Genomic DNA, 111,893 nt, shown 5'->3' with positions numbered 1-111,893 from the left:
GGAGGCGAAATCGGTGGGGGAGGTGCCGGTGGCGGGCCGGCTGGTGTCGGCGCCGGGCAACTGAGGGCGTCCGGGAAGGGCCGCGGGGAACCGCGCGGTCGGCCGGACGCGACCCGCGCCCGGCCGACGGCGGTTCCCCGCCCGGACCCCGTCAGTAGGACGAACCCGCCGCGCCCAGCGCGCCCGTGGTGTGCCAGACGGTCTTCGTCTCCAGGAAGGCCGTCATCCGCTCGGTTCCCGGCGTCTCGGCCCAGTCCACAGCCTGTGGACGCAGCACCCGCTTCAGATTGTCGGCCGCCGCGATCTCCAGCTCCTTCGCCAGCTCCTCGTCCGCGCCCGCGAGGTCGATCGCGTTGACGTCCTGGTGCGCGGCCAGGGGCGCCGCGATCTCCGCCGTCCGGCCGGAGAGGATGTTCACCACGCCGCCCGGCACGTCGGAGGTGGCCAGGACCTCGGCCAGGGACAGGGCGGGCAGCGGGGCCTTCTCGGCGGCGACGACGATCGCCGTGTTGCCGGTGGCGATCACCGGGGCGAGGACCGAGACCAGACCGAGGAACGACGAGTCCTGGGGGGCCAGTACGGCCACCACGCCCGTCGGCTCCGGCGAGGAGAGGTTGAAGAACGGCCCGGCGACCGGGTTCGCGCCGCCGATCACCTGGGCGATCTTGTCGGTCCAGCCCGCGTACCAGACCCAGCGGTCGATCGCGGCGTCCACGACGGCCGCCGCCTTGGACTTCGACAGGCCCTCCGCCTCGGCCACCTCGCGCACGAACTGCTCGCGGCGGCCCTCCAGCATCTCGGCCACGCGGTACAGGACCTGACCGCGGTTGTACGCCGTCGCGCCCGACCAGCCGCCGAACGCCTTGCGTGCCGCGACCACCGCGTCCCGCGCGTCCTTGCGGGAGGACAGGGGAGCGTTGGCCAGCCAGTTGCCCTTCGCGTCGGTCACCTCGTACACCCGGCCGCTCTCGGAACGCGGGAACTTCCCGCCGACGTACAGCTTGTAGGTCTTGAAGACAGAAAGTCGGTCAGACATCGAGGTACGCCTCCAGGCCGTGGCGGCCGCCCTCGCGGCCGAAGCCCGACTCCTTGTAGCCGCCGAACGGCGAGGTCGGATCGAACTTGTTGAACGTGTTGGACCAGACGACCCCGGCGCGCAGCTTGCTCGCGACGGCCAGGATGCGGGAGCCCTTCTCGGACCAGATGCCCGCCGACAGGCCGTACTGCGTGTTGTTCGCCTTGGCGACCGCCTCGTCCGGGGTGCGGAAGGTGAGGACCGACAGCACCGGGCCGAAGATCTCCTCGCGGGCGATGGTGTGGGCCTGGGTGACGTTCGTGAAGAGCGTCGGCGCGAACCAGTAGCCGGAGGACGGCAGTTCGCAGGACGGGGACCAGCGCTCGGCGCCCTCCGCCTCGCCCGTCTCGGCCAGCGAGGTGATCCGGGCAAGCTGCTCGGCGGAGTTGATCGCGCCGATGTCGGTGTTCTTGTCCAGCGGGTCGCCCAGGCGCAGCGTGGACAGGCGGCGCTTGAGCGAGTCCAGCAGTTCGTCCTGGATCGACTCCTGGACGAGCAGGCGGGAGCCGGCGCAGCAGACCTGGCCCTGGTTGAAGAAGATGCCGTTCACGATGCCCTCGACGGCCTGGTCGACGGGGGCGTCGTCGAAGACGATGTTCGCGCCCTTGCCGCCCAGTTCGAGGGTGAGCTTCTTGCGCGTGCCGGCCACGGTCCGCGCGATCTCCTTGCCGACCGCCGTCGAGCCGGTGAACGCGACCTTGTTCACGTCCGGGTGCCCGACCAGGGCCGCGCCGGTACGGCCGTCACCGGTCACGATGTTGACGACGCCCTTGGGCAGGCCCGCCTGGCGGCAGATGTCCGCGAAGAACAGGGCGGACAGCGGGGTCGTCTCGGCGGGCTTGAGGACCACCGTGTTGCCGGTCGCGAGCGCCGGGGCGATCTTCCAGGCCAGCATCAGCAGCGGGAAGTTCCAGGGGATGACCTGGCCGGCCACGCCGAGCGGGCGCGGGGCTGCGCCGCCCTGTCCGTCCGCCGTCCTGCGGCCGAACCCGGCGTACTCGAGCTTGTCGGCCCAGCCCGCGTAGTAGAAGAAGTGGGCCGCCACCAGGGGGAGGTCGGCGTCCCGCGTCTCCTTGATCGGCTTGCCGTTGTCCAGCGTCTCCAGGACGGCCAGTTCGCGGCTGCGCTCCTGGATGATCCGGGCGATGCGGAACAGGTACTTGGCGCGCTCGGAGCCGGGCAGCGCCGACCACTTCTCGAAGGCCTTGCGGGCGGCCCTGACCGCGCGGTCGACGTCCTCCTCGGAGGCCTCGGCGACCTCCGACAGCACCTCTTCGGTGGACGGCGAGACGGTCTTGAAGACCTTGCCGCCGGCGGCCTCGGTGAACTCGCCGTCGATGAACAGGCCGTAGGACGGCGCGATGTCGACGATCGAGCGGGACTCGGGCGCCGGTGCGTACTCGAATGCGGATGACAGCATTTCCATGTCCATGGGTCTCAGTCCACCGTCACGTAGTCAGGGCCGGAGTAACGTCCGGTGGCCAGCTTCTGCCGCTGCATCAGCAGGTCGTTCAGCAGCGAGGAGGCGCCGAAGCGGAACCAGTGGTTGTCCAGCCAGTCCGCGCCCGCCGTCTCGTTGACCAGGACGAGGAACTTGACGGCGTCCTTGCTGGTGCGGATGCCGCCGGCCGGCTTCACGCCGACCTGGACGCCGGTCTGGGCGCGGAAGTCGCGCACCGCCTCCAGCATCAGCAGGGTGTTGGCGGGCGTCGCGTTGACGGCGACCTTGCCCGTCGAGGTCTTGATGAAGTCGGCGCCCGCGAGCATGCCGAGCCAGGAGGCGCGGCGGATGTTGTCGTACGTCGACAGCTCGCCGGTCTCGAAGATGACCTTCAGCCGGGCGCTCGTCCCGCAGGCCTCCTTGACGGCGACGATCTCGTCGTACACCTTCAGGTACCTGCCCGCGAGGAACGCGCCGCGGTCGATGACCATGTCGATCTCGTCGGCGCCCGCGGCGACGGCCTCCCGCACGTCCGCGAGCTTCACCTCAAGGGCGGCGCGGCCGGCCGGGAAGGCGGTGGCGACCGAGGCGACCTTGACGCCGGAACCGGCGACGGCCTCCTTGGCGACGGCCACCATGTCCGGGTAGACGCAGACCGCGGCCGTGGCCGGGCTCGTGCGGTCCGTCGGGTCGGGGTGGACGGCCTTGGCGCCGAGCGCCCGGACCTTGCCCGGGGTGTCCGCGCCTTCCAGCGTCGTCAGGTCGACCATCGAGATGGCGAGGTCGATGGCGTACGCCTTCGCGGTGGTCTTGATGGAACGGGTGCCGAGCGACGCGGCGCGCGCCTCCAGGCCGACCGCGTCGACGCCGGGCAGCCCGTGCAGGAAGCGGCGCAGCGTGCTGTCGGACGCGGTGACGTCGGCGAGCGCATGTGCGGGGGGTGCAGTGGTGGGCATGGTCACCAGACGAGCATATCTACGCGCGTAGCGGCTGTACACCCCCGGGTCGGTTTCCGGGACCTCCACCACGGGGAGAGCACGGAGGATCACGGAACATCACGGAACATCACGGATGTGTACGGGTACCGGGGCACATGGCGGCGGTCGCGCGGGCGTCATGCACAATCAGGCCATGACGACCCCGGACCACAAGCCACCCGCGTCGCAGCCTCCGGTGCCCACCGTGAAGGACCGGATCTACCGCTCGCCCATGGGGCTCGCGGGCGGCGTGCTGCTGCTCGCGGTCGTGGCCTGGCTGGGCTTCGACGCGCTGTTCAAGGGCCACGGCCGCACCCCGTGGCTGGCGCTCGCCACGATGATCCTGGTCATTCCGCCGGTGATCGCCTTCACGCTGCGCCCGGCCGTGTTCGCCAACGAGGACCGGCTGCGGATCCGCAACCCGTACCGGGTGATCACCGTGCCGTGGGGCGAGGTCGAGGGCCTGCGCTCCAGTTTCACCAACGAGGTGCGCACCAAGTCGGGCACCACCTACCAGCTGTGGGCCGTCCCGGTGTCGCTGCGTGCCCGCAAGAAGGCCGAGCGGCGGGCGGCGGGCGCGGCCCGGCGGTCGGCGGGGGAGGCCGGGTTCGGCGGCAGGGGCCTCGGCTTCGGCGGGCTCACCGCCCGCGGCGCCGAGTCCATCGGGCCGACCCGGGCGGAGGGCGACAAGGTCATGGACGACCTGCGCGAACTCCTGGACCAGCGCGGGAACGCGGAGTCCGCCCAGGGCCGGACGACGATCCGCTGGGCCTACGAGGTGGCGGCGCCGACGCTGGCGGGGGCCGTACTGCTGGTGATCCTGCTCGTGACCGGCGGCTGAGAGGGCCGGCCGGGAAGGCGGCTGAGAAGGTTCGGCTGGCGAGGGGCACCCCTGGGATCGGGGATCCGGGGGTGCCCCTGGCTTTTCCGGTGGCCGCGCCGGTTTCAGATGCCGGCGGCCGCGGAGAGGTCGCGCTTGATGGCCTCCAGGAGGCCCTTCGCGCGGGTGTGCGCGGCCGGGAGGCCTTCGTGCGCGGGAACCGGCACGACGACCTCCAGGTAGCACTTCAGCTTCGGCTCGGTGCCGCTGGGACGGACGATGACGCGGGCGCCGTCGAGGGTGTAGCGCAGGCCGTCCGTCGGCGGCAGCGTCTCCGTGCCCTTGGTCAGGTCCTCCGCCCGGGTGATGGCCAGGCCCGCGAGCCGGGTCGGGGGCTGCTCGCGCAGGCGGCGCATCGCGTCGGCGATCAGGGAGAGGTCCTGGACGCGCACGGACAGCTGGTCGGTGGCGTGCAGGCCGTGTTCGACGGCGAGGTCGTCCAGGAGGTCGAGGAGGGTGCGGCCCTCCTCCTTCAGCCGCGACGCCAGCTCGGTGATCAGGAGGGCCGCGGTGATGCCGTCCTTGTCGCGCACGCCCTCCGGGTCCACGCAGTAGCCGAGGGCCTCCTCGTAGCCGTAGCGCAGGCCGTCGACGCGGGCGATCCACTTGAAGCCGGTGAGCGTCTCCTCGTACGGCAGCCCCGCCTTCCGGGCGATCCGGCCGAGCAGGGAGGAGGAGACGATCGACTCCGCGAAGGTGCCCTGCGCGCCGCGCTCCACCAGGTGGGCGGCGAGCAGCGCGCCGACCTCGTCGCCGCGCAGCATGCGCCAGCCGGCGCCGTCCTTGACGGCCACGGCGCAGCGGTCGGCGTCCGGGTCGTTGGCGATGACCAGGTCGGGGTCGGTCGCGCGGGCCCGGTCGAACGCCAGGTCCATCGCGCCCGGCTCCTCCGGGTTGGGGAAGGCGACCGTCGGGAAGTCCGGGTCCGGCTCGGCCTGTTCGGCGACGAGCACGGGCTCGGGGAACCCGGCGCGGGCGAAGGCGGCGAGGAGGACGTCCTTGCCGACGCCGTGCATGGCGGTGTAGACGGTGCGGGCGGTGCGCGGGGAGCCCGCGGACAGTACGGCGTCGGTACGGGCGAGATAGGCGTCCAGGACCGCGTCGTCCAGGGTCTGCCAGCCGGACTCCGGGCGGGGCACGTCGGCCAGGGAGGCGATCGCCTCGATCTCGGCGGCGATGCCCGCGTCGGCCGGGGGCACGATCTGGGAACCGTCGCCCAGGTACACCTTGTAGCCGTTGTCCCGGGGCGGGTTGTGGCTGGCGGTGACCTCCACGCCCGCGACCGCGCCCAGGTGCCGGATCGCGAAGGCGAGCACGGGCGTGGGGAGCGGGCGGGGGAGCACGGCGGCGCGCAGGCCGGCGCCGGTCATCACGGCGGCGGTGTCGCGGGCGAAGTCGGCGGACTTGTGGCGGGCGTCGTAGCCGATCACGACGAGGCCGGCGTCGTCGCCCCCGTGGGGGGTGCCGTTCTTCTTCAGGTACGCGGCGAGGCCGGCGGCGGCGCGGATGACGACGCCGCGGTTCATGCGCATCGGGCCGGCGCCGAGTTCGCCGCGCAGCCCCGCGGTGCCGAACTGGAGGGTGCCGGCGAAGCGCGCCGACAGTTCCTTCTCGTCGCCGGAGTCGATCAGTGCGGCGAGTTCGGCGCGGGTGTCCGGGTCGGGGTCCTCGGCGAGCCATGCGTTGGCCCGCGCGATGAGATCGTGCACCTTGGGATCAACCTCTCCTGTGTTTGCCGTTCCTTCGCCCGGGCGGGCGGGTGGGGGCGCGCTGGTTACGGTGCCGCCACGGCCTCGACCGTGTGTCCATGCCTACGTCACGTCCCCGCGCCGCCGGGGGCGCCACGCTCACGCCGGCGCGGGGAGTGCGGCCACGTCGGCCCGGGGGCGCGCCCGCTCCGGGGCGGGACGGCACGCCCGGCACGGCTCGTAGGGCCGCGGACGCCGACGGCCGACCGGACCGCCCGCCCCCGGCACCCGGCCGGGCGACCGCACGGCGTCCGGAGGCCCCCCGCGCCCCCGGTCGCCTGGTCGGGGCGCCCGTCGGCCGTGGCGCCGCGGGACTACAGCTTGCCCAGCACCTGGGCCAGCAGCGTGCCCATGCGGGCGGCGGAGTCGCGGCCGGCCTGGAGGACTTCCTCGTGGTTGAGGGGTTCGCCGGTCATGCCCGCGGCGAGGTTGGTGACCAGGGAGATGCCCAGGACCTCGGCGCCGGCCTCGCGCGCGGCGATGGCCTCCAGCACCGTGGACATGCCGACGAGGTCGGCGCCGATGACGCGGGCCATGCGGATCTCGGCCGGGGTCTCGTAGTGCGGGCCGGGGAACTGCGCGTAGACGCCCTCCTCCAGGGTGGCGTCGACCTCCTTGCACAGGGCGCGCAGCCGCGGCGAGTACAGGTCGGTCAGGTCGACGAAGTTCGCGCCCACGATCGGCGAGGTGGCCGTGAGGTTGATGTGGTCGCTGATGAGCACCGGCTGGCCGGGGCGCATGCCCTCGCGCAGGCCGCCGCAGCCGTTGGTGAGCACCACGGTCTTGCAGCCGGCGGCGACGGCCGTGCGGACGCCGTGCGCGACGGCGGCGACACCACGGCCCTCGTAGTAGTGGGTGCGGCCCAGGAAGACCAGGGCGCGCTTGCCCCCGAAGGAGTACGAGCGGATCTTGCCGCCGTGGCCCTCCACGACCGGCGGCGGGAAGCCCGGCAGCTCGGTGACGTCGAACTCCGCGTCGGGGGCGCCCAGGGCGTCGACGGCCGGAGCCCAGCCGGAGCCCATCACGAGGGCGACGTCGTGGGTCTCGGCGCCGGTCAGTTCGCGCAGGCGCGCGGCGGCGGCGTCGGCGGCGGCGTAGGGATCGCCCTGGATGTCGTCCGGAAGAAGAGATGCGTTCACGTGGACGAGGGTAGCCGCTTCTCGCCTACGCGCGTAGATGACGGACCTCACCGGATTGAGATCGTTGTCTTGTCGTTTCCGACGATGGATTACCGCGGGTAATACGGAGATGGCGTGAGTGGGCGCCGGGTCAGCAGGGGCGCTTGCGCAGGTCCATCACGTAGTCGTGGGGTGCGCCGGCGGACTCCACGGCGTCGGCGATCTCACCCAGGTAGCGGGCCGAGGGAAGGCCGCCCTCGTAGTCGTCGAGGACGTACGTCCAGGCCGCCTTCTCGCCGTCCAGGGTGTGCACGCGGACCCGGACGCGGCGGTACGTGCCGAGGTCCATGCCCTCCCAGCGGTCGAGGGAGTCCTCGTCCATGGGCGCGATGTCGTACAGACCGACGAACACCTGGGCCAGCGGTTCCTCGACGATCGTCGCCAGCGCGCCCTCCCAGCCCAGCCGCTCCCCGCCGAAGGTCAGCCGCCAGTCGTTCAGCCAGCCCGTGGCGCGCAGCGGGGAGTGCGGGGCGCGGCGGGCCATCAGCCGGGCGTCGAGGTTGCCGGCGTAGGCGGCATAGAGCGACATGGGGGAGAGAGTACGGCAGCGCCCCCGGCCCCCTCGCGCGCCCCGGAAGCGAGCCCCGGGGCGCCCCGGAGGCGCCGGGGCCGCCTCGGAGCGGCGGCCGGGGCGGATCACGGGGGCCGGGACGGCGCGTCCGCGCACGTCCGGAGGCCCGCGCTCCCCCCGGGCAGTGGCATCTTGAAGCGTGCGGGACAATGGGGTACGTGACTCGGATCGTGATCATCGGTGGCGGACCTGGCGGATATGAAGCGGCGCTGGTGGCCGCTCAGCTCGGCGCGGAGGTGACCGTCGTCGACTGCGACGGCCTGGGCGGCGCTTCGGTGCTGACCGACTGCGTGCCGTCGAAGACCCTTATCGCGACGGCCGAGGTCATGACGACCTTCGACTCGTCGTACGAGGAGCTGGGGATCATCGTCGCCGACGACACCCCGCCCCTGGAGCAGGCCGCCCGCGTCGTCGGCGTGGACCTCGGCAAGGTCAACCGACGGGTGAAGCGCCTCGCGCTGGCGCAGTCGCACGACATCACCGCCTCCGTGACGCGCGCCGGCGCGCGGGTCATGCGCGGTCGCGGCCGCCTGGAGGGCATGCAGGCCCTCGACGGGTCGAGGAAGGTCGTCGTCACCGTCGCCGACGGCACCGAGGAGACCCTGACCGCCGACGCCGTCCTGATCGCGACCGGCGGTCACCCGCGCGAGGTGCCGGACGCCCAGCCCGACGGCGAGCGCATCCTCAACTGGACCCAGGTCTACGACCTCAACGAGCTGCCGGAAGAGCTGATCGTGGTCGGCTCCGGCGTGACCGGCGCCGAGTTCGCCGGCGCCTACCAGGCCCTCGGTTCCAAGGTCACCCTCGTGTCCTCCCGCGACCGCGTGCTGCCCGGCGAGGACCCGGACGCCGCCGCCGTCCTGGAGGACGTCTTCCGGCGCCGCGGCATGAACGTCATGGCCCGCTCCCGCGCGCAGTCCGCCAAGCGTGTCGGCGACCGGGTCGAGGTCACGCTGGCCGACGGCCGGGTCATCACCGGCACCCACTGCCTCATGGCCGTCGGCGCCATCCCGAACAGCGCGGGCCTCGGGCTGGAGGAGGCCGGCGTCAAGCTGCGCGACTCCGGGCACATCTGGACCGACAAGGTCTCCCGCACGACCGCGCCCGGCGTCTACGCGGCCGGTGACGTGACCGGTGTCTTCGCGCTCGCGTCCGTCGCCGCCATGCAGGGCCGTATCGCGATGTACCACTTCCTGGGCGACGCGGTGGCCCCGCTGAACCTGAAGACGGTCTCCTCCAACGTCTTCACCGACCCCGAGATCGCCACCGTCGGCTACACGCAGGCGGACGTGGACGCCGGCAAGATCGACGCCAAGGTCGTCAAGCTGCCCCTGCTGCGCAACCCGCGCGCCAAGATGCAGGGCATCCGGGACGGCTTCGTGAAGATCTTCTGCCGGCCGGGCACGGGCATCGTCGTCGGCGGTGTGGTCGTCGCGCCGCGCGCCTCGGAACTCATCCACCCCATCTCGATCGCCGTCGACAACAATCTGACGGTCGAACAGATCGCGAACGCGTTCACGGTGTACCCCTCCCTTTCGGGGTCGATCGCGGAGGTCGCGCGCCAGCTCCACACCCGCAAGGCGAGCGCCGAGGGCTGATGACCTGCGGTAACTTCCCGCTGGTCGCGGGGGGTTGCCGTACATGCGGCCGGCATAGTCGGGGCGGCCCGGTCCTATATCACTCCACATACCACTCTGCGAACAACTTCTGTTATTCGGCGCAAACTGCTGAAAGCAGACGGTCGCTGGGGTTACTGTCAGTTTCGTGTTCGCTGCTGAACGTCGCCAACTGATCCTCGAAATGGTGCGAGCGAACGGTGCCGTGTCGCTCCGTGAGCTCGCCCGCGTCGTCCAGACCTCCGAAGTGACCGTACGGCGGGACGTGCGGGCACTGGAGGCGGAAGGACTCCTCGACCGCCGGCACGGCGGTGCGGTACTGCCGGGTGGTTTCACCCGGGAGTCCGGCTTCCCGCAGAAGTCGCACCTCGCGACCGCCGAGAAGACGGCGATCGCCGATCTCGCCGCCGGCCTCGTCGACGAGGGCGAGGCGATCGTGGTGGGTGCCGGTACCACCACGCAGGAGCTGGCCCGCCGGCTCGCCCGCGTGCCCGGACTCACGGTGGTCACCAACTCCCTCCTGGTCGCACAGGCGTTGGCCCACGCGAACCGGGTGGAGGTCGTGATGACCGGCGGCACCCTGCGCGGCTCCAACTACGCGCTCGTCGGCTCCGGCGCCGAACAGTCCCTCCAGGGGCTGCGGGTGTCGAAGGCGTTCCTGTCCGGGAGCGGTCTGACCGCCGAACGGGGCCTGTCCACCTCCAACATGCTCTCCGCCTCCGTGGACCGCGCCCTCGTGCAGGCCGCCGCGGAGGTCGTGGTCCTCGCCGACCACACCAAGCTGGGCACGGACACGATGTTCCAGACCGTGCCGACGGACCTCATCACCCGCCTGGTCACCGACGAACCGCCCGCCCACGACGACCGCGCCGCGGCCGAGTTGCAGGCGCTCGCCGACCAGGGGGTGCAGATCGCCGTGGCCGGGGCGAACGGAAGCCCGGGGGGTGACCAGGTCCCGCCAGCACGCCGCCCCCAACTGCCGGGACCACGCCGGGGCCAGCTCCCCGCCAACACGCTGCGCTCGGCTTCGGTCCTGTCCGACCAGCCGGCCACGGCCGACCGGGCGCGGGTCGCCGACCTGCGCCGCAGGTGAGCCGCGCCCGCTCGGCCACGGGTCCGGCGGGGCGGGGCTCGACGGGGGCTGACCGGCTGACCAGGGCCGACCGGCCGGGTCGGCCGGAGGGGCGCAAGGGCAAGGGCGGGTTGAGTGGTCCCTCGCCCGGCCCACGGCAGTAACGCGGCGGCGATGCGCGTCCCGCCCTCGAACGCGAGCCGGCCCCCGGTGCACACGCATCGGGGGCCGGCTCGGTGTCGTACGGGCGGACCTCAGTCCTTGATCTCGCAGATCGCCGCGCCCGAGGTGATGGACGCGCCCACCTCGGCGCTCAGGCCCTTGATGGTGCCCGCCTTGTGGGCGTTCAGCGGCTGCTCCATCTTCATGGCCTCCAGGACGACGACCAGGTCGCCCTCCTGGACCTCCTGGCCCTCCTCGACGGCGATCTTGACGATCGTGCCCTGCATCGGGGAGGCGAGGGTGTCACCGGAGGCGACGGGGCCGGACTTCTTGGCGGCGCGGCGCTTCGGCTTGGCGCCGGCGGCGAGGCCGGTACGGGCCAGGGACATGCCCAGCGAGGACGGGAGGGAGACCTCCAGCCGCTTGCCGCCGACCTCGACCACGACGGTCTCGCGGCCCGCGTCCTCCTCCGCCTCGATGTCGGCCGGCGCGGCGAAGGGCTTGATCTCGTTGACGAACTCGGTCTCGATCCAGCGGGTGTGGACCTTGAACGGCTCGGTGGAACCCGTCAGTTCGGGGGCGAACGCCGCGTCCCGGACCACCACGCGGTGGAAGGGGATCGCGGTGGCCATGCCCTCGACCTGGAACTCGTCCAGGGCGCGCGCGGCCCGCTCCAGGGCCTCCTTGCGGGTGCGGCCGGTGACGACGAGCTTGGCGAGGAGCGAGTCCCAGGCCGGGCCGATCACACTGCCGGACTCCACACCGGCGTCCAGGCGGACACCGGGACCGGACGGCGGGTCGAACGTGGTGACGGTGCCGGGGGCGGGCAGGAAGTTGCGGCCCGGGTCCTCGCCGTTGATGCGGAACTCGAAGGAGTGGCCGCGAAGCTGCGGGTCGTCGTAGCCGAGTTCCTCGCCGTCGGCGATGCGGAACATCTCGCGGACCAGGTCGATGCCGGCGACCTCCTCGGTCACCGGGTGCTCGACCTGGAGGCGGGTGTTGACCTCCAGGAAGGAGATCGTGCCGTCCTGGCCGACCAGGAACTCGCAGGTGCCCGCGCCCTCGTAGTGGGCCTCCTTGAGGATGGCCTTGGAGGCGCGGTACAGCTCGGCGACCTGCTCGTCGGACAGGAACGGCGCCGGGGCCTCCTCCACGAGCTTCTGGTGGCGGCGCTGGAGCGAGCAGTCACGGGTGGACACGACGACCACGTTGCCGTGCTTGTCCGCCAGGCACTGGGTCTCCACGTGCCGCGGACGGTCCAGGTAGCGCTCCACGAAGCACTCGCCGCGGCCGAAGGCGGCAACTGCCTCGCGCACCGCCGAGTCGTACAGCTCCGGCACCTCTTCGAGGGTGCGGGCGACCTTCAGACCGCGGCCGCCACCGCCGAAGGCGGCCTTGATGGCGATCGGCAGACCATGCTGCTCCGCGAACGCGACGACCTCGTCGGCGCCCGAGACCGGGTCCGGGGTGCCGGCCACCAGGGGCGCGCCGGCGCGCTGGGCGATGTGGCGGGCCGCCACCTTGTCACCCAGGTCGCGGATGGCCTGCGGCGGCGGGCCGATCCAGTTCAGACCGGCGTCGAGGACGGCCTGCGCGAAGTCGGCGTTCTCCGAAAGGAAGCCGTACCCCGGGTGGACGGCGTCCGCGCCGGACTCCCGGGCCGCGTTCAGGACCTTCTCGAAGTCCAGGTAACTGGTGGCCGGTGTGTCACCGCCCAGGGCGAACGCCTCATCCGCGGCGCGGACATGCAGGGCGTCCCGGTCCGGGTCCGCGTAGACGGCAACGCTCGCGATCCCCGCGTCCCGGCAGGCCCGAGCCACCCGGACAGCGATTTCGCCACGGTTGGCGATGAGCACCTTGCGCACGATTGAGGCTCCCTCCTTGAAACAAGCCGAGTTTAGGGACTGCCGACACGGCTCTTCGACCCGTCCCCAATGGTGAGCTTGCCCACACGGAGCGTGATGCGAGGCTCGCCCGACCCGTGAAAGCCCTAGTGGCACCTTGCTACGCAGGACTCCTCCGGCAAACCCTAGCCCCGCCATGTGGTCAAGGTCTCTGTAAGAGCGTGCTGCGGCCCACTCGGTTTCTTTGTCGAGTCCCTACGAATGGCCCAACGATTCTTTGCTGCGGCGCGAACCCTTGTCCCAAGGTTTACCCGTTAGTAGCGTTCGCCCTGTCCGGAACTACTGCGGGTAACAGAGGGTGGGCGGGGTCAGTGGTGCGCAGGACCGTGGCGTGGGTGGTGACCCTCGTCCTCCTCGTGGAGGCGCTCGGCGTCGGGGCGCTGAACTGGTTCCTCGGCGTGGTCGTGGAGCGGCAGAAGATGTCCATGGCCGGCCTGGACCCGCATCTGATGTCGACGTCCTCGAAGATCGGCGGCGTCGTCTTCGGCCTCTACTTCGCGCTGTGCGCCCTGGTCGCCCTGCTGGTGGCGGTCCGCGACCGCGCCCCCGCCGGCTTCGGCCGCGTCGTGCTGGTCAGCGCGGCGGTCGTGCACGGCCTGCTGGGCGCCTTCTGCTGGGGCCTGGTCGGCCTGACGGCCTTCCTGGTCATGGTCGTGGTGCTCGCCCTCCTGGTGCTGCTCCTGGTCTCGTACGACCGCGACGCCGGCCCCGCCCCGGCCGAGCCCGGCGGGAACGGCGGGACGGACGGCGACCCGAGGGCCGCGGACGAGCCGGTGGACGCCCTCGCCGCTCCCACGGGTGAACCGGGCGTCGGCCGTACGGCGGAGCCGCAGGACGGGGACGACGAGCCGCGGGACGCCGTCCCCGAGCGGCTCACTCGGCCGGTGCCCACAACTCCGTGATGCCGACGCCCAGTTCGGCGAGGAGCTTGCGCACCAGGGGCAGGCTGATGCCGATCACGTTGCCGTGGTCGCCGTCGATGCCCTCGATGAACGGCGCCGAGCGGCCGTCCAGGGTGAACGCCCCGGCGACGTACAGGGGCTCGCCGGAGGCCACGTACGCGGCGATCTCCTCGTCGCTGGGCTCGCCGAAGCGCACGACGGTGGAGGCGGTCGCCGAGACGTAGCGCTTGGCCGCCGTGTCCCAGACGCAGTGCCCGGTCTGCAGGACGCCGGCCCGGCCGCGCATCGACTTCCAGCGGGCGGTGGCCTCCTCGGCGTCCGCGGGCTTGCCGAGCGCGCGCCCGTCCAGCTCCAGCACCGAGTCGCAGCCGATCACCAGGGCGCCCTGCACCTCGGGCAGCGCCGCCACGACCGACGCCTTCGCCTCGGCCAGGGCGAGCGCCAGTTCCGCCGGGGTGGGGGCGGTGACGGCGTCCTCGTCGACCCCGCTCACGATGACCTCGGGCGCGAGACCTGCCTGCCGGAGCAGGCCGAGGCGGGCGGGGGACTGGGAGGCGAGCACGAGTCGCCTGCGGTGCGTTGCAGTCATGCGGTCAGGTTAGTCACCCGCTCGCGCGCGGGCGCCGGCTCGCCTGCCGGCGGCCTCAGCGCAGACCGGTCAGGGCGGCGACGACCATGGCCGCGGTCACGGCCACGGCCATGAGGAGGCCGAGCCGCCGCAGCATGTCCTGCGCGTCGCGCAGCTCTTTCGGAGGCTCGTCTTCCGGGTCTGACCACAGCATCGGTCCAGCGTGCGGGAAGCGGCGGGCCGGGCGCCTGAGTAGCCGTACTCAGATGGGCGCCGGGACCGCCGCGCCGCTGTCAGCTGGGCCAGTACGTGCGGGTCCAGGATGCCGGGCCCGGCTTGCGGCCCCGGCCGGACGCGATCCGCGAGGGATCGGACCACGCGTCCTTCGGACCCTCCGCGCCCGGCGGCGTGGCCGCCGCCGCCGCGGCGCGGGCGCGGACCACCGCCAGAGCGGCGGCCAGCTCCTCGGGGGTCGGGTTGCCTCGTACGACCTTGATCGTCATGTCGGCTCCTGTCGTTCTGCCGCGGGGCCTCTAGAGGGGGATGTTGCCGTGCTTCTTCGGGGGCAGTGATTCCCGCTTGGTGCGCAGTTGACGCAGGCCGCGGACGATGTGCGCGCGGGTGTCGGACGGCATGATCACCGCGTCGACGTAGCCGCGTTCGGCCGCCACGTAGGGGTTGAGGAGGGTGTCCTCGTACTCCTGGATCAGCCGGGCGCGCACGGCTTCCACGTCCTCGCCGCTCTCCGCCGCCTCGGCGAGGGTGCGCCGGTGCAGGATGTTGACGGCGCCCTGGGCGCCCATGACGGCGATCTGGGCGGTGGGCCAGGCGAGGTTGAGGTCGGCGCCCAGGTGCTTGGAGCCCATGACGTCGTAGGCGCCGCCGAAGGCCTTGCGGGTGATCACGGTGATCAGCGGGACGGTGGCCTCGGCGTAGGCGAAGATCAGCTTGGCGCCGCGCCGGATGATGCCCTCGTGTTCCTGGCCGACGCCCGGGAGGAAGCCGGGCACGTCCACGAAGGTGAGCACCGGCAGGTTGAAGGCGTCGCAGGTGCGCACGAAGCGGGCGGCCTTCTCGGAGGCGTCGATGTCGAGGCAGCCCGCGAACTGCATCGGCTGGTTGGCGACGACGGCGACCGGCTGGCCCTCGACCCGGCCGAACCCGGTGACGATGTTCGGCGCGAACAGGGCCTGGGTCTCGAAGAACTCGCCGTCGTCCACGACGTGTTCGACCACCGTGCGGATGTCGTACGGCTGGTTGGCGCTGTCCGGGACCAGGGTGTCCAGCTCGCGGTCCTCGTCGCTGACCGCGAGGTCCGCCTCCTCCGGGAAGACCGGGGGCTCGGAGAGGTTGTTGGACGGCAGGTACGACAGCAGCTGCTTGATGTACTCGATGGCGTCCTTCTCGTCCCCGGCCATGTGGTGGGCCACGCCGGAGACGGCGTTGTGGGTACGGGCGCCGCCCAGCTCCTCGAAGCCCACGTCCTCGCCGGTGACGGTCTTGATGACGTCGGGCCCGGTGATGAACATGTGCGAGGTCTGGTCGACCATGACCGTGAAGTCGGTGATGGCCGGGGAGTACACCGCGCCGCCCGCGCACGGGCCGACGACCAGGGAGATCTGCGGGATGACACCGGAGGCGTGGGTGTTGCGGCGGAAGATCTCGCCGTAGGCGCCGAGCGAGGCGACGCCCTCCTGGATCCGGGCGCCGCCGGAGTCGTTGATCCCGATGACCGGGCAGCCGGTCTTCAGGGCGAAGTCCATCACCTTGACGATCTTCTGGCCGTACACCTCGCCCAGGGCGCCGCCGAAGACGGTGAAGTCCTGCGAGAACACGGCGACCGGGCGGCCGTCGACGGTGCCGTAGCCGGTGACGACACCGTCGCCGTACGGCCGGTTCCGCTCCAGGCCGAAGTTGGTGGAGCGGTGCTGGGCGAACTCGTCGAGCTCGACGAACGACCCCTCGTCCAGGAGCAGTTCGATCCGCTCACGGGCGGTCAGCTTGCCCTTCGCGTGCTGCTTCTCGACGGCGCGCTCCGAGCCGGCGTGCGTCGCCTCGTGAATGCGCCGCTGGAGATCCGCGAGCTTGCCCGCGGTCGTGTGAATGTCGATCCCTTGGATCTCGTGACGCTCTTCCGGCTCGGACATCGGGATGCGGCTCCCTGCCTGCTCAAAAGGGGGGACGGTTACTCGTTCGTAGAGTAGTGCTGGGCCTACCGATCAGCACTGCGTCGTTTGCCACACCTAGGGTGGCTTGCATGACGCCCCGAGATGCAGCAGACGACAAGCCCAGCCGGTGGTCCGACCTGGACCGCCCGCCGCTGAACGCGGCCGCCCTGCGCCGCGCGCTGGTGCGCGAGGGCGGCCTGTGGTCCGAGCTGGAGGTGGTGCAGCGCACCGGATCCACCAACAACGACCTCGTGGCGCGCGCCGCGGCCGGTCCGGTGGCCGAGGGCACGGTGCTGGTCGCGGAGGAGCAGACGGCCGCGAAGGGCCGCCTGGACCGCCGCTGGACGGCGCCGCCGCGCTCCGGCCTCTTCGTCTCCGTGCTGCTGCGGCCCGCGGAGGTGCCGGTGGCCCGGTGGGGGTGGCTGCCGCTGCTCACCGGGGTCGCGGTGGCGACCGGCCTGGCGCGGGCGGCGGGCGTGGACACGGCCCTGAAGTGGCCGAACGACCTGCTGGTGACGGTCGGCGGCGAGGAACGCAAGGCGGGCGGCATCCTGCTGGAGCGGGCCGGCGAGGACGGCGTCGTCATCGGCTTCGGCCTCAACATCTCCCTGCGGGCGGACGAACTGCCGGTGCCGCAGGCCGGCTCGCTGCTGCTGGCCGGCGCGGTGAGCACCGACCGCGACCCCCTGCTCCGGGCGGTGCTGCGCTCCCTGGAGGACTGGTACGGCCGCTGGCGCGCGGCGTCCGGCGACCCCGCCGAGAGCGGCCTCCAGGAGGCGTACGCGGCGGGCTGCGCCACCCTGGGCCGCACGGTGCGGGCCCAGTTGCCCGGCGACCGGGACCTGGTCGGCGAGGCGGTGGCCGTGGACGGCGACGGCCGCCTGGTCATCGCCACGGCGGAGGGCGTGCAGGAGCCGGTGGGAGCGGGCGACATCGTGCATCTGCGCCTGGCGTGAGGCGGGTCCGGGAAGGGCGCCCGCAGGTGCGCCCGGCGGTCCAGGCGCCCATGCTGATGGCGGAGGGGCGGCGGCCGCGGGCCGCCGGACGGCGTCGGCCCGGACCGGGCGCACGGACCGGTACCGGGCAAGTGGACCTCGGCCGAACCCGACGGAGTGAGCTGGCGCACACCTGCCGTAGAGTTGAGGCCGGTCGTACCTGACCTCGGCAGATCGGAAGGGCAGCAGGCGTGACCGTCGACGACACGGGCCCCGGAGAGCAGGACCGGACGGACCCCAGCGCCGCCGACTCCGGCGAGGACCCGCTCGCGCTCCGTCTCGAACAGCTCATCCTGGGCGCCGAGCGCCGCTACACCCCTTTCCAGGCCGCCCGCAGCGCCGGCGTCTCCATGGAGCTGGCGTCCCGCTTCTGGCGGGCGATGGGCTTCGCGGACATAGGCCAGGCCAAGGCCCTCACCGAGGCCGACGTACTCGCCCTGCGCCGCCTCGCCGGACTCGTGGAGGCGGGCCTGCTCAGCGAGGCCATGGCCGTGCAGGTGGCCCGCTCCACCGGGCAGACCACCGCCCGGCTGGCCGAGTGGCAGATCGATTCCTTCCTGGAGGGCCTGACCGAGCCCCCCGAGCCCGGCATGACCCGCACCGAGGTGACGTACCCGCTGGTCGAGCTGCTGCTGCCGGAGCTGGAGGAGTTCCTGGTCTACGTCTGGCGCCGGCAGCTCGCCGCCGCGACCGGGCGCGTCGTCCAGGCCGCGGACGACGAGGAGATGGTCGACCGCCGCCTCGCCGTCGGCTTCGCCGACCTCGTCGGGTTCACCCGGCTGACCCGCCGCATGGAGGAGGAGGAACTCGGCGAACTCGTCGAGGCCTTCGAGACCACCGCCGCCGACCTGGTGGCCGCGCGCGGCGGCCGGCTCATCAAGACCCTCGGCGACGAGGTCCTGTTCGCCGCGGACGACGCGGGCACGGCCGCGGACATCGCGCTGCGCCTGGTGGAGACGCTGGCGCACGACGAGACGATGCCCGAACTGCGCGTCGGCATGGCGTTCGGCACCGTGACCACCCGGATGGGCGATGTGTTCGGCACGACGGTGAACCTCGCCTCCCGTCTGACCTCCATAGCCCCGCGCGACGCCGTCCTGATGGACAGCGCGTTCGCCCAGGAGCTGATCCGTACCGGCGAGGCGCCCGCCTCGGAGGCGGAGGCGGCCGAGGCCGCGGCGGCCGCCGAGAAGGAGGGCGAGGAGGTACCGGTGTACCGCTTCGCGCTCCAGCCGATGTGGCAGCGCCCGGTGCGCGGCCTCGGCGTGGTCGAGCCGTGGCTGCTCACCCGCAGGGACGGGCAGCAGTAGTCGACACCCCCTAGGACCGGTGGCCGCCGAGCAGGTCCACCTCCACACAGAGGGCGATGACCGGCAGGCACAGCCCGACCGGGCCGGGCGCGGGGGCGCTGCGGGTCGGCGTGGGCGTCGGTGTCGCGGGTGGCGTGGGACGCGCGGTGGGCGGGGGAGGCGCCGGCGCGGTGGTCGTGGGCCGGGGCGGTCCGCTCGGCGCGGTGCTCGTCACGGGCGGCGGTGGCACCGCGCGCCCCGCGCCGCCGGGCGCGGCCGCGCCCCCTGTCGGCGTCGGTGCGGGACCGCGCCCGCCCGGTACGGTGGCCGCCGAGGGAAGCGCCTGGGGGCCCACGGACCCGTCGGTGGTGGTGGCCGTCGTAGCCGTATGCCCGCCGCCCTTGGATCCGCCGCCCCCGTGCCCGCCGTCGCTTGCCCCGCCGTCCGCGAGGCCGCCGTCCGCGAGGCCGCCGCCCGGGTCGAGCCGGGGTTCGGCCGCCGCGGTGCCCGGGGCGCCGACGCCCGACTCCGGGGACATGCGGACCAGGCCGAGCAGCCCGGTCGCGAGGACCAGCCCGCCGGCGGCGAGCAATGCCCGGCGGCGCCGGGGTTTACGGTGCCGTCCGCGCCGAAGGCCGGGAAACCGGCCGCCCGGCTCCGCCGGTGCGGCCGTGCGTATCGGACCGCGCGTCACTGTCATGTCGTTCTCCCCCACGCTCCCCGCCCGCGCTCCCCACCGGTGCTTCACCCACACGAGCGCAGCGCACGCTATGCGCTCGTGTGGGTGATGTGGGGCGAGACGGTCGTGATGTCACTCGAACGGGCGTAGCGGCACGGGCTTTCCTGTGGTCGGGTGCGGCTGCGATGATCGGGCCGACAGGGGTTAACCCGCGTTAACACGTGTACCGGAGGATGCGATGAGCGAGGCACGGTTCGGGGAGTTCGTGCTGGTACGGCGGCATGGGTACGTCGCGGAGCTGGTCCTGGACCGGCCCAAGGCGATGAACGCCGTCTCCACGGAGATGGCCCGCTCGATCGCGGCCGCCTGTACGGCGCTGGGGGCGGACCGGGACGCGCGGGTGGTCGTCGTGTCGTCGTCGCACGAGCGGGCCTTCTGCGTCGGCGCGGACCTGAAGGAGCGGAACTCCTTCAGCGACGCGGACCTGATGCGGCAGCGTCCGGTGGCGCGGGGGGCGTACACCGGCGTGCTGGAGCTGCCGATGCCGACGATCGCGGCGGTGCACGGGTTCGCGCTGGGCGGCGGCTTCGAGCTGGCGCTCTCCTGCGACCTGATCGTGGCCGACCGGACGGCCGTGGTGGGGCTGCCGGAGGTGTCCGTGGGCGTGATCCCGGGCGGCGGCGGCACGCAGTTGCTGCCGCGGCGGGTCGGCGCGGCGCGGGCGGCCGAGCTGGTCTTCTCGGCGCGGCGGCTGGAGGCGGCGGAGGCCGGCGAGATGGGGCTCGTGGACCACGTGGTCGAGGAGGGCCGGGACCGGGAGGAGGCGCTGGAGCTGGCGGCGCGCATCGCGGCGAACTCCCCGGTGGGGCTGCGGGCGGCGAAGCGGGCGCTGCGGCTGGGGCAGGGTCTCGATCTGCGCGCGGGCCTTGAGGTCGAGGACGCCGCGTGGCGCACCGTCGCTTTCTCCGGTGACCGCGCGGAGGGCGTCGCCGCCTTCAACGAGAAGCGCAAGCCGCAGTGGCCGGGGGAGTAGGCCGGCCGGGGCGGGATCGGCCGCCCTGGACGAACGTGTCCGCCCTGCCAATATCTCGAACCGGAAAAATCCTCCCTAACCTGGAGTAATGGGCGACGACAAGCGGCTTGCCGCCGTGGTGGCGCTGGCGCAGGGGATGGCCGCGGCGCACACCCCCGAGGAGTCGTGGCAGGCCGCCGCGCTCGGCGCCTGCCGCGCCCTGGACGGCAGCTTCGGCGCGCTGTCGGTGTGGGAGCGGGAGCTGGGCCGGCTGCGCGTCCTGGTGAACGTCGGGGACCGGCGCCCGGACGAGGAGGAGTTCCCCGAGGCCGAGTCGTACCCGGTGCACCAGTTCCCGGAGATCACCGAGTTCCTGCACGAACGCTGGGCCGGCGGCGGCGGTCCCAACGCCTGGGTGGAGACCGCCGAGGGCACCGCCGCCGGCATCCCCGGCTACTTCCACCAGCGCGTCGCCGCCCTGCGCCGCCGGGGCCGCGGCTGCTGTGTCGTCGCCCCCGTGGTGCTGCACGGCAGGGCCTGGGGCGAGGTGTACGTCGCCCGTGCCGTCGGCGTCCCCGTCTTCGGCCGCGGCGACGCCGACTTCGCGACCGTGCTGGCCGCCGTCGTCGCCGCGGGGCTCGCGCAGACCGAGCGCCTGGAGGAGGCCCGCCGGCTCGCCTACACCGATGCCCTGACCGGGCTCGCCAACCGCCGCGCCGTCGACGTGCATCTGGACGAGGCGCTCGAACGGCACCGCGCCGACGGCGCCGTCGTCAGCCTGGTGGTCTGCGACCTCAACGGGCTCAAGCGGGTCAACGACACCCAGGGCCACGCCGTCGGCGACCGCCTCCTCGAACGCTTCGGCTCGGTGCTGTCGCTGTGCGGCGCGATGGTGCCGGGAGCGCTGGCCGCGCGGCTCGGCGGGGACGAGTTCTGTCTCCTCGCGGTCGGCCCGCCCGCCGACGACGTGGTCAAGGCGGCGGACGAGCTGTGCCGCCGCGCGGGCGGCCTGGAGCTGGGGGAGGGGGTCGCCTGCGGGGTCGCCTCGACCGAGGACCCGATCGGCCCGGTGGACGACGCCCGGCGGCTGTTCCGCCTCGCGGACGCCGCCCAGTACCGCGCCAAGGCCATGCACGCCGACCGCCCCGTGGTCGCCGGCCGCGAGGGCCCCGACGATCCCGTGGTCCGCCTCGCCGACGAACCCTCCCCCACCCGCGCCGAACGCCGCCGCTTCCGCGGTCGCCGCCCCGCGGGGTGAGGCGAAGCCCACAGCGCCGGGTAAGGGGCGCAGCCCGCGCCCACTAGTGACAGCGCTGCATTCAATGCGTACGCTCCTGAATATGGATATGCATACTGTGGTGGTGGGGACGTCCGGTGTCTCGGCGTCCGACGTTCTCGCCGTGGCGCGCGGCGCTGCCCGGATCGAGCTGTCGCCGGAGGCGGTGGCGGCGCTGGCCGCGGCCCGCGAGATCGTGGACGCCCTGGCGGCCAAGCCGGACCCGGTCTACGGCGTCTCCACCGGCTTCGGCGCCCTGGCGACCCGGCACATCAGCCCGGAACTCCGCGCCCAGTTGCAGCGCAACATCGTCCGCTCGCACGCCGCCGGCATGGGCCCGCGGGTGGAGCGGGAAGTCGTACGGGCCCTGATGTTCCTGCGGCTGAAGACCGTCTGCTCCGGACACACCGGCGTACGCCCCGAGGTCGCGCAGACCATGGCCGACGTGCTCAACGCCGGGATCACCCCGGTCGTGCACGAGTACGGCTCCCTCGGCTGCTCCGGCGACCTCGCCCCGCTGTCGCACTGCGCCCTGACCCTGATGGGCGAGGGCGAGGCCGAGGGACCCGACGGCGTCGTACGGCCCGCCGGCGAACTGCTCGCCGAGCACGGGATCCAGCCCGTCGAGCTGCGCGAGAAGGAGGGCCTGGCGCTGCTCAACGGCACCGACGGCATGCTCGGCATGCTGGTCATGGCCCTCGCCGACCTCGACACCCTCTACAAGTCCGCCGACATCACCGCCGCGCTGAGCCTGGAGGCGCTGCTCGGCACCGACAAGGTGCTCGCGCCCGAGCTGCACGCCATCCGCCCGCACCCGGGCCAGGGCGACGCGGCCGCCAACATGCTCGCCGTGCTGAAGGGTTCCCAGCTCACCGGGCACCACCAGGACGACGCGCCGCGCGTCCAGGACGCCTACTCGGTGCGCTGCGCCCCGCAGGTCGCGGGCGCCGGCCGCGACACCATGGCGCACGCCCGCCTGGTCGCCGAGCGCGAGCTGGCCTCCGCCATCGACAACCCCGTGGTGCTGCCCGGGGGCACCTCCCAGGCTTTCGGCTCCGGGGGAGGGCGCGTGGAGTCCAACGGCAACTTCCACGGCGCGCCGGTCGCCTACGTCCTGGACTTCCTCGCCATCGCCGCCGCCGACCTCGGCTCCATCGCCGAGCGCCGCACCGACCGGCTGCTGGACAAGAACCGCAGCCACGGCCTGCCGCCCTTCCTGGCCGACGACGCGGGCGTGGACTCCGGTCTGATGATCGCCCAGTACACGCAGGCCGCCCTGGTCAGCGAGATGAAGCGGCTCGCCGTACCGGCCTCCGCGGACTCCATCCCGTCCTCCGCCATGCAGGAGGACCACGTCTCCATGGGCTGGTCGGCCGCGCGCAAGCTGCGCACCGCGATCGACAACCTCACCCGGATCATCGCCGTCGAGCTGTACGCGGCCACCCGCGCCCTCCAGCTCCGCGAGGGGCTGAGCCCGGCGCCCGCCTCCCAGGCCGTGATCGAGGCCGCCCGCGCCGCCGGTGTCCAGGGTCCCGGCCCGGACCGCTTCCTGGCCCCCGACCTGGCCGCGGCCGACGCCTTCGTGCGCGGCGGCCACCTGGTCGCCGCCGTGGAGACGGTCACCGGCCCGCTCCGGTAGCCGGCAGCCGGGACGAAGAAGGACGAAAAGAGGGGCCCTGTCGCCGGACGGGGCCCCTTCCTCACCTCACTTGAGCCTGGTCTCCTGCGCCTTCACGACCGCCGGCGTCACCGTGTACGCCTTCTTGGCCATCATCGCGCCCAGGTTCGTCGTGACGTAGACGGACAGGGTGGAGCCGTGCCGGTCGACCTCGGCGTGCACGGGCGCCGCGTCCTGGCCGTCGCTCTCGTCGCCCTGGACCTCCGCGGCGAACGCCACCGACGCGTCCCCGCCGCCCGTCGGCTTCTCCTCGGTGACCTTGCTGAACTTCGCCTCGCTGCCCGCCTGCCGGCCGGTGAATCCGCCCGCGCACGCCTTCAGGGCGGCGGACAGCGACTTCAGGGCCTGTTCGGCGCCGTCCCCGTCGTACGAGGCCAGCGTCACCAGGGTGACGTCCCGGTCCAGGGACTTCTGCATCGATTCCTCGAACTTGTCCTCGTCGAGGTCTTCCAGGTTCGTCGGCTTGGCCGAGGGCTGCTTCTTCGCGTTCTCGGTGGCCATGCGGTCGGTGCTGGCCGGCGCGTCGGTGGGCGCGAGCCCGCTCATCACCCGGGCCAGGGGGTTGCAGGTCGCGTTCTCGGTGGTGATCCGCCGGGCCTTGGCCTGCGTCACCGGACCGACCTCGTAACCGGGCAGTTCATCCTTGGTGACGATCAGCTTCTTCAACTCGGCGGCGTTCAGCGCCTTCTTCCCCGAGGAGCTGTCCGACGCTCCGTCAGAACAGCCTGTGACAAGGGCGAATGACAGCGCGCTCACAGCGACAGCGGCGCACAGTCGCACGCCCGTTGATCTCTTCATGATCAAACTATGTAAGCTCTGTGAAAGATCAGTCAAGAGATATTAAAAACCCAGGCGTTCGCGACGCACCGAATAGACCACGAACCCGGCGCCCAGCGCGAGGAACAGGCCGCCACCGATGACGTACGGCGTGGTGTCCGGGCTTCCGGTGTCGGCGAGTTGGGCGCCGGCCGCCGTCCCCGTACCGGTTCTGGTGGCCGCCGCCGTCACCACGTCGGCCTGTTCGGTGACGGGCGCGGAGAAGGTCGAGACGGAGCCGACCGCAGTGTCCCGCGCCGGTCCCTCCTGGGACGCGTTCGCGGACGGGACGAACCACAGGGCACACAGCAGGGTGCCCGCGGCGGTGGCGGTCAGCAGCGGGCGGCGAGCGGATGACACGGAATATCGATCCCCTTGTGACGCTGGCGAATTGGCCGTGTGAGGCGATGTTAGTGAAAGGCGCGGGTCACGGGAAAGTCACGGGAGGTTTCGGCCGTACGCTCCCGCCATGAGCGAAGAAGAGACATCACGTTATGTGCGGCTTCGGGTGGAGCTGGTCGTCGAGGTGCTGGACGACGACGAGGTGGCCAAGGCCGCGCTGAACCGGCTCGCCGCCGACACCGAGCTGCCGGAGGCCGAGCGAGGCCAGGCAGAGGGCGCTGTGACGGAAGACACCGCGGAGGCCCTCGCCTATCTCGTGGACCCGTTCGACCTGGTCAGCGAGGTGCCCGGGGTGGAGCTGCAGCAGGCCTCCTGGTCGAGTGAGCGGATCGATTACGACCCGGACTCGCCCGAGTGGGACATCGACGGGGATGATGGGGCGGACGACGACGAAGAGGACGGCATCGGCTGAGCGGCCCGGGGCACTTCACACCCCGGACGACGGCAACCGTCGTCCGGGGTTTCGTCGTCTCGGTCAGACGCACGGCCGATCACACACCACCGCCCGACGGCGAAGTGGTGTGCCCCACAGAACCGGTGGATCCGGAACGGGACGAACCGGCCGTAGCGTTGGAGGTTCTTACGGGGACTCTCGGGGTTATCTGCGACTCGGCAACGATGGAGAAGCTTGTGATGACGGACGGTAAGCGGCGCAAGGGCCTGATGGCCGCGTCCGCTCTGCTCGGCGGTGTGCTGATGCTCTCGGCCTGTTCCGGAGGGGACAAGGCCTCGGCCCACGGCAACGGCGAGTCGTCGCAGGCCCAGGCGGACGCGGCGGCGGCCAAGAAGTCGTCCGAGGCGCAGATCGCGGTCACGCCGAAGGACGGCTCGGACAACGCGTCGATCAACAACTCCGGCATCGTCACCGTCAGCAAGGGCACGCTCACCGGCGTCACCATGGCCACCGAGGACGGCAGGGCCGTCGCCGGCCAGCTGTCCGCGGACAAGCTGAGCTGGAAGCCGTCCGTCCAGCTGGCGCGCTCCACCACCTACAAGATCGCCGCGACGGCCAAGGACTCCCAGGGCCGCATAGCCCACGAGAACGCGTCCTTCACCACCGTCTCCCCGGCGAACAGCTTCATCGGCACCTTCACCCCCGACAACGGCGCGACCGTCGGCGTGGGCATGCCGGTCTCGATCAACTTCGACAAGGCGATCACGAACAAGGCGGCCGTGCAGAAGGGCATCGCGGTCACCTCCAGCAGCGGCCAGGAGGTCGCCTGCCACTGGTTCAACGCCAACCGCATGGACTGCCGCCCCCAGGACTACTGGACGGAAGGCTCCACCGTCACCCTGAAGCTCGCCCTCGACGGCGTCCAGGGCGGCAACGGCATCACCGGCGTCCAGCAGAAGACGGTCACCTTCCACATCGGCCGCAACCAGGTCTCCTACGTGGACGCGAAGACCCACCAGATGAAGATCACCCAGGACGGCAAGGTCGTCAAGACCATCCCGATCTCCGCCGGCGCCCCCGACCACACCACGTACGAGGGCCAGATGGTGATCTCCGAGAAGTTCAAGCAGACCCGCATGAACGGCGCGACCGTCGGCTTCACCGACGACGACGGCAAGGGCGAGTACGACATCAAGGACGTCCCGCACGCCATGCGCCTGACCACCTCGGGCACCTTCATCCACGGCAACTACTGGGGCGCCCCCTCGGTGTTCGGCAGCGTCAACACCAGTCACGGCTGCGTCGGCCTCCAGGACGCCAAGGGCGCGAACGACCCGAACACCCCGGCCGCCTGGTTCTACGAGCACTCCCTGATCGGTGACGTCGTGGTCGTCCAGAACACCGGCGACAAGACCGTCTCCCCGGACAACGGCCTCAACGGCTGGAACATGGACTGGGCCCAGTGGAAGGCCGGTTCGGCCGCCTGAGCCGCGCCCCCCGACAGCTCGTCGAGTGCCGCCCCCGCGGGGGCGGCACCGCTGTTTGCGGGGGGATTTTTTTATCCCTTTTTTAGGGTGGGCTCAGTGTGCCGTCACGGGGCGTTCCTAGCGTGCGGCGCATGTTCTTCACCTACCTGAGGCGCGAACTGCGCCGCCGCCGGAAGGCGGCGCTCGTCGTCGCCTCCGGCCTCGCGCTGGGCATCGCGCTGGTCATCGTGGTCAACTCCGTGGCCAGCGGCATGGGCAAGGCCCAGGACAAGGTCCTTCAGTCGCTCTACGGCCTCGGTACCGACATGACGGTCACCAAGGCGGCCACGCCCACCGCCGCCGGCTCCCAGCAGCCCCGCTTCCAGTTCGGCGCGCGGGGCGACGGCGACAAGTCGACGCAGAGCAGCGACCGGGTCCGGGTGCAGGGCTTCACCACCCTCGCCTCCTCCACCGTCTCCAAGGTCTCGGGCCAGCAGGGCGTGTCGGCGGCCGCGGGCGGACTGAACCTCTCCGTGGTCAAGGTCAGCGGCACCTTCACCCGCGGCCAGTTCCAGCAGAACGGCAACGGCGGCGGTGGCGGCTTCGAGCGCGGCGGCTCCGGCCGGCCGCAGGGCGAGGTCAAGGGCGGCGGCGCGGACTTCGGCATCAACCAGTACACGGTCTACGGCACCGACGTCACCCGGACCGGGCTCGGCCCGCTGACCTCGTCCAAGATCACCAGCGGCCGCGGTTTCCGGACCACCGAGACGAACGCCAAGGTGGCCGTGGCCGACTCGGCCTACGCCAAGGAGAAGAAGTACAAGGTCGGCTCCACCGTCACCATCAAGGACACCAAGTACACGGTGATCGGCATCGCCACCGCGGACAGCGGCGACCCGGCGGCCAACCTGTACATCCCGCTGAAGCAGGCGCAGACCCTCGCGGGCGAGAAGGACAAGGTCACCACGATCTACGTGCGGGCGACCGACTCCCAGCGGATCGACTCCGTCAAGAGCACCATCCAGAAGAACGTCTCCGGTACGACGGTCACCACCTCCTCCGACCTCGCCAAGACGGTCTCGGGCTCCCTGTCCACCGCCTCCTCGCTCGCCACCAACGTCGGCAAGTGGCTGTCGATCGCGGTCCTCGTGGCCGCGTTCCTGGTCGCGGGCCTGCTCACCTCCTCCGCTGTCTCCCGCCGCGTGCGTGAGTTCGGCACCCTGAAGGCGCTGGGCTGGAAGTCGGGCCGGGTCACCCGGCAGGTGGTCGGCGAGGCGATCGTCAACGGCCTGGTGGGCGGCGTCCTCGGCATCGCCCTCGGCCTCGCGGGCGCCTACGTCGTCAGCGCGATCAGCCCGACCCTGCAAGCCCAGCTCGGCGCGAGCGGCAGCGGGTTCGGCGGCGACCGGCCCGGCGGCGCGGGCTTCGGCGGCGGTGCAGGCTTCGGCGGCGGTGTCGGCCCCGGCCGGCAGGCGGCGAAGTCCCTGCAGGTGGCCCTGACTGCCCCGGTGAGCCTGACGACGATCCTGCTGGCGGTGGGCCTCGCGGTGGCGGGCGGCCTCATCGCGGGCGCCTTCGGCGGCTGGCGCGCGTCCCGGCTCCGCCCGGCGGACGCGCTGCGGCGGGTCGAGTAGCGCCGCGCGACCGCCCTCCCCGAAAACCCTCCCAGGAGCCACCATGTATGAACTCAAGAACGTCACCAAGCGCTACACCCGGGGCAAGGAGACCGTCCACGCCCTCGACGGCGTCGACCTGACCATCGGCGACGGCGACCGCCTCGTCATCCAGGGCCCCACCGGCGGCGGCAAGTCCACCCTGCTCCAGATGCTCGGCGGCCTGGACCGCCCCACCTCGGGCGAGATCGTCCTGGACGGCACCGACCTGGCCAAGCTCGCCGAGGCCCGGCTGACCCGGGTCCGCAGCGAGAACATCGGCTTCGTCTTCCAGTCCTTCAACCTCATCCCCACGCTCACCGCCCAGGAGAACGTGGAGACCGCCCTGGTCCCCCTCGGCGTCAAGACGAAGGAGCGGCGCGAACTCGCCGCCGACGCGCTCCGGTCCGTCGGCCTCGGCGAACGCCTGGGGCACCTGCCCGGCGAGATGTCCGGCGGACAGCAGCAGCGCGTCGCCATCGCCCGCGCCCTGGTGAAGAAGCCCAAGGTGCTGCTCGCCGACGAGCCGACCGGCAACCTCGACGAGAGCACCCGCGACGAGATCATGGACGTACTCGAACAGCTGTGGCGGGAGCACGGGCTGACCTTCGTCATGGTCACCCACGACTCCACACTCGCGAAGAAGGCCCCCCGGGTGGCCACCATCCGCAAGGGGAAGATCACGGTCAAGGAGAACGCGGGCGCCTGAGATCCGGCCGGCCGGGGCTACGCGGACGTCCCCGCGCGGGTGGCGTCCGTGCCCCAGCTGGCCAGCAGCCGCAGGGACTCGGCGGAGCCGGAGCCGGGTTCCGCGTGATAGGTGACCAGGCACTGGTCGGTGCCGTCCGACATGCGGAAGGACTCGAAGTTCAGGGCGAGGTCGCCCACCAGCGGGTGGTGCAGCCGCTTGACGCCGTGGCTCTTCTCCTTGACGTCGTGCGTGGCCCACAGCCGGCGGAACTCCTCGCTCTTGACGGAGAGTTCACCCACCAGGGCGGACAGCCGCGGATCGTCCGGATAGCAGCCCGCGTCCATCCGCAGCGCGCAGACGATGTCGATCGCCTTCTGCTCCCAGTCGATGAACAGGTCCCGGTACCCGGGATTGAGGAACACCAGCCGCGCCCAGTTGCGTTCGGCCACCGGCAGCCCGGCCCAGTCGCCGAAGACCGCCGCCGCCATCCGGTTCCAGGCGAGGATCTCCGAGCGCCGGCCCACGATGTACGCCGGCACGCCGTCCATCGTGTCCAGGAGCTGCCACAGCGCCGGCCGCACCTGCTGCTGCCGGGCCGCGGGCCTCTTCTTGTGCGACTTCGGCTTGGCCAGATGGGTCAGGTGCGCGTGCTCGGCGTCCGTGAGCCGCAGGGCGCGGGCGATCGAGTCCAGGACCTCCGCCGAGACGTTACGGCCGTTGCCCTGCTCCAGGCGTGTGTAGTACGCCACCGACACCCCGGCCAGCTGCGCCAGTTCCTCCCGGCGCAGCCCCGGTACCCGGCGGTGCCGGCCGAAGTCGGGCAGTCCCACGTCCTCCGGCTTGAGCCGGGCCCGCCGGCTGCGCAGAAACTCGCTGAGCTCGGCCCGCCGGTCCAGGGGCGGGCCGGTCACGGCGGCCTCCCGCTGTTCGTCCATACCGCAAGTATCCGTCGCCCCCGCTGGTCGTAGACCTGCCAGCCTGATCCCGCCAGTGGTAGGCACGGCGGACGTACGCAAAGGCGTGGACTGGGTGCTTCGCGGGAGACAAGGCACTCTTGGGGATGTGCTCGGTGGAAAAGCAGCCGGGCACGTGCCACACCTTGTGAGGGAGACCCCGTCATGACCACTGTTGCCGCGTACGCCGCGCCCGCCGCGAAGGCCCCCCTGGAGCGCACCGCCATCGAGCGACGGGCGGTAGGCGAGTTCGACGTCCTGATCGACATCAAGTTCGCCGGTATCTGCCACTCCGACATCCACCAGGTCCGCGAGGGCTGGGGCAAGGCGACCTTCCCGATGGTGCCGGGCCACGAGATAGCGGGCGTCGTCGCGGAGGTCGGCTCCGGCGTGACGAAGTACGCCGTCGGCGACCGCGTGGGCGTCGGCTGCATGGTCGACTCCTGCCGGGAGTGCGACAACTGCAAGGCCGGCCTCCAGCAGTACTGCGAGAAGGGCTGCACCTGGACGTACAACGACACGGACCGGGACGGCACGCCCACCTACGGCGGTTACTCCCAGAAGGTCGTCGTGGACGAGAACTACGTCGTCCGCATCCCGGAGGGCCTCTCCCTCGACGTGGCCGCGCCGCTGCTGTGCGCCGGCATCACCACGTACTCCCCGCTGAAGCACTGGAACGCCGGCCCCGGCAAGAAGGTCGCGGTCGTCGGCCTCGGCGGCCTCGGCCACATGGGCGTCAAGATCGCGCACGCGCTGGGCGCGGAGGTCACCGTCCTCTCCCAGTCCCTGCGCAAGAAGGACGACGGCCTGAAGCTGGGCGCCGACCACTACTACGCCACCAGCGACCCGAAGACCTTCGAGGACCTCAAGGGCACCTTCGACCTCATCCTCAACACGGTCTCGGCCCCCCTCGACTTCGCCGCCTTCCTCTCGCTGCTGCGCACCGACGGCGCGATGGTCAACGTCGGCCTCCCCGAGGAGCCGGTCCAGATCGTCCTCCAGTCCCTCTTCGGCAACCGCCGCAGCCTCAGCAGCTCCGGCATCGGCGGCATCCCGGAGACCCAGGAGATGCTGGACTTCTGCGCGGAGCACGGTCTGGGCGCGGAGATCGAGCTGATCGCCGCTTCCGAGATCAACGACGCGTACGAGCGGGTGCTGGCCAGCGATGTGCGGTACCGCTTCGTGATCGACACCGCGACGATCTGAGTCCTGGCGCCCGGTCACCCGCCGCAGCCGAGCGGCGGGTGACCGGGCGCGGGTCCGCGGCCCCGGTCAGGCGGCGTCCGGCACCGCCCCCACCGTCTCGTTCCGCACCCGGCAGTAGTACGACGCCGCCCCGTCGCCCCGGTAGCTCCACGGCAGGGCGTCCACATGGCCGTCGACCAGCCGGAACTGCTCCAGCGCCGCCTCGTGCCGGTCCTGGAGGTGCAGGTAGTAGGCGAGCAGGTGGCGCAGCTGGGCGAGGCCGGGGCGGTCGGGGTCGCCCGCCGCGCAGGCCGCCGCGTCGGCGAGGCCCGCGTCGACCAGGGCGAGCATCTCGGGGGTGCTGTCGGCGGCGACGTCGGTGGTCTCGTCGTGCTCGAAGTGCGCGATCAGCGGCAGCACCGTCAGCAGGCTGCCCGGCGGCGCGGCCGCGACCGCGCGCTCCGCGAACTCGAAGGCCAGTTGCTTGGAGCCGCGCCACTTCGCGCACCAGTACTGGAGCGCCGCGTAGTGCGCGCCGTAGTGGTGCGGGGCGCGGCTCGTGATCCGCTCCCACAACTCGTCCATCTCGGCGTGCGGGTAGCCGAGACCCAGCCCCACCCAGATCTCCACGATGTACGGCGTCGGGTCCCCGGGGTTCAGCTCCGCCGCCCGCGCGATCTCCTTCCGGGCGGCGGACAGCATGCGATGGAACCCCTCGAACTGCTCCCGGCTCGTGTGCTGGGCCCGCTGCGCGCCCCGCAGCTCCCACGCCAGGTACACCGTGCTCTGCGCCCTGACCACGGCCGCGTCCGGGTCGTCCGGGCGCGCCGCCTCCCAGGCCAGCAGCCAGCCGTCCTCCTCGGCCGCGAGCGTGCCCAGCTCGGCGGTGATCGCCGAACGGCGTTCCCAGTCACGCCCGTTGGCCCGCAGCAGCGCGGCCGCCGGCGCCCAGTCGCCGCCGCGCGCCGCCGTCAGCGCGGCCGTCCACGCGGCGGGCGGGGGCGCGGCGTGCTGGGTGTCCTGGCGTTCCGCGGGCAGCAGGCCCAGCCGCTCGGCGGCGAGCGCCGTCGCGTCCGGGTCGGGCGGGCTCGGGGAGAACAGCTCCTTCACGAACACACCGGTGAACCAGACGGCGGCGATCACCACGGGCAGGGCCAGGACGGCCAGGATCCAGAGCAGGACGGTCATCTGTGAGTGCGGTCCGTTCCTCGGTTCGGGGCAGGGCAGTGCAGTGCAGGGCAGGCGAATGGTGCCGGGAGGTTCTCGGGGCGGCGGTTCAGACGGGCTGGGGCGCCGGGGGCAGCAGGGCGCGCAGGGCGGTGGTGTCGGGGTGGTCCGCGAGGGCCGCGGTCAGTGCCGACTCCAGGGCCTGCGCCGGAGACTCCCCGGCACCGCCGGCCGCCGGGTCCTCGCCGGGCAGCCGCACGACGGCCGGGCCGGACCAGGAGAAGTCCCAGGTCAGCAGCGAGCGCGCGCTGAACTCGGCCAGCACCATGTTCCGCAGCGACCGGTGCAGCACCGGCCGGGCGAACTCGCGGAACGCCCGCCCCCGTGCCGCCTTCGCCTCCGCCGACAGGGGCAGCCGCTCCGCGAGCCGCCACAGCCCGCCCGCGTCCACGAGATCCAGCAGCGCCGCCAGCGTCGCCGGCTGCCCGGTGTGGGCGGCCAGCGCCTGGTGCAACGGGGTGCGCGCCGACGACAGGCCCGAGGCCATCGAGGCGTTCAGCAGCTCCGGCCAGCCGGTGGCGCGCCCGTAGCCCAGCACCTCGTCGGTCAGGACGGCGTCCTCCAGCACGGCCAGGGTGCGCGCCGGGTCGGTGAGCACGGCGAGCGCCGGGCCCGTCGCCTCGCGGGCGCGGCCGTCGGCGGGCAGCGCCTCGATCCGCCGCACCCGCTCCGCGATCGGCGGGTGGGAGTCGTACGGCGACGCCGGCTCCTCTGGCAGCTCCCGGCGCAGTCCCTCCAACTCCTCGGTACGCGCCGCCAGCAGTGCGCCGAAACCGCCGAAGAACTCACCGCGCGGCGGCAGCAGCCGGGCCCCGAGCCCCAGCGTGGCGTAGGAGTCCAGGTAGAAGCCGTGCGAGGCGGCCAGCACCGGGATCTCCCGCAGCGTGGCGGCCATGGCGTCGCGCCCCGCGATCCGGGCGGCGACCTGGTCGGCGGCGAACTCCTGCGCCCGCGCCGTGGACAGCGAGGCGCGCAGGTAGAGCTTGGCGTACTGGTTGTAGATCGACGCCATCATCCGGTACGTCGCCCCGGAGCCCGACGTGTCGACCTTCTTCGCCTTCTTGCCCTTCGTGACCCGCCTGGCCGCGGCCTGTTCCTGCCTGGCCCGCTCGGCGGCCACCTTGCCGTCCGCTCGCTCGTTGAACTGCGCGATGACCCGCCCGAGCTGCACCCGGCCGCGCACCACCAGCGCGGACAGCCGGGTGTCGCCCCCGGTGAAGTGCCCGTACTCATGGGCGAGTACGGCCCTCAACTGTGCCTCGGTCAGCCCGGTCAGCAGCGGCACGCCCAGGTAGAGGCGGCGCGGCCCGGGGAGCAGACCGAGCAGCCGCGGGTCCTCGCTGACCGCCGCGTTGACCTCGCCGGTGAGCCGGATCCGGTCGGGGGCGCGGGTGCCGGCCGCCGCCGCGACCTCGCGCACCAGCGCCCACAGCCGGGGCTCGTCGGCCTCGGTGACGTCGATCCCGGGGCTGTCCTCGCCCTTCGGGGTGCGCAGCATGAACATGCCGCGCACGACGGGGATGGCCAGCAGCACCGTGACGAAACCGAGCTTCGCCACCGCCGGGCCGTGCCCCCACCGGAAGGCGGCGACGTCGGCACCGGCCAGCGCGGCCAGCAGGACCAGGCTCAGCAGATAGAAGCCGAGCAGCAGCACAAGAGCACGCAGCGCGCGCAGAGTTGCGCCCATCGGGCGGATCCCCCCACAGGACCTCGGAAACGGAAAACGGGACGGGTGCAGCACGGGAGCGCGACGGTCGCCGGCGCGCGCGTGGTGCGGTGTGGGGGGATGCCGGAGTATGCCCTACCGCAGGTCAGGAGGGCAATGGGGTTTCTGTGGGTGCCCTGTGACCGACGCGGCGGCGGGGGCCTGTGACGGCGGGAGTGACGGCGGGGCGGGTCAGCCGGGCAGGCTCGCCGGGCTGCCCCCGTTGGCCTCGTACCCCGCCACCGCCAGCGCGCGGAAGACGGCGAACTCGGCCGCCGGATCGGCCGCCAGCGTCCAGGGCAGGGCGCCGACATGGCCGTCGACGCGTATCAGCTCGTGCATGGCCTCAGCCCAGCGCTCGGCGCGGACCAGGAAGAAGACCAGCAGGTGGCGGACGTGCGGCAGCGCCGGGTCGGTGGCCGAGGCCTCGTGCGCCGCGTGCAGCGCGCCCTGGATCGCCTTGGTGATGACCTCGCTCTGGTAGAGGCTCAGCACCAGGTTCACCTCGGGGAGGTGCTCGAACACCGCGAACAGCGGCAGCGCGGACAGCAGCGAGCCCCGCGGGGCGCGGGCCGCGGCCGCCTCGGCGAAGGCGTACGCCTGCTCGCGCGAGCCGTGCCACTTCTCGCACCAGTAGGCGAGCGCGGCCAGGTGCGCGCCCATGTGGTGCGGGGCGCGGTCGAGGACCTTCAGCCACAGCCGCTCGAACTCGTCACGGGGGACGCCGAGTCCACGGGCTACGGCCAGTTCGATGATGTGCGGCACCGGGTCGGCGGGCGCCAGCCCGGCCGCCTGCCCGCACACCTCCCGGGCCTCCTCCAGGAGGAGCCGGAAGTCCTCCGAGCCGGCCGTGGACGCCCGCCAGGCCCGCTGCACCAGGAACTCCGCGTGCACGGCGGCACCGCCCGCGTCCTCGGGCCGCTCGGCCCGCCACACCCGCAGCCACTGGCCGCCCGGCGTCTCGTGCACCCCGCCAGGACGCTGTTCGAGCTCCAGCGCGGCCGCGCCGGCCAGGGCCTGCACCCGCTGCCAGCGCAGCTCGCCCGCCGTCTCGGTGCCGGCCAGCAACTGGGCCGCCGCCGTGTAGTCGCGGGTGCGCTGCACCAGTTCCAGCGCGTCCAGCAGGTCCTTGTCCGGGCCGGGCAGGCGCACGTCCAGCTCCTCCTCGCGCAGGAAGCCGTAGTGCGCGGGGTCGGCGGCGTCCGGGTGGTCCGGGTGCACCTGCTCGATCATCCCGCGCCTGCGCCGCACGAGAGGGAGCAGCACGAAGCCCAGCATGAGCAGTGCCAGGGGCAGCCAGAGAATCGCCATGCCCCAAGCGTTCCAGACACCACCGGCAATTGACCAACGCCGCCGTCGGCCTGTGGACAACCTCGCCGCCCGGCCTGTGGACAACTCCGATCCGGAGCATGACACCCGACACAGGGATATCCCTCCGACCGGCACCCGCCGCCACGACCGGGCGCCAGGATCGCGCCGGGCGCACTACGCTCGGTGCACATGAGCGACAGGCACATCAGTCAGCACTTCGAGACCCTCGCGATCCACGCGGGCAACACCGCGGATCCCCTCACCGGCGCGGTCGTCCCGCCCATCTACCAGGTCTCGACCTACAAGCAGGACGGCGTCGGCGGACTGCGCGGCGGCTACGAGTACAGCCGCAGCGCCAACCCGACCCGTACCGCCCTCGAGGAGAACCTCGCCGCCCTGGAGGGCGGCAACCGCGGCCTCGCGTTCGCCTCCGGTCTCGCGGCCGAGGACACCCTGCTGCGCACGCTGCTCACCCCCGGTGACCACGTGGTGATCCCGAACGACGCCTACGGCGGCACCTTCCGCCTCTTCTCCAAGGTCGCCACCCGGTGGGGCGTGGAGTGGTCCGTCGCCGACACCAGCGACCCGGCCGCCGTGCGGGCCGCGATCACCCCGCGGACCAAGGCCGTCTGGGTGGAGACGCCCTCCAACCCGCTGCTCGGCATCACCGACATCGCCGCCGTCGCCCAGGTCGCCCACGACGCGGGCGCCCGGCTCGTGGTGGACAACACCTTCGCCACGCCCTACCTCCAGCAGCCGCTGTCGCTCGGCGCGGACGTCGTCGTGCACTCCCTGACCAAGTACATGGGCGGCCACTCGGACGTCGTCGGCGGCGCCCTGATCGTCTCCGACCAGACGCTCGGCGAGGAGCTGGCCTACCACCAGAACGCGATGGGCGCCGTCGCCGGCCCCTTCGACTCCTGGCTGGTGCTGCGCGGCACCAAGACCCTCGCGGTGCGCATGGACCGGCACAGCGAGAACGCCACCAAGGTCGCCGACATGCTCGGCCGGCACGCCCGCGTGACCAGCGTGCTCTACCCGGGCCTGCCCGAGCACCCCGGGCACGAGGTCGCCGCCAAGCAGATGCGCGCCTTCGGCGGCATGATCTCCTTCCGCGTCGAGGGCGGCGAGGAGGCGGCCGTCGAGGTGTGCAACCGCGCCAAGGTGTTCACCCTCGGCGAGTCGCTCGGCGGCGTCGAGTCCCTGATCGAGCACCCCGGCCGGATGACCCACGCCTCCGCGGCCGGCTCGGCCCTGGAGGTCCCCGCCGACCTCGTCCGCCTCTCCGTCGGCATCGAGAACGTCGACGACCTGCTGGAGGACCTGCGCCAGGCCCTCGGGTAGGACCTGCGCCAGGCCCTCGGCCGGGACCCGCGCCAGGCCCTCGGCCGGGACCCGCGCCAGGTCCTGGCCCGGACGGCACCGGCCGGGTCGTCCGGCCCGGTCACCAGTCGTCCACCGGTGGAGTCGTCTGCGAGGGCGGCTCCACCCACGGGTGGGCGTACGCCGCCCACACCGCGAACGCCACCGCCGCCAGGCCCACCAGCAGCCACATCGTCCGGCGCGCCAGCCGTCCGCGCCGCAGCAGCCGCTCGCCGCGCCGCACCGCGTCCGGGTACAGCTCCGGTGGCACCCGTACCGGCCGTTCGCCCATGACCCGCCGTACGGCGGCCTCCCGCTCGGCCCGGTTCACGCCGGCCTCCCCGTGTTCCGCTGTCTCGGCGTGCTCATGACGGTGCCACCTTCGCGTTCGCCGCCCGCGGACCGGCCGGCCGGACCGGGTGCAGCACCAGGGACGTGGCCCGGTCGCAGACCGTGTGCACGCGTTCCGCGGTCAGTCCGAGCAGCGCCGCCGTCTGCTCCTCGGCGACCCCCTCGTACATCCGCAGCACCAGGACCAGCCGCTCCTGCGGGCTCAGCGCGCCGAGCGGGCCGCACGGGGCCGGCCTGTCGCGGCCGAAGAGGCGGTGCCGGTGCCAGGTCGTGCGCGCGAAGCGGACGGCGAGGAACTGGCGGGCGCAGTCGTACGGGTCCTCGCCGCGCAGCCGGTGCCAGCGGGCGTAGGTGTGGCCGAGCGCCAGCGTCAGCAGGCGCCGCGCGCGCGGGTTGGCGTCCCGCGCCTCCGCGGTGAGCAGTGTGGCGGCATGCAGCAGCCGCCCGGCCGCGCCCGCCACGAATGCCTCGAACTCCTGGGCCCGGCCGTCTTGTCTGGACACCTGCCGATCCCGCAAAACGCCTCCCCGTCACGGGGCCCTGTCCGGTACGGGACAGGTGAATCGCGTACGACGCAGGACCACGGGTCTCATATGAGGCCAGCGCGGGCCGTGGGTCAAGACTCGGGATGCCTCCCCTGGGCCCGCTCCGACAGGGCGTGGTTGAAGCGGGTCAGCAGCGTCCGGAACTGCTCGCGTTCCTCCGGCGCCCAGTCCTCGGTCAACTCGGCCATCAGCCGGCGCCGCGAGGAGCGCACCTCCGCCAGCCGGGCGGCGCCGCGCGGGGACAGCTGGAGCACCACCGCGCGGCCGTCCTCCGGGTGCGAGGTGCGCTTGACGAGGCCGGTGTCGACCAGCGGGGCCACCTGCCGGGTGACCGTGGAGGAGTCGATGCCCATGCCCGAGGCGAGCGCCTTGACGCCCATCGGGCCCTCCTTGTCGAGGCGGTTGAGCAGCAGGTACGCGGCGCGGTCCATGGAGTTGCGCACCTGCCCGACACCGCCGAGCCGCGTCTGTTCGGCTCGGCGGGCGAACACCGCCACCTCGTGCTGGAGGGAGTCGAGAAGACCGGGATCACCGACGGTCGTCATGTCCATCGACATTTCAGGTGTTGTGGGCATGGCCGGAGGCTCGCTTCATGAAGGGCTGCAAGGTTGGGGGACAGGGTACGCGGCCCGGCGCCGGGCCGTACCGGCGCTGCGCAAACCCGTCTTGGCCCTTGGTCGCGTCCGTCGTACGACACGACGAACTGCGATGCTGGAGAGATGAACCACCGCACCACCCACCCCTTGCGTTCCGTCACCCTGGACGACGTACGCGGGGCCCGGAAGATGCTCTCGGGCGTGGCGCGGGCGACCGCGATGGAGGGCAGCCGGCACCTGTCCCAGCTGGTCGGCGCCCCGGTGCAGCTCAAGTGCGAGAACCTCCAGCGCACGGGCTCGTTCAAGCTGCGCGGCGCCTATGTGCGCATCGCCGGGCTGCTGCCGGAGGAACGGGCGGCCGGGGTGGTGGCCGCGAGTGCCGGCAACCACGCGCAGGGCGTCGCCCTGGCCTCCTCGCTGCTGGGCGTGCACGCCACCGTGTTCATGCCCCACGGCGCCCCGCTGCCCAAGGTCAGCGCGACCAGGGAGTACGGCGCCGAGGTGCGCCTCACCGGCCAGGTGGTGGACGAGACGCTGGCCGCAGCCCAGGACTACGCGGCCCGCACCGGCGCGGTGTTCATCCACCCCTTCGACCACCCGGACATCATCGCGGGCCAGGGCACGGTCGGCCTGGAGATCCTGGAGCAGTGCCCGCAGGTGCGCACGATCGTCGTCGGGGTCGGCGGCGGGGGACTGGCGGCCGGGATCGCGGTCGCGGTGAAGGCCGTCCGGCCTGACGTGCGGATCATCGGCGTCCAGGCGGAGGGCGCCGCGGCCTATCCGCCCTCGCTGGCCCTCGGGCACCCGGTCGCGGTGGCGAACCCGGCCACGATGGCCGACGGCATCAAGGTGGGCAAGCCGGGGGCGGTGCCGTTCGGCATCATCCGCGAGCTGGTGGACGAGGTGCGCACGGTCACCGAGGACCAGCTTTCCGCCGCGCTGCTGCTGTGTCTGGAGCGGGCCAAGCTGGTCGTGGAACCGGCCGGCGCGAGCCCGGTCGCGGCGCTGCTCGCGGCCCCGGACGCCTTCGAGGGCCCGGTCGTCGCCGTCCTGTCGGGCGGCAACGTCGATCCGGTGCTGCTCCAGCGGGTCCTGCGGCACGGCATGGCCGCGCAGGGCCGCTACCTGGCCGTACGGCTGCGGCTCCCCGACCGTCCGGGCGCTCTCGCCACCCTCCTCGGGGTGCTGTCGGAGGTGGACGCCAACGTCCTCGACGTCAGCCACGTCCGCACCGACCCCCGGCTCGGGCTCAGCGAGGTGGAGGTCGAACTCCACCTGGAGACGAAGGGCCCGGCGCACTGCGCCGAGCTGGGCCGGTGCCTGCGGGACGCGGGCTACACGGTCATCTCCTGAGCCGCCGTACGACGTACGGGGTACGGCCGCGAAAAGACCCCCGGCGTCCGCTGACGGCCGGGGGTCTCGGTGGTTCGCGGGGGCTCAGCCGTTGTAGGGCTCGGCCTTCAGGATGCGGACCGAGGCCTTCTTGCCGTTCGGCAGTTCGTACTCCGCGTCCTCGCCGACCTTGTGGCCGATGACACCGGCCCCCAGCGGCGACTGCGGCGAGTACGTCTCGACGTCCGAGCTCGCGTACTCGCGGGAGGCGAGCAGGAACGTCATGGTGTCGTCCTCGTCACCGTCGAAGGCGATCGTGACGACCATGCCCGGCGCGACGGCGCCGTCGGCGGAGGCCGGGGCCTCGCCCACCTTGGCGCTCTCGAGAAGCTGGGTCAGCTGCCGCACACGCAGCTCCTGCTTGCCCTGCTCCTCCTTGGCAGCGTGGTACCCGCCGTTCTCGCGCAGGTCGCCCTCCTCGCGCGCGGCCGCGATCTTGGCGGCGATCTCGGTGCGCGCAGGACCAGTAAGGTACGCAAGCTCGTCCCTGAGCTTGTTGTACGCCTCCTGGGTCAGCCAGGTGACGTTCTCGCTGGTCTGGGTCACAGGGTGCTCCTCGTCGGTACTGGGAATACAAAGCATCGCCCTACCCAGAAGAATGTTCCCTCATGGATGGGCGAAACCACGAGCCTAACAATTCATCGGCGGAAGGGGGAGGACATAAGCCATCAGATTCACATCAACGCAGGCCGGGCCGTCCGCATTCCGGGTGAAGGGGCGGCGGGGCGGGGCGGTCCGGCGTGTCGGCCGACGAGGGGGCCGACGAGATGGCCGGCGTGTCAGCCGCTGTGGCAGCCCAGCAGCTCGGCGGTGGTGCCGCGGGCCGTCGTACGCAGCGTGACGACCTTGTCGATACGCGTGGCCGGACCGGTGAAGTGGAAGTCGGCGCGGCCGACCTCGGCACCGTCGGCCGACTGGGAACGCAGGGTGCAGTAACCGTCGCTCCCGGCGTCCTTGTGGACCTCCAGGTGCGCCTTGACCGTGTTGTCCGTGGCGTCGAAGGTGATCACCTGGGCGCTGATCTTCGTCTGCACGATGTAGTGGTACGCGAAGTAACCGACACCGGCCAGCAGGACGACGCCGAGCACCATGGCGGCGATCTTGAGTTTGCGGTCGGCACGCTCGTCAGAGGAGCGGCCGTAGCGGCCCGTGGGCAGCCCCGTGCTCGCCGTACTCATGATCGTCCTCTCCGCGGAATTAATCGCCCCCCGATTCGGTCACTATAGAAGCCTTCGATTGCGCCCTGAGCCTTGGGGGCGCCGACCTACCGAGGATTGAGTCTTGACTGACCAGCTGCGACTGATGGCCGTTCACGCGCACCCCGACGACGAGTCGAGCAAGGGCGCGGCCACCATGGCGAAGTACGTGTCCGAGGGGGTGGACGTGCTGGTGGTGACCTGCACCGGCGGTGAACGCGGCTCCATCCTCAACCCGAAGCTCCAGGGCGACCCCTACATCGAGGCGAACATCCACGAGGTGCGCCGCAAGGAGATGGACGAGGCCCGCGAGATCCTGGGCGTCGAGCAGGAGTGGCTCGGGTTCGTGGACTCCGGGCTGCCCGAGGGCGACCCGCTGCCGCCGCTGCCCGAGGGCTGCTTCGCCCTGGAGGACGTCGACAAGGCGGCCGGCGAGCTGGTGCGCCAGATCCGCTCCTTCCGCCCGCAGGTGATCACCACCTACGACGAGAACGGCGGCTACCCGCACCCCGACCACATCATGACCCACAAGATCTCCATGGTGGCGTTCGAAGGCGCGGCGGACACCGAGAAGTACCCCGAGGAGGAGTTCGGCCCCGCCCACCGGCCGCTGAAGCTCTACTACAACCAGGGCTTCAACCGCCCCCGCACCGAGGCCCTGCACCAGGCGATGCTCGACCGCGGCCTGGAGTCGCCGTACGGGGAGTGGCTCAAGCGCTGGAACGAGATGGAGCGCACCGAGCGCACCCTGACCACGCACGTTCCCTGCGCGGACTTCTTCGAGATCCGCGACAAGGCGCTGATCGCGCACGCCACGCAGATCGATCCGGACGGCGGCTGGTTCCGGGTGCCGATGGAGCTCCAGAAGGAGGTCTGGCCCACGGAGGAGTACGAACTGGCGAAGTCGCTCGTGGACACCTCCCTCCCCGAGGACGACCTCTTCGCGGGCATCCGGGACAATGCCTGACATGAGTGCAAGCGTGAGCCTGGCAGCGACGGACCTCGTCTCCCTCGCCGATCTCGACCAGAACAAGGTCACCCCCGGTGTCCTCGGCTTCATCGTGTTCGCGGTGATGGCGGTGGCGGTGTGGGGCCTCATGAAGTCGATGAGCAAGCACATGCGGAAGGTCGACTTCAAGGAGCCCGCCGAGACCGGCACGGACGGCCGCCCGGCCGACTCCCCGGCCCCGCGAAGCTGATCCCGGGCTGACCTGGCCCTGGGCCATGAGCCCCGGCCCATGAGCCCCGGGCCACGCGCCCCGGGCCCGGACCCTGGAGCCGCGGACCCCGAGCCTCGGTCCTCCGAGCCGGGGGCCGCACAGGGTAGGTCAGCCGTCCGCCGGAACCGCCGTCCCCGTCTCCTCACGGGGCGCGGCGGTCCGGAGGCATGCACAGCCGCCGGGCCCGCAGGCCGGCCCCGGGCGTGCGCCCCGCCTCGGCGAGACCGGGTGCGCCGGGAGCTACGACGACACCCGCGCCCGGCACCGCCCCTTGCCCAGCGCCAGGTACACGCACGCCCCCGCCAGCGCTCCCTCCGCCACCGCGCACCCCACCGCCTGGAACAGGGCCGTGCCCGTGCCCGCGGTGGTTATGTCGAACCATGCGTCGAGGACCGCCGTGGACGCCGTGGCGGAGGCGGTGAGGCGGGCCCGGGGGTCGGCGCGGAGGCCGAGCAGGGCCGTGGCCGCGCAGCCCGCCGCCATCAGGACGTCGAGGCCGATCCAGGCCAGCGGCCAGTGGTTCACCGTGGTGCGGCCGGGCAGAGTCACCGCGAGCACCGCCATCCACGGCACCAGCAGGACCGCCGCCGCGCCCAGCCCGATCAGCGTCCACCTCTTCCTCGCCGTCACGCTCCGCCCCCTCCCAGACCTCCCCGGAACCGCGGCCGTCTTCGACCCGGCTCTGCCACAGTAGATCGCAGAGAAAATTCTGCAAAGAGAATTCGGCAAACGTCAGGGACGTCTCAGGGTTCTCAGGGTTACCGTTTCCGCATGACCGACGGCCTGCCCGAGATGACCAGCCTGGAGCGCACCGCGCTCTACAAGTCCCTGGGCAACCCCCTGCGCCGCCGGATCCTCGAATACCTCGGCCGGCACGGCGAGGCGAACTCCACGGTGCTGGCCCGCGAACTCGGCGAAAGCTCCGGCACCACCAGCTACCACCTGCGCAGACTCGCCGATCAGCGGCTCATCGAGGAGATCCCGGAGAAGTCCGGCGGCCGCGAGCGCTGGTGGCGGGCGCTGCCCTTCCGGCACACCACGCCGGACCCGGCCGCCATGGCCCCGGACGAGTACGCGGCCGCCGCCCGACTCGCCCACCTCAAGATCGAGTTCGACACCGCCCTGTACCACCGCGCCCACCAGCAATACCGCGGCCCCGACGGCTGGGCCCAGGTCCAGCGCCACGGCACCTGGATGACCCGCGAGGAACTGCTCTCGTTCACGCGTGACTACCGCGCCCTGCTGGACCGCTACGGCCATCCCCGCGAGGAGGCCCCGGAGGGCGCGCGCCCGATGCTGATGCGCTACTACGCGGTGCCGGAGCCCGCGGACGAGCGGAGCGGCGAACCGGCCGGCTCCTGACCACCGGCGAACCGGCCGCCTCCTGACCGGCGAACCGACCGACAGGCCGCCCGGCTCCGACCGGCGAACCGACCGGCGGACCGCCCGCTGCGCCGAGAGGGCACGCCCGGCGTCGATCCGTCACCACGGCGCCGCCCGCACCGTGGGAGAGTGGAACGGTGAACCGACTGGCCCATGAGACGTCGCCGTATCTGCTGCAGCACGCCGCCAACCCCGTCGACTGGTGGCCCTGGTCGGCCGAGGCCTTCGAGGAGGCGCGCAGGAGCGGCAGACCGGTGCTGCTGAGTGTGGGGTACAGCAGTTGTCACTGGTGCCATGTGATGGCCCACGAGTCCTTCGAGGACCAGGACACCGCCGAGTACCTCAACGAGCACTTCGTCAGCGTCAAGGTCGACCGCGAGGAGCGGCCCGACGTCGACGCCGTGTACATGGAGGCCGTGCAGGCCGCCACCGGGCGGGGTGGCTGGCCGATGACCGTGTTCCTCACGCCGGATGCCGAACCGTTCTACTTCGGCACCTACTTCCCGCCCGCGCCCCGGCACGGGATGCCGTCCTTCCGGCAGGTGCTGGAGGGGGTCCAGCAGGCGTGGAGCACCCGGCGGGACGAGGTCGGCGAGGTCGCCGGGAAGATCGTGCGGGACCTGGCGCAGCGGGAGATCGGCCCGCAGGGGACGCGGCCGCCCGGGGAGCAGGAACTGGCCCAGGCGCTGCTCGGGCTGACCCGCGAATACGACCCGCAGCGCGGCGGATTCGGCGGCGCGCCCAAGTTCCCGCCGTCCATGGTGCTGGAGTTCCTGCTGCGCCACCACGCGCGCACCGGGGCCGAGGGCGCGCTCCAGATGGCCCGGGACACCTGCGAGCGCATGGCCCGCGGCGGCCTCTACGACCAGCTCGGCGGCGGGTTCGCCCGTTACTCCGTCGACCGCGACTGGCTCGTGCCGCACTTCGAGAAGATGCTGTACGACAACGCCCTTCTGTGCCGCGTGTACGCGCACCTGTGGCGGGCCACCGGCTCCGGTCTCGCCCGCCGGGTCGCCCTGGAGACCGCGGACTTCATGGTCCGCGAACTGCGCACGAACGAAGGCGGGTTCGCCTCCGCGCTCGACGCCGACAGCGACGACGGCAGCGGACGGCACGTCGAGGGGGCGTACTACGTCTGGACGCCGCGGCAGCTGACCGAGGTCCTCGGCGAGGAGGATGCCCGGCTCGCCGCCCAGTTCTTCCGCGTCACCGAGGAAGGCACCTTCGAGCACGGCCAGTCGGTCCTCCAACTCCCGCAGGACGAAGGCGTGTTCGACGCCGACCGGATCGCCTCCGTCAAGCGCCGGCTGCTCGACGCCCGCGCGCTGCGGCCCGCGCCCGGCCGGGACGACAAGGTCGTCGCCGCCTGGAACGGGCTCGCCATCGCCGCGCTCGCCGAGACCGGCGCCTACTTCGACCGCCCCGACCTGACCGAGGCCGCCCTCGGCGCCGCCGACCTGCTGGTCCGCGTGCACCTCGACGAGCACGGCCGGCTCGCCCGCACCAGCAGGGACGGCCGGGTCGGCCCCAACTCCGGTGTCCTGGAGGACTACGCCGACGTCGCCGAGGGCTTCCTCGCCCTCGCCTCCGTGACCGGCGAGGGTGTCTGGCTGGACTTCGCCGGGCTGCTCCTCGGCCATGTGCTCGACCGGTTCGCCGACCCCGGGACCGGCGCGCTCTACGACACCGCCGCCGACGCCGAACAGCTCATCCGCCGCCCCCAGGACCCCACCGACAACGCCACCCCGTCCGGCTGGACGGCCGCCGCGGGCGCGCTGCTCGGTTACGCCGCGCAGACCGGCTCCGAGGCCCATCGGACCGCCGCCGAACGGGCCTTGGGCGTCGTACAGGCCCTCGGTCCGCGCGTGCCCCGCTTCATCGGCTGGGGGCTCGCCGTCGCCGAGGCACTGCTCGACGGGCCGCGGGAGGTCGCGGTCGTCGGCCCGTCCCTCACCGACCCGGCGACGACCACCCTGCACCGTGCGGCGCTCCTGGGCACCGCCCCGGGCGCGGTCGTCGCCGTGGGCACCCCGGACAGCGAGGAGTTCCCGCTGCTCGCCGACCGTCCGCTCGTGTCGGGCGCACCGGCCGCCTACGTCTGCCGCGACTTCACCTGCGACGCCCCGACCACCGACCCGGACCGGCTGCGCACGGCCCTCGGCGGCTCCTGATCCGCAGGCGTCAGGCCCCGCTGAGGATCAGCGCCCCCAGCACGAGCTGCGCGCCCCACTGCACGAGCACGGCCCAGGCCCGGGCGTACGTCCCCCGGCCCCTGGGCCAGGCCAGCGCCACGATGCCCGCGGCGAGGGCCAGGAAGAAGGCGGCGTAGAGCGCCGAGCCGGGAATCGTCGAGCACTGTTCGCCGTACATCAGGCACTGGGTGCCGCGTTCGCCCGAGAGCACGACCAGCCAGGACAGGACGACGGTCGGCAGCAGCAGGAGCAGCCCGGCGACGGCCCAGCCGCTGAGGAAGCGGTCCTTCTGCGGCGGGGTGAGGGTGACCGGCTGCGGAGTCGTGGTGTTCATGCGTTCATCCCACCGCGCGGCCCCGGTCACCGGGACCGGCCCGGCTACTCAACCGCCCTGAGTACTCCCCTGGGTACCCATGCTCAACGCCCGCTCCACGAACGCCTCCAACTGGTCGTGATGCGCGCCCTTCCAGTACGCGCGCCCGCAGGTCGTGCACTGGGCGAAGACGTCGTACGACCGCTGGGTGCCGCCCTTGAGCTGGTCGGCGACCTCCTCCTTGGTGGCGCCGCGCAGCAGGCCGTTGCAGGCGGTGCAGCGGGTCCAGGGGCGCAGGTCGGGGGCGAACCGGCCGAGGACGTCCTGGAGCTGCTCCTCGGGCCGGGTGCTGTAGACGTACGCGCCGGCCCACAGTTCGCGGCGGCGCAGCAGCCCCCGGTCGCGGCTGAGCATGACCCGCTTCTCGGCCGCCGAGCGCGTGGCCAGCGCCGGATCGCCGATGTCGGTGGACTCGTAGGCGGTGTCGACGCCGAGCAGCCGCAGCCGGCGGGCCAGGGTGCCGAGGTGGACGTCGAGGAGGAAGCGGAGCGGGGCGCCGGGGACCCGCTGGGGGCGCGTCACCGCCCGGACGCGCACGCTCTCGCCCGCCCGCGGGACGTGCGAGACCGGCACCTCGCGGCCGTCCACGACCAGCGCCCCGACCTCGGTCAGCGGCACGCCGAGGGACTCGATGACATGGCCGAGCGTCGAGACGCCGTCGGTGCCGAGCGGGGTGGCGCCGGCGCGCCGGGCCGATGGGACGAACAGGTGCAGCTCGGGGGCGACTTCGACGTGGATCTCGGTTCCGTTCACCCCGTCAGCATGGCACGGGAGGCCGGGCGGGTCTCAGTGGTTTTCGGTGCCCGGCAGGCCGTGCTCCAGGACGTCCAGGGTGCGGTCGACCAGGTCCCGCAGGTCGTCCTGGTGGCCGTGCTCGGCCCAGTACATGGTCGTCTCCATCAGGCCGCCGATCAGCGACATGGCGTAGACCCGCACCTCCAGGCCGCCGGGGTCCTGGCCGGTGCGCTCGGCGATGGCCTGGCAGAGCACCCGGCCGGTCGCCGCCAGGCTCTCCGTCATCCGCGAGCGCACCGCGGGGACCTGGACCAGCAGCCGGGTGCGCAGCCGGGAGACCTCCGGGTCCTCGTCGAGCCCGGCCTGTACGGCGCGTCGCAGCGCGTGCCGGACGGCGTCGGGCCACGGCTCCTCGGCGGGCCGCCGCCTGATCTCCTCCAGGACGACCGCGTCGGACTCGTCGGTGAGGACGATGTCCTCCTTGGCCGGGAAGTACCGGAAGACGGTCGACGGCGACACCTCCGCACGGTCGGCTATCTGGTCGATCGTCGTGGCGTCGTACCCCTGCTCCTCGATCAGGGCGTACGCCGCCCTGCGGATCGCCTCCCGGGTCCTGGTCTTCTTGCGCTCCCGCAGGCCGGGGCGGGGGCCTTCGGAGCGCCCACGGGTGGGAGAGGTGCTGGTGGGGCGTGCGGCCGTCATGCCGGTCATTGTCCGGCATCGGCGGCGGGCGGGGCCATGGCCGGGCCCCGCTCGTCGGGGGCACGGCATGGCATGGCGGCACGGAAACGGCCACGGCTCGTGTGAGCCGTGGCCGCGGGGAGACGGAAGGAGGGCTTACGCGTGCTGGTACGCCACCAGCGAGATGCCCACGTAGTGCACGACGAACGCCGCGAGCGTGAAGGAGTGGAAGACCTCGTGGAAGCCGAACCAGCGCGGTGACGGGTTCGGCCGCTTGAAGCCGTAGACGACGCCGCCCGCGCTGTAGAGCAGCCCACCGACGATCACCAGGACCAGTACGGCGATGCCGCCGGTGCGCATGAAGTCGGGCAGGAAGAAGACGGCCGCCCAGCCCATCGCGATGTAGCAGGGCGTGTAGAGCCAGCGCGGGGCGCCGACCCAGAAGACGCGGAAGACGATCCCGGCCGCCGCCGCGGCCCAGATGCCCCACAGCAGCCACTGGCCCTTGGCGCCGGGCAGCAGCAGCATCGTCAGCGGGGTGTACGTGCCCGCGATGATCAGGAAGATGTTGGCGTGGTCGAGGCGGCGCAGGAGGCCGCCCATCCGGGGGCCCCAGTCGCCCCGGTGGTACAGCGCGCTGACGCCGAACAGCAGGCAGGCCGTGAGGACGTAGATCCCGCAGGCGACGCGGCCTCTGGTCGAGTCGGCGAGGGCGGTGAGCACGAGTCCGGCGACGAGGACGGCCGGGAACATGCCGAGGTGCAGCCAGCCGCGCAGCCTCGGCTTGACCGGATGTGGCAAGGAGAGCGCCAGGGGAACGCGGCCGCCGGCCGGCGTGTCATTGGGCGCGTCGGGGGCGGACGCAGTCATGCGCCGCATGGTACCTACGCCGCCGTAAATCGCATGTGAGGGGCATGCCCAGGTCGGGCGGGCGCAAAAAGACCTTCACCTGGAATTCAGGCAGACGCAAAGGAAACGCAAACACCGCTGGAACCGTGTCCGACCTCACGTCGCTCACCTGTGAGACCCCCTGGACAGATGGGCGCTCCGGGCGGATGATCAAATGAGTGCAGTCGGCACCGGATGAGCGACAGTGAAGCGTCCGGGTCGCAGCCCCCACGGGGCAACAAGGACAAAATCCCTCACTTAGGAGCAACCGTGGCGCGCGACAACTCGGCTACCAGCGTTCCCACCCGCCATCAGGAACTGATCTCGTGGGTCAACGAGATCGCCGAACTGACGCAGCCGGACGAAGTGGTCTGGTGTGACGGATCCGAGGCCGAGTACGAGCGCCTGTGCGAGGAGCTCGTGGCCAAGGGCACCTTCAGGAAACTCGACCCGGTCAAGCGCCCGCACTCCTACCTCGCCGCCTCCGACCCGACGGATGTCGCCCGCGTCGAGGACCGCACCTTCATCTGCTCCGAGAAGGAGGAGGACGCGGGCCCGACCAACAACTGGAAGGCCCCCGCCGAGATGCGGGAGATCTTCTCCGGCGACCAGGGCCTGTTCCGCGGCTCCATGCGCGGCCGCACCCTGTACGTCGTCCCGTTCTGCATGGGCCCGCTCGGCTCCCCGCTGTCCGCGATCGGCGTCGAGATCACCGACTCCGCCTACGTCGCCGTCTCCATGCGCACCATGACGCGCATGGGCCAGGCGGTCCTGGACGAGCTGGGCAAGGACGGCTTCTTCGTCAAGGCCGTCCACTCCGTGGGCGCCCCGCTGGAGCCCGGCCAGGCGGACGTGCCGTGGCCGTGCAGCCGGACCAAGTTCATCTCCCACTTCCCCGAGTCGCGCGAGATCTGGTCGTACGGCTCCGGCTACGGCGGCAACGCCCTGCTCGGCAAGAAGTGCTACGCGCTGCGCATCGCCTCCGTCATGGCGCGTGACGAGGGCTGGCTCGCCGAGCACATGCTGATCCTCAAGCTGACCCCGCCGCAGGGCGAGTCCAAGTACGTCGCCGCGGCCTTCCCGAGCGCCTGCGGCAAGACCAACCTCGCCATGCTGGAGCCCACCGTCTCCGGCTGGACCGTGGAGACCATCGGCGACGACATCGCCTGGATGCGCTTCGGCGAGGACGGCCGCCTGTACGCGATCAACCCCGAGGCCGGTTTCTTCGGCGTCGCGCCCGGCACCGGCGAGCACACCAACGCCAACGCGATGAAGACCCTGTGGGGCAACGCGGTCTTCACCAACGTGGCGCTCACCGACGACGGCGACGTCTGGTGGGAGGGCATGACCGAGGAGACCCCGGCCCACCTCACCGACTGGAAGGGCAACGACTGGACGCCGGGCGCCGAGGCCCCCGCCGCCCACCCCAACGCCCGCTTCACCGTGCCGGCCTCGCAGTGCCCGATCATCGCGCCCGAGTGGGAGGACCCCAAGGGCGTGCCGATCTCCGCGATCCTCTTCGGCGGTCGCCGCGCCAGCGCGGTGCCGCTGGTGACCGAGTCCTTCGACTGGGACCACGGCGTCTTCCTGGGCGCCAACGTGGCCTCCGAGAAGACCGCCGCGGCCGAGGGCAAGGTCGGCGAGCTGCGCCGCGACCCGTTCGCCATGCTGCCGTTCTGCGGCTACAACATGGGCGACTACATGGCGCACTGGATCGACGTGGCCAAGGACAAGGACCAGTCCAAGCTGCCGAAGATCTACTACGTCAACTGGTTCCGCAAGAACGACGAGGGCAAGTTCGTCTGGCCCGGCTTCGGCGAGAACTCCCGTGTCCTGAAGTGGATCGTGGAGCGCCTGGACGGCAAGGCCGAGGGCGTCGAGACCCCGATCGGCGTGCTGCCGACCAAGGCCGCGCTGGACACCGAGGGTCTCGAACTGTCCGAGTCCGACCTCGACTTCCTGCTCACGGTCGACAAGGAGGTCTGGCGCGAGGAGGCCGCCCTCGTCCCCGAGCACCTCGACACCTTCGGCGACCACACGCCGAAGGAGCTGTGGGACCAGTACCGCGCGCTGGTCGAGCGCCTGGGCTGAGCCCCGAGAACTCCGCGGCCGGTCCGACTAGCCCTGACCAGCAATAGTCGTCACGAAGGCCGGCCGCGGTAGCGCACCGCACCGGACCGGGGTCCGCACCGTACAACGGCGTACGGCGGCGGCCCCGGTCCGGTGCGCGCGCATGTCCGAGACCGGTGCCGGGGGATCAGCCGGTGGTGGTGAGTTCCCTCGGGTCGGCGAGGGCGGCCGTGTGGGCGTCCATGCGCTCGGCGGAGAGGATGGCAGCCGCGGTGTCGGCGCGGGAGGCGGCGACCACCAGGGCGCGCCCGGCCAGGGCGTGGGCACGGCGGTGCAGGGCCGCCGGGTCCCCGGCGGCGGTGGCCGGCGTCGCGCGCGGCGGAGTGCCTCCGCGCAGCCTGCTCACCTCCGCGACCAGCCGTTCCGCGGCCGCGTCCAGGCCGGCCGACGGGGTCAGCGCGCGCAGCTCGTCGGTGACGGCGAGCAGCGCGGACAGATGCCCGGCGAGCTGGATGTCCAGCTCCTCCTCACGGGACCGGTGGGGGAAGTCCGAGGAGGCGCCGGCCGTCGTGCTGTGGACCGACTTGGTGCGGATCGGTTCGTACATGGGACGGCCTCCTGTGCTCTACAGGAAGCCATCCTAGCTTGGATTTCGTCTAAAGTTGAGTCGAGTCACGGACCGGGGTCCGCCGGCTACGGACAGCCGGGGCCGCCCGCTCCGGGTCACGGCTGCCCGTAGCCGTCCAGGAAGGTCCCGATCCGCGTCACCGCGTCCTTCAGGTCCCCGACGCTCGGCAGGGTGACCACGCGGAAGTGGTCCGGCTCCGGCCAGTTGAAGCCCGTGCCCTGCACCACCATGATCTTCTCCTGGCGCAGCAGATCGAGCACCATCTGCCGGTCGTCCCGGATCTTGAACACCTTCGGGTCGAGCCGCGGGAAGAGGTACAGCGCACCCCTCGGCCGGACACAGCTCACGCCCGGGATCTGCGTCAGCAGCTCGTAGGCCGTGTCCATCTGCTCCTTCAGCCGCCCGCCCGGCAGCACCAGGTCCTGGATCGTCTGGCGTCCGCTCAGCGCGGCGACCACGCCGTGCTGCCCCGGCATGTTGGCGCACAGCCGCATGTTCGCCAGGATCGTCAGGCCCTCGATGTAGGAGTCGGCGTGGGCGCGCGGGCCGGAGATCGACATCCAGCCCACCCGGTAGCCGGCCACCCGGTACGCCTTCGACATGCCGTTGAAGGTCAGCGTCAGCAGGTCGGGGGCGACTTTCGCGGTCGGGGTGTGGGTGGCGCCGTCGTAGAGGATCTTGTCGTAGATCTCGTCGGAGCAGACCAGCAGGTTGTGCCGGCGCGCGATGTCCGTCAGCCCCTTGAGCACGGCCTCGTCGTAGACCGCGCCCGTGGGGTTGTTCGGGTTGATGATGACGATCGCCTTGGTGCGGTCGCTCACCTTGCGCTCGATGTCGGCGAGGTCGGGCATCCAGTCGGACTGCTCGTCGCAGCGGTAGTGCACCGCCGTGCCGCCGGAGAGCGAGACCGCGGCCGTCCACAGCGGGTAGTCCGGCGCCGGTACGAGGACCTCGTCGCCGTCGTCCAGCAGCCCCTGCATCGCCATCACGATCAGCTCGGAGACGCCGTTGCCGATGAAGACGTGCTCGACGTCCGTGTCGATGCCGAGGGTCTGGTTGTGCATGACGACCGCGCGCCGGGCGGCCAGCAGCCCCTTGGCGTCGCCGTATCCGTGCGCCGTGGAGACGTTGCGGAGGATGTCCTCAAGGATCTCCGGCGGGCACTCGAAGCCGAACGCCGCGGGATTGCCCGTGTTGAGCTTGAGGATGCGGTGTCCCGCCGCCTCAAGCCGCATGGCCTCCTCGAGAACCGGGCCCCGGATCTCGTAACAGACGTTGGCGAGCTTGGTCGACTGGATCACCTGCATACGCGTGAGCTTAGGCCGCCGTGGCCGGTCATGGGTGGTGTTTTCCACCACGCGAGACGGGGATTTGTCCCGGATCGCTCCGGCGGCCGCCCACGGCGCCTCCTGGTCTCCATAGAATCCGCTGTCGTGTCCAGCGAACGTGAGTACGAGTCGGAGGCGCCCCGCGCGTCCGGCGCGGGGGCGGAGCCCCCGGTCCCGCCCGTGTACCACCCGAGACCGGGCCCCGCCCCGGCGTACGAGGAGTACACCGACCCCGCCGTCGCGCACGGGTGGCAGAACGCCTACGACGAGACACGGGAGCTGCCCCCGATCGCCGGTCCCGGTGCGGACGCCTACGGGCACGCGAATCCTGGGCACGTGGATCCCGGGCAGGCGGATCCGGGTTCGGCGGCTCCCGGCGCCGGTTCGCCTGACCTGTCGGGCCCCGGTATGCCCGGCCCGGCGGTGCCCGGTGCCGGCGCGCCGTCGGGGTCCGGGGAGGGCCGGGCCGAGCGGCGCCGGCGGGACCAGCGGCGCAGGGGCGGCCGGCGTCGGCTCGTGGCCGTCGCCGGGGCGCTCGGCGTCGCCGGGGCGGTCGCGCTGATCGCCGGTGTGACGGGCTCGGGTTCCCCGGCCGGATCCGGGCACAAGCAGGGCGACCGCGCCGAACCCACGGCGAGCGCGCACCCGGAGGCCGGGGAACCGGCGCCGGGGACCCCCTCGGCCTCCTCCCCGGCGTCCCCCTCGGCACCGTCCTCCGGCGCCGGCGCCCCCACGGCGTCCGCCCCGGCCACGACCGCCAAGGTCACCACCCCCGCCGCGTCCAGCCCGGCACCCACCACCACCTCCGCCCCGCCCCCCACGGCGGCCGGCACCCCGCCGTCGACGCCGACGGTCACCCCCTCCCCCTCGTACTCCTGGTCCGGCGGCCGGGGCCGTCACCGGCACCCCCGCTGACGCCTTCTCAAGTCGTCCGGGAATCAAGGGGGTTGATCACAGGTGTCGCACAGGGAAACCCCTACGGCCTGATCCGGCTCCTTGTTCCCGTCCCCTCGCTGCGCCGAGAATGCGCATGACAAAGCAAGGGCGACCGGAACTTCCTCCGGTCGCCCCCGTCGTAAGAGGGGACCCCCACGTGAACAAGCCTCTCCTTGCCGCGCTGTCCGCCCTGGCCCTGGCCGGGCTGGGCGCGGCCCCCGCGGTCGCCGCCCCGCTCACCGCCGGCTCCCCGGCCGCCAAGGCGAAGCCGGCCGCCGTGACCGTCAACTTCGCCGGCACGGTCTCGCTGAGCAACTGCTCCGGCTCCGTCGTCCGCCTCCCCGGCTCCGCCGACAGCGACCCGGCGCTGGTGCTGTCCAACGGCCACTGCCTGGAGACCGGCTTCCCCGCCCCCGGCGAGGTCATCACCGGCCAGACCTCCAGCCGTACCTTTGGCCTGCTGAACGCCAGCGGCAGCAAGGTCGCCACCCTGCGCGCCAACCAGGTCGTCTACTCCACGATGACCGACACGGACGTCACGATCTACCGCCTCACCACCACCTACGCGCAGATCAAGAGCTCGTACGGCATCAGCGCGCTCACCCTCGACGACACCCACCCGGTCGCGGGCGCCGCCATCAAGGTCGTCTCCGGGTACTGGAAGACGACCTACAGCTGCAACATCGACGGTTTCGTCCACCAGTTGAAGGAGGGCGACTGGACCTGGAAGGACTCGGTCCGCTACACCTCCAGCTGCAACACCATCGGCGGCACCTCCGGCTCCCCGGTCATCGACACCAGCACCGGCAAGGTCGTCGCCGTCAACAACACGGGCAACGAGGACGGCGAGCGCTGCACGGTCAACAACCCGTGCGAGGTCGACGAGAACGGCACCGTCACCGTCCGCCAGGGCACCAACTACGCCGAGGAGACGTACGGGATCCCGGCCTGCTTCACCACCGGCAACAAGCTGAACCTCGCCGCGGCGGGCTGCACCCTGCCCAAGCCGTAAGGGGCCGGGGCACGGCGCTCACCTCGGCGTCCGGCGGACGGACCGGCCCGCGAGCACGTCCGTCCGCCTGCCGTCCTCGATGACGAAACGGCCGTCGACCAGGACGTACGGGATGCCCGTCGGCAGCGCTCGGGGCGCGGCGAAGGTGGCGCCGGCCGCGACCGTCTCCGGGTCGAACAGCACCAGGTCCGCCCGGTACCCCTCGCGCACCAGGCCCCGGTCCGGCAACCGCAGCCGGGCCGCGGGCCGCGCGGTGAGACGGGCGACGCACTCCTCCAGCGACAGCACGCCCAACTCCCGCACGTAGTGGCCGAGGTAGCGCGGGAAGGCGCCGTACGCCCGCGGATGCGGCTTCGCGCCCCGCAGGATGCCGTCGGAGCCCCCGGTGTGGGCGCGGTGACGCATGAGGGCGCGCACGTTGTCCTCGTGGCCGACGTGCTGGAGGACGGTCGTACCGAGCCGGTCCTCGACCAGCAGCCGCCGGGCGACCTCCCACGGGGTCCGGGACTGCTCCCCGGCCAACTCGCTGACGGTGCGTCCCACATACGCGCCGAGCGCCGGGTCGGCCACCCCGGACACCTCGACCGTCTCCCACTCCACCGGCATCCCGTGGCAGCCGTCCGAGCCGGTCACCTCCAGCTCCCGCCGGATGCGCTCGGCCGCCGCCGGGTCCGCGAGCCGGGCCAGCGTCTTTGCCGGGCCGCCCGCGCCCGCCCAACTCGGCAGCAGCGCGGCCAGGGTGGTGCAGCCGGGGGTGTAGGGGTACGTGTCGAAGGTGATGTCCGCCCCCGCGTCCAGGGCGTGGTCGAGCAGGCCCAGCAGCTCACCGGCCCGCCCCTCGTTCACGCCGAAGTTCAGCGTGGCGTGGGCCAGATGCAGCGGACAGTCCGCCGCACGGGCCAGCGCGACCATCTCGGCGTAGGCCGCCAGCGCGCCGGCGCCGTAGGAACGGTGATGCGGGCAGTAGTAGCCGCCGTACGACGCCACCACCCGGCACAGGTCGGTCAGTTCGGCGTCGTCGGCGTACATCCCGGGGGTGTAGGTGAGCCCGGAGGACAGTCCGACGGCCCCCTGCTCCATGCCCTGCGCCACCAACTCCCGCATGCGGCGCTTCTCTTCGTCGGACGCGGGCCGGTCCTCCCAGCCCATGACGAGCGCCCGTACCGTGCCCTGCGGGATCAGGTAGGCGGCGTTCACGGCGATCCCGCGCCCGTCGAAGGCGGAGTCCAGCCGGTCGAGGTACTCGCCGACCGTGCGCCAGTCGAAGTCGACGTCCTCGCCGTACCCGTGCCACCCGGCGATCGCCCGGCGCACCTCCGCCAGCGTCCGGTCGTCCACCGGGGCGTACGACAGCCCGTCCTGGCCCAGCACTTCGAGGGTGACCCCCTGCGCGGCCTTCGCGCTGTGGTCGGGGTCGCGCAGCAGGGCGAGGTCGGAGTGCGCGTGCATGTCGATGAAGCCGGGGGAGAGGACGAGCCCCTCGGCGTCCAGCTCCCGCATGGCCCGCGGCCGCTGGCACCCGGCCGCCGCGGCCTCCTTGACGATGGACACGATCCGCCCGTCGTCGACGACGACATCGGCCCGGTACGACGGCTCGCCGCTGCCGTCGACCACCTCGGCGTCCCGGACGACCAGGTCTTCCATGCGGGGCCTCCCCGATGCTCTAGAAGTAGGTGCGGATGTAGTCGACCACCGTGCCGTCCGCCTCCGCCACCGGGATGAGCTGCCACTTCTCGAAGACCGTGCACGGGTGGGACAGCCCGAAGCCGATCCAGTCGCCGACCTCGATCTCCGTGTCCGGCCCGGTGCGCAGCCACAGGTGCTGGTCGGACAGCGCGGCCACCTCGATCCCGGCCGCCGGGCGCTCGCCGCCGCCCCGGCGCACCACCTGGGCCACCGGGAGGTCGAGGTCGTAGGAGACGTCCCGCTTCCCGGCGTTCGCGAACGCCTCCGTCGCCGAGGGCCGCGAGACCACCTGCGCCCACAACCGGAACGCGGGCTCCAGCGCGCCCTCCTCGGGCACCCGGTTGAACGGGGTGAGCGAGCGGTAGTGCACGTCGTCGTGCGAGACGTACGCGCCGGAGCGCAGCAGTTTCAGCACGGGGAGGGAGAGCACGGGGATCCCGGCGAAGACGTCGGCGACGGCGTCGAACCACTCGCTGCCGCCGGCGCTGACGACGATCTCGTCCGCGCCCTCGAACAGCCCTTCCCGGTCGAACGCGACGGCCAGGGCGACGAGCCGGTCCAGCCACGCGCGCACCCGCGCCGGGTCGGCGTCCGGCACCTGGGCCTCGTACCCCGCCACGCCGACGAGCCGGAGCGTCCGGGTGCGGCCGACGGCGTCGGCGACGGCCCGCGCGTCCGCCTCCGTCCGGGCGCCGGTACGGGCCCGCTCGCCCGCGCCCAGCTCCACGACCACGTCCACCGGCCGTGCGGCCCCGCGCAGGGCCGCGTCCATCAGCTCCACGCCGCGCACGGAGTCGACGTAAGCGATGAAGCGGAAGCCGGGGTCGGCGGCGAGTTCACCGGCGAGCCAGCGCAGGGCCGCGCCGTCCACCAGCTCGTTGGCGAGGAAGATCCGCTGGACGCCGAACTCCCGTGCGACGCGCACCTGGTGGGGCACGGCCAGGGTGATGCCCCAGGCGCCGTGCTCGATCTGGCGGTGGAAGAGCTGCGGCGCCATGGAGGTCTTGCCGTGCGGCGCGAAGGCCAGGCCGTGGCGGGTGGTGTACGTCTGCATGAGCGCGAGGTTGTGCGCGAGGCGCTCGGCGGAGAGGGCGAGCAGGGGGGTGGTGAATCCGCCGTCCGCGCCGAACAGGTTGCGGTGCTGGCCGGCCAGCTCCCGGACGGTGAGGCCGTGGGCGTCCGGCGGCAGGCCCTTGAAGCGGTGGTCGACCTGTTCCTCGGCCAGACGGCCGAGCGCTTCGGTGTCCATGGGAGCCCTTCTTCGGCCGACGTGTGCTGATGTCGTTGCATTCTGTGCAACGCCCATTGCGTGTAGTGCTCACTGCTGTCTAGCATCTCGCCGACACCGGGTCAACGGAGCCGCCGCCCGGAGGATCGACAGGAGCCATCATCGACGACGCTGCTGACGGTGCGGGGGTCGCGGCCGTGGACGTGGTCACGCTGGGCGAGTCCATGGTCACCTTCGTCCCCACCCGCCCGGGGCGCCTGGCCGACGTGCCGTCCTTCGACCGCGCGATCGGCGGCGCCGAGTCCAACGTGGCGTGCGCGCTGGCGGCCTTCGGGCATACGGCGCGCTGGGTGAGCAGAGTGGGCGCGGACGGGTTCGGGGAACGCCTGGTGGAAGGCATCGGGGAGTACGGCGTCGACGTGTCCGCCGTCCACCGCGACCCCACGCGGCCCACGGGCGTGTACTTCCGCACGGCCGCCGACCGGGCGACCCGGGCGCACGAGGTGGCCTACTACCGGGCGGGCTCGGCGGCGTCGGTGATGTCCACCGGCAACACGGACCTCGCGGCGGTGCTGGCCGGGCGCGTGCTGCACCTGACGGGCATCACCGCGGCCCTCTCCGCCGAGTGCCTCGCCCTGCTGCGGGAGCTGACGGCACCGCGCCCCGGCCGCCCGCTCGTCTCCTTCGACGTCAACTACCGGCCCGCGCTGTGGCGTGATCATCCGGAGGGCCCGCGCGTGCTCCTGGAGCTGGCGCGGCGCGCGGACATCGTGTTCATCGCCGACGACGAGGCACGGGCAGCCTGGGGGCTGCGCGGCGGACGCGCCATCCTGGCGGCGCTGCCGGAGCCCGCGACCGTCGTCATCAAGCAGGGCAGGGGCGGCGCGACCGCCTGCGTCAAGGCCACCGGCGGCGCGGAGGACTCCGACGGCACCGCGACCTTCGTGCGCGCGCCCGCGGTGGACGTCGTCGCCCACGTCGGCGCGGGCGACGCGTTCGCCGCCGGATTCCTCTCCGGCACGCTGCGCGGCCTGTCCGTCCGCGACCGGGTCCGGCACGGCCTGCTCTTCGCCGCCGCGGCCCTCACCGCGCCCACCGACCTCGCCGCGCCGCCCGCCCGCGCCCACGCCGACCACCTCGTCGCCCTGGACGACGCCGCATGGGGAAGACTGCGACTCGCCCCCGGCTGGACACGGACCGCGTGGGCCCCCGAGGAGGCGAACACCCCATGAGCCAGACCGTCGACCGCGCCCTGAGCATCCTGCCGCTGCTCGCGGAGGGCCCCGCCGACCTCGGCCGGGTCGCCGACCGCCTCGGCGTCCACAAGTCCACCGCCCTGCGCCTCCTGCGCACCCTGCACGAGCACGGCCTGGTCTACCGCCAGTCCGACCAGCGCTACCGCCTCGGCGCCCGCCTCTTCGCGCTCGCCCAGGAGGCGATGGAGAACCTGGACGTCCGCGAGATCGCCCACCCCCACCTCGTACGGCTGAACGAAGAGTGCGGCCACACCGTCCACCTCGCCGTGTACGACGACGAGGAGGTCCTCTACATCGACAAGGTCGACAGCCGCTACCCGGTCCGCATGTACTCACGCATCGGCAGGCCGGTCGCCCTCACCGTGGCCGCCGTGGCCAAACTCCTCCTCGCCGACCTCCCCGCCCCCGAGCGCCGCGCGCTCGCGGAGAAGCTCGACTACCCCTCGTACACCGCCCGTTCGACCCCGAACGCCGACGCCTTCCTCCAGGAACTGGCCAGGGTCCGCGAACAGGGCTGGGCCGCCGACCTCGGCGGCCACGAGGAGTCCATCAACTGCGTCGCCGCGCCCGTCCGCGGCGCCGACGGGCGCGTGGCCGCCGCGATGTCGGTGTCCGCCCCGAACGTGGTCGTCACGGCGGAGGAACTCCTCGCCCTCCTGCCGCTGGTCCGCCGCACGGCGGACGCGATCAGCGCGGAGTACTCCGGTAGAACACCAGTGACCGACCCTTCTTGAAGAACCCCTGCGATGAACCTCGCAATGCACCCCCGCAATGCCTCCCGCAAAGGACCTCGCATGACGGAAAAGACCGCCCTGACTCCTCCGACCCACACGACCCCGCCCGCGAAGTTCTCGCACGGGGTGCGCAAGGGCAACATCCTCCAGGTCGCCGGCCAGGTCGGCTTCCTGCCCGCCGAGGAGGGCAAGCCCCCGACCCCGGCCGGACCCACCCTGCGCGAGCAGACGCTCCAGACCCTCGCCAACGTCAAGGCGATCCTCGAAGAGGGCGGCGCGGGCTGGGACGACGTGATGATGCTCCGCGTCTACCTCACGGACGTGGACCACTTCGCCGAGATGAACGACATCTACAACGCCTACTTCGAGGCCCAGGCCCTCACCCAGCCGCCCGCCGCCCGCACCACGGTCTACGTCGGCCTCCCGGCCGGCCTGCTGATCGAGATCGACGCCCTCGCGGTGCTCGACTCCCCTGGAGCGGCGTAAGTTGCCGACGCGACGCGCGGGCTGACTGGTTCCGGCACAGGGAAGTCGTCCATACTGCCGCCGTGGAGCAGCGCATAGGATCAGGCAGCAAACCGTTGAACACCGAAGCGTTGAAGGCGGAAGCGGTGACGACCGAGCCCGTGGCGGGTGCCGGCTTCGACCCGGCCTTCATCCCGGGCCTCACGGCCCCGACCGCGACGCCGACGACGTCGGCCCCGGACGAACCGGAGACGGCCGCACCGGACCAGCCGACGGCCGCGGCGGAACCGCCGGAGCCGCAGGAGCCGGAGGCATCCGCGGACGAGGACGGCGCGGAGGAGGACAGCGCGGAGGAGGCCGCCACGGAAGCGGCCGAGCCCGCCCCCGACGGCCCCGTCTTCGAAGCCTCCGACCGCCGCGCGAAGATCGTGGCCGACCACCAGGGCGTCCGCCTCAGCCTGGACGAGGAGGCCTGCGAGTTCGGCTGGGCCGAGATCGCCGCGGTGGAGTCGGAGTCCCCGCGCTTCGGCAAGCGCTACACCATCACGGTCCACACCCCGGACCGCCGCTGGTACCCGATCGAGATCGAGGCCTCGTCCCGGTCCCGCTTCAAGGAATGGGACGAACAACTGGACGCGGTCCTGGACGCCTACTTCGAAGACGGCGACTGACCGCCCCCCGCTCCTCCACGAGCCGGCTCCCTGGGGAGCCGGCTCCCTCACCCATGCCCGCTACGGCCACCACCGCTCGCCCCGCTCCAACTCCCCGGCGAGACAGGGAAGCTCAAAAATGATCCCGTGCACGGGATGTCGCAGCACCGTCCCGGAGAGGGCAGCCTCACTGGTCGAGACGCACACACGATCCCCTCTCCAGGCGGCCCACCCCGTCGCCGGTGAACCGGACTCGCGCGGTATGGGGCGGGTCCAGGAGACTCACGGGCTTTCCATAACGCAGAACCCACTCGAGCACTATCCGCTCGCCCCCTCCGACAGCGAACCGCTGCCCGGCACGTACGACCCCGCCCACACACCGGACGACACAGACGGCCGAGCCCGCGTCCCGCTCCTCCACGGAGTAGATCTGGAGCATCCTCACAGGCCGGCGGAACGTGTGGGGAGTTGTCATGGCGCGCCTCACAGCTCTTTGGCCAGTTGGTGGATGCCCGGATGACGGTTTGCGAGTCGTCCGTTAATGAATTTCTGGGACCTGGACCTTCTCTAGTCGCTTGATGATCAGATCGACATCAGACAGTGCTTTGAGGCAAAATACTTCTGCGACCTCGTTGTGGGGTGATTTGTAGCGCCATCCGATATAGGGAACCTGATAATAGTTGTAAACGTCGTTGTATTCCGCTGGCAGCCTGAACCAGGCTAGTTCGCCGAACCTGCTGAGCGCATGTACTGCTTGCAGGCTTCGAGTAAGCATGGCGATCCAGTTGTCGAAGCGTCACTCCGTCGGTGCATGAACCGTTACGCCCTCGTCCGAGAATTCCGCAAAGTCTTGGACTGTCAAAATTGTGCGTCCTTGAGTAACGTCTGCCCCGCAGAAATATCGAGGCCCGGGTGACCCGGAATACAGAAGGTCAAGGTCGGCCAGGACTTCGTCTCGGTCGCCGATGATTCCATCTCGCCCGGGAGCGTAGGCGATCATGATGTATTTATGGCCTCCGAGCGGGGTATTCGAGAAGTTGCCCACCCACTGGGGCTGGGGGTCACGTTCCCCGAATGGGACGAACAAGTTAGGGATTTCGTCCCAGTCAAGCCCCGTTGTTTTCCAGGGCAGCTCGTCCAGGTAGTCGAAGAACTCCTGGACTTTTCCTTTGTCTGCCAGCTGGCATGCGTGAGCCTTGAACCACTCCTGCACGAATGCTTGATCGGTGCCCATGGTGTTCTCTCCTATGTGTGGGGCAGGTGTGCTAGTACTTCGTAGTACGCTCTTTCGGCTGCTTCGGCGTTGTCGAATTTTACAACGGCTGCTCCGTAATCCCAGCTACCGCTACTTCGCTTCAAACCATCTCGCACCCACCAGTTGACATGGAAACCCTTATCGGGATTCTTGGCGTCGTAGTCGACCCGCCAGCCTCTTGTGCCATCGGGGCTCTGCATCCCTGTTACGCGTCCCTTTTGTGGGCCGATCTCTTGAACAAAGGGTGTCGCGTCGTCGCCAAGACCTGCCTTCATGCGGGCGTAGCTGCGCGCTTCCGTGTATGTGGAGAAGTAGTCCGTCTTCTCCTTTGATTGCTTCTCGGGGCATGCATCTGGTGCAAGTCCGAGATGATCGGCATAGGTGTGGGGATTGACAATGTATGAGGCAGGGTTAGGTGTAGGGCCAAGTCCAAGTGGATCTGAAGTGAGGTACCGAGCCGTCTCCGGGTCATAGTGCCGGAAGTAGTTGTAATGCAGCCCCGTTTCCGGGTCGTAGTACTGGCCTGGGAAGCGTAGGGGTGTGTACGTCGTGCTGTTTGTTGTCCACGCCGTGGTTCCCCAGAGAGTGCTTCGGGTGCGCCAGGCGATCTCGCCCTGGTCGTCGATCAGTTCGGTCGGGGTGCCGATCAGGTCCGTGATGATGGCGAAGAAGCGGGAGTCGATTTCCTGTTGGGGGGTGTCGGCCGAGGTGATGCGTTCGGTCTGGGTGAGGGGGCGCAGGCCCTGGTGGTCCCAGGTGAGGGTGACGGGGTGGGGAAGGGCCGAAGAGGTCGTCGTCTGCTCGCAGAGAGTCGTGCCGTCCCAGGTGAAGGTCACCCGTTCGAGGACCGTCCCGCCGTCCTCCGCCAGGCGGAGTTTGGCGGTGCGGCGGCCCAGCGGGTCGTAGGTGTAGCGCCAGCGGGTGCCGTCCGGGGTGATCACCGATACCAGGCGGTCCTCGGCGTCCCATTCGTAGCGCCAGGTGTCCGGCTTCCGCGACAGGCGGGTCTTCTGGCGCAGGGTGACGCGGCCCAGGGCGTCGTGTTCGTAGCGGACGCCGCCGGCGCGGAGGATGCGGGTGCCCTCGTAGGCGCGGGGACCTGTCGCCTCCGTGCCCGGGTGGCCGGACGGCCAGGACGCCTCCGTCTGGTTGCCCGCCTCGTCGTAGGCGTAGCGCTCCGTCCAGCCGGCCGCGTGGACCGCCGTCACCCTGCCCGTCGCGTCGAGGTCGAAGCGCCGGGGGCCCGAGAGGTGGTCGTCGATGCCGGTCAGGTTGCCGTCGGCCCGGTAGGTGTAGGACCGGCGCTGGACCAGGGCACCCGCCGCCCCCGTCACCGACTGGCTCGTCAGGCGGCCCAGCGGGTCGAAGGTGTGGGCCAGCGAAACCGTCTCGCCGAGGTGACGGGTCAACTCGCGGCCCGCCTCGTCGTACGTGAAGTCGATCGGGCGGCCCGACGCCACCATGCCTGTGCGGCGGCCCGCCGCGTCGTACGACCACGTGGAGACGGCCCCGGTGGGAGTCGTACGGCCCGTGCGGCGGCCCAGCGCGTCGTACGTGTACCTCAGGGCCCGGCCGTTCACCGTCTCGGAGCGCAGGCGGCCGTGGCGGTCGCGCAGCAGCACCAGTTCCGTGCCGTCCGGGCCCGTCGCCCGGGCCAGTTGGTCGGTCAGGTCGTAGGCATACGTCGTCACCCGCCCCGCCGCGTTCTTGCGGAGAACTTGGCCGATTTCGTTTCGCTCGAAAGAGACCTTCTCGCCGAGGGCGTTACGGCGGGAGGTCAGGCGCCCCGCCGGGTCGTACTCGTAGCTCAGGGTGCGGTCGTCGAAGTCCGTCTCCGACGCCAGGCGGCCCGCCGGGTCGTACTCGTACTCCCAGGTCAGACCCTGCGGATTCGTGACCCGGGTCAGGCGTAACTCCGTGTCGTGGGCGAACTCGTAGCGCACCCCGTCCGGGCCCGTGCGGGACGACAGGAGGTCGAAGTGGGTGTAGGAGAAGTGCGAGACACCGCCCAGGGGATCGGTGTGGCTCGTGCAGTTGCCCTCGCCGTCGTACGTCCACGTCTCCGTCGTACCGTCCGGCGCCGTGCGGCGGGTCAGATGGCCCTCCACCGACCACTCCAGCAGCGTCGTCGCGCCGGTCGGGTCGGTGATCGTGGCCGGGTGGCCGAGGGCGTCCCGCGAGTAGCGGGTGACCGCGCCCAGCGGGTCCGTGACCGTCAGGGGCAGGCCCGCGGGGTCGCACACCACCGTCGTCGTACCGCCCAGCGGGTCCGTCACCGAGGCCAGGTGCCCCGCCTCGGTGTACGCGAAGCGGGTCGTCCGGCCCGCCGGGTCCGTCACCGACGTGCGGTTGCCCCGGGTGTCGAAGGTCTGCCGGACGGTCGTGCCGTCCGGGTGCACCAGTTTCACCGGCAGACCCAGGTCGTCGTACTCCGCCCTGGACTCCCGGCCGTCCGGGCGGACGACCGAGGTGAGGTTGCCCGCCTCGTCGTAGCGGAACGACGTCGCGTGGCCGAGCGGGTCCGTCGTGGACAGCAGACGGTTGTGGCGGTCCCGGACGTAGCTCGTGGTCGCGCCCAGCGGGTCGTTCTCCGCGACCACCTGCCACGCGTCGTTGACCAGGTAGCGGCGCGTGTGGCCCTCGCCGGTCGTCGCCGTCGTGGTGCGCAGTCCCGTGGCCGGGTCCGGGTCCTCGTACGTCAGGCGTAACGCCATGTGGCCGGCCGCGCCGCCCTCGGCGACGCAGCGGTCCCGGTCGTCGTACTCGTACGTGTAGGACCGGTCGTTGGTGTCCGTCCAGGACGTGACGCGGCCCGCCTCGTCGTACGTGAAACGGAGCGGCAGGCCCGAGGAGTCGACGACCTCGGTGAGGTCGCCGTCCGTGTAGGCGAAGCGCTTCAGCGGCTCGCCCGTCGCCGCCAGGCGGTACGAGGTGACGCGGCCCGAGTCCGTCGTGATGCGCACGCCCTGGCCCGCGCTGGTGAAGACGGACAGGGGGGTGCCCTCGGGGTCGTACTCGAAGGTGATCCAGTTGCCGTTGCGGTCGTCCACCTGTTCCAGGACCGCCAGGCGGTCGGTCCGGTCGGCGAAGTGCCAGGTGCGCCGGGTCTCCGGGTCGGTGACCGTGTAGCCGCCGTCCACCCGGTCCAGCGGCCGGCGGGGGCCGTGGCCGGGCAGGGTCGGCAGGCCCGGCGCGGGGTGGGGGTACGACAGGAGGAGGCCGTCCTCCGTGACGAAGACGACTCCCTCCGCGTCGATCTCCAGGCGCTGGTCCAGGGTGGAGGACCACGACGGGCCGAACCAGCGGCCCAGGTGGTAGCCGGACTCCACCCGGCGGTTGAGGAGCAGGGGAAGTACGCCGGGGAGGACGACGTCGGTCTGCGGCAGGTACATCCTGCCGGTGGCGAGGTCGATGGGGTCGGTGCCCCCGCTCTCCTTCGCCGCGTCTTCGCGGGAGGACCGGTGGGGGTCCTCGTGCGCCGTGTCCCGGGCGGTGGCCTTCCCCGCGTCCTCCGCGCCCGCCCGCGCCCCGTCCTCCAGCGTCCCCTCGGCCGCCGACCGCAGGCCCGCCTGTGCCGCGTCGCGGGTCAGGCCGGCCTCCAGACCGATGCCGTCGCCGGCGAAGAGCTGCGGGAGCATGCGGCCGCCGAACTCGGAGGGGTCCTTCTCGAAGTCGGACCACATGCCCTTCAGGGCGCGGTCGGGGTGTTCGCCGGTGGCGACCAGGCCGCTGAGGGTCATGCTCACGTGCTGGAGGTAGTTGGCCGGGTGCGTGAGGTTGTACGGGTCGGTGGGGTCGAGGCCGCGGACGAAGGTGACCATGCCCGCCGTGCCTTTGACGACGCCGCCCATGAAGTGCACGGCGGCGGTGTCGACCTCCATGCCGGCGTCTTCGAGGTCGTGGCGCAGACGGGTCAGCGGCGGCGGCTCGGCCGGGGCGTGGGCGAGGGCCGCCTTGATCTTGCCCTGGGCCTCCGTGGCGGCGGTGTCGCGCTGCTTGCGGGCGGCGCCGAGTTTGTGGACGGCCGAGTCGATGTCGGCCTTGCCGGGGTCGTGGAACGGCCCGGGCTTCGGGCCCGGGTCCTCCTTCGCCCTGATCTTCGCGTTGTAGGCGTCGGCCTTCTCGTTGTACGCCTCGACCGCGTCCTTGGACGCCTTCGTGCCCTGCTTGTAGAGCTCGACGGCCTCCTTGGCCTGGTCCTGGGCCCACTTGACGGTGTCCGCGTACGACTCCAGCGCCTTCGCCGCCGCGAGGCACGCCTCGGCCGCGCGGGCCCACTTGGCCGGGTGCACGCCGAACTTCTCGCGGAAGGCGTCCCCGCCCTCGCCCGCCCAGCCGGAGGAGTCGACCTTGCGCATCCCCTGGCCGACCTTGTCGAAGGCGCTGTCGAAGTCCCTCAGGTGTGTGGCGCTCTCCCGGATCCGCTCCGGGGCGCCGTGGACGAGTTCGTTCGCGTCCTCCGTCTCGCCGAGCTGCTTCTCACCGGGGGTGGCGCCGAGGTAGGAGGCGAGGCCGTCGCCCGCGTCCTCGACCTTGTCGGCCCACTTGTGCAGACCGGCGTGGTCCAGCTCGCCGCCCACCTTGTGCGCGACCCGGTCGACGCCCTCGCCGAGCTTCTTCTTGCCCGCGTTCCACGTGTCCTCGCCGGCCCCGAGGACGGTGTTGGTGAGCTTGCCGATGTCGCCCAGCCCCATCAGCCCGCACCGCCCTGCTGCCCGGCGGCCCGAGCGCGTTCCTCCGGGGAGGGGCCGAAGGCCGCGTCGAGCATCCTGTGGTACTCCGCGTCCGACATGCCGCTCGGCCTGATGCCCATGTTCCTCGCGGCCTGCGAGTCCATGAAGTCGCGTGCGTCGTCGGACCAGCCCTGCCTGCTGTCGGCCCACGCGTCCTCGAAGGACTTCTCGCTGTAGTCCGTGTTCCCGCCGTACGGGCTGGACTTGAGGATGTCCCCCCAGCCCATCTTCTCCACGTCCGACTCGGCGGCGTCGGGATTGCCGATCACCGCGTTGGCCACGTCCTTGAACGTGCCGACCACGTAGTTCTCGGTGTCGTAGTACGTGCCCGCCGCCAGGCCCGTCCGCCGCGCGAACCCGCTGCCCTCGTCCATCAGCGCGCGCACGCCCCACTCCCAGCGCTCGCAGAACGACTTGAAATCCGCGGTCAGCCCCTCGTGCCCCAACTGGAGCCCGGTCAGGCCGACTTTGTCGAAGCCCCGGCCGGCGTCCGCCTCGTACACCATGCCCAGTTCCTTCAGCTCGCCGAGGGCGTCGTTCAGCCCCTTGGCGATCAGGGCGAGGCCCTCGGTCTTCAGGTCCTTGCCGTCACCGCTCACCGGTCACCCCTGCTCCCCGTCCACGTCCACCGCCGCCCGGTCCGGCACGATCCCCGCGACCGGCGGGAACAGCGCGCCCGCGCCGCCCACGTCCAGCGCGACCCCGCACGGCACCCCCACGGCGGGCACGGCGGCGTCCAGCAGCCGCGCGCCCAGCCACCTCTGGTACGCCCACTCCCGGTCGCCCTCGCCCCGCGCCAGCGCGTAACGGGCCAGGGCCGCCTCGCTGGAGAAGGCGAGGATCCAGCGGACACCGCCGTGGTCACCCGTCAGGGGCACGTCGTGCTCGTCCACGGGCACGAGCACCGCCGTACGGCGGAACTCGCCGAGAAAGGCGGCGAATCGACGGCGGTCACGCGCCCCTGTCGTCGACACCGTGCCGTCCCCCTGGTCACTCATGCCGGGGAGCATCACATCGGGGTTTCACCGGTCGCAACGCGCATAGGGGGCAAGTGACCGGAAACGTACGCACGGAACGGCGCCCGGACTCTCGGCGGAGTCCGGGCGCCGCAGGGCGGGGTCGGGCGGGTGTCAGGTCACGGCATCGCGTGCACGTGCGCGCCCACCGTGTTCGACCACGCGTTGCCCGAGGAGGCGTCCCAGTTGGTCGACCAGGTCATCGCGCCCCGCAGGTCCGGGTAGGTCTTCGACGGCTTGAAGGTGCCGCAGTTGGTGCCGGCGGACAGGCAGTCGAGGGCGTTGTCCACGACGGACGGGGAGACGTAGCCGCTGCCCGCCGCGCTGGTGGAGGCGGGGAGGCCGAGGCCGATCTGGGAGGGGGAGAGGCCGCCCTGGAGCTGGATGCACGCGAGGGCGGTGAGGAAGTCGACCGTGCCCTGGCTGTAGACCTTGCCGTCGCAGCCCAGCATCGAACCGCTGTTGTAGTACTGCATGTTGACGATCGTGAGGATGTCCTTCACGTTCAGCGCGGTCTGGAAGTAGGAGGCGGAGGTCGACTGCATGTCGATCGTCTGCGGGGCCATGGTGATGATCAGGGACGAGCCTGCCTTCGCCGACAGGGCGCGCAGTGCCTGGGTCATGTACGTCGCGTTCAGACCGTTCTCCAGGTCGATGTCGACGCCGTCGAAGCCGTACGTCTGCATCAGGGAGTACACGGAGTTGGCGAAGCTCGTGGCGGAGGCGGAGTCGCTGACCGAGATCGTGCCGTTCTGGCCGCCGATCGAGATGATGACCTTCTTGCCGGCCGCCTGCTTGGCCTTGATGTCGGCCTTGAACTGGTCGACGGTGTAGCCGCCGAGGCCCGCCGAGTCCAGGTTGAAGGTCACCGCGCCCGGCGTCGTGGTCGCGTCCGCGAAGGCCACCGCGATGATGTCGTAGGCGGCGGGGACGTCGGAGATCTTCTGGACCTTCGCGCCGTTGTTGAAGTTCTGCCAGTAGCCCGTCACCGCGTGCTTCGGCAGCGAGCCGCCGCTTCCGCCGCCGCCGGTTCCGGTCGAGGTGGTCGTCGCCGTGACCGCCGCCGACTTCTGCGACTCGCCCGCCGCGTTCGTCGCCGTCACCTGGAGGGAGTACGAGGTGGCGGGGGTCAGGCCCGTGAGGGTGGCGGAGGTGCCGGTCGTCGAGGTGACCTTCGTGCCGTTGCTGTACACGTTGTAGCCGGTCGCGCCCGAGGAGGTGGACCAGGTGAGCGAGGCCGAGGTCGACGTCGTCGAGGAGACAGCGAGGCCCGTGGGGGCGGCCGGGACCGTGGGGGCCGGGGTGCCGCCGCCGCCCGTGCCGCCGCCGTCGGGGCCGTAGAGGGAGACGTCGTCGGCGTAGTAGGCCGCCTGGCCGTACCACCCGTGCGTGTAGACCGTGACCGACATGGTTGACGCGCCCGTGGTGAACGACGTCGACAACTGCTTCCAGGTGGTCGTGTCGGGGGTCCAGGTGGAGACGTCCGTGGTCCCGGTGCCCGTCACGCCCAGGTAGGTGTAGCCGCCCTGGACCCAGGAACTCAGGGTGTACGAGGAGTTGGGCTTGACGGCGACCGTCTGGGTGCACTGGGCGTTGTCCTGCCCGGCGGGGGTCGCCTTCAGGGCGCCGGTGCCGGAGTGGACCGGGGAGGAAACGGTCGTGCCGCTGCCCGCCGAGCAGGTCCAATTGGACAGGCCCGACTCGAAGCCGGCGTTGACGACGTTGTTGACGTCCGCGGCGGCGGCCGGGGCGGCGGTCGCGGCGAGACCCGCGCCGGCGAGGGCGAGGGTGACGGCGGCGGACCATGCCGCGAGGCGGCGTCGGGATCGTCTGGGGGTGCCTGGTGCGCGGTCCACGGGGACCTCCGGGGGAGTCGGAGTGGGGTGGGAATCCAAGGGGTCGGATCCAGGGATTGGACCCAGGCCCGGAATCCAGGGGGCGGAATCCAGGGGTGGAGCCGGTGGCCACCGGTGCACAGACAAGTTGGTCCAGACCAATCCGGCTGTCAAGAGGTCCAGACCAAAGCGGGGGTCGGTCGCTTTCTCAACCTGACCGGGTTTGCGGGGACTTGCCCTCGGTAAGTTCCACATGTGCTTCACAAACGCTGTTCTCCCGCCCGTCACGCGTGGATACAGTGCTCAGGTAGTCACGCAGTGAAGTCACCGGGGAGCGGGGCGTGCCAACTGCCATTGCCGTGACCAGCGCCGACCTGGCGCTGCCGCCACAGGACGAACGCACCATGCCCGCCGTCGTGCTGGCCGGCCTCGACCGGCACCCGCTCGACCACGCGCTCACCGAACTCCACACCCTCATCGAGCAGTACGGCCATGTCGTCGTCCTGTGCTCGGCGGCCACCCCGGAGCCGGTCGTGCGGCGCCTGTACACCCTGCGCTCGCTGCTGGAGAGTGACCGGGTCGCCCTGCTCCGGCCCGAGCTGCCGCCCCTCGGAGTCGCCGTACTGGCCCGGCAGTTACGGCAGCTCGCCTCCTGCGACCTCGGTCCCGGGGTGCTCGCCTGCGCCGGGCGGCTGCTCGCCCACTACGTCCACGCCGGTGCCGTGCTCGGCTCCGTCGCCCGCCTCGACCGGGTGCCGGTCGGACTGAAGGCGCACGCCAAGTCCTGGGTGCCGGGCAGCCAGTTCGCCGTACTCGCCCATCCCGAGCCGCAGCTCGTCAAGGTCGCCCCCGACGCCACCCTCAAGGGGCCCGAGTTCCCCACCTGGATGCTCCTCGCGAAGGGCCAGTTGCCCGGCGACTGGGCCGGCGGGCTCGGGACCGCGTGGCAGGCGCAGGGGGTGCGGGAGACCGCGCTGCCCGCCGAGTCCCGGGTGTGGTGGGGCACCGGCCGCATGGTCGAGTTCTGCGCCCACCTCGACGACCTGTCCGTGCTGTACCAACTGGTCACCTCGGTACGGCAGTCGAGCTGCCACTGGTGCGGTCTCGACGTCATCGGCGACCGCTGCGTCTTCTGCTCCGCCGTCCCGCCCGTCCATGAACCGCCCGCCCCACGGGCCCTGGAACCACGCACGCCCGCCTGAGCGCGCGCCGGCCCGAGCGCACACGCCCGACCACCCACGCCGACCCGACCACCCAAGCCGACCCGACCCCGAGAGACGCCCGAGCACGAGAAAGGCCCGAGCACGAGAGACGCCCGACCACGACCTGCACGTCCATATCCCGAACGACCGATTCCCCCAATGAGGTTGCACGGTTCATGAACTCCCGTCAGCGCCGCGGCGTGATACTCCTGCTCCTGTCGGTCCTGTGCGCTCTCGGCGCGTTCGCCGGCGTGCTCTCCGTCATCCACGACGTCGACTCCAAGGTCGGCCCCGAGGTCACCGCCTACCGGGTCCGCTCCGACGTCAAGCCGTACACAGCCCTGGACGCCGGGCAGTTCGAGAAGGTCAGGATGCCCGAGCGGTGGCTGCCCGGCACCGCCGTGACCGACCTCCGGCGGCTCCAGGGCAAGATCGCCGTCACCACGCTGCACGCGGGCTCCTTGTTGCAGAGCGACATGATCGTGGACCAGCCCGCCCTCCAGCCCGGACAGCAGGAGGTGGCCATCATGATCGACGCGGCGACGGGCGTGGCCGGGAAGATCACCCCGGGGTCCCGGGTCAACGTCTACGCCACCTTCGCGGGCAAGAAGGAGGGCGACCCCGACCAGTCGAAGATCATCGTGACCGACGCGCGCGTCCTCGACGTCGGCCGGATCACCGCCCTCGACCCGGACGCCGCCAAGAACAACCAGCAGCAGCCCAGCGAGGCCGTCCCCATCACCTTCGCGCTGTCCACCCTCGACGCGCAGCGCGTCACCTACGCCGAGTCCTTCGCCCAGCGCGTCCGGCTCGCGCTGGTGGGTCCCGGCGGCGAGACCGGCGTCCCGGACAAGGACCGCACCTACGAACTCGCGACGGACAAGTGAGAGGCGGCCCGCATGCCGACCAGGATCCTCCCGGCGGGCGCCGATCCGGACGCCGTCCGGTCCCTCGTCACGCTGCTCAGCCAGCTCCCCGACGCCGAACCGCAGCCGCCGCTCACCGACTCCACCCAACTGGTCGACAGCCTCGCGAGGCTCGCCGCAGAGTCCGTGGACGAACTCCCCGAGGTGCTCGTCGTCCATGAACGCATCGGACCCGCACCGGCGCTGGAGCTGATCCGCGAGATCGCCCTGCGCTTCCCGGCCGTCGGCGTCATCCTCGTCACCACCGACGCGAGCCCCGGCCTGTTCGCCGCCGCCATGGACTCCGGCGCCCGGGGACTGGTCGCGCTCCCGCTGTCGTACGACGAGCTGGCCGGCCGGGTGCAGGCGGTCGCCCAGTGGGCGACGGAGGTACGCCGCCATCTCGGCCACGGCGGCGAGGCGCCCGGCGGCACCGGCGGCACGGTCGTCACGGTCAGCGGCGCCAAGGGCGGCGTGGGCGCGACGCTCACGGCCGTACAGCTCGCGCTCGCCGCGCAGGCCTCCGGGCGGCCCACCGCGCTGGTCGACCTCGACCTCCAGTCCGGCGACGTCGCCTCCTACCTGGACATCCAGTTCCGGCGTTCGGTGGCCGACCTCGCCGCTATCAGCGACATCTCGCCGCGCGTCCTCGCCGACGCCGTCTTCCGCCACGACACCGGGCTCGCCCTGCTGCTCGCGCCCGGCGAGGGCGAGCGCGGCGAGGAGGTCACCGACCGCGCCGCCCGGCAGATCGTGCGCGCCCTGCGCTCGCGCTACGAGGTCGTGGTCATCGACTGCGGCGCCCAGCTCGGCGGGGCAGGCGCGGCCGCGGTCGAGACGGCCGACACGGCCCTGCTGGTCACCACGCCGGACGTGATCGCCGTCCGCGCCGCCAAGCGGACCGTGCGGATGTGGGACCGGCTCCAGATCCGCAAGGCCGAGGAGACCACGGTCGTCGTCAACCGGACCAGCCGACTCACCGAGATCCAGCCCGCGCTGGTGCAGCGGATCACCGGCACGGCGCTCGCGCGCACCGCCGTGCCCGCCAACTTCAAGGAGTTGCAGGCGGTGGTGGACGCGGGGCGGGTCCACGAGCTGGACGCCCGGAGCACGGTGAAGCAGGCGCTGTGGGCGCTCGCGGGGGAGCTGGGGCTCGCGCGGGCGGCCGAGGGGGCGCACCGGGGCGGGGCACGGAGCGGGGGACGCGGCGGGGGCCTTCGGCGGCGGAAGGAGTGAGCCGATGACGAAGAGGGGCGCGGACCGGGGCCAGGTGAGCATCGAGTTCCTCGGCATGACCCCGCTGATCCTGATCACCCTGGTGCTCGTGTGGCAGGCCGTACTCGTGGGGTACACCTTCACGCTCGCCGGGAACGCCGCGGACGAGGCGGTACGGGCGGGTACGGCGGCGGCTCCCGGCGGTGCGCGCCAGGCGGCCTGCTCGGCGGCGGGCCTGAAGGACCTGCCGGCGGCGTGGCGGGGGGACGCGACGGTGAGCTGCGGCGGGTCCGGCTACGTCACGGCCGAGGTGTCCCTCAAGGTCCCGGTGCTCTTCCCGGGCCTGGTCTCCTTCCCGGCCACGGTGCACGGCCACGCGGGCGCGGTGGAGGAGGCGAAGGACTGAGATGCGCTACCCGAGCGGCCGTCGTGACCGCGGCCAAGTCGCCATCGAGTACCTGGGGTTCATCCCGGTGCTGCTGATCGTCGCCCTCGCCGGAATCCAGCTCGGCGCCGTCGCCTACGCCGCCGAGCAGGCCGGTACGGCGGCCCGTGCGGGGGCGCGGGCCGCGTCGCTGCGGCAGGACGCCCAGCAGGCGTGCGCGGCGGCGGTCGGCGGGGGGATCCAGGTGAGCTGCTCGGCGGGCGGCGGGCGCGACTCCGTGACCGTGACCGCCACCGTCCGCATCCCGAAGATCGTGTGGAGCTTCGGCGACGCCACCAAGTCCGCCACCATGCCGCTCGACCACTGACCGACTCGACCACTGACCGTCTCGACCACTGACCCTCTCGACCACTGACCGATTCGACCGTCTCGCCCACCGACCGAGGAGCAGCCGACCATGAGCCTGCGGGCACGCATCAGCACTCCGGAGGAGCACGGCAGCCGGGGCGAGGACGGGCATCTGGTCGCCGCCTACCGGGCCAAGCTGCTGGAGGAGATCGACCTCGCGGAGATGGGCGCGCTGGCCGCCGCGGAACGCCGTACCCGGCTCGAACGGGTGCTCGGGCACATCATCAGCCGCGAGGGCCCGGTGCTGTCCACGGTGGAGCGCGCCCAGCTGATCCGGCGGGTGGTGGACGAGGCACTGGGCCTCGGCATCCTCGAACCCCTGCTGGAGGACGCCTCGATCACCGAGATCATGGTGAACGGCCCGGACGCGATCTTCGTCGAACGCGGCGGCCGGGTGGAGCAGTTGCCGCTGCGGTTCGCCTCCGCGGACCAGCTCATGCAGACCATCGAGCGGATCGTCTCGACCGTCAACCGCCGGGTGGACGAGTCGAATCCGATGGTGGACGCCCGGCTGCCCTCCGGTGAACGTGTCAACGTCATCATCCCGCCGCTGTCGCTGACCGGGCCCATCCTCACCATCCGCCGCTTCCCGCGCTCCTTCACCCTCCAGGAGCTGATCGGCCTCGGCTCGCTGGCCGAGCCCATGGTGTACCTGCTGGCGGGGCTGGTGCAGGCGAAGTTCAACGTCATCGTCTCGGGCGCGACCGGCACCGGCAAGACGACCCTGCTCAACGCGCTGTCCGGGCTCATCCCGCCGCACGAGCGCATCATCACCATCGAGGACTCCGCCGAACTCCAGCTCCAGCAGAGCCATGTGGTGCGGCTGGAGTCCCGGCCGCCGAACGTCGAGGGCAAGGGCCAGGTCAGCATCCGCGACCTGGTGCGCAACTCGCTGCGGATGCGGCCCGACCGGATCGTGGTCGGCGAGGTCCGCGGCGGCGAGTCCCTCGACATGCTCCAGGCGATGTCCACCGGCCACGACGGCTCGCTGGCCACCGTGCACGCCAACAGCGCCGAGGACGCCCTCACCCGGCTCCAGACGCTGGCCTCCATGTCCGACGTCGAGGTGCCCTTCGTCGCGCTGCACGACCAGATCAACAGCGCGGTCGACGTCATCGTCCAGCTCACCCGGTTCGCCGACGGCGCCCGCCGCATCACCGAGATCGCGCTCCTGGACAGCCACGGCGGGGAACCGTACCGGCTGGCCACCGTCGCCCGCTTCGAGGCGCGGCCCATGACGGCGGACGGCCGGGTGTCCGGCGCCTTCGCCTACTTCCCGCTGCCGCGCCGCACCGCCGACCGCCTGCACATGGCGAGCCAGCCCGTCCCGGCGGCCTTCGGCGTCGCCCGCACCGCCGACCAGCTCGCCACCCGAGAAGCCAGGTAGGCCCCCACATGGAACTCCACACCCTCGTCCAGCTCACTCTCGGAGTGACGCTGCTGACCTGCGTCCTGGCGGTGGCCGGCGCCCACACCTACGCCCGGGGGCGGGCCCGGCGCGCCGAGCTGGTGGACCGCCTCTCGCACACCGGTCCGCCGTCCGCCGCCACCGGCCGCACCCGGTACTTCCGCGACCTCGACCGGCGGCTGCGCCGTACCCGCTTCGGCCGCTGGCTCGAACTGCGGCTCACCACCACCGGGCTGGACATCACCCCGGGCGAGTTCTTCGTCGCCATGCTCGTCACGATCGGCGCGCTCTGGCTGATCGGACAGGCGGCGCTCGCGCCCTTCTTCGGGCCGATCGCCGGGCTGCTGGGCGTCTGGGCGGCGGTGCAGTTCCTCAACTGGCAGCGGCAGAAGCGCATCGAGCGGTTCATCGGCCAACTACCCGAACTGGCCCGCATCCTGGCCAACGCCACCCAGGCCGGACTCGCCCTGCGCACCGCGATCGGCATGGCCGCCGAGGAGCTGGAGGCCCCGGCGGGCGAGGAACTGACCAGGGTCTCCGATCAGTTGGCGATCGGCCATTCCCTGGAGGACGCCCTCGGCGAACTCGCCGACCGTCTCCCCTCCCGCGAACTGGTCGTTCTGGTGACGACCCTGGTGCTGTCCAACCGGGCCGGCGGCCAGGTCGTCTCCGCCCTGCGCAACCTCACCGAGACGCTGGAGGAACGCAAGGAGACCCGGCGCGAGATCCGCACCCAGCTCTCCCAGGTGACCATGACGTCGTACGCCGTGCCCGTTCTGGGTGTCGGCGCGTTGTTCCTGATGAACGGCGTCAGGGGTGGCGCCCTGGCCCGGATGACCGGCTCCCCGGCGGGCCAGGTCTGCGTGCTCGTCGCCTTCGGGCTGTACGCCGTCGGTTTCGTCCTGATCCGGCGGCTCAGCCGGATCGACGTGTGAGGGAGGAGGAACGATGGCCGTGCTGCTCGCCCTGCTGATGGGCGCCGCCGTGTGGGGGATCTTCACCGGCGTGCGCATGTACCGCGCCGACGCCAAGCTCCCCGGCGACCTCGCCATCGCCCTGGAGGTCGGCGCCACCCGCACCGGCGCCGTGGGCTCCGTCATCGACCGCATGGGCATGCGGTACGCGCCGCTGGTGCTGCGGCTGATGGGCCCCCGCCTGGTCGCCAGGTACCGGCGCCGGATCGACCTCGCGGGCAACCCCGGGGGCCTGACCATCGACCGCTACGCCGCCCGCCGCGCGGTGTACGGCGCGCTGGGCGGCGTGGGCTTCCTGGTGTTCCTGCTGCGCGGCCAGTGGTTCGTGGCGGTCCTGCTCCTGCTGTTCGGCGCCTTCTGGACGGAGGTCGGCCTCTGGTCGGCGATCCGGGTCCGCAAGGACGTCATCGAGCGCACCCTGCCCGACTTCCTGGACGTGCTGGCGGTCGTGGTCAGCGCCGGGCTCGGCTTCCGCCAGGCCCTGGACCGGGTCGCCTCCCGCTACGAGGGCCCCTGGGCCGACGAACTCCGCATCACGCTGCGCCAGATGGACCTCGGCATGAGCCGCCGCCAGGCCTTCGCGGAACTGCGCCGGCGCAACGACTCCGAACAGGTCGCCATGTTCGTCACCGCGCTCCAGCAGGGCGAGGAACTGGGCGCGCCGATCGTCGACACCCTCGTCTCGCTGGCCAAGGACATGCGCCGCACCGACGCCCAGAACGCCCGCCGCAAGGCCGCCCGCGCGGTACCCAAGGCCACCCTGATGATCACCACCTTCATGGTCCCGGCGACGATGCTGCTGCTGGGGGCCGGACTGGTGCTGGGCTCAGGGGTGGACTTCGGGTCGCTCACGGGGAAGTGAGGCGGGTGCGGCCGGAGGAGGTGACAGGGGTGGCCCCGGAGGAGGCGGAAGGGGTGGCCCCGGAGGCTTCACAGGCCGCGCAGGACCACGCGATGGCCCCCGCCGAGCCGTCCGCCGAACCCCCTGGGGGCACGGCCGCCGGCCCGCCCGCCGAACCCCCCTTCGGCCCGCTCACCGAACCCCCCGCCGAACCCCCCTTCGGCCCGCTCACCGAACCCCCCTTCGGCCCGCCCGCCGAGCCTCCCGTCGGCCCGCCCTCCGAGCGGCTCCAGATCCGCGCGCTCCAGGCCATGTGCAGGCAGGTCTTCGGCTTCCGGCTGGCCATGACCGTCGTCGCGGCGCCGGCGGCCCTGCTGAACGCCGCGCCGGGCCTCGGCGTACGGCTCGTCGGCGCGGCCGTGGTCGTCACGGTCATGGTGTCCTACGTCCTGTTCCGCGACTGGGAACGTTTCGGCCCCCTCCTGCTGCGCCACCCCGCCCTCCTGGCCGCCGACACCCTCTTCGGCTCCCTCCTGCTGGTCTCGGCGGGTCCCGACACCACGCTCGCCTACGTCGGCGTCTGCACCCCGCTCCTCGCCGGCCTGCTCTACAGCTGGCGCGGGGCGGCCTGCTTCGCCTCGCTCCAGGCGCTGATCCTGTTCCTCGTCCACCTCACCCTGAAGGCCGACCGGTCAGCGCCCGTGGCCGAGGCCCTGCTGCTGCCCGGCCTGTGCATCGTCGCCGGGGCCATGGGCTCGACCCTGCGCGGCCTGATGCTCCGCTTCGGCGCCGCCACCGAGACCCTGACGGCGGTACGGGCGCGGCTCGCGGCGACGGAGGCGGTGAGCGCCGAACGCGCCCGGCTGGCACGGGAGATGCACGACTCCGTCGCCAAGACCCTGTACGGCGTCGCCCTCGCCGCCGACGGCCTCGCGGCCACCGCCTCGGCCACCGCCCCCGACCCGGTCCGCATCCGCGAGCAGGCCGAGCTGGTCTCCCGCTCGGCCCGCCGGGCGGCGACGGAGTCCCGGGAACTGCTGACCGACCTACGACGCGAACAGCCGGAGCGGGCCAAGCCGTTCTGGTGCGAACTGGCCGAGGCCGTACGCGACTTCGCGTCCGGTACGACACTGGAGATCACCTGTGCCTGCCCGGACCCCCCGGCCACCCTCCCCCCGGTGCCCGCCGCGCCGGCCCGCGCCCTGCTCTCCATCGCCACGGAGGCACTGGAGAACGCCCACCGGCACGCGGACGCGACCCAGGTGGACGTGCGGGTCGCGGTCGACGGTGCCTTGCTGCGCCTGACGATCCACGACGACGGCCGCGGCCTGCCCCCCGGCACGACGCTCGAACAGCTCCGCTCCCGCGGCCACTTCGGCCTGCTCGGCATGGTCGAACGGGCCGCCCAGGCGGGCGCCCGCATCCGCATCGGCCGCGGCACCCACCCCCGGGGCACGGAGGTACGGGTGGAACTTCCCCTGCCGACCCCGCATCCCTGAAAGGAGGCACCCCATGCGCCGGCACATCCACGACCCCGGCCCACCGTCCGTCCCGCCCCCATCCCGGCTGCGGCTGCTGGTGGCCGACGACAACCCGGTGGTGCGCGCGGGCCTGACCGCGCTGCTCACGGACCGCGCGGACACCACCGTGGTGGCGCAGGCGGCGGACGGCCGCGAGGCGTACGAGGCCGCGCTGCGGCACCGCCCGGACGTCGTCCTCCTCGACGTCCGCATGCCCGGGGTCGACGGCATCTCGGCGCTGCCCCATCTGCTGCGGCTCGCGCCCGTCCTGATGCTCACCTACAGCCACGAGGCCGAGACGGTGCGGGAGGCGCTGCGGCTGGGGGCGGGGGGATACCTGGTGCACGGCGAGTTCACGGCCGAGGAGCTGGTACGGGCCGTACGGGACGTCCACGAGGGCCGGCCACATGTGACGCCGGGGGCGACACGGGCGTTACTGGCCGACTTGCGGGGGAGTGCACCTGCACACACGGAATCCCAACTTGCCGTAACCGACGCCCAAAATACCCTCCCACCTCCTTCACAACTGCAACCCTCTATGGGACAGTCGACCCGCGCGCGGTTCCGGCTGAGCGTCAGGGAGGCGGAGATCATGGACCTCATCGCGTCGGGCATGACCAACCAGCAGATCGCCGCCGCCTGCTTCATCAGCGAGAAGACGGTCAAGAACCACATCAACCGCATCTTCGCCAAGCTCCAGACCGCCACCAGGTCCCAGGCCGCCGCGAAATGGCTGGGGGTGGCGTGAGATGCCGAGCCACGTCAACGACGCGAAATGGGCCCGGGGTTGGGCCCTGGGACCCTCGGCCGGCCGGGGCGCCGCGTCGTACGGTGCCCCGATCGGACGCGAAGCTGGAGGGGACAACCGTGAGCAAATGGTTCAACACCACCGTGACGTATCTGATGACCCGCGCCGCCCGGAACGACCGGGGGCAGACCGCGGTGGAGTACCTCGGCATCATCGCGGTGGTGGTGGCGATCGTGCTGGCGATCACCGGGACGAGCATCGGGCAGACGATCTACGACGCGATCACCTCGAAGATCTCCGAGGTCACCGGCGGCTGACCCGGCCGGGCCGCGACGCAGGGCAGGCCTTCCCCATCTATCTCACGGTGGTGGCGGGCCTGCTCTTTCTTGCGTTCGCCTACCTCGCGGTCGGCCAGGCGGCGGTGAACCGGGGCGGCGCCCAGACGGCCGCCGACGCCGCGGCGCTCGCGGCGGCCCAGGACGTGCGGGGCCAGCTCACGGACCAGTGGCTGAAGGTCCTGCTCGACCCGGCGAAGTGGCAGGACATCCTCGACGGCGAAGCGCCCGTCGAGGACCCCTGCGCGCGGGCCGGGGAGCTGGCCGCGCGCAACGACGCCCGGGTGACCGGGTGCTCCCCGGCCGGGCCGCTCAAGTACCGGGTCGAGGTGCGCACCGACAAGTCCGTGGGCCGTTCCGTCGTACCCGGGACGGAGAAGTTCCGGTCGACGGCCTCGGCCACCGCGGAGATCGAACCCCTCTGCACCTTCGAACCGCCGCACGAGGGCGCCGCGAAGGCGGATCTGCCCCAGCTCACCTGCAAGGACAAGGTGTGGGACCTCGATCCGGAGGATCCGTCGGGACTTCCCGGGCCCGAAGACCTCTTCGACGTGCATCTGGCCGACTGACAGACGACGAGTGACGAAGGAAGCGGACTATGACCATGCGGTTCACCGCGAAGGCCCGAAGAGGGATGGTCGCGCTGGCCGTCGTGGCCGGACTGGCCACGGGTGCGGCCGGGTGCGGCGGAAGCGGCGACGACGGCAAGCGGCCGGAGAAACCGGCATCCGCTTCCAGGGCGGCCGGATCGAGCCCGAGCGCCCAGGAGGGGCGGTCGGACAAGCCGCTGGCCGAACTCCAGGGCTCCGACGGACTCAGGCTCCAGATCACGTCCGCGCAGCGGGACTCCGGCGGCTTCGTCACCGTCAACGGCACGCTGAAGAACGACGGTGCCCAGAGCGCCGTCATCCCCTCCGCGCTCAGCGGCAACGAGACCGAGATCATCAAGAACGGCAGGTCCCTGGGCGGGGCCACGCTGGTCGACCCGAAGGGCAAGAAGCGGTACTACGTGCTGCGGGACACCGAGGGCAGGCCGCTGACCACGACCGGCTTCTCGACCCTGCGAGCCGGTGACACCCTCGCGGTCTTCATGCAGTTCCCGGCGCCTCCCGCGAACGAGGTGGAGTTCCAGCTCCCCACCTTCTCCTCCGCCACCCTCCCCATCTCCGGTTGAGGCCCCCGTGACCACCCCACCCCGTCTCGCGCTCGCCCTGACGTCCGCGGCGGTCCTCGTGGGCGCGACGCTCACCTCCGCGCACGCCGCCGACACGGACCCCTCCGGCCCCGACACGGCGCCGTCGGCCGCCGCCCCCGTGAAGATCGACTCCAGGGACCCGGACCTGAAGCTCCCCGAGGGCGCCACGCTCGCCGCCGCCAAGGTGCTGGACATCAAGTCGGTCGTGGAGGACCAGAGCGGGGACGAACGCCGCGAGGACACCAACGCGGACGTCACCTTCGCCCTCCAGGCGGAGGTCCTCTTCGGCAAGGACAGCGCGAAACTCGGCGCGGACGCCAAGGCCCGCATCGCCGCGATCGCCGACGAGATCAGGAAACAGCACGCCACTCAGGTCCGCGTCTTCGGCTTCACCGACGACCTCGGCTCCTCCGGCCACGGCGTCCTCCTCTCCCGGCGACGCGCCAACACCGTCCAGTCCGTCCTCGACCAGGACCTGAACGACCCCGGCATCACCTTCGAGGTCCGCGGCTACGGCGAGCAGTACCCCATCGCCGACAACTCCACGGAAGAGGGCCGCCGGAAGAACCGCCGGGTGGAGGTGTCCTTCCCCCGCACCGCCGACTGACGGGTCACCCGTCCTGCCCCACCTCGACCCGGACCCCGGCCCGCAGCCCCCACCCCGCCATCGCCCCCGCCTCCGCCTCCAGCACATGACGGGCGCGCGGGCGGGGCAGGCCCAGGCGGCCCGGCTTCATGGTGCGCACCGCGAGGACCCTCAGCCGGCGGTCCAGGTAGGCGACGTCGATGGGGATGCGCATGCCGAAGGTGTGGATGCCGCCGGCCGGGGTCAGGAGCATGGCACCGTCGAGACGGGTCCGGCCGAGGAGCCCCTTGGTGCGGGCACGGTAGGAGGCGGCGATCTCCAGGGGGACCTCCGCCGTCCGGGGGCCCCCGGGAACCCGCAGGAGTCCCGGACCGTCCCGCCACCGCCGTCGCCCCATGATCCCCTCCGTCGTCAACAGGTCTGTCGCGTAAAGCGTTTGTCCCCTTCCCCATCCCCCGCTAGGAAGGCGCTCATGACTTCACTCGGTGTCGTGTTCCGGCCCCAGCTTCCGCCCGAGCGGCTGCGGGGGTACGCCCGGCTCGCGGAAGAGGCGGGGCTGGAGGAGCTGTGGGTGTGGGAGGACTGTTTCCTGGAGGGCGGGGTCTCCGCGGCGGCGGCCGCCCTGGCCTGGACCGAGCGGCTACGGGTGGGGATCGGGCTGCTGCCGGTGCCGCTGCGGAACGTGGCCGTGACCGCGATGGAGACCGCGGCCCTGCACCGGATGTTCCCCGGCCGGGCGAGCGTCGTCGTCGGACACGGGGTGCAGGACTGGATGGGGCAGGCCGGCGCCCGTGCCGCCTCGCCGCTCACCCTCCTCGGGGAACATCTCGACGCCCTGCGCGCCCTGTTGCGCGGGGAGCGGCTCACCGTACGGGGGCGGTACGTCACCCTCGACGGCGTCGCCCTCGACTGGCCGCCGCCGCGGCCCGTGCCCGTGTTCGCCGGCGCCACCGGGCCCCGTACCCTCCGCCTCTCGGGAGCCAGGGCCGACGGCACGCTCCTCACCTGCGCCACCTCCCCGGACGGCGTACGGCGGGCCCGCCGGCTCATCGAGGAGGGGCGGGCGGAGGCCGGGCGGACGGAGCCGCACAAGGTGGTCGTCTATCTCCTCGCCGCCACCGGCACCGGCGCCGCCGAACGGGTCCGGGCCGGCCTCGCCGCCGAGCGCGCGCAGCCCGGCGCGGGCGTCGCCGGGGACGCGGCCGCCGTCGCCGATGCCGTACGGCGGCTGGCCGGCGCCGGTGCCGACACCGTCGTACTCCAGCCGACGGCGGACGAACCCGACCCGGAGGGGTTCGTGCGGTTCGTGGCGGAACAGGTCGTGCCGCTGGTGCGGGGGTAGCGGTCCGGCAGCGGGAACCAGCGGGTGGAAAAGGAGAGGACCGGGCCGTCGGTGCCCGCCATCATGGTGGGCATGACAACGCACCGAACCTTCGCCGAACTCGTCGCCGAGGGGGCCGCCGTGCCCACCGAGGGGTGGGACTTCTCCTGGTTCGAGGGGCGGGCCACCGAAGCACGGCCCTCGTGGGGGTACGCCCGCTCGGCGGGGGAGCGGCTGGCCGGTGCCGAGGCCGCGCTGGACATCCAGACCGGCGGCGGCGAGGTGCTGGCCTTCGCCCTCGACACGGCCGCCCCGGCCCGGCCCGCGCAGGTCGCCGCCACCGAGGGCTGGGCGCCGAACGCGGCCAAGGCCACCGCTCTGCTGCGGCCGCACGGCGTGGTGGTCGTCGCCGCCCCGGACGACGCGCCGCTGCCCTTCGCCGACGAGGCCTTCGACCTGGTGCTCAGCCGGCATCCGGTGGTGCCCCACTGGGACGAGATCGCGCGGGTGCTGCGCCCCGGCGGCACGTACTTCGCCCAGCACGTCGGGCCCGCCAGCGTCTTCGAGCTGGTCGAGTACTTCCTCGGGCCGCAGCCGGAGGCCGGGCGCCGCGCGCGTGACCCGCAGGGGGAGCGGGCCGCGGCCGAGGCGGCGGGTCTCGACGTCGTCGCGCTGCGGGCGGAGCGGCTGCGGATGGAGTTCCACGACATCGCCGCCGTTGTCCACTTCCTGCGCAAGGTCGTCTGGCTGGTGCCCGGGTTCACCGTCGAGGCGTACGAGCCCCAACTCCGGTCGCTGCACGAGCGGATCGAACGGGAGGGGGCGTTCGTCGCCCACAGCACGCGGCACCTCGTCGACGCCCGTAAACCCCGCTAGGCGCCCGCGGCCCCCGCAGTGTCCACATCGTTATCGGACTCTGTTCACACCAGCCCCACCGGTCACGTAGGTTCAGACCAACGCGATTCGCGCCAGCAAAGTGGCATGGGTGGTACCGCGCAGCGGAGGGGGCTGCGCGGTGCCCCGAAGCGGGGCGGGGGCTCCGCGGGCGACACGCCGACCCGCCCCCACATGGCGGCAAGTCTGCGAATTCCTTCAAATTCCTTCGGATTTCGTCGAGTGCGACCGCCTTTGCCTAGGATTCCGCCGCTGATCGAGCGTAGAAAGCCCTGAATCCATCGTTCCGCATCCATCAGGGCGCCCCCGGACGACTCCGGAGAGTAGTTATGGCACGCCGATGCCCCCATCCGCCCTCACGAAGGGTTATGGTGGAAGCCCCCCCTCGGGCCGGTCCGTCTCCCCCCCCCACGGACCGGCCCGTTTTTTCTTGGCCGGGCGAGAGGCCCCTCCCGGGAACCGGACGCCCCCCGGCGCGCGTCCCAGCGACGAGGACCGGAGTCCCGCAGCCGCCCCACCCCCACCCGCCCCAGGCCGGACCAGGGCCCAGGCAGGGGTACGCTCGACGGACCCGGCACCGTCCCCTGCCAACCCCCCGGAGGGCCACGTGAACCTGCGCGACAAACTGCGCGGCCTGCTGGTCAGGCTCTACGCGCGCCGGGTGGAGGGCCACCTCGACCACGCCCAGGTGCCCAAGCACATCGGCGTCATCATGGACGGCAACCGCCGCTGGGCGAAGGCCTCCGGCTCCTCCACGGTCCACGGTCACCGGGCCGGCGCGGACAAGATCGAGGAGTTCCTCGGCTGGTGCTCCGAGACCGACGTCGAGGTCGTCACCCTGTGGCTGCTGTCCACGGACAACTTCGACCGCCCGCAGGAGGAACTCGGCCCCCTGCTCGGCATCATCGAGGACGTCGTGCGCACCCTCGTCGCCGACGGCCGCTGGCGGGTGCACCACGTGGGCGCCATGGACCTGCTCCCCGCGGGCATGCAGGCCACCCTCAAGGAGGCCGAGGAGGCCACCGCCCACATCAAGGGCATAGTGGTCAACGTGGCCATCGGCTACGGCGGTCGGCAGGAGATCGCCGACGCCGTGCGCTCCATGCTGTACGAGGCCCAGGACCGGGGCGTCGCGATGGAGGACCTCGCCGAGTCCGTCGACATCGACATGATCGGCCGTCACCTCTACACCAGCGACCAGCCCGACCCGGACCTCGTCATCCGCACCAGCGGCGAGCAGCGGCTGTCCGGATTCATGCTGTGGCAGACCGCCCACTCGGAGTACTACTTCTGCGACGTCTACTGGCCGGCCTTCCGCAAGGTCGACTTCCTGCGCGCGCTGCGCGACTACGCCGCACGTCATCGCCGGTTCGGCGGCTGAGACACGGACGAAGGCCCCGTCGGTCACCTGACCGGCGGGGCCTTCGCGCGTGTCGTACGGACCGCCGTCACCAGGAGTTCACCGGTGTGCCCGTGGCCGCTTTTGCATGGCGGCGCTCGTTCGAGGGCATAAGGCAAGCAGGTCGACGCCCGAACCCCGGGCGTCGGATCTCAGCGGGCGGCAGGGGCCGTCCGCCCGGGAGGTCCTTTGCACCAGCACGACCGTGCGACACCGGCACGGAAGCCGCCGCGGGGGTCCGGCTCCCGGCCCGCCGCGTGCACGGGCCGCCCACCGGCCCGGTCCGTCCCGCCCTCCCGGCCCGGCATCCACTTCGTCGCTCCCCGACCTCATCCGAGGGGGTACGTCCTTCCGTGGTGACCAGCACAAAGCGCCACAAGCCCGACCGGCGCACCTATGTTCTCGACACCAGCGTCCTGCTGGCCGACCCCAACGCCCTGACCCGCTTCGAGGAGCACGAGGTGGTGCTCCCCATCGTGGTGGTCACGGAGTTGGAGGCCAAGCGGCAGCATCCGGAACTCGGCTACTTCGCCCGCCAGGCCCTGCGCCTGCTGGACGACTACCGGGTGCGGTACGGCCGCCTGGACTCCCCCATCCCGATCGGGGACCTGGGCGGGACCGTGCGGGTCGAGCTCAACCACTCGGACCCCAGCGTGCTGCCCACCGGCTACCGCCTGGGGGACAACGACTCCCGCATCCTCGCGGTGGCCCGCAACCTGCAGGCCGAGGGGTTCGACGTCACCGTGGTGTCGAAGGACCTGCCGCTGCGCATCAAGGCCTCGTCCGTCGGGCTCCTCGCCGAGGAGTACCGGGCCGAGCTGGCCATCACGGAGAACTCCGGCTGGACCGGGATGAGCGAACTGACGCTCCCCGGCGAGCAGGTGGACGTCCTCTTCGAGGCGGGACACCTCTATGTACCGGAGGCGTCCGGACTCCCCGTGCACACCGGACTGACCATCCAGTCGGAGCGCGGCAAGGCGCTCGGCCGGATCACCGCGGAGGGCAACGTCCGGCTGGTGCGCGGCGACCGGGAGGCGTTCGGCATCAAGGGCCGCAGCGCCGAGCAGCGCATCGCCCTCGATCTGCTGCTCGACCCGGATGTCGGGATCGTCTCGATGGGCGGCCGGGCGGGCACCGGCAAGTCGGCGCTGGCGCTGTGCGCGGGTCTGGAGGCGGTCCTGGAGCGCCGCCAGCACCAGAAGGTCATGGTGTTCCGCCCGCTGTACGCGGTCGGCGGGCAGGAGTTGGGCTATCTGCCGGGCAGCGAGGCGGAGAAGATGAGCCCCTGGGCGCAGGCCGTCTTCGACACGCTGTCGGCGGTCACCAGCCGGGAGGTCATCGAGGAGGTCACCGCGCGCGGCATGCTGGAGGTCCTGCCGCTCACCCACATCCGCGGCCGCTCGCTGCACGACGCGTTCGTCATCGTCGACGAGGCGCAGTCACTGGAGCGCAACGTGCTGCTGACGGTGCTGTCCCGGATCGGCGCCAACTCCCGGGTGGTACTGACCCATGACGTGGCACAGCGGGACAATCTGCGCGTGGGGCGGTACGACGGTGTGGTCGCCGTGGTGGAGAAGCTGAAGGGTCATCCGCTCTTCGCACATGTCACCCTGACCCGGTCCGAGAGATCCCAGATCGCCGCCCTTGTGACCGAAATGCTCGAAGACGGCCACATCTGAGCAGATACCGCCCAGTTGGCGCCGTCCGGCAAAGGCATCAGAGCTTAGCCGGGCGGCGCCTTCGTGCGTGGAGGTTTCCGGAAATCCCTTGGGCCAAACGGGATGTGAGCTTTCACACGCAACTCGGAATTGCCACCCGGCGTCCGCTTGCGGCAGAGTCTCAGTCCTGTCAGGCCCCGCATACGACACACTTGTACCCCCAGCGGTGCAGAACAACGGAAGAAATCAACTTCATAGAGTTCGTCGTATGCCGCCCGCGCACCACGCGGCGCTCCCCGTAAGGGGGGTTGCCCACCGGGCCCGCGCCTCCCGTGACCCCGCAGTTGGGAGGCCAGTGCCAGGGGCACGATTGCGTCCGCCAGGGTCACCGAAGCGGGCGATGCTGGAAGGAAACCGTGTGAGCCGGATTTCGGTCCGGGGATTCGCAGTGGCCTCGGCCACCGCGGTCACCGCCGTCGGAAGCGTCGTCGGAGTTGCCTCGGGCAGCGTCGCGCAGAACAACGACGCCGAGCCGACGGCAGCAGCCGACACCACGCTCCTCGCGGACATACCCACGGGTCAGCAGGCCCAGGTCCAGTCCGCGACCCTGACGCAGCAGGCCGATTCACAGGCCATCGCCGCGGACGCGAGCGCCAAGAAGGACGCCGAGGAAGCGGCCCGCAAGGCCGCCGCCGAGACCGCGATCGCGAAGAAGGCAGCCGCCGAGAAGGCGGCCGAGGAGGCCAAGCAGCGCGCGGAGACCAAGGCCGCTGCCAGCCGCAGCGACGCCACCTTCGCCGTGCAGTCCTCGTACACGGTCGCGCAGATCCAGGCCATGGCCCGCCAGATCGTGCCGGCCGGTCAGTACCAGTGTTTCAGCAACATCGTGAACCACGAGTCGAGCTGGAACTACCGCGCGGTCAACCCCTCCTCGGGCGCCTACGGCCTCGTCCAGGCCCTGCCCGGCGGCAAGATGGCCTCCGCGGGTGCCGACTGGCAGACCAACCCGGCCACGCAGATCAAGTGGGGCCTGAGCTACATGAACCAGCGCTACGGCAGCCCCTGCGACGCCTGGACCTACTGGCAGGCCAACGGCAACTACTGAGTTCCGGCCCGCCACGCTCAACCTCGCGCAGCCCCTTCCCGTCCTCTGGGAAGGGGCTTTCGCCCTGTACGGTCGTAACCGCACGACTTCCCGGGGGGAGTGGTGGCGAGCACGCGGGGACGCGGGGGAAGAGGACGGATCATGTCGCGAGTGCCAGAGTGGCTCGGCAGGCTGGGCGCCGGTCTCACCGAGATGAGCGAACGGCTGGACGCCCGCGAGGCGGAGGTGGCGCAGGAGAGCACCGCGCCCGCGCCCGAACCGGCCCGCCCGGAACCGGTCGTGGCCGACAGCGCGGCCGAGACCGTGGCCGAGACCAGGGCCGGCGCCGCGGTCGACGAGGTGACCGACGCCGTCGCCGACGCGGTGCCGCACGCCCGTCGTCCCGTGGCGGCGCCCGCTCCCCGTCCCGATCCGGCCCAGGCCGTGCCCTGGGGAGTGCGCGTCGCGGCCGAGGCCGGCTGGCGGCTGCTCGTGCTCGCGGGCACCGTCTGGGTGCTGATGCGGGTCATCAGCGCCATCCAACTGGTGGTGTTCGCCTTCGTCATCGCCCTGCTGATCACCGCGCTGCTCCAGCCGACGGTCGCCCGGCTCACCCGCCGCGGGGTGCCGCGCGGCCCGGCCACGGCGCTCACCGCGATCAGCGGCTTCGTGGTGATCGGGCTGATGGGCTGGTTCGTGACCTGGCAGGTCATGGAGAACATCGACACACTCTCCACCCAGATCCAGTCAGGCATCGACGATCTGCGCAACTGGCTGCTGAAGAGCCCCTTCCACGTCACCGACAAGCAGATCAACCAGATAGCCAAGAACCTGCGCGAGGCGATCGGCGCCAACGCCGACCAGATAACTTCGGCGGGCCTGGAGGGCGTTCAGGTCATCGTGGAGGCCCTGACCGGCATCCTGCTGGTGTTCTTCTCGACGCTCTTCCTGCTCTACGACGGCAAGCGCATCTGGCAGTGGTTCCTGAAACTGGTGCCCTCCGCCGCCCGTGAGGGCGTGGCCGGCGCCGGCCCGCGCGCCTGGCGCACCCTGACCGCCTACGTCCGCGGCACCGTGCTGGTCGCCCTGATCGACGCGACCTTCATCGGCATCGGGATCTACTTCCTCGATGTGCCGATGGCGGTCCCGCTGGCCGTCTTCATCTTCCTGTTCTCCTTCATCCCGCTGGTCGGCGCGGTCGCCTCCGGCGCGCTCGCGGTGATCGTGGCCCTGGTGACCCAGGGCGTGTTCACCGCCGTCATGACCCTGGCCGTGGTGCTCGCCGTCCAGCAGATCGAGGGGCATGTGCTCCAGCCCTTCATCCTGGGCCGGGCGGTGCGGGTGCACCCCCTCGCGGTGGTGCTGACCGTGGCGGCCGGCGGCATGGTGGCCGGCATCGGCGGCGCGGTGGTCGCCGTACCGCTGGTGGCGGTGGCGAACACGGTGGTGGGCTATCTGCGGCAGTACTCCGAGGAGTCGCACCGGCCGTCCACCGCTTCCCCGCACACGGAGGAGCCGGCGGCGCACGCGGAAGACCCCGCCCACCAGGGGTGAGCGGGGTCCTCGGGAAGCGGCGTCGGCCTACTCGGCCAGCACGGCCTCGGCCTCCAGGGTGGCGCCGACCGCCTGCACGACGGCAGCGATCTTGAAGGCCTCCTGGATGGTGTCGCGCTCCATGCCGGCCTTGCGCAGCACCTGCTCGTGCGAGTCCAGGCACATGCCGCAGCCGTTGATCGCGGAGACCGCGAACGACCACAGCTCGAAGTCGACCTTCTCCACGCCCGGGTTGCCGATGACGTTCATCCGCAGGCCGGCGCGCAGGGTGCCGTACTCGTGGTCGGACAGCAGGTGCCGGGTGCGGTAGAAGACGTTGTTCATCGCCATGATGGCGGCCGCGGACTTGGCCGCGGTGTACGCCTCCGGCGACAGGTTCGCCTTCGCCTCCGGCTCCAGCTCACGCAGCACGATCGGGGAGCGGGAGGCGATCGCGGTCGCGAGCACCGTGCCCCACAGCTGCTGGGCCGGCAGGTCGGAGTTGCCGATGACCGAGCCCAGGTTGAGCTTGAGGTCCTTGGCGTAGTCCGGGACCAGGGACTTCAGGGAGTCGAGCGACATGGGTCACTCACCGGCCAGCAGCGCGACCGGGTCGAGGGTCTCGTCGCCCTTGCTCCAGTTGCACGGGCACAGCTCGTCGGTCTGCAGGGCGTCCAGGACCCGCAGGACCTCCTTGGGGTTACGGCCCACGGAACCGGCGGTCACCATCGTGAACTGGATCTCGTGGTTCGGGTCCACGATGAACACGGCGCGCTGCGCGAAGCCGTCCTCGCCCTCGATGCCCAGGTCACGCATGAGCTCGTGCTTGGAGTCGGCCATCATCGGGAAGGGCAGGTCGGTCAGGTCCGGGTGGTCCTTGCGCCAGGCGTGGTGCACGAACTCGGAGTCACCGGAGAAGCCGAGGATCTGGGCGTCGCGGTCGGCGAACTCGTCGTTCAGCTTGCCGAACGCGGCGATCTCGGTCGGGCAGACGAAGGTGAAGTCCTTCGGCCAGGCGAACACGACCAGCCACTTGCCCTCGTGGGACTTGTGGTTGATCTGCTCGAACTCCTTGCCCTTCTCCAGCGAGACGCAGGCGGTCAGGTCGAACTCGGGGAACTTGTCACCGACAGTGAGCACTTGCTCTCCTTGCAGCGAAGAATCACCCCTTTTGAGGGTGATTCCCATGGGTTGGACTGTCCCGATGTTGGCACAGGGTGCATTGATTAGGGAAATAGCTACACTCGGTCGTGTTGATCGGAGGTATCTATCAGTGGCTATCAGTAACGGAAAGCGCAGGCAGCCGAGCCTCGCGCAGCTACGCGCCTTCGCCGCGGTGGCCGAGCACCTGCACTTCCGGGACGCGGCGGCGGCCATCGGCATGAGCCAGCCCGCCCTGTCCGGCGCGGTCTCGGCGCTGGAGGAGACAGTCGGAGTGACCCTCCTTGAGCGTACGACGCGCAAAGTACTGCTCTCGCCCGCGGGGGAGCGGCTCGCGGTGCGGGCCAAGGCGGTCCTGGACGCCGTCGGCGAGCTGATGGAGGAGGCGGAGGCGGTCCGCGCCCCGTTCACCGGCGCGCTGCGCCTCGGGGTGATCCCGACCGTGGCGCCGTACCTGCTGCCGACCGTGCTGCGGCTCGTCCATGAGCGCTATCCGGACCTCGACCTCCAGGTGCACGAGGAGCAGACCGCGAGCCTCATCGACGGCCTGGGCAACGGCCGCCTGGACCTGCTGCTGCTCGCGGTCCCGCTCGGCGTCCCCGGCATCACCGAACTCCCCCTGTTCGACGAGGACTTCGTGCTCGTCACCCCGCTCGACCACGGGCTCGGCGGCCGTGACGGCATCCCGCGCGAGGCGCTGAAGGAGCTGAACCTGCTCCTTCTGGACGAGGGGCACTGCCTGCGCGACCAGGCCCTCGACATCTGCCGGGAGGCGGGCCGCGGACTGAGGGGGGCGGGGCGAAGCCCCTCGGCTGAGGGCGGTGGTGGGCGACGGGCGGGCGCACCGGTCACCACCACCGCGGCCGGACTGTCCACGCTCGTCCAGCTCGTCGCGGGCGGCCTCGGCTGCACCCTGCTGCCGCGCACCGCGCTCAGGCTGGAGACCACGCGCGGTAGCCAGTTGCTCACCGGCAACTTCGCCGAACCCGCCCCGAGCCGCCGGGTCGCGCTCGCGATGCGCGCGGGAGCGGCACGGGGTGCCGAGTACGAGGAGCTGGCCGGGGCGCTGCGGGAGGCGATGCGGGGGCTGCCGGTGCGGGTCCTCGACGGCGGCTGACGTCCGGGTCGGGCACCCCGCTTCCGGGCGCCGAGGCAACCTTGGGCCCTCCGCAACCGTCGGTTCCCTTGGAGCGGGTGCTGATTCTCACGTCCGTAAAAGAGCGGATCAGTAGCCCTTTGTCGGATAGACGGGTGTTAGCTTTCGGAGCTGACCAACGAGACGGAAGCGGAGCGAAGGACCCATGGGACGAGCGGAAGAGAGACGAGCGCGACAGCGCGGCGGCCACCGCGCGGCGCCCCAGCGTCGCCGCTCGATATCCGAGACCGGCAGCGGATCGGCCGGCCTCGCGCCCGGGGGCGGCCCCCGCAAGAGCCTCATACGCCGGATCTTCTCCTGGAAGAAGATCCTCGGCACGGTCTTCGGCCTGTGCCTGCTGTGCATAGGCGGCTTCGCCGCGGCCTACATGCTGGTGGACATCCCGGCGGGCAACGCGGACGCCGAGTTGCAGAGCAACATCTACAAGTACAGCGACGGCACGATGCTCGCCCGCACCGGCCAGCTCAACCGCGAGAGCGTCGACCTCTCCGAAGTCCCCAAGAAGGTCCAGCTCACCTTCGTCGCGGCGGAGAACAAGAGCTTCTACCACGACTCCGGCGTCGACCTGAGGGGCACCGCCCGCGGTCTGCTCAACACCGTCCGGGGACGCGGCACGCAGGGCGGTTCGACGATCACCCAGCAGTACGTCAAGAACTACTACCTCGACCAGAACCAGACCGTCTCGCGCAAGCTGAAGGAACTGGTCATCTCCCTGAAGCTGGACCGCCAGAAGTCCAAGGAGTACATCCTGGCGGGCTACATCAACACCAGCTACTACGGCCGCGGCGCCTACGGCATCCAGGCCGCGGCGCAGGCGTACTACCGCAAGGACGCGAAGGACCTCACGGTCGAGGAGGGCGCCTACCTCGCCGCGCTGCTCCAGGCGCCGAGCGAGTACGACTGGGCCGCCGCGAGCGACACCGGCAAGAGGCTGGTGACGGCCCGCTGGAACTACGTCCTGGACAACATGGTCAAGCAGCACTGGCTGGACGCGGGCAAGCGCCGGGCGATGACCTTCCCGACGCCGAAGACGCCGAAGGCGGCACCCGGCATGAAGGGCCAGACCGGCTACCTGGTGGACGCGGCCAACGCGACGCTGGAGAAGCAACTGGTCGCCCAGGGCAGCGCCGCCACCCTCGGTGACGCCGAGGCGCTGGTGAAAAAGGGCGGCTGGACCATCACGCTCAACATCGACAAGAAGAAGCAGCGTGAGCTGGAGCAGGCCGTCAAGGAACAGCTCACCAGCAAGCTGGACGCGAAGAAGCGCCCGGTCGACGGCGACGTCCAGCCCGGCGCCGTGTCCGTCGACCCGAAGACGGGCAAGGTCCTCGCCATGTACGGCGGCGCGGACTACTTCAAGCACTACCGGAACAACGCGACCCGCCGCGACTACCAGCCCGCGTCCACCTTCAAGCCGGTGATCCTCGCCGCGGCCCTCCAGCAGGGCTCGGTCACCCAGGACGGCAAGCCGATCAACGCCGACACGGTGTACGACGGCACCAGCGGCCGCCAGGTCGTCGACCACGGCGCCAAGGTCGGCTTCGGCCCGCCGAACGAGGACGACCACGACTACGGGAACATCACCGTCCAGAAGGCCATGAACGACTCCGTGAACTCCGTCTTCGCGCAGATGGGCGTCGACGTGGGCATGGAGAAGGTGATGAGCACGGCCAAGCAGCTCGGCATGGACACCAAGGGCATGCAGGCGGTCCCCGCGCAGACGCTGGGCTCCATGGGCGCGAGCCCGCTGGAGATGGCCGGCATCTACGCGACCCTCGACAACCACGGCAAGAAGGTCACCCCCGCGGTCATCAAGTCGGTCGAGCACAAGGACCGCGAGGTCACGCTCCCGGACCCGATCGGCGACCAGGTGATCAGCAGGGAGGCCGCCGACACGGTCACCTCCGTGCTCACCGGCGTGGTCGACGACGGTACGGCCAGCCAGTCGGTGGCGGACAACCCGGCGCGCCACGGACAGCAGGTCGCCGGCAAGACGGGTACCTCCGACAACAACAAGTCGGCCTGGTTCACCGGCTACACGCCCGGCCTGGTCACCTCGGTCGGCCTGTTCGGCGAGGGCGCCACGTCCCACGCGCAGGTCCCCCTGACGGGCGCCACGGGCCTCATCCCGGGCAGCGGCCGCATCAACGGCGGCGGCTATCCGGCGAAGATCTGGGCCGCCTACACCTTCAACGCGATGGACGGCGTCAGCAAGTTCGACCTGGACACCTCCCAGGGCGCCGCCGTCGAGACGCCGACGCCGACGACCAGCAGCCAGAGCCCGACCCAGTCGCCGTCGCAGTCCCCCTCGGGCACGCCGTCGTCGTCCACCTCCCCGACCGGGTCGCCGAGCCAGACGCCGACCCAGAGCCCGACCCAGTCGCCGACCCAGAGCCCGACGCAGTCGCCGACCACCGAACCCCCGACGGGCGGCCCGACGCAGGACAACCCGCTCCAGCTCGGCGGACCGCAGCAGCAGGGGCGGCAACAGGAGCAGCAGCAGCCGTAGCACGCACACACGGAGGGGGCGCCCGGTACACACCGGGCGCCCCCTCCGCCGTCTCCTCAGCCGCGGTGCAGCTCGAACCACACCACCTTGCCGGTGCTCAGCCGCGTCGCGCCCCAGCGCCGGGCCAGCTTGTTGACCAGGTACAGGCCCCGGCCGCCCTCGTCCGTGGCCCGCGCCTGCCGCAGCCGCGGCAGCTGGGGCACGTCGTCGCCGACCTCGCAGCGCAGCACGTGCGTGCGCAGCAGCCGCAGCGTCACCGGCCGGGACGCGTACCGCACGGCGTTCGTCACGACCTCGCTGACGAGCAGCTCCACCGAGTCGGTCAGCTCCTCCATGTCCCAGCGGGCGAGCGCGCGCCGGGCCAGCCGGCGGGCCTGGCCCGGTGCGGAGTCCTCCGGTTGCAGCGTCCAGTACGCCACATCGCTCGGCGCGATTCCGTCGAAGCGGGCCGCGAGCAGCGCGATGTCGTCGTCCCGGTCACCGGGGCCGAGCATGTCGAGGACCTCGTCGCACAGCGCCTCCAGCGGCGGCGGATGGTCCGGACCGGTCAACTGCGCGGTGGCGGCGAGCCGCTCGCGCAGCTGCTCTATGCCCGTCCACACGTCCCGCAGCCGGGACTCCACCAGGCCGTCGGTGTACAGCAGCAGCGTGGCCCCGGCGGGCGCGTCCAGCTCGACCGCCTCGAAGTCCACCCCGCCGACGCCGATCGGCGCGCCCGGCGGCACCCGCAGCACCTCGGCCCGGCCGCCCAGGTGCAGCAGCACGGGCGGCGGATGGCCGGCGTTGGCGATGGTGATGCGATGCGTGACCGGGTCGTAGACGGCGTACAGACAGGTCGCCATGCGGTCGGTGCCGAGCCGCTGCGCCTGCTCGTCCAGGTGGTGCAGCACCTCCTGCGGCGGCAGATCGAGCCCGGCCAGGGTCTGCGCGGTGGTGCGCAGCTGGCCCATGATCGCCGCCGAGGTCATGGAGTGGCCCATGACATCGCCGACCACCAGCGCCACCCGGCTGCCGGGCAGCGGGATCGCGTCGTACCAGTCGCCGCCCACCCGGGCGGTCTCCGCGGCCGGCAGATACCGCGAGGCGAGCCGCACCCCGGTCGGGCGGGGCAGGGTCTCGGGCAGCATGGTGCGCTGCAACTCGTCGGCGATGTACGCCTCGCGGCCGTACAGCACCGCCTTGTCGATGCCGAGCGCGCTGTGCGTGGCCAGTTGCGCGGCCACCAGCAGGTCGTCCGTCTCGAACGCGAGCCGCTCGGGGCGGCGCAGGAACAGGGCCGCGCCGATCACCCGGCGCCGGCCGCGCAGGGGCGCGAGGATCGCGTGCTGCCCGGACGGTACGAGGGCCTCCGCGCCGTCGCCCAGCAGCTCGGGCAGCGCGGCCCGGGCGGCGGGCGCGTCCGCGAACACCGGGCGCACCCCGCGCAGCACCTCGTTCAGCGCGCCGCCGGGGCGCACCTCGCACAGTTCGGTCGTCAGGGAGGACAGCTCCGCGAGCGCGACCGGCTCGGGCTCCGGCTCGAACGGGCCCGGCAGCAGCACGCCGTCGGTGTCCCGCTCCTCCGGCACGCGGTCGGTGCGGCGCAGCCGCAGCACCACGGGGCCGGTGGGCCGTTCGTCGCCGACCGGCAGCGGGTCGCGCAGATAGACGAGGATGGCGTCCGAGAAGGTCGGCACCGTGGCCCGGCACAGACCCATCACGATCTCGTCCAGGTCGAGGCCGCGGGCGATCCGCCGGGTGGCCGCGCCCACGAACCTGAGCCGGTCGCCGTCGCGCCGCATGGGCATCGGCCGCCCCGGGGGCAGCCCCCGTCCGCTGCGGCGCTCGGGGCCGCCCGGCGTCCGCTCCTGGTCGGCGCCGGGCTGCGGCGGAATGGCCTCCGCGGGGCGCGGGCGGTGGGCCGCGCCGGCGTCCGCGGTGGCGGGCTGGGAGTGCTCCGGGCCGTTGACTGGGGGCTCCTTCCCCTTGCCGTCCATTGGCTGGCCACACGAGGTGGCCGTCCCGGGTCCGGAGGGCGTCCCGTCGGCCCGTGCCTGCACGGGTAAGACGGGGGTGCCGACCGGTTCCGGGGCACGCACAAGCGCCCCGCGGCCGTCCGCGGGGTCCGCGCCCGTCTCGGGGCGCTCGAAGGAGGTGGGCTGCTCCGTCACGCGTGTCGCATCCATCCGTCCGGGGCTGCGCGCCGGGCGCGCAGTTGGTCCCGCAGAAGTCCCGATACCCGCAATACGTGTTCCGGGAACGGATTTCCCGCGTGCCCGGAGGATGTTCCCGTGCCACCGGCGAGGCCTGCGCGGCCGGCGGTGCTGCCCTGATACCCCTCGTTCACGTCCTGCCGCCCCTCGGTGACGATCGGTCAAGCCCAGCGCGTGTCCCGGAAGTTGTCGCTCCGAAGCGCCCTTGCGGAGGACGATCCTACGTTTCTCGCCCTGGGGCGCATCAAGAGTCTCATGGGGACACGTGCGCGGGCGTACGGTCCCAGTCCTCGGGGAGTGACGGTACCGCCCAGGACTCGTCCGGTCGCCACCGCGGCCAGCCTTCCGAGAACGGCGGCCCCCACGCCTGGATCGCGTCGAGTGCCGCCCGCCCGGCCGCGCGGACGCGTCCGGCGGTCTCGGCGGTCATCAGCCCGTCCCGCTGGGCCTGCGCGAACTCGTCCTCGTCGCGCCAGTGCCAGCTGCGGTCCGGGCGTACGTCGATGTCCAGGAAGTGGTCCTCGGAGTCCACCCCGCCCGCCCAACGGGCCAGCGGCTCCTCCAGGTTCACGTACCAGTTCTTGAACCGCCAGCCCGGCTCCCAGAACAGCCACACCGACCACGGCACACCGGGCTGGGCCAGCTTCAGCACGCCGGTGCCGAGCCAGCGGTCCCGCCGTACCGTGCGCGGCTTGGTGTAGCGGGACTCCAGCGGCTCGCGGTGCACCGGCGTGCCGTCGGCCAGGGCCGGCTTCACGCACTCGGTGCCGGGGGCCAGCCACACGGCGAGCAGTTCGGCGTCGTCGCGCACGACGGTGACGGGCCGCACGATGTGGAACCGCGTCCCGCCGTTCTCCCGGTAACGCCACAGGATCTGTTTCCCGGGCGCCCAGTACGCCGCAGGTCCCACCGCCGCTTGCCGCATCGCTCCGTCGTCCGTCATGGGCAGATATTAGGTGCCGGGCGGGACGGGCGCTGCGGCGCGGGTCACGGTTCCCCGGGCGCGGTGCGCGATGGCCGGAAAGCTTCGGCCCGGCTCACGGACGGGTCATCCGCAGCACGTCCAGCGCCTCGTCCAACTGTCGCGTGGTCAGCTCGCCGCGCTCCACGTACCCGTCCTCCAGCACCACCTGACGGATCGTCTTGCGCTGCGCGAGCGCCTTCTTGGCGACCTTCGCGGCCTCCTCGTAGCCGATGTACTTGTTCAGCGGGGTGACGACGGACGGCGACGACTCGGCGTACTCGCGGGCGCGTTCGCGGTCGGCGGTGATGCCGTCGACGGTGCGGTCGGCCAGCAGCCGGGTGACGTTGGCGAGCAGCCGGATCGACTCCAGGACGTTCTTGGCGATGACCGGCAGCATCACGTTCAGCTCGAAGTTGCCGGCGGCGCCCGCGGTGGCGATGGTGGTGTCGTTGCCGACGACCTGGGCGGCGACCATCAGCACCGCCTCCGGCACCACCGGGTTGACCTTGCCCGGCATGATCGAGGAGCCCGGCTGGAGGTCGGGGAGCCGGATCTCGGCCAGCCCGGTGCGCGGACCCGACGCCATCCAGCGCAGATCGTTGGCGATCTTCGTCAGCCCGACGGCGATGGTCCGCAGCTGCCCGCTGGTCTCCACGATGCCGTCCCGGGCGCCCTGCGCCTCGAAGTGGTCGCGGGCCTCGGTCAGCGGCAGCCCGGTGACGCGGGCGACCTCCTCGATGACGGCGGCCGAGAACCCGGGCGGGGTGTTGATGCCGGTGCCCACCGCGGTGCCGCCCAGCGGCAGTTCGGCCAGCCGGGGCAGCGAGGCGCGCAGCCGCTCGGCGCCGTACCGCACCTGGGCCGCGTACCCGCCGAACTCCTGGCCCAGCGTCACGGGCGTGGCGTCCATCAGGTGGGTGCGGCCCGACTTCACCACGTCGGCGAACTCCGCGCTCTTGCGCTCCAGCGCGGCGGCGAGGTGGTCGAGCGCCGGGATCAGGTCGTGGGTGACGGCGGCGGTGGCGGCGATGTGGATGGAGGAGGGGAAGACGTCGTTGGACGACTGGGAGGCGTTGACGTGGTCGTTCGGATGCACCGGGCGTCCGAGCCGCTCGCTCGCCAGGGTCGCGACGACCTCGTTGGTGTTCATGTTGGACGAGGTGCCCGAACCGGTCTGGAAGACGTCGACCGGGAAGTGCTCGTCCCAGTCCCCCCGGGCGACCTCCCCGGCCGCCTCCTGGATCGCCCGCGCGACGTCCTCGTCCAGCACCCCGAGTTCCGCGTTCACCTTCGCCGCGGCCGCCTTGATCCGTGCCAGCGCCTCGATGTGCGCGCGCTCGATCCGCTGCCCCGACACCGGGAAGTTCTCCACGGCCCGCTGCGTCTGCGCCCGCCACTTGGCACCCGCCGGTACCCGGACCTCACCCATGGAGTCGTGCTCGATGCGGTATTCGCTCATACCGGGTAAAGCGAGCGGGGCGGCCGGGTTGTTCCGGGGATTGGGCCGTTGGCCGCGGCCCGGCACCCTTACGGGTCAGGCCGGTCCGCGGACCGCTCGGGGGACACCGCCCCGGAGCACTACGCCAGGCCGGGACCGCGCACCGGGATGGACGTGAACGTCGGCTGCGGGGCCGGGTTCTGGAAGAAGTCGTTGCCCTTGTCGTCCACGACGATGAACGCCGGGAAGTCCTCGACCTCGATCTTCCAGACGGCCTCCATGCCCAGCTCCTCGTACTCCAGGACCTCGACCTTCTTGATGCAGTCCTGGGCGAGCCGGGCCGCGGGACCGCCGATGGAGCCGAGGTAGAAGCCGCCGTGGGCGTCGCACGCGTCGGTGACCTGCTTGCTGCGGTTGCCCTTGGCGAGCATCACCTTGGAGCCGCCGGCCGCCTGGAACTGCTCCACGTAGGAGTCCATCCGGCCGGCCGTGGTCGGGCCGAAGGAACCGGACGCGTACCCCTCGGGCGTCTTGGCAGGACCGGCGTAGTACACCGGGTGGTCCTTCAGGTACTGCGGCATCTCCTCGCCCGCGTCGAGGCGCTCCTTGATCTTGGCGTGCGCGATGTCGCGGGCCACGACCAGCGGACCGGTCAGCGAAAGCCGCGTCTTGACCGGGTACTTGGTCAGCTCGGCGAGGATCGTGTCCATCGGCTGGTTTAGGTCGACCTTGACGACGTCGCCCTCGGCGTCGAGGTGCTCGTCCGTCGTCTCCGGCAGGAACCGGGCCGGGTCCGTCTCCAGCTGCTCCAGGAAGACGCCCTCGGCGGTGATCTTGGCGACGGCCTGGCGGTCGGCGGAGCAGGACACGGCGATGGCGACCGGGCAGGAGGCGCCGTGCCGGGGCAGGCGGACCACGCGCACGTCGTGGCAGAAGTACTTGCCGCCGAACTGCGCGCCGATGCCGATCTTCTGGGTCAGCTCGAAGACCTTCTCCTCCAGCTCCTTGTCCCGGAAACCGTGGCCGAGCGGCGAACCCTCGGCCGGCATGTTGTCCAGGTAGTGCGCGGAGGCGTACTTCGCGGTCTTCAGCGCGAACTCGGCGCTGGTGCCGCCGACGACGATCGCCAGGTGGTACGGCGGGCACGCGGCCGTACCGAGCGAACGGATCTTCTCCTCCAGGAACTTCATCATGGAGGACTCGTTCAGAACGGCCTTGGTCTCCTGGTAGAGGAAGGACTTGTTGGCCGAGCCGCCGCCCTTCGCCATGAACAGGAACTTGTAGGCGCCGCCGTCCGTCGCGTACAGCTCGATCTGCGCGGGCAGGTTGGAGCCGGTGTTCTTCTCCTCCCACATGGTGAGCGGAGCCATCTGCGAGTAGCGCAGGTTCAGCCGGGTGTAGGCGTCGTAGATGCCGTGCGAGAGGTGCTTGTCGTCCTCGCCCTCGGTGAGGACGTTCTGCCCGCGCTTGCCCATCACGATCGCGGTGCCGGTGTCCTGGCACATCGGCAGCACGCCCGCCGCCGCGATGTTCGCGTTCTTCAGCAGGTCCAGCGCGACGAACTTGTCGTTCGCGGACGCCTCGGGGTCGTCGATGATGCGGCGGAGCTGGGCGAGGTGGGCCGGGCGCAGGTAGTGCTGGATGTCGTGGATGGCCTCCTCGGCCAGCTTGCGCAGCGCCTCCGGCTCCACCTTGAGGAACGTCCGCCCGTCGGGCCCCTCGACCGTGGAGACGCCCTCGGACGTCACCAGGCGGTAGGGGGTGGTGTCCTCTCCCTGGGGGAGCAGGTCGGTATACGCGAACTCAGGCATCTCAGCCCATTCCTCACTGTGACGGACGGCGCCCGCCGACGCTGGCGGGCCCCACCAGCGTAGAACCTGCCGGGAAGCGCGAACCTGTGAGGTAAGGCTCAGTCGGGTCGTCCCGACCCCTAGTCGCGATCTATCGCGTTTCGGTACGCTGCTGCCGTGGACCTTCAGAAGCCCGCCCGAACCCAGGACGCCACCCCGAGCGTCTCCGCACTGCGCGCCTCGGACGCCGACCGCGACCGGGTCGCCGACATCCTCCGCGAGGCCCTCGCCGAGGGCCGGCTCACCGCCGACGAGCACGCCGAGCGCGTGGAGGGCGTGCTGAACGCGAAGACGGTCGGCGAACTGGACGTCTTCCTCCAGGACCTGCCCGGCGCCCACCAGCGCCCCTCCGGCGCCGCCTACACCCCCGCCCCGCCGCGCCCCACGGACGAGATACCCGCCGAGTCCGACGCCAACGTGGTGGCGGTCCTGAGCACCGCGGTGCGCCGGGGCCGCTGGCGCGCCGGGCGCCGGCTGCACGCGTACTCGGTCTTCGGCAGCGTCGAGATCGACCTCAGCGAGGCGATCTTCGAGTACCAGCAGGTCGTGATCAAGGCCGTGTCGGTCTTCGGCGACATCCAGATCCGCGTCCCGGAGAACGTGTCGCTGCGCGGCACCGGCGGCGGCGTCCTCGGCAACTTCGAGGTGGCCACGCTGGACTCGGCCGAGACGGACGCGCCGGTCGTCTACGTCGACGGCTGGGCCGTGCTGGGCAACGTGGAGGCGCGGCCCAAGCGCGGCAGGCTCGTCTCGGACATCCTGGAGCGGGTCCAGGACAAGGTCGAGCGGAAGTTGCGCAAACGCCTGGACCGTTGACGGCCGCGAACTCCCCGGCGCACACCCGCCGCCGGGAACGCAGTGCATAGGCGCGCGTACAGCGGGTAGGCCTTGCTGCATCGTCTCTCGCTCGCGAAGCCGTCGTCAGGAGTAGACCCGTGCCGCAACCGCCGCATTCATCCCTGCAGGTAGCTGCCGTACCGGCCCAGCGGGTGCCCGCGCGGGAGAGGGACCAGGAGGCGCCCTGGCACACCGAGGCCGTGTGCCGCCGCGACGAGGCGCGCCTGTTCTTCGCCCCGTCCAAGGAGCCGACGGCCGCCCGGCTGTCGCGCGAGGAGGCGGCCAAGCGCGTCTGCGCCCGCTGTCCGGTCATGGTCGAGTGCCGCGAACACGCCCTCCTCCAGCCCGAGCCCTACGGCGTCTGGGGCGGCCTGACGGCGGCCGAACGCCGGGTGGTGCTGGCCAGGCGCCGCCGCCGCGACCTGGACCTGAAGAAGACGGCCCGCGTGGCGACCCCGGACCGCATAGCCGGGTGACCGCAGGGCCGGCCGGGGAAAAGCGAAGGGCGCCCTCTCCGCACAGAGGGCGCCCGGCCGAGCCGCGGGTGTGACTACTTGGCCCGCTCGAAGTCGATCGCGCTGTAGGCCCGCAGCTTGCTGAGGCGGTGCTCGGAGTCGATCCTGCGCACCGTGCCCGACTTCGACCGCATCACGATCGACTCGGTCAGCGCGGTCTCCGACCGGTACCGCACACCCCGCAGCAGCTCGCCGTCGGTGATGCCCGTGGCCACGAAGAACACGTTCTCCCCGGACACCAGGTCGTCCGTCGTGAGCACCCGGTCGAGGTCGTGCCCGGCGTCGATCGCCCGCTGCCGCTCCTCGTCGTCCTTGGGCCACAGCTTGCCCTGGATCGTGCCGCCCAGGCACTTCACGGCGCAGGCCGAGATGATGCCCTCCGGCGTGCCGCCGATCCCGAGCAGCAGGTCGACGCCCGTGCCCTCGCGCAGCGCGTAGACGGATCCGGCGACATCGCCGTCGGAGATCAGCTTGATGCGTGCGCCGGCCTCCCGGACCTCCTTGATCAGGTCCTGGTGCCGGGGCCGGTCCAGGATGACGACGGTGACGTCCTCCGGCGTGGCCTTCTTCGCCTTGGCGATCCGCCTGATGTTCACGGCGACGGGCGCGTCGATGTCCACGAAGTCCGCGGCCTCGGGGCCGGTGACCAGCTTGTCCATGTAGAACACGGCGGACGGGTCGAACATGGCGCCGCGCTCGGCGGCCGCCAGGACGGCGATCGCGTTCGGCATGCCCTTGGCGGTCAGCGTGGTGCCGTCGATCGGGTCCACCGCGATGTCGACCTCGGGGCCGGTGCCGTCACCGATGTGCTCCCCGTTGAAGAGCATCGGCGCCTCGTCCTTCTCGCCCTCGCCGATGACGACGACGCCGTTCATCGACACGGTGGAGACGAGGGACCGCATGGCACGCACCGCGGCACCGTCGGCGCCGTTCTTGTCGCCGCGCCCCACCCAGCGGCCGGCGGCCATCGCCGCGGCTTCGGTCACCCGGACGAGTTCCAGGGCGAGGTTGCGGTCGGGAGCCTCGGCGGGAACATCCAGTTCGGAGGGCAGATGATGATTTTCGGTCATCGAGCGCACCTTTCTGATACGGCGACGGCCGGTTGAGGGTCTTGGCCATGACTCTATCGCTAGGCAGACAATATGAGCAGGGGCCCCCACGGATGAGCGCCTGAGGCACCTGCGACGATAGGGACGTGGCAGGTTCGAACGGCAAGCAGAAGACGGCCAGGGACATGGTTCTCTCCCTGGTCCTTATCGGCATCGCGGCGGCGGTCGTCTACCTCTTCGCCATTCCGCACGACAATCACGCTCCCGAGCTCAAGCGGGTCGACTACCGGGTCGAACTGCTCACGGCCCGCAGGGCGGCGGGCTATCCGGTGGCGGCGCCCGAGGGCCTGTCCGACGCCTGGAAGGCCACCTCCGTGAGCTACGACGGCGCGAACGGCGACTACTGGCACCTGGGCTTCCAGACCCCTGACGCCCAGTATGTCCAGATCGAGCAGTCGGCGCAGAAGCGCGCCGCCTTCATCGACCAGGCCGGCCAGGGCGCCAAGGCGACCAGGCACACCGAGCGGATCGACGGCCGCACCTGGACCCGCTACACCGGCGGCCGCTACGACGCCCTCGTCCTGGAGGACACGCCCGGCTCGACCACGGTGGTCGCCGGTACGGCGTCCTTCACCGAGCTGACGAAGATGGCGTCGGCGCTGCGGATGGAGAAGACCTCCGCGCCGTAATCCCGTCCCCCGCGCCAAGAAGCACCGAAAGAGGCCCCCGGCATCGCCGAGGGCCTCTTCTCGCCGCTCGGGGCGGCTCGGGTGCTGTCGCGCGGGGCGGCTCAGACGGTCGTGATGACGTCCTCGTACGCGAGACGCGGGGAACGCGGGTACGACGCGTCCGGGCCCGGCTTGCCGATGTTGACGACCATCAGCGGGGTGTGGTCGTCGTCCAGGAACTCCTTGCGGACACCCTCGAAGTCGAACCCGGTCATCGGGCCGGCCGCCAGGCCCGCGGCGCGCACGCCGACGATGAAGTACGCGGCCTGGAGCGCGGCGTTCAGCGTGGCCGAGCTCTCGCGGGCCGGGCGCTCGGCGAAGAAGGCGTCCTTGGCCGCCGGGAACGCCGGGAACAGGGTCGGCAGCTCCTCGTGGAACTCGTTGTCCGCGGAGAGGATCGCGACCAGCGGGGCGGTGGCGGTCTTGGGCTGGTTGCCTTCGGCCATGAGCTTCACCAGGCGCTCGCGGGCCTCGGGGGAGCGGACCAGGGTGACGCGCAGCGGGGTCTGGTTGAAGGCGGTGGGGCCGTACTTGACCAGGTCGTAGATCGCCCGGACCTGCTCCTCGGTCACCGGCTCGTCGGTGAAGGTGTTCGCGGTGCGGGCCTCGCGGAACAGCAGGTCCTGGGCGGCGGGGTCAAGAACGAGAGACATCGTGAACTTCCTGGGGGAGGCGTACGGCCCGCTGGCGGGCCGCGCTGACGGCGTGACCCTACGCCAGTCGAGGTTTAACCTTCAACTAAGCTCGGGGTGCAGTGATCCAGCCCACGGCGCCGGCCGCCGGTGCTACTCGGTCCCCCCGGCCTCCCCGCCGTCCGCCTCGTCCTCGGCGAGCGCCGCGTCCAGGCGGGCGCGCGCGCCCTCCAGCCAGCGCCGGCACACCTTGGCCAGCTCCTCCCCGCGCTCCCACAGCGCCAGGGAGTCCTCGAGAGACGTGCCGCCCGCCTCCAGCCGCCGCACGACCTCGATCAGTTCGTCCCGCGCCTGCTCGTACGAGAGCGTCTCTTCCGCCTTGCTCGTCATTCGCCCACCTTCACCGTGAATTCGCCGTCGGCGACGCGCGCTCGCAGCGCCTCGCCCTCCGTCACCTCGCCCGGATCGCGCACCACGTGCCCGTCGGAGCGCTGCAGCACCGCGTAGCCGCGTCGCAGCGTGGCCGCCGGGGAGAGGGCGACCACACGCGCGTGCGTGTGCGCCAGCTCCGAGTCCGCGCGGTCCAGCAGATGCCCGAGGGTGCGCCGGCTCCGCCCGGTCAGGGAGGCCACGTGGTCCGCCCGCTCGTCGAGCATCCGGTGCGGATCCTCCATCGCGGGCCGCGCCAGCGCGTGGGCCAGACCCCGCTCCTCCCGCTCCAGCAGCGCGCGCGCACAGCGCCGGGCGCGGTCCCGCAGCATCCCCACCCGCTCCAGCTCCTCGCCCACGTCCGGCACGACCTTCTTGGCCGCGTCGGTCGGCGTGGAGGCGCGCAGATCGGCGACGAGGTCGAGGAGCGGGCTGTCCGGCTCGTGCCCGATCGCGGACACGACCGGGGTATGGCACGCAGCCACCGCCCGCACGAGCTGCTCGTCCGAGAACGGCAGCAGATCCTCGACGCTGCCGCCGCCGCGGGCGACGATGATGACGTCCACGCCCTCGATCCCGTCCAGCTCCCGCACCGCCCCCACGACCTGCGGGACGGCGTGCACCCCCTGCACCGGGACGTTGCGCACCTCGAAGCGGACGGCGGGCCAGCGGTGCCGGGCGTTCTCCAGCACGTCCCGCTCCGCGGCGGAGGCGCGGCCGCAGACCAGGCCGATCAGCTGCGGCAGGAACGGCAGCGGCTTCTTGCGCTCCGGCGCGAACAGCCCCTCGGCCGCGAGCGACTTCTTCAGCCGCTCCAGCCGGACCAGCAGATCACCGACACCGACCGGCCTTATCTCCGCGGCGCGCAGGGACAGCTGGCCCCTCGGCGCGTACCACTCGGGCTTGGCCAGCACGAGGACGCGGGCACCCTCGCCGACGACGTCCGCCACGGCGTCGAACACCTGCCGGTAGCAGGTCACACTGACCGAGATGTCGTACGACGGGTCGCGCAGCGTCAGGAACACGACGCCGGCGCCCGGCCGCCGCGACAGCTGCGTGATCTGCCCCTCGACCCACACCGCGCCCAGCCGGTCGATCCATCCCCCGATCAGCCGGGAGACCTCACCGACCGGCAGGGGCGCCTCAGGGGTCGTCTTCAAAGCCATGCGCCGAGCGTAGTGGCCGCCACCGACACAGACGTCGGACCGGCTTCGGGCGGCTGATCCCGGCGCCGTCGTGCGCCCCCTACGATGGACCCATGACCGCTTCGCCTCGCCGCCGTGTCCTGCTCGCCGCCCCCCGAGGCTACTGCGCCGGTGTGGACCGCGCCGTGATCGCCGTCGAGAAGGCCCTGGAACAGTACGGCGCCCCGATCTACGTCCGGCACGAGATCGTCCACAACAAGTACGTCGTGCAGAGCCTGGAGAAGAAGGGCGCCGTCTTCGTCGAGCGCACGGAGGAGGTGCCACCGGGCAACATCGTCATGTTCTCGGCCCACGGCGTCGCCCCCGCCGTCCACGAGGAGGCCGCGCGGGGCCGCCTCGCCACCATCGACGCCACCTGCCCCCTGGTCACCAAGGTCCACAAGGAAGCCGTCCGGTACGCCAACGAGGACTACGACATCCTCCTGATCGGCCACGAGGGCCACGAGGAGGTCATCGGCACCTCCGGCGAGGCCCCCGACCACATCCAGCTGGTCGACGGCCCCGAGGACGTCGCCAAGATCGAGGTCCGCGACCCCGAGCGGGTCGTATGGCTGTCGCAGACCACCCTCTCCGTGGACGAGACCATGGAGACCGTCGACGCCCTGAAGACCAAGTTCCCCGGCCTGGTCTCGCCGCCCAGCGACGACATCTGCTACGCCACGCAGAACCGCCAGGTCGCCGTGAAGCAGATGGGCGCCGAATCCGACCTGGTGATCGTCGTCGGCTCGCGCAACTCCTCCAACTCCAAGCGCCTGGTCGAGGTCGCCAAGCTCGCCGGTGCCCGCGACGCGCACCTGGTGGACTTCGCCGACGAGATCGACGAGGCCTGGCTGGACGGCGTGACCACCGTCGGCGTCACCTCCGGCGCCTCCGTCCCGGACGTGCTGGTCGAGCAGGTCCTGGCCTGGCTCGGGGAGCGCGGTTACACGGACGTGGAGATCGTCAAGACCGCCGAGGAGTCCATCACCTTCTCCCTGCCCAAGGAACTCCGCCGCGACCTGCGCGAAGAGGCGGCGACCCTGGTGGCCGAGCGCGGCGGATCGGGCGCTTCCCAGGCGTGATCGCCGACCGCCGCGCCTGACTGTCAGTGGCCCGTCGTAACGTGGAGCCATGCAGATCTTCGGCGTGGACATCGGCGGATCCGGGATCAAGGGCGCCCCTGTGGACCTGGACAGGGGCGATCTCGCCCAGGAGCGCTGCAAGGTGCTCACCCCGCATCCGGCGACGCCCGACGGCGTGGCCGACGGGGTGAAGCAGGTGATCGACCACTTCGGCTGGACCGGCCCCGTGGGCCTGACCTTCCCCGGAGTGATCACCGGCGGCGCCATGGTGCGTACGGCGGCCAATGTCGACAAGAGCTGGATCGACACCGACGCCCGCGCCCTGTTCGGCGGCAGACTCGGCGGCCTCCCGGTGACGGTGGTCAACGACGCGGACGCGGCGGGCGTCGCCGAGATGCAGTTCGGCGCGGGCCGCGGCCGCCGGGGCACCGTCATCCTGCTCACCTTCGGCACCGGCATCGGCAGCGCCGTCTTCGTGGACGGCGTCCTGGTCCCCAACACCGAGCTGGGCCACCTGGAGCTGGGCGGTCACGACGCCGAGCACAAGGCCTCCAGCAAGGCCAAGGAGGACCACGGGCTGAGCTGGGAGCAGTGGGCGCGCCGCGTCCGCAAGTACCTGGCGCACGTGGAGATGCTGTTCTCGCCGGAGCTGTTCATCATCGGCGGCGGCGTCAGCCGCAAGGCCGACAAGTTCCTGCCCCTGCTGGAGGACATCAAGGCCGAGATCGTCCCCGCGCAGCTCCAGAACAACGCGGGGATCGTGGGGGCGGCGATGAGAGCGGCCCAGCAGTCGTAGCGGACGGGACGCCGGCGGCCGGGGTGAACGTGCCCGCGCGCGGGTGCCCCGGCGCTCAGTTCCGCCGCCTGCGCCGTACCCACCGCACCCGTCGTACGAGCACGATCACCCCGGCCGCCAGCGTCCCCGCGTACAGCCAGCCGGCCTGGGTGGCCAGCCCGGTCAGCAGACCCATCAGACGGCCGAGCAGTCCGTCGTGCCCGTCGGCGACCACGAGCAGCCCGGCCGCGAAGGCGATGGGCACCGCGACGGGCGCGGTCAGCACGTCCCCGGGGCGCACCCACAGCGCGGTCAGCACGCACACGGGCAGGAACAGCACGCCGTACACCGGCAGCGAGCCGTCCAGGAGCAACTGGTCCAGGCAGCCCAGGAGGAACATCGAGGCGACGCAGAACAGTCCGCCGCCGAGCCCGGTGAGCCGGGGGCCCGGCAGCCTCGGGCCCGGCGGCGCCGGCCGGCCCGGCCGCGGCCGTCCTTCGCCCCGCCCCGCCTCCGCGCCGGGCGGGCGACGCCGGGCCTGCGGCGGCAGGTGGGCGTGGGGCGGCCTGCCGCGTCGCCGTCCGTCGTTCGGGGGTCGCGTTCTGTGCTGCTCCATTGGACCAACTTAGGTCTGCTTATGTGCCCAGTCGGTTCCCAGACACGCCGACGGGCGGACCTTGGCCGGGCGGGCGGCGCTCCCGGGGGGCGGGCGCGCGGAACGCCGTAGACTGGTGGATCGGCCAGTGTCCTCCCCGGGCCTGGCAGCCCCCGCTCCTGGCCCCTCTCATCCACGGGAAGTCGCAACGTGTCGCTCACGATCGGAATCGTCGGCCTGCCCAACGTCGGCAAGTCGACCCTGTTCAACGCCCTGACCAAGAACGACGTGCTGGCGGCCAACTACCCGTTCGCCACGATCGAGCCCAACGTCGGCGTGGTCGGCGTCCCGGACGCCCGGCTCGCCCAGCTGGCGTCGATCTTCAAGTCGGAGCGCATCCTTCCGGCCACGGTCGACTTCGTGGACATCGCCGGCATCGTGCGCGGCGCCTCGGAGGGCGAGGGCCTGGGCAACAAGTTCCTCGCGAACATCCGCGAGTCGGACGCGATCTGCCAGGTCATCCGCGCCTTCAAGGACGAGAACGTCGTCCATGTCGACGGCAAGGTCTCGCCCAAGGACGACATCGAGACGATCAACACCGAGCTGATCCTCGCCGACCTGCAGACCATCGAGAAGGTCCTGCCGCGGCTCCAGAAGGAGTCCCGGATCAAGAAGGACGTCGCGCCGAAGGTCAAGGCGGTCGAGGAGGCCAAGGAGATCCTGGAGAAGGGCGACACGCTCTTCGCGCACGGCATCGTCCAGGGCACCGAGCGGGCCGAGCTGCTGCACGACCTGCACCTGCTGACCAGCAAGCCGTTCCTCTACGTCTTCAACGTGGACGAGGACGAGCTGACGGACGAGGAATTCAAGGACGAGCAGCGCTCGCTGGTCGCCCCCGCCGAGGCGATCTTCCTGAACGCCAAGCTGGAGGCCGACCTCGCCGAGCTGGACGAGGACGAGGCCCTCGAACTCCTCCAGTCCGTCGGGCAGAACGAGCCCGGCCTCGCCACCCTCGCCCGCGTCGGCTTCAACACCCTCGGCCTCCAGACCTACCTCACGGCCGGCCCCAAGGAATCCCGCGCCTGGACCATCAAGAAGGGCGCCACCGCCCCCGAGGCCGCCGGTGTCATCCACACCGACTTCCAGAAGGGCTTCATCAAGGCCGAGGTCATCTCCTTCGCCGACCTCGTCGCCTCCGGCTCCGTCGCCGAGGCCCGCGCCAAGGGCAAGGCGCGGATGGAGGGCAAGGACTATGTGATGCAGGACGGGGATGTGGTGGAGTTCCGCTTCAACGTCTGATCCGTTCGGCGAAGGCCGCCTGACCTGCGATGGAGTGGGTTGGGCGGCCTTTGCGGTACGCGCAGAGTCCGCAGCGAGCTGACTTTGGGCAGCGCGCTGGGGTAGCGGCTACGCCGCTTCGTCGACCTGTTGCTTGGCATCGGCGGACTGGTCCGCGTATGCCTTGTCGACGGCGGCCCGGGTCCGCTCCTCGGAGTCGGGCCGTGGCAGCCGTGCACGAGCCGGCCGCCGAGTGCGGCGTGGGCCTTGATGGACTCGATGCGGCGGTGCTCGTTGAACCAGCCGCCGTGGTAGACCTCGTCGAGCATCCCGCCCATGTCGTCGTTCTCATCCACTCCCAGGAGCTGGGACTTGACCAGCTCCCAGTCGGCGACGAGCCACGTGTTCGACTCGAAGCGGAAGAAGTACTCGACCGGGTCGATCGTGATGCGCCGGCCGCCGACCTGAATGCCGGGCAGGCGGCTCCAGCGCGGGTCGAACGCCTCGGGCAGCTCGACCGTGATGGCCGTGGTGTCGATGGTGGTCACCGTGTCTCCGTCTCTGATCGGCCGGGCTCGGGCACACGAATGCCCGAGCCCGGTGTGGACGTACGGTGGAAGGCAGTTGAAGCGGTATACGCGGCTGCCTTCGCGTCGGATTGCCGCGTACTGCGCGGCAGTGAGTCGGATGTCGTACTGCAGCTCAGCGGCTGCCTCTTCATGTGCCGCACTTGCGGCCGGCACATGGCATACGCGGACTTCACGTAGCCGCAGTCAGGCGGCTGCGGCTATGGCCGGGTCCAGCCGTCGGCGAAGTCGCATTGGAGGTCAGTCCAGCGGCGACGCTCGACGGGGCTGTAGGCGGGGTGGTCGCGGAGGTGGGTCAGGGCGTTGACCCACTGGTCCCAGAGGCCGTCGGGCTGGGTGAAGCGGTCGGTGTGGTGTGTGCCGAGGTGGGCGTCGAGGCGGAGGAGGGCGCCGAGGGCTGCGGGCTGGTCGTAGCGGAGGTCGGTGCGGGGGAGGTAATGGTCGAGGTAGGCGGTGAGGATCTCGGCGTCCGCGTGGGTGCCGAAGCGGGCCAGGGCGAAGCAGTAGGCGCTGCCGGAGAAGCAGAACTCGCTGGCCAGGAGCAGGTCGCCGATGCGTTCGCGGAACCGTTCGCGGCGGTCGACGCCGATCAGCCAGGCGGCGGTGAGGCGTGAGCGCCACTCGTAGCCGAGAAGGGCTTCCAGCTCGGCGTCGGTGACCGTGGCCGCGTCGTCGATGAGGCGATGGGCGAAAAGTTCGGCGTGAGGCCACTCGGGTCGCAGGAATCGGCCACTTTCCAGGACGAGGTAACGCGCGTGGCCTGAGTCCTTCCTTGCCGCGTAGCGCTCGATGACGTAGCCGTAGCCGATTTCCTCGGGGTGCTGGGACGGCATCGGTCACCTCTCCGGGTGCAGGTCGGTACGGTCGATCCAGGTGGGGGCGACGAAGATGTTGTCGCCGGCGGGGGCTTCGGAGGCTTCCAGCAGGGACCAGGTGCGGGACTCTTCGATCAGGTGCTCCCAGGGCGCGGTCCAGTCGATTTCCCAGTCCAGGCCGGCGTCGGAGATGCCGTACGTGCGGCCGGCGTCCACCCGCCAGAACTGGGAGTAGAGGATCACCTGGGCGTGGTCGGCCAGGTCGTTGATGATCTCGGTGAAGTGGGTCGAGGGCCAGCCCGGGGCGTTGTCCGCAGCGGTGGCTCGTAGGCGCGCGGTGAGCGGTGGGATGACAGGGGTTCGGGCGCCGAGTTCGGTCAGGGCCCAGCGGATGCCTTCCGGCTCGCTCCAGTCTGGTGGCGTCGCCCGTTCCAGGCAGGCGCGATAGGCGTGGCGCACGGGCTCGACCGCGCCGTCGATCTTCAGGCTCGCCAGGGCCATCGCCGCCCATTCGCGGACGGTCGGGTTGTCGCTGTCCAGTAGGCCGATGAGAGCGGGGCCGCAACGGGGATCGCCCACCTCCTCGAAGACCTCGATGGCGGTCAGCTGACCGAAGCCGCCGAGGGAGGGCAGGCCGTTGACGACGGCGGGTATGGCGTCGGCGCCGATCCAGATCAGCTCCGCGCGGGCGTCGTAGGACTCCTCGGCCCTGCCGTCGAGCTGCTGTACGAGTGTCTCGATGTGGGAGCTCATGACGCGGAGTGGTCCCGACGCCAGAAGGTGGGCAGCCACCAGCAGAGCACCGAGCGGTCGTCGGGCCAGGGGGCGCGGTCCTCGGCTGCCCAATCCTCGAAAGAGTCGCGTGACAGATCGATGGGGCGCCAGGCGGGGTCGAGCGGTTCGTCCTCGGCCGGCGGGCGGACGTACCGGCGGCCGTGCTCGTCGCAGGCGCCGAAGTCCTGGTAGTTGCGCTGGGCCTCGATCAGGGAGACCTTGTTTGCGCCGCCGGCCATGGTTGGCCAGCGGAACTGGACCCGGTCGTCCTCCCAGAAGCAGACGGGGCAGATCTCGTAGTAGCCGGGCATGGCGTCGAGCACGCGGTGCCCGCAGCAGGGGCAGGGGTAGCGGTCGCTCACCTGGGCAGTCTCCTTGCCGGTCCCGCCGGTGCGCCATGGATTTCTCGGCCTCCACCCGCCCGGCCAGTCCGCAGCCAGTCCGCGGGACACTCAGACGCAGGACCAGCCCGCAGGCATTCCGCTTCAACGTCTGACCAGCAGTGTGCGGTGATCAGGGACCGGCTCCTCGGGGCCGGTCCCTGCGTCGGTACCGCCGCTGCCGTGGGCGAAGTTGACACGGGCTTCCCCGATCCGTAATATCCTCCGAGTTGTCCGATGTGAGCACCGGCGCCAGTCGGCCCCGGACAGCCCTTCCGTAAGACCCACAGAAGCTGACGGTGTTTTTGACATGCCGTTCTGCTGGCGTGTGCTTTTGCGGGATGCGGATAAGGAATCCGCGTCCGGAGGTTCGAGCGTGAGTCGCTCGATTAGCGTCCGGAGCACGGAATCCGCTAAGGTCTCACAGGTCCGAACGGCCCAAGGGTCGCAAGGACAACCCGCCTGACTGGGAGTCAAGGCCCCGATCGAAAGCGATCGAGGGTCTGATAAAGTCGGAACCGCCGGAAAGGGAAACGCGGAAGCGGAAACCTGGAAAGCACCGAGGAAATCGGATCGGAAAGATCTGATAGAGTCGGAAACGCAAGAACGAAGG

General features: G+C 71.7%; 108 protein-coding genes and 1 pseudogene (1 of these 109 running past the window's edge). 56 read left to right on the top strand and 53 right to left on the bottom strand.

Annotated elements, in window-relative coordinates:
* On the top strand, nt 1-64 hold the 3' portion of the coding sequence (locus AB0927_RS16260) for a hypothetical protein (RefSeq protein ID WP_366668231.1). The gene continues 341 nt to the left of window position 1, outside the view; the window shows 64 of its 405 coding nt (coding positions 342-405); its start codon lies off the left edge, out of view; it ends in the stop codon at nt 62-64.
* Between the two features lie 87 nt (nt 65-151).
* Here the strand turns inward: AB0927_RS16260 and AB0927_RS16255 are convergent, their stop codons facing one another.
* Genes AB0927_RS16255 through deoC form a run of 3 tightly spaced genes read right to left on the bottom strand, consistent with a single transcriptional unit; the run spans nt 152 to nt 3,472 of the window.
* The gene (locus tag AB0927_RS16255; RefSeq protein ID WP_366668230.1) at nt 152-1,036 is read right to left on the bottom strand and encodes an aldehyde dehydrogenase family protein; all 885 of its coding nucleotides are present in this window, start codon (nt 1,034-1,036) and stop codon (nt 152-154) included.
* Entirely contained in the window at nt 1,029-2,492 is a 1,464-nt protein-coding gene (locus tag AB0927_RS16250; RefSeq protein ID WP_366668295.1) for an aldehyde dehydrogenase family protein, read from the bottom strand. The genes AB0927_RS16255 and AB0927_RS16250 overlap by 8 nt, the downstream gene beginning before the upstream one ends.
* A gap of 20 nt (nt 2,493-2,512) precedes the next feature.
* Nucleotides 2,513-3,472, bottom strand: a complete 960-nt coding sequence (gene deoC, locus AB0927_RS16245; protein ID WP_366668294.1) for a deoxyribose-phosphate aldolase — start codon at nt 3,470-3,472, stop codon at nt 2,513-2,515.
* Between the two features lie 175 nt (nt 3,473-3,647).
* Here deoC and AB0927_RS16240 point away from each other — a divergent pair, with 175 nt between their 5' ends.
* Nucleotides 3,648-4,334 carry a PH domain-containing protein gene (locus tag AB0927_RS16240; protein WP_366668229.1) on the top strand — a complete coding sequence of 229 codons (687 nt, stop codon included), beginning with the start codon at nt 3,648-3,650 and terminating at the stop codon, nt 4,332-4,334.
* A 104-nt stretch (nt 4,335-4,438) separates the two neighbouring features.
* Here the strand turns inward: AB0927_RS16240 and AB0927_RS16235 are convergent, their stop codons facing one another.
* The 3 genes from AB0927_RS16235 to AB0927_RS16225 all read right to left on the bottom strand — a co-directional run bounded on the left by AB0927_RS16235 (nt 4,439) and on the right by AB0927_RS16225 (nt 7,828).
* On the bottom strand, nt 4,439-6,082 hold the full coding sequence (locus AB0927_RS16235) for a phospho-sugar mutase (protein WP_366668228.1): 1,644 nt from the start codon (nt 6,080-6,082) through the stop codon (nt 4,439-4,441).
* Nucleotides 6,083-6,435: 353 nt separating this feature from the next.
* Nucleotides 6,436-7,260 (bottom strand): purine-nucleoside phosphorylase, encoded by an 825-nt coding sequence (locus tag AB0927_RS16230; RefSeq protein ID WP_366668227.1) that lies wholly within the window; start codon nt 7,258-7,260, stop codon nt 6,436-6,438.
* Nucleotides 7,261-7,390: 130 nt separating this feature from the next.
* Nucleotides 7,391-7,828: a gamma-glutamylcyclotransferase gene (locus AB0927_RS16225; RefSeq protein WP_366668226.1), complete on the bottom strand. Its 438-nt coding sequence runs from the start codon at nt 7,826-7,828 to the stop codon at nt 7,391-7,393.
* 191 nt (nt 7,829-8,019) lie between these two features.
* On the opposite strand from AB0927_RS16225, the gene AB0927_RS16220 reads away from it, so the two are divergent.
* On the top strand, nt 8,020-9,468 hold the full coding sequence (locus AB0927_RS16220) for an NAD(P)H-quinone dehydrogenase (protein WP_366668225.1): 1,449 nt from the start codon (nt 8,020-8,022) through the stop codon (nt 9,466-9,468).
* A gap of 166 nt (nt 9,469-9,634) precedes the next feature.
* Complete coding sequence (locus AB0927_RS16215) at nt 9,635-10,579, top strand: DeoR/GlpR family DNA-binding transcription regulator (RefSeq protein ID WP_366668224.1); 945 nt, start codon at nt 9,635-9,637, stop codon at nt 10,577-10,579.
* Nucleotides 10,580-10,812: 233 nt separating this feature from the next.
* Here AB0927_RS16215 and AB0927_RS16210 read toward each other — a convergent pair whose 3' ends face one another.
* The gene (locus tag AB0927_RS16210; RefSeq protein WP_366668223.1) at nt 10,813-12,585 is read right to left on the bottom strand and encodes a biotin carboxylase N-terminal domain-containing protein; all 1,773 of its coding nucleotides are present in this window, start codon (nt 12,583-12,585) and stop codon (nt 10,813-10,815) included.
* Nucleotides 12,586-12,935: 350 nt separating this feature from the next.
* On the opposite strand from AB0927_RS16210, the gene AB0927_RS16205 reads away from it, so the two are divergent.
* Nucleotides 12,936-13,526, top strand: a complete 591-nt coding sequence (locus AB0927_RS16205; RefSeq protein WP_366668222.1) for a hypothetical protein — start codon at nt 12,936-12,938, stop codon at nt 13,524-13,526.
* Here AB0927_RS16205 and AB0927_RS16200 read toward each other — a convergent pair.
* The 4 genes from AB0927_RS16200 to AB0927_RS16185 all read right to left on the bottom strand — a co-directional run bounded on the left by AB0927_RS16200 (nt 13,498) and on the right by AB0927_RS16185 (nt 16,241).
* Nucleotides 13,498-14,115, bottom strand: a complete 618-nt coding sequence (locus AB0927_RS16200; protein ID WP_366668221.1) for a nucleoside triphosphate pyrophosphatase — start codon at nt 14,113-14,115, stop codon at nt 13,498-13,500. The two genes, AB0927_RS16205 and AB0927_RS16200, sit on opposite strands and share 29 nt — an antisense overlap.
* A 55-nt stretch (nt 14,116-14,170) precedes the next feature.
* Nucleotides 14,171-14,308, bottom strand: coding sequence for a hypothetical protein (locus AB0927_RS16195; protein ID WP_366668220.1), 138 nt, complete (start codon nt 14,306-14,308; stop codon nt 14,171-14,173).
* A gap of 79 nt (nt 14,309-14,387) precedes the next feature.
* Nucleotides 14,388-14,597, bottom strand: coding sequence for an acyl-CoA carboxylase epsilon subunit (locus AB0927_RS16190; protein WP_366668219.1), 210 nt, complete (start codon nt 14,595-14,597; stop codon nt 14,388-14,390).
* Between the two features lie 30 nt (nt 14,598-14,627).
* Nucleotides 14,628-16,241 (bottom strand): acyl-CoA carboxylase subunit beta, encoded by a 1,614-nt coding sequence (locus AB0927_RS16185; RefSeq protein WP_366668218.1) that lies wholly within the window; start codon nt 16,239-16,241, stop codon nt 14,628-14,630.
* Between the two features lie 110 nt (nt 16,242-16,351).
* Between AB0927_RS16185 and AB0927_RS16180 the strand changes: the two genes are divergently transcribed.
* Nucleotides 16,352-17,218, top strand: coding sequence for a biotin--[acetyl-CoA-carboxylase] ligase (locus tag AB0927_RS16180; protein WP_366668217.1), 867 nt, complete (start codon nt 16,352-16,354; stop codon nt 17,216-17,218).
* 230 nt (nt 17,219-17,448) lie between these two features.
* A complete protein-coding gene (locus tag AB0927_RS16175) occupies nt 17,449-18,567 on the top strand; it encodes an adenylate/guanylate cyclase domain-containing protein (protein ID WP_366668216.1) in 1,119 nt (372 codons plus the stop codon).
* 10 nt (nt 18,568-18,577) lie between these two features.
* On the opposite strand, the gene AB0927_RS16170 is transcribed toward AB0927_RS16175, so the two are convergent.
* Entirely contained in the window at nt 18,578-19,246 is a 669-nt protein-coding gene (locus tag AB0927_RS16170; protein WP_366668215.1) for a hypothetical protein, read from the bottom strand.
* Nucleotides 19,247-19,463: 217 nt separating this feature from the next.
* Here AB0927_RS16170 and AB0927_RS16165 point away from each other — a divergent pair, with 217 nt between their 5' ends.
* The 3 genes from AB0927_RS16165 to hutH all read left to right on the top strand — a co-directional run bounded on the left by AB0927_RS16165 (nt 19,464) and on the right by hutH (nt 23,152).
* Nucleotides 19,464-20,258: an enoyl-CoA hydratase-related protein gene (locus AB0927_RS16165; RefSeq protein WP_366668214.1), complete on the top strand. Its 795-nt coding sequence runs from the start codon at nt 19,464-19,466 to the stop codon at nt 20,256-20,258.
* Nucleotides 20,259-20,346: 88 nt separating this feature from the next.
* Nucleotides 20,347-21,495, top strand: coding sequence for a GGDEF domain-containing protein (locus AB0927_RS16160; RefSeq protein ID WP_366668213.1), 1,149 nt, complete (start codon nt 20,347-20,349; stop codon nt 21,493-21,495).
* Nucleotides 21,496-21,583: 88 nt separating this feature from the next.
* Nucleotides 21,584-23,152, top strand: a complete 1,569-nt coding sequence (hutH, locus tag AB0927_RS16155) for a histidine ammonia-lyase (protein WP_366668293.1) — start codon at nt 21,584-21,586, stop codon at nt 23,150-23,152.
* Nucleotides 23,153-23,218: 66 nt separating this feature from the next.
* On the opposite strand, the gene AB0927_RS16150 is transcribed toward hutH, so the two are convergent.
* Together AB0927_RS16150 and AB0927_RS16145 are read right to left on the bottom strand one after the other, a co-directional pair.
* A complete protein-coding gene (locus tag AB0927_RS16150) occupies nt 23,219-23,947 on the bottom strand; it encodes a hypothetical protein (RefSeq protein WP_366668212.1) in 729 nt (242 codons plus the stop codon).
* Between the two features lie 84 nt (nt 23,948-24,031).
* Complete coding sequence (locus tag AB0927_RS16145; RefSeq protein WP_366668211.1) at nt 24,032-24,367, bottom strand: hypothetical protein; 336 nt, start codon at nt 24,365-24,367, stop codon at nt 24,032-24,034.
* A gap of 109 nt (nt 24,368-24,476) precedes the next feature.
* Here AB0927_RS16145 and AB0927_RS16140 point away from each other — a divergent pair, with 109 nt between their 5' ends.
* The 4 genes from AB0927_RS16140 to AB0927_RS16125 all read left to right on the top strand — a co-directional run bounded on the left by AB0927_RS16140 (nt 24,477) and on the right by AB0927_RS16125 (nt 28,630).
* Complete coding sequence (locus tag AB0927_RS16140; RefSeq protein WP_366668210.1) at nt 24,477-24,821, top strand: hypothetical protein; 345 nt, start codon at nt 24,477-24,479, stop codon at nt 24,819-24,821.
* A gap of 221 nt (nt 24,822-25,042) precedes the next feature.
* Nucleotides 25,043-26,290 carry an Ig-like domain-containing protein gene (locus tag AB0927_RS16135; protein ID WP_366668209.1) on the top strand — a complete coding sequence of 416 codons (1,248 nt, stop codon included), beginning with the start codon at nt 25,043-25,045 and terminating at the stop codon, nt 26,288-26,290.
* Between the two features lie 131 nt (nt 26,291-26,421).
* Nucleotides 26,422-27,903 carry an ABC transporter permease gene (locus AB0927_RS16130; RefSeq protein WP_366668208.1) on the top strand — a complete coding sequence of 494 codons (1,482 nt, stop codon included), beginning with the start codon at nt 26,422-26,424 and terminating at the stop codon, nt 27,901-27,903.
* A gap of 43 nt (nt 27,904-27,946) precedes the next feature.
* Nucleotides 27,947-28,630 carry an ABC transporter ATP-binding protein gene (locus AB0927_RS16125; RefSeq protein WP_366668207.1) on the top strand — a complete coding sequence of 228 codons (684 nt, stop codon included), beginning with the start codon at nt 27,947-27,949 and terminating at the stop codon, nt 28,628-28,630.
* Nucleotides 28,631-28,647: 17 nt separating this feature from the next.
* Here AB0927_RS16125 and AB0927_RS16120 read toward each other — a convergent pair whose 3' ends face one another.
* Complete coding sequence (locus tag AB0927_RS16120; protein ID WP_366668206.1) at nt 28,648-29,547, bottom strand: helix-turn-helix transcriptional regulator; 900 nt, start codon at nt 29,545-29,547, stop codon at nt 28,648-28,650.
* Between the two features lie 183 nt (nt 29,548-29,730).
* On the opposite strand from AB0927_RS16120, the gene AB0927_RS16115 reads away from it, so the two are divergent.
* On the top strand, nt 29,731-30,771 hold the full coding sequence (locus AB0927_RS16115) for an NAD(P)-dependent alcohol dehydrogenase (RefSeq protein WP_366668205.1): 1,041 nt from the start codon (nt 29,731-29,733) through the stop codon (nt 30,769-30,771).
* A 66-nt stretch (nt 30,772-30,837) separates the two neighbouring features.
* Here the strand turns inward: AB0927_RS16115 and AB0927_RS16110 are convergent, their stop codons facing one another.
* From AB0927_RS16110 to AB0927_RS16100, 3 genes are all read right to left on the bottom strand, one after another.
* The gene (locus AB0927_RS16110) at nt 30,838-31,938 is read right to left on the bottom strand and encodes a hypothetical protein (RefSeq protein ID WP_366668204.1); all 1,101 of its coding nucleotides are present in this window, start codon (nt 31,936-31,938) and stop codon (nt 30,838-30,840) included.
* Between the two features lie 88 nt (nt 31,939-32,026).
* A complete protein-coding gene (locus AB0927_RS16105; protein ID WP_366668203.1) occupies nt 32,027-33,664 on the bottom strand; it encodes a M48 family metalloprotease in 1,638 nt (545 codons plus the stop codon).
* 210 nt (nt 33,665-33,874) lie between these two features.
* The gene (locus tag AB0927_RS16100; RefSeq protein ID WP_366668202.1) at nt 33,875-34,993 is read right to left on the bottom strand and encodes a hypothetical protein; all 1,119 of its coding nucleotides are present in this window, start codon (nt 34,991-34,993) and stop codon (nt 33,875-33,877) included.
* A 189-nt stretch (nt 34,994-35,182) separates the two neighbouring features.
* On the opposite strand from AB0927_RS16100, the gene AB0927_RS16095 reads away from it, so the two are divergent.
* Nucleotides 35,183-36,337 (top strand): cystathionine gamma-synthase, encoded by a 1,155-nt coding sequence (locus AB0927_RS16095; protein ID WP_366668201.1) that lies wholly within the window; start codon nt 35,183-35,185, stop codon nt 36,335-36,337.
* Nucleotides 36,338-36,437: 100 nt separating this feature from the next.
* Here AB0927_RS16095 and AB0927_RS16090 read toward each other — a convergent pair whose 3' ends face one another.
* The 3 genes from AB0927_RS16090 to AB0927_RS16080 all read right to left on the bottom strand — a co-directional run bounded on the left by AB0927_RS16090 (nt 36,438) and on the right by AB0927_RS16080 (nt 37,808).
* A complete protein-coding gene (locus tag AB0927_RS16090) occupies nt 36,438-36,686 on the bottom strand; it encodes a hypothetical protein (RefSeq protein WP_366668200.1) in 249 nt (82 codons plus the stop codon).
* 34 nt (nt 36,687-36,720) lie between these two features.
* Entirely contained in the window at nt 36,721-37,224 is a 504-nt protein-coding gene (locus AB0927_RS16085) for a sigma factor-like helix-turn-helix DNA-binding protein (protein ID WP_366668199.1), read from the bottom strand.
* Nucleotides 37,225-37,322: 98 nt separating this feature from the next.
* On the bottom strand, nt 37,323-37,808 hold the full coding sequence (locus AB0927_RS16080; protein ID WP_366668292.1) for a MarR family transcriptional regulator: 486 nt from the start codon (nt 37,806-37,808) through the stop codon (nt 37,323-37,325).
* Nucleotides 37,809-37,970: 162 nt separating this feature from the next.
* Here AB0927_RS16080 and ilvA point away from each other — a divergent pair, with 162 nt between their 5' ends.
* Nucleotides 37,971-39,200, top strand: coding sequence for a threonine ammonia-lyase (gene ilvA, locus AB0927_RS16075; protein WP_366668198.1), 1,230 nt, complete (start codon nt 37,971-37,973; stop codon nt 39,198-39,200).
* Between the two features lie 84 nt (nt 39,201-39,284).
* Here the strand turns inward: ilvA and greA are convergent, their stop codons facing one another.
* Both greA and AB0927_RS16065 read right to left on the bottom strand, forming a co-directional pair.
* Nucleotides 39,285-39,785 (bottom strand): transcription elongation factor GreA, encoded by a 501-nt coding sequence (gene greA / locus AB0927_RS16070; protein ID WP_366668197.1) that lies wholly within the window; start codon nt 39,783-39,785, stop codon nt 39,285-39,287.
* Nucleotides 39,786-40,018: 233 nt separating this feature from the next.
* Complete coding sequence (locus tag AB0927_RS16065) at nt 40,019-40,417, bottom strand: DUF4307 domain-containing protein (protein ID WP_366668196.1); 399 nt, start codon at nt 40,415-40,417, stop codon at nt 40,019-40,021.
* Nucleotides 40,418-40,520: 103 nt separating this feature from the next.
* On the opposite strand from AB0927_RS16065, the gene mca reads away from it, so the two are divergent.
* Both mca and AB0927_RS16055 read left to right on the top strand, forming a co-directional pair.
* A complete protein-coding gene (mca, locus tag AB0927_RS16060) occupies nt 40,521-41,402 on the top strand; it encodes a mycothiol conjugate amidase Mca (protein WP_366668195.1) in 882 nt (293 codons plus the stop codon).
* Nucleotides 41,395-41,634, top strand: a complete 240-nt coding sequence (locus AB0927_RS16055; RefSeq protein WP_366668194.1) for a hypothetical protein — start codon at nt 41,395-41,397, stop codon at nt 41,632-41,634. The genes mca and AB0927_RS16055 overlap by 8 nt, the downstream gene beginning before the upstream one ends.
* 261 nt (nt 41,635-41,895) lie before the next feature.
* On the opposite strand, the gene AB0927_RS16050 is transcribed toward AB0927_RS16055, so the two are convergent.
* Entirely contained in the window at nt 41,896-42,285 is a 390-nt protein-coding gene (locus AB0927_RS16050) for a hypothetical protein (protein WP_366668193.1), read from the bottom strand.
* Nucleotides 42,286-42,426: 141 nt separating this feature from the next.
* Between AB0927_RS16050 and AB0927_RS16045 the strand changes: the two genes are divergently transcribed.
* Complete coding sequence (locus AB0927_RS16045) at nt 42,427-43,017, top strand: helix-turn-helix domain-containing protein (protein WP_366668192.1); 591 nt, start codon at nt 42,427-42,429, stop codon at nt 43,015-43,017.
* 158 nt (nt 43,018-43,175) lie between these two features.
* Nucleotides 43,176-45,209 carry a thioredoxin domain-containing protein gene (locus AB0927_RS16040; RefSeq protein ID WP_366668191.1) on the top strand — a complete coding sequence of 678 codons (2,034 nt, stop codon included), beginning with the start codon at nt 43,176-43,178 and terminating at the stop codon, nt 45,207-45,209.
* A gap of 10 nt (nt 45,210-45,219) precedes the next feature.
* On the opposite strand, the gene AB0927_RS16035 is transcribed toward AB0927_RS16040, so the two are convergent.
* From AB0927_RS16035 to AB0927_RS16020, 4 genes are all read right to left on the bottom strand, one after another.
* Nucleotides 45,220-45,564 carry a hypothetical protein gene (locus AB0927_RS16035; RefSeq protein ID WP_366668190.1) on the bottom strand — a complete coding sequence of 115 codons (345 nt, stop codon included), beginning with the start codon at nt 45,562-45,564 and terminating at the stop codon, nt 45,220-45,222.
* 48 nt (nt 45,565-45,612) lie between these two features.
* Nucleotides 45,613-46,356 carry a Mut7-C RNAse domain-containing protein gene (locus tag AB0927_RS16030; RefSeq protein ID WP_366668189.1) on the bottom strand — a complete coding sequence of 248 codons (744 nt, stop codon included), beginning with the start codon at nt 46,354-46,356 and terminating at the stop codon, nt 45,613-45,615.
* Between the two features lie 33 nt (nt 46,357-46,389).
* The gene (locus tag AB0927_RS16025; protein ID WP_366668188.1) at nt 46,390-47,049 is read right to left on the bottom strand and encodes a TetR family transcriptional regulator; all 660 of its coding nucleotides are present in this window, start codon (nt 47,047-47,049) and stop codon (nt 46,390-46,392) included.
* Nucleotides 47,050-47,175: 126 nt separating this feature from the next.
* Complete coding sequence (locus tag AB0927_RS16020) at nt 47,176-47,889, bottom strand: hemolysin III family protein (protein WP_366668187.1); 714 nt, start codon at nt 47,887-47,889, stop codon at nt 47,176-47,178.
* A 288-nt stretch (nt 47,890-48,177) separates the two neighbouring features.
* On the opposite strand from AB0927_RS16020, the gene AB0927_RS16015 reads away from it, so the two are divergent.
* Nucleotides 48,178-49,998 carry a phosphoenolpyruvate carboxykinase (GTP) gene (locus AB0927_RS16015; protein ID WP_366668186.1) on the top strand — a complete coding sequence of 607 codons (1,821 nt, stop codon included), beginning with the start codon at nt 48,178-48,180 and terminating at the stop codon, nt 49,996-49,998.
* Between the two features lie 166 nt (nt 49,999-50,164).
* Here the strand turns inward: AB0927_RS16015 and AB0927_RS16010 are convergent, their stop codons facing one another.
* Both AB0927_RS16010 and AB0927_RS16005 read right to left on the bottom strand, forming a co-directional pair.
* Nucleotides 50,165-50,584 (bottom strand): hypothetical protein, encoded by a 420-nt coding sequence (locus AB0927_RS16010; protein WP_366668185.1) that lies wholly within the window; start codon nt 50,582-50,584, stop codon nt 50,165-50,167.
* A gap of 116 nt (nt 50,585-50,700) precedes the next feature.
* Nucleotides 50,701-51,912 (bottom strand): pyridoxal phosphate-dependent aminotransferase, encoded by a 1,212-nt coding sequence (locus AB0927_RS16005; RefSeq protein ID WP_366668184.1) that lies wholly within the window; start codon nt 51,910-51,912, stop codon nt 50,701-50,703.
* Nucleotides 51,913-52,038: 126 nt separating this feature from the next.
* On the opposite strand from AB0927_RS16005, the gene AB0927_RS16000 reads away from it, so the two are divergent.
* Complete coding sequence (locus AB0927_RS16000) at nt 52,039-52,848, top strand: hypothetical protein (protein ID WP_366668183.1); 810 nt, start codon at nt 52,039-52,041, stop codon at nt 52,846-52,848.
* Between the two features lie 178 nt (nt 52,849-53,026).
* The gene (locus AB0927_RS15995; RefSeq protein WP_366668182.1) at nt 53,027-53,881 is read left to right on the top strand and encodes a serine protease; all 855 of its coding nucleotides are present in this window, start codon (nt 53,027-53,029) and stop codon (nt 53,879-53,881) included.
* An 18-nt stretch (nt 53,882-53,899) separates the two neighbouring features.
* On the opposite strand, the gene AB0927_RS15990 is transcribed toward AB0927_RS15995, so the two are convergent.
* Both AB0927_RS15990 and AB0927_RS15985 read right to left on the bottom strand, forming a co-directional pair.
* Complete coding sequence (locus tag AB0927_RS15990) at nt 53,900-55,525, bottom strand: D-aminoacylase (RefSeq protein WP_366668181.1); 1,626 nt, start codon at nt 55,523-55,525, stop codon at nt 53,900-53,902.
* 19 nt (nt 55,526-55,544) lie between these two features.
* Nucleotides 55,545-56,816 (bottom strand): alanine racemase, encoded by a 1,272-nt coding sequence (locus AB0927_RS15985; protein ID WP_366668180.1) that lies wholly within the window; start codon nt 56,814-56,816, stop codon nt 55,545-55,547.
* A 176-nt stretch (nt 56,817-56,992) separates the two neighbouring features.
* Here AB0927_RS15985 and AB0927_RS15980 point away from each other — a divergent pair, with 176 nt between their 5' ends.
* From AB0927_RS15980 to AB0927_RS15965, 4 genes are all read left to right on the top strand, one after another.
* The gene (locus AB0927_RS15980) at nt 56,993-58,027 is read left to right on the top strand and encodes a sugar kinase (protein ID WP_366668179.1); all 1,035 of its coding nucleotides are present in this window, start codon (nt 56,993-56,995) and stop codon (nt 58,025-58,027) included.
* Entirely contained in the window at nt 58,024-58,785 is a 762-nt protein-coding gene (locus AB0927_RS15975) for an IclR family transcriptional regulator (RefSeq protein WP_366668178.1), read from the top strand. Before AB0927_RS15980 ends, AB0927_RS15975 begins: the two co-directional genes overlap by 4 nt.
* 60 nt (nt 58,786-58,845) lie before the next feature.
* Nucleotides 58,846-59,271 (top strand): RidA family protein, encoded by a 426-nt coding sequence (locus tag AB0927_RS15970; protein WP_366668177.1) that lies wholly within the window; start codon nt 58,846-58,848, stop codon nt 59,269-59,271.
* Nucleotides 59,272-59,396: 125 nt separating this feature from the next.
* Nucleotides 59,397-59,921 (top strand): hypothetical protein, encoded by a 525-nt coding sequence (locus AB0927_RS15965; protein ID WP_366668176.1) that lies wholly within the window; start codon nt 59,397-59,399, stop codon nt 59,919-59,921.
* A gap of 775 nt (nt 59,922-60,696) precedes the next feature.
* Here AB0927_RS15965 and AB0927_RS15960 read toward each other — a convergent pair.
* The 5 genes from AB0927_RS15960 to AB0927_RS15940 form a co-directional block, all read right to left on the bottom strand.
* The gene (locus AB0927_RS15960) at nt 60,697-61,134 is read right to left on the bottom strand and encodes a hypothetical protein (RefSeq protein WP_366668175.1); all 438 of its coding nucleotides are present in this window, start codon (nt 61,132-61,134) and stop codon (nt 60,697-60,699) included.
* 11 nt (nt 61,135-61,145) lie between these two features.
* On the bottom strand, nt 61,146-65,849 hold the full coding sequence (locus AB0927_RS15955; protein WP_366668174.1) for a putative T7SS-secreted protein: 4,704 nt from the start codon (nt 65,847-65,849) through the stop codon (nt 61,146-61,148).
* Complete coding sequence (locus tag AB0927_RS15950) at nt 65,849-66,487, bottom strand: hypothetical protein (protein WP_366668173.1); 639 nt, start codon at nt 66,485-66,487, stop codon at nt 65,849-65,851. The genes AB0927_RS15955 and AB0927_RS15950 overlap by 1 nt, the downstream gene beginning before the upstream one ends.
* Nucleotides 66,488-66,490: 3 nt before the next feature.
* Complete coding sequence (locus AB0927_RS15945; protein ID WP_366668172.1) at nt 66,491-66,886, bottom strand: SseB family protein; 396 nt, start codon at nt 66,884-66,886, stop codon at nt 66,491-66,493.
* Nucleotides 66,887-67,023: 137 nt separating this feature from the next.
* Nucleotides 67,024-68,760, bottom strand: a complete 1,737-nt coding sequence (locus tag AB0927_RS15940) for a glycoside hydrolase family 18 protein (RefSeq protein ID WP_366668171.1) — start codon at nt 68,758-68,760, stop codon at nt 67,024-67,026.
* Between the two features lie 320 nt (nt 68,761-69,080).
* Between AB0927_RS15940 and AB0927_RS15935 the strand changes: the two genes are divergently transcribed.
* From AB0927_RS15935 to AB0927_RS15870, 14 genes are all read left to right on the top strand, one after another.
* Nucleotides 69,081-69,941: a hypothetical protein gene (locus AB0927_RS15935; protein ID WP_366668170.1), complete on the top strand. Its 861-nt coding sequence runs from the start codon at nt 69,081-69,083 to the stop codon at nt 69,939-69,941.
* 176 nt (nt 69,942-70,117) lie between these two features.
* On the top strand, nt 70,118-70,828 hold the full coding sequence (cpaB, locus tag AB0927_RS15930) for a Flp pilus assembly protein CpaB (protein WP_366668169.1): 711 nt from the start codon (nt 70,118-70,120) through the stop codon (nt 70,826-70,828).
* 12 nt (nt 70,829-70,840) lie between these two features.
* A complete protein-coding gene (locus AB0927_RS15925) occupies nt 70,841-72,082 on the top strand; it encodes an AAA family ATPase (protein ID WP_366668168.1) in 1,242 nt (413 codons plus the stop codon).
* 4 nt (nt 72,083-72,086) lie between these two features.
* A complete protein-coding gene (locus AB0927_RS15920; protein WP_366668167.1) occupies nt 72,087-72,467 on the top strand; it encodes a TadE/TadG family type IV pilus assembly protein in 381 nt (126 codons plus the stop codon).
* 1 nt (nt 72,468) lies between these two features.
* Nucleotides 72,469-72,813: a TadE/TadG family type IV pilus assembly protein gene (locus AB0927_RS15915; protein ID WP_366668166.1), complete on the top strand. Its 345-nt coding sequence runs from the start codon at nt 72,469-72,471 to the stop codon at nt 72,811-72,813.
* A gap of 90 nt (nt 72,814-72,903) precedes the next feature.
* Entirely contained in the window at nt 72,904-74,241 is a 1,338-nt protein-coding gene (locus AB0927_RS15910) for a CpaF family protein (RefSeq protein ID WP_366668165.1), read from the top strand.
* Nucleotides 74,242-74,249: 8 nt separating this feature from the next.
* The gene (locus AB0927_RS15905; protein ID WP_366668164.1) at nt 74,250-75,197 is read left to right on the top strand and encodes a type II secretion system F family protein; all 948 of its coding nucleotides are present in this window, start codon (nt 74,250-74,252) and stop codon (nt 75,195-75,197) included.
* A gap of 13 nt (nt 75,198-75,210) precedes the next feature.
* On the top strand, nt 75,211-76,098 hold the full coding sequence (locus AB0927_RS15900) for a DUF5936 domain-containing protein (protein ID WP_366668163.1): 888 nt from the start codon (nt 75,211-75,213) through the stop codon (nt 76,096-76,098).
* A 92-nt stretch (nt 76,099-76,190) separates the two neighbouring features.
* Nucleotides 76,191-77,576, top strand: a complete 1,386-nt coding sequence (locus tag AB0927_RS15895; RefSeq protein WP_366668291.1) for a histidine kinase — start codon at nt 76,191-76,193, stop codon at nt 77,574-77,576.
* Between the two features lie 13 nt (nt 77,577-77,589).
* Nucleotides 77,590-78,345, top strand: coding sequence for a response regulator transcription factor (locus AB0927_RS15890; RefSeq protein ID WP_366668162.1), 756 nt, complete (start codon nt 77,590-77,592; stop codon nt 78,343-78,345).
* A gap of 119 nt (nt 78,346-78,464) precedes the next feature.
* Entirely contained in the window at nt 78,465-78,662 is a 198-nt protein-coding gene (locus AB0927_RS15885) for a Flp family type IVb pilin (RefSeq protein ID WP_037664603.1), read from the top strand.
* Entirely contained in the window at nt 78,659-79,249 is a 591-nt protein-coding gene (locus AB0927_RS15880) for a pilus assembly protein TadG-related protein (protein ID WP_366668290.1), read from the top strand. The genes AB0927_RS15885 and AB0927_RS15880 overlap by 4 nt, the downstream gene beginning before the upstream one ends.
* A gap of 29 nt (nt 79,250-79,278) precedes the next feature.
* Nucleotides 79,279-79,854 carry a hypothetical protein gene (locus AB0927_RS15875; RefSeq protein WP_366668161.1) on the top strand — a complete coding sequence of 192 codons (576 nt, stop codon included), beginning with the start codon at nt 79,279-79,281 and terminating at the stop codon, nt 79,852-79,854.
* 7 nt (nt 79,855-79,861) lie between these two features.
* Nucleotides 79,862-80,482 (top strand): OmpA family protein, encoded by a 621-nt coding sequence (locus tag AB0927_RS15870; RefSeq protein ID WP_366668160.1) that lies wholly within the window; start codon nt 79,862-79,864, stop codon nt 80,480-80,482.
* A gap of 4 nt (nt 80,483-80,486) precedes the next feature.
* On the opposite strand, the gene AB0927_RS15865 is transcribed toward AB0927_RS15870, so the two are convergent.
* The gene (locus AB0927_RS15865) at nt 80,487-80,858 is read right to left on the bottom strand and encodes a DUF192 domain-containing protein (protein WP_366668159.1); all 372 of its coding nucleotides are present in this window, start codon (nt 80,856-80,858) and stop codon (nt 80,487-80,489) included.
* A 75-nt stretch (nt 80,859-80,933) separates the two neighbouring features.
* Here AB0927_RS15865 and AB0927_RS15860 point away from each other — a divergent pair, with 75 nt between their 5' ends.
* The 6 genes from AB0927_RS15860 (at nt 80,934) to AB0927_RS15835 (ending at nt 88,371) form a co-directional block, all read left to right on the top strand.
* Nucleotides 80,934-81,803 carry an LLM class flavin-dependent oxidoreductase gene (locus AB0927_RS15860; protein ID WP_366668158.1) on the top strand — a complete coding sequence of 290 codons (870 nt, stop codon included), beginning with the start codon at nt 80,934-80,936 and terminating at the stop codon, nt 81,801-81,803.
* Nucleotides 81,804-81,875: 72 nt separating this feature from the next.
* Nucleotides 81,876-82,658 (top strand): class I SAM-dependent methyltransferase, encoded by a 783-nt coding sequence (locus tag AB0927_RS15855; protein WP_366668157.1) that lies wholly within the window; start codon nt 81,876-81,878, stop codon nt 82,656-82,658.
* Between the two features lie 625 nt (nt 82,659-83,283).
* Nucleotides 83,284-84,057: an isoprenyl transferase gene (locus tag AB0927_RS15850; RefSeq protein WP_366668156.1), complete on the top strand. Its 774-nt coding sequence runs from the start codon at nt 83,284-83,286 to the stop codon at nt 84,055-84,057.
* 371 nt (nt 84,058-84,428) lie between these two features.
* Nucleotides 84,429-85,754 carry a PhoH family protein gene (locus tag AB0927_RS15845; protein ID WP_366668155.1) on the top strand — a complete coding sequence of 442 codons (1,326 nt, stop codon included), beginning with the start codon at nt 84,429-84,431 and terminating at the stop codon, nt 85,752-85,754.
* Between the two features lie 379 nt (nt 85,755-86,133).
* Nucleotides 86,134-86,838 carry a transglycosylase SLT domain-containing protein gene (locus AB0927_RS15840; RefSeq protein ID WP_366668154.1) on the top strand — a complete coding sequence of 235 codons (705 nt, stop codon included), beginning with the start codon at nt 86,134-86,136 and terminating at the stop codon, nt 86,836-86,838.
* 141 nt (nt 86,839-86,979) lie between these two features.
* Complete coding sequence (locus AB0927_RS15835) at nt 86,980-88,371, top strand: AI-2E family transporter (protein WP_366668153.1); 1,392 nt, start codon at nt 86,980-86,982, stop codon at nt 88,369-88,371.
* A gap of 27 nt (nt 88,372-88,398) precedes the next feature.
* Here the strand turns inward: AB0927_RS15835 and AB0927_RS15830 are convergent, their stop codons facing one another.
* Both AB0927_RS15830 and AB0927_RS15825 read right to left on the bottom strand, forming a co-directional pair.
* Nucleotides 88,399-88,932, bottom strand: coding sequence for an alkyl hydroperoxide reductase (locus AB0927_RS15830; protein WP_366668152.1), 534 nt, complete (start codon nt 88,930-88,932; stop codon nt 88,399-88,401).
* A gap of 3 nt (nt 88,933-88,935) precedes the next feature.
* Nucleotides 88,936-89,490 (bottom strand): peroxiredoxin, encoded by a 555-nt coding sequence (locus AB0927_RS15825; RefSeq protein ID WP_366668151.1) that lies wholly within the window; start codon nt 89,488-89,490, stop codon nt 88,936-88,938.
* A 133-nt stretch (nt 89,491-89,623) separates the two neighbouring features.
* Here AB0927_RS15825 and AB0927_RS15820 point away from each other — a divergent pair, with 133 nt between their 5' ends.
* Together AB0927_RS15820 and AB0927_RS15815 are read left to right on the top strand one after the other, a co-directional pair.
* On the top strand, nt 89,624-90,628 hold the full coding sequence (locus AB0927_RS15820) for a LysR substrate-binding domain-containing protein (protein ID WP_366668150.1): 1,005 nt from the start codon (nt 89,624-89,626) through the stop codon (nt 90,626-90,628).
* 184 nt (nt 90,629-90,812) lie between these two features.
* Entirely contained in the window at nt 90,813-93,176 is a 2,364-nt protein-coding gene (locus tag AB0927_RS15815; protein WP_366668149.1) for a transglycosylase domain-containing protein, read from the top strand.
* Between the two features lie 56 nt (nt 93,177-93,232).
* Here AB0927_RS15815 and AB0927_RS15810 read toward each other — a convergent pair whose 3' ends face one another.
* The 4 genes from AB0927_RS15810 to AB0927_RS15795 all read right to left on the bottom strand — a co-directional run bounded on the left by AB0927_RS15810 (nt 93,233) and on the right by AB0927_RS15795 (nt 99,581).
* Complete coding sequence (locus tag AB0927_RS15810) at nt 93,233-95,326, bottom strand: SpoIIE family protein phosphatase (protein WP_366668148.1); 2,094 nt, start codon at nt 95,324-95,326, stop codon at nt 93,233-93,235.
* A 295-nt stretch (nt 95,327-95,621) separates the two neighbouring features.
* Nucleotides 95,622-96,311 (bottom strand): DUF402 domain-containing protein, encoded by a 690-nt coding sequence (locus tag AB0927_RS15805; RefSeq protein WP_366668147.1) that lies wholly within the window; start codon nt 96,309-96,311, stop codon nt 95,622-95,624.
* Nucleotides 96,312-96,405: 94 nt separating this feature from the next.
* Nucleotides 96,406-97,791, bottom strand: a complete 1,386-nt coding sequence (locus AB0927_RS15800; RefSeq protein ID WP_366668146.1) for a class II fumarate hydratase — start codon at nt 97,789-97,791, stop codon at nt 96,406-96,408.
* Between the two features lie 119 nt (nt 97,792-97,910).
* Nucleotides 97,911-99,581: a fumarate hydratase gene (locus tag AB0927_RS15795; protein ID WP_366668145.1), complete on the bottom strand. Its 1,671-nt coding sequence runs from the start codon at nt 99,579-99,581 to the stop codon at nt 97,911-97,913.
* 156 nt (nt 99,582-99,737) lie between these two features.
* Between AB0927_RS15795 and AB0927_RS15790 the strand changes: the two genes are divergently transcribed.
* Together AB0927_RS15790 and AB0927_RS15785 are read left to right on the top strand one after the other, a co-directional pair.
* Nucleotides 99,738-100,436 (top strand): DUF1707 domain-containing protein, encoded by a 699-nt coding sequence (locus AB0927_RS15790; protein ID WP_366668144.1) that lies wholly within the window; start codon nt 99,738-99,740, stop codon nt 100,434-100,436.
* Nucleotides 100,437-100,555: 119 nt separating this feature from the next.
* Nucleotides 100,556-100,933: a WhiB family transcriptional regulator gene (locus tag AB0927_RS15785; protein WP_366668143.1), complete on the top strand. Its 378-nt coding sequence runs from the start codon at nt 100,556-100,558 to the stop codon at nt 100,931-100,933.
* 74 nt (nt 100,934-101,007) lie between these two features.
* On the opposite strand, the gene glpX is transcribed toward AB0927_RS15785, so the two are convergent.
* The gene (gene glpX, locus AB0927_RS15780) at nt 101,008-102,042 is read right to left on the bottom strand and encodes a class II fructose-bisphosphatase (protein WP_366668142.1); all 1,035 of its coding nucleotides are present in this window, start codon (nt 102,040-102,042) and stop codon (nt 101,008-101,010) included.
* Between the two features lie 125 nt (nt 102,043-102,167).
* Between glpX and AB0927_RS15775 the strand changes: the two genes are divergently transcribed.
* Nucleotides 102,168-102,710 carry a DUF4245 domain-containing protein gene (locus AB0927_RS15775; protein WP_366668141.1) on the top strand — a complete coding sequence of 181 codons (543 nt, stop codon included), beginning with the start codon at nt 102,168-102,170 and terminating at the stop codon, nt 102,708-102,710.
* Nucleotides 102,711-102,811: 101 nt separating this feature from the next.
* Here AB0927_RS15775 and AB0927_RS15770 read toward each other — a convergent pair whose 3' ends face one another.
* From AB0927_RS15770 to xseA, 3 genes are all read right to left on the bottom strand, one after another.
* On the bottom strand, nt 102,812-103,402 hold the full coding sequence (locus tag AB0927_RS15770; RefSeq protein ID WP_366668140.1) for a malonic semialdehyde reductase: 591 nt from the start codon (nt 103,400-103,402) through the stop codon (nt 102,812-102,814).
* A gap of 132 nt (nt 103,403-103,534) precedes the next feature.
* Nucleotides 103,535-103,771: an exodeoxyribonuclease VII small subunit gene (locus tag AB0927_RS15765; protein ID WP_366668139.1), complete on the bottom strand. Its 237-nt coding sequence runs from the start codon at nt 103,769-103,771 to the stop codon at nt 103,535-103,537.
* Nucleotides 103,768-104,976, bottom strand: a complete 1,209-nt coding sequence (xseA, locus tag AB0927_RS15760) for an exodeoxyribonuclease VII large subunit (protein WP_366668138.1) — start codon at nt 104,974-104,976, stop codon at nt 103,768-103,770. Before xseA ends, AB0927_RS15765 begins: the two co-directional genes overlap by 4 nt.
* Nucleotides 104,977-105,068: 92 nt before the next feature.
* On the opposite strand from xseA, the gene AB0927_RS15755 reads away from it, so the two are divergent.
* Entirely contained in the window at nt 105,069-106,076 is a 1,008-nt protein-coding gene (locus AB0927_RS15755; RefSeq protein ID WP_366668137.1) for a 4-hydroxy-3-methylbut-2-enyl diphosphate reductase, read from the top strand.
* 49 nt (nt 106,077-106,125) lie between these two features.
* A complete protein-coding gene (ppgK, locus tag AB0927_RS15750) occupies nt 106,126-106,872 on the top strand; it encodes a polyphosphate--glucose phosphotransferase (protein ID WP_366668136.1) in 747 nt (248 codons plus the stop codon).
* A gap of 55 nt (nt 106,873-106,927) precedes the next feature.
* Here ppgK and AB0927_RS15745 read toward each other — a convergent pair whose 3' ends face one another.
* Entirely contained in the window at nt 106,928-107,467 is a 540-nt protein-coding gene (locus AB0927_RS15745) for a DUF6542 domain-containing protein (protein WP_366668135.1), read from the bottom strand.
* Between the two features lie 189 nt (nt 107,468-107,656).
* Here AB0927_RS15745 and ychF point away from each other — a divergent pair, with 189 nt between their 5' ends.
* Nucleotides 107,657-108,745 carry a redox-regulated ATPase YchF gene (gene ychF / locus AB0927_RS15740; protein ID WP_366668134.1) on the top strand — a complete coding sequence of 363 codons (1,089 nt, stop codon included), beginning with the start codon at nt 107,657-107,659 and terminating at the stop codon, nt 108,743-108,745.
* A 206-nt stretch (nt 108,746-108,951) separates the two neighbouring features.
* On the opposite strand, the pseudogene AB0927_RS15735 reads toward ychF, so the two are convergent.
* The 4 genes and pseudogenes from AB0927_RS15735 to AB0927_RS15720 form a co-directional block, all read right to left on the bottom strand.
* A pseudogene (locus tag AB0927_RS15735) lies at nt 108,952-109,272 on the bottom strand (hypothetical protein); the annotation flags it as partial.
* Between the two features lie 239 nt (nt 109,273-109,511).
* On the bottom strand, nt 109,512-110,144 hold the full coding sequence (locus AB0927_RS15730; protein ID WP_366668133.1) for a DUF6000 family protein: 633 nt from the start codon (nt 110,142-110,144) through the stop codon (nt 109,512-109,514).
* A 3-nt stretch (nt 110,145-110,147) separates the two neighbouring features.
* A complete protein-coding gene (locus AB0927_RS15725; RefSeq protein WP_366668132.1) occupies nt 110,148-110,879 on the bottom strand; it encodes a HEAT repeat domain-containing protein in 732 nt (243 codons plus the stop codon).
* Complete coding sequence (locus AB0927_RS15720; RefSeq protein ID WP_366668131.1) at nt 110,876-111,262, bottom strand: CPCC family cysteine-rich protein; 387 nt, start codon at nt 111,260-111,262, stop codon at nt 110,876-110,878. The genes AB0927_RS15725 and AB0927_RS15720 overlap by 4 nt, the downstream gene beginning before the upstream one ends.
* Nucleotides 111,263-111,893: the final 631 nt, after the last annotated feature.

Source organism: Streptomyces sp. NPDC048106, assembly GCF_040706415.1.
In the GTDB taxonomy this organism is placed as follows: Bacteria; Actinomycetota; Actinomycetes; order Streptomycetales; family Streptomycetaceae; genus Streptomyces.
The sequence above is the reverse complement of the archived record's forward strand: the minus strand, read 5'-3'. Positions and strand labels throughout refer to the sequence as shown.

Coding starts and splice junctions, on each gene's coding strand:
- AB0927_RS16255 (WP_366668230.1), bottom strand. CDS start 1,036: ATGTCTGACCGACTTTCTGTCTTCAAGACCTACAAGCTGTACGTCGGC.
- deoC (WP_366668294.1), bottom strand. CDS start 3,472: ATGCCCACCACTGCACCCCCCGCACATGCGCTCGCCGACGTCACCGCG.
- AB0927_RS16240 (WP_366668229.1), top strand. CDS start 3,648: ATGACGACCCCGGACCACAAGCCACCCGCGTCGCAGCCTCCGGTGCCC.
- AB0927_RS16225 (WP_366668226.1), bottom strand. CDS start 7,828: ATGTCGCTCTATGCCGCCTACGCCGGCAACCTCGACGCCCGGCTGATG.
- AB0927_RS16220 (WP_366668225.1), top strand. CDS start 8,020: ATGGGGTACGTGACTCGGATCGTGATCATCGGTGGCGGACCTGGCGGA.
- AB0927_RS16200 (WP_366668221.1), bottom strand. CDS start 14,115: ATGACTGCAACGCACCGCAGGCGACTCGTGCTCGCCTCCCAGTCCCCC.
- AB0927_RS16195 (WP_366668220.1), bottom strand. CDS start 14,308: ATGCTGTGGTCAGACCCGGAAGACGAGCCTCCGAAAGAGCTGCGCGAC.
- AB0927_RS16190 (WP_366668219.1), bottom strand. CDS start 14,597: ATGACGATCAAGGTCGTACGAGGCAACCCGACCCCCGAGGAGCTGGCC.
- AB0927_RS16185 (WP_366668218.1), bottom strand. CDS start 16,241: ATGTCCGAGCCGGAAGAGCGTCACGAGATCCAAGGGATCGACATTCAC.
- AB0927_RS16180 (WP_366668217.1), top strand. CDS start 16,352: ATGACGCCCCGAGATGCAGCAGACGACAAGCCCAGCCGGTGGTCCGAC.
- AB0927_RS16170 (WP_366668215.1), bottom strand. CDS start 19,246: ATGACAGTGACGCGCGGTCCGATACGCACGGCCGCACCGGCGGAGCCG.
- AB0927_RS16165 (WP_366668214.1), top strand. CDS start 19,464: ATGAGCGAGGCACGGTTCGGGGAGTTCGTGCTGGTACGGCGGCATGGG.
- AB0927_RS16160 (WP_366668213.1), top strand. CDS start 20,347: ATGGGCGACGACAAGCGGCTTGCCGCCGTGGTGGCGCTGGCGCAGGGG.
- hutH (WP_366668293.1), top strand. CDS start 21,584: ATGCATACTGTGGTGGTGGGGACGTCCGGTGTCTCGGCGTCCGACGTT.
- AB0927_RS16140 (WP_366668210.1), top strand. CDS start 24,477: ATGAGCGAAGAAGAGACATCACGTTATGTGCGGCTTCGGGTGGAGCTG.
- AB0927_RS16135 (WP_366668209.1), top strand. CDS start 25,043: ATGACGGACGGTAAGCGGCGCAAGGGCCTGATGGCCGCGTCCGCTCTG.
- AB0927_RS16130 (WP_366668208.1), top strand. CDS start 26,422: ATGTTCTTCACCTACCTGAGGCGCGAACTGCGCCGCCGCCGGAAGGCG.
- AB0927_RS16125 (WP_366668207.1), top strand. CDS start 27,947: ATGTATGAACTCAAGAACGTCACCAAGCGCTACACCCGGGGCAAGGAG.
- AB0927_RS16120 (WP_366668206.1), bottom strand. CDS start 29,547: ATGGACGAACAGCGGGAGGCCGCCGTGACCGGCCCGCCCCTGGACCGG.
- AB0927_RS16115 (WP_366668205.1), top strand. CDS start 29,731: ATGACCACTGTTGCCGCGTACGCCGCGCCCGCCGCGAAGGCCCCCCTG.
- AB0927_RS16110 (WP_366668204.1), bottom strand. CDS start 31,938: ATGACCGTCCTGCTCTGGATCCTGGCCGTCCTGGCCCTGCCCGTGGTG.
- AB0927_RS16105 (WP_366668203.1), bottom strand. CDS start 33,664: ATGGGCGCAACTCTGCGCGCGCTGCGTGCTCTTGTGCTGCTGCTCGGC.
- AB0927_RS16100 (WP_366668202.1), bottom strand. CDS start 34,993: ATGGCGATTCTCTGGCTGCCCCTGGCACTGCTCATGCTGGGCTTCGTG.
- AB0927_RS16095 (WP_366668201.1), top strand. CDS start 35,183: ATGAGCGACAGGCACATCAGTCAGCACTTCGAGACCCTCGCGATCCAC.
- AB0927_RS16080 (WP_366668292.1), bottom strand. CDS start 37,808: ATGTCGATGGACATGACGACCGTCGGTGATCCCGGTCTTCTCGACTCC.
- ilvA (WP_366668198.1), top strand. CDS start 37,971: ATGAACCACCGCACCACCCACCCCTTGCGTTCCGTCACCCTGGACGAC.
- AB0927_RS16065 (WP_366668196.1), bottom strand. CDS start 40,417: ATGAGTACGGCGAGCACGGGGCTGCCCACGGGCCGCTACGGCCGCTCC.
- AB0927_RS16055 (WP_366668194.1), top strand. CDS start 41,395: ATGCCTGACATGAGTGCAAGCGTGAGCCTGGCAGCGACGGACCTCGTC.
- AB0927_RS16045 (WP_366668192.1), top strand. CDS start 42,427: ATGACCGACGGCCTGCCCGAGATGACCAGCCTGGAGCGCACCGCGCTC.
- AB0927_RS16035 (WP_366668190.1), bottom strand. CDS start 45,564: ATGAACACCACGACTCCGCAGCCGGTCACCCTCACCCCGCCGCAGAAG.
- AB0927_RS16025 (WP_366668188.1), bottom strand. CDS start 47,049: ATGACCGGCATGACGGCCGCACGCCCCACCAGCACCTCTCCCACCCGT.
- AB0927_RS16020 (WP_366668187.1), bottom strand. CDS start 47,889: ATGACTGCGTCCGCCCCCGACGCGCCCAATGACACGCCGGCCGGCGGC.
- AB0927_RS16010 (WP_366668185.1), bottom strand. CDS start 50,584: ATGTACGAACCGATCCGCACCAAGTCGGTCCACAGCACGACGGCCGGC.
- AB0927_RS16005 (WP_366668184.1), bottom strand. CDS start 51,912: ATGCAGGTGATCCAGTCGACCAAGCTCGCCAACGTCTGTTACGAGATC.
- AB0927_RS15990 (WP_366668181.1), bottom strand. CDS start 55,525: ATGGAAGACCTGGTCGTCCGGGACGCCGAGGTGGTCGACGGCAGCGGC.
- AB0927_RS15985 (WP_366668180.1), bottom strand. CDS start 56,816: ATGGACACCGAAGCGCTCGGCCGTCTGGCCGAGGAACAGGTCGACCAC.
- AB0927_RS15975 (WP_366668178.1), top strand. CDS start 58,024: ATGAGCCAGACCGTCGACCGCGCCCTGAGCATCCTGCCGCTGCTCGCG.
- AB0927_RS15970 (WP_366668177.1), top strand. CDS start 58,846: ATGACGGAAAAGACCGCCCTGACTCCTCCGACCCACACGACCCCGCCC.
- AB0927_RS15960 (WP_366668175.1), bottom strand. CDS start 61,134: ATGGGCACCGATCAAGCATTCGTGCAGGAGTGGTTCAAGGCTCACGCA.
- AB0927_RS15955 (WP_366668174.1), bottom strand. CDS start 65,849: ATGGGGCTGGGCGACATCGGCAAGCTCACCAACACCGTCCTCGGGGCC.
- AB0927_RS15945 (WP_366668172.1), bottom strand. CDS start 66,886: ATGAGTGACCAGGGGGACGGCACGGTGTCGACGACAGGGGCGCGTGAC.
- cpaB (WP_366668169.1), top strand. CDS start 70,118: ATGAACTCCCGTCAGCGCCGCGGCGTGATACTCCTGCTCCTGTCGGTC.
- AB0927_RS15925 (WP_366668168.1), top strand. CDS start 70,841: ATGCCGACCAGGATCCTCCCGGCGGGCGCCGATCCGGACGCCGTCCGG.
- AB0927_RS15920 (WP_366668167.1), top strand. CDS start 72,087: ATGACGAAGAGGGGCGCGGACCGGGGCCAGGTGAGCATCGAGTTCCTC.
- AB0927_RS15915 (WP_366668166.1), top strand. CDS start 72,469: ATGCGCTACCCGAGCGGCCGTCGTGACCGCGGCCAAGTCGCCATCGAG.
- AB0927_RS15910 (WP_366668165.1), top strand. CDS start 72,904: ATGAGCCTGCGGGCACGCATCAGCACTCCGGAGGAGCACGGCAGCCGG.
- AB0927_RS15905 (WP_366668164.1), top strand. CDS start 74,250: ATGGAACTCCACACCCTCGTCCAGCTCACTCTCGGAGTGACGCTGCTG.
- AB0927_RS15900 (WP_366668163.1), top strand. CDS start 75,211: ATGGCCGTGCTGCTCGCCCTGCTGATGGGCGCCGCCGTGTGGGGGATC.
- AB0927_RS15895 (WP_366668291.1), top strand. CDS start 76,191: ATGGCCCCCGCCGAGCCGTCCGCCGAACCCCCTGGGGGCACGGCCGCC.
- AB0927_RS15890 (WP_366668162.1), top strand. CDS start 77,590: ATGCGCCGGCACATCCACGACCCCGGCCCACCGTCCGTCCCGCCCCCA.
- AB0927_RS15875 (WP_366668161.1), top strand. CDS start 79,279: ATGACCATGCGGTTCACCGCGAAGGCCCGAAGAGGGATGGTCGCGCTG.
- AB0927_RS15865 (WP_366668159.1), bottom strand. CDS start 80,858: ATGGGGCGACGGCGGTGGCGGGACGGTCCGGGACTCCTGCGGGTTCCC.
- AB0927_RS15860 (WP_366668158.1), top strand. CDS start 80,934: ATGACTTCACTCGGTGTCGTGTTCCGGCCCCAGCTTCCGCCCGAGCGG.
- AB0927_RS15855 (WP_366668157.1), top strand. CDS start 81,876: ATGACAACGCACCGAACCTTCGCCGAACTCGTCGCCGAGGGGGCCGCC.
- AB0927_RS15840 (WP_366668154.1), top strand. CDS start 86,134: ATGCTGGAAGGAAACCGTGTGAGCCGGATTTCGGTCCGGGGATTCGCA.
- AB0927_RS15835 (WP_366668153.1), top strand. CDS start 86,980: ATGTCGCGAGTGCCAGAGTGGCTCGGCAGGCTGGGCGCCGGTCTCACC.
- AB0927_RS15830 (WP_366668152.1), bottom strand. CDS start 88,932: ATGTCGCTCGACTCCCTGAAGTCCCTGGTCCCGGACTACGCCAAGGAC.
- AB0927_RS15815 (WP_366668149.1), top strand. CDS start 90,813: ATGGGACGAGCGGAAGAGAGACGAGCGCGACAGCGCGGCGGCCACCGC.
- AB0927_RS15805 (WP_366668147.1), bottom strand. CDS start 96,311: ATGACGGACGACGGAGCGATGCGGCAAGCGGCGGTGGGACCTGCGGCG.
- AB0927_RS15800 (WP_366668146.1), bottom strand. CDS start 97,791: ATGAGCGAATACCGCATCGAGCACGACTCCATGGGTGAGGTCCGGGTA.
- AB0927_RS15795 (WP_366668145.1), bottom strand. CDS start 99,581: ATGCCTGAGTTCGCGTATACCGACCTGCTCCCCCAGGGAGAGGACACC.
- glpX (WP_366668142.1), bottom strand. CDS start 102,042: ATGACCGAAAATCATCATCTGCCCTCCGAACTGGATGTTCCCGCCGAG.
- AB0927_RS15770 (WP_366668140.1), bottom strand. CDS start 103,402: ATGTCTCTCGTTCTTGACCCCGCCGCCCAGGACCTGCTGTTCCGCGAG.
- AB0927_RS15765 (WP_366668139.1), bottom strand. CDS start 103,771: ATGACGAGCAAGGCGGAAGAGACGCTCTCGTACGAGCAGGCGCGGGAC.
- xseA (WP_366668138.1), bottom strand. CDS start 104,976: ATGGCTTTGAAGACGACCCCTGAGGCGCCCCTGCCGGTCGGTGAGGTC.
- AB0927_RS15755 (WP_366668137.1), top strand. CDS start 105,069: ATGACCGCTTCGCCTCGCCGCCGTGTCCTGCTCGCCGCCCCCCGAGGC.
- ppgK (WP_366668136.1), top strand. CDS start 106,126: ATGCAGATCTTCGGCGTGGACATCGGCGGATCCGGGATCAAGGGCGCC.
- AB0927_RS15745 (WP_366668135.1), bottom strand. CDS start 107,467: ATGGAGCAGCACAGAACGCGACCCCCGAACGACGGACGGCGACGCGGC.
- AB0927_RS15730 (WP_366668133.1), bottom strand. CDS start 110,144: ATGCCGTCCCAGCACCCCGAGGAAATCGGCTACGGCTACGTCATCGAG.
- AB0927_RS15725 (WP_366668132.1), bottom strand. CDS start 110,879: ATGAGCTCCCACATCGAGACACTCGTACAGCAGCTCGACGGCAGGGCC.